General features: G+C 71.2%; 103 protein-coding genes and 1 pseudogene (2 of these 104 only partly in view). 44 read left to right on the top strand and 60 right to left on the bottom strand.

All coding sequences use genetic code 11. The features are described 5' to 3' along the window. Window positions 1-2315, bottom strand: the 5' portion of a protein-coding gene (locus tag ACIQMV_RS05165; protein ID WP_402591245.1) for a transglycosylase domain-containing protein. 31 nt of this gene lie to the left of the window's left edge; 2315 of the gene's 2346 nt are visible here — the first part of the coding sequence; the start codon lies at window positions 2313-2315; the stop codon falls past the left edge of the window. Window positions 2316-2574: 259 nt separating this feature from the next. Here ACIQMV_RS05165 and ACIQMV_RS05160 point away from each other — a divergent pair, with 259 nt between their 5' ends. The 5 genes from ACIQMV_RS05160 to ACIQMV_RS05140 all read left to right on the top strand — a co-directional run bounded on the left by ACIQMV_RS05160 (window position 2575) and on the right by ACIQMV_RS05140 (window position 7467). Continuing rightward, entirely contained in the window at window positions 2575-3552 is a 978-nt protein-coding gene (locus tag ACIQMV_RS05160) for an SPFH domain-containing protein (RefSeq protein ID WP_402591243.1), read from the top strand. Further along, entirely contained in the window at window positions 3549-3812 is a 264-nt protein-coding gene (locus tag ACIQMV_RS05155) for a hypothetical protein (protein ID WP_401773271.1), read from the top strand. Before ACIQMV_RS05160 ends, ACIQMV_RS05155 begins: the two co-directional genes overlap by 4 nt. Window positions 3813-3917: 105 nt before the next feature. After that, a complete protein-coding gene (locus ACIQMV_RS05150) occupies window positions 3918-4442 on the top strand; it encodes a PadR family transcriptional regulator (RefSeq protein ID WP_402591241.1) in 525 nt (174 codons plus the stop codon). After that, complete coding sequence (locus ACIQMV_RS05145; protein ID WP_141358866.1) at window positions 4439-5128, top strand: ABC transporter ATP-binding protein; 690 nt, start codon at window positions 4439-4441, stop codon at window positions 5126-5128. The genes ACIQMV_RS05150 and ACIQMV_RS05145 overlap by 4 nt, the downstream gene beginning before the upstream one ends. Beyond that, window positions 5125-7467: an ABC transporter permease gene (locus tag ACIQMV_RS05140; RefSeq protein ID WP_402591238.1), complete on the top strand. Its 2343-nt coding sequence runs from the start codon at window positions 5125-5127 to the stop codon at window positions 7465-7467. The genes ACIQMV_RS05145 and ACIQMV_RS05140 overlap by 4 nt, the downstream gene beginning before the upstream one ends. Before the next feature lie 31 nt (window positions 7468-7498). On the opposite strand, the gene ACIQMV_RS05135 is transcribed toward ACIQMV_RS05140, so the two are convergent. Then, window positions 7499-8479: a hydrogen peroxide-inducible genes activator gene (locus ACIQMV_RS05135; protein ID WP_402591236.1), complete on the bottom strand. Its 981-nt coding sequence runs from the start codon at window positions 8477-8479 to the stop codon at window positions 7499-7501. A gap of 133 nt (window positions 8480-8612) precedes the next feature. Here ACIQMV_RS05135 and ACIQMV_RS05130 point away from each other — a divergent pair, with 133 nt between their 5' ends. Beyond that, window positions 8613-9167: a peroxiredoxin gene (locus ACIQMV_RS05130; RefSeq protein WP_141366301.1), complete on the top strand. Its 555-nt coding sequence runs from the start codon at window positions 8613-8615 to the stop codon at window positions 9165-9167. Window positions 9168-9171: 4 nt separating this feature from the next. Beyond that, window positions 9172-9705, top strand: coding sequence for an alkyl hydroperoxide reductase (locus ACIQMV_RS05125; protein ID WP_141358872.1), 534 nt, complete (start codon window positions 9172-9174; stop codon window positions 9703-9705). A 56-nt stretch (window positions 9706-9761) separates the two neighbouring features. Here the strand turns inward: ACIQMV_RS05125 and ACIQMV_RS05120 are convergent, their stop codons facing one another. The 6 genes from ACIQMV_RS05120 to ACIQMV_RS05095 form a co-directional block, all read right to left on the bottom strand. Further along, a complete protein-coding gene (locus tag ACIQMV_RS05120) occupies window positions 9762-11072 on the bottom strand; it encodes an AI-2E family transporter (protein ID WP_402591234.1) in 1311 nt (436 codons plus the stop codon). A gap of 132 nt (window positions 11073-11204) precedes the next feature. Continuing rightward, entirely contained in the window at window positions 11205-11927 is a 723-nt protein-coding gene (locus ACIQMV_RS05115; RefSeq protein WP_141358874.1) for a transglycosylase SLT domain-containing protein, read from the bottom strand. A 434-nt stretch (window positions 11928-12361) separates the two neighbouring features. Next, window positions 12362-13687: a PhoH family protein gene (locus ACIQMV_RS05110; protein ID WP_141358876.1), complete on the bottom strand. Its 1326-nt coding sequence runs from the start codon at window positions 13685-13687 to the stop codon at window positions 12362-12364. 340 nt (window positions 13688-14027) lie between these two features. Next, window positions 14028-14801: an isoprenyl transferase gene (locus tag ACIQMV_RS05105; protein ID WP_402591231.1), complete on the bottom strand. Its 774-nt coding sequence runs from the start codon at window positions 14799-14801 to the stop codon at window positions 14028-14030. Window positions 14802-15510: 709 nt separating this feature from the next. Beyond that, window positions 15511-16305 carry a methyltransferase domain-containing protein gene (locus tag ACIQMV_RS05100; protein WP_402591229.1) on the bottom strand — a complete coding sequence of 265 codons (795 nt, stop codon included), beginning with the start codon at window positions 16303-16305 and terminating at the stop codon, window positions 15511-15513. 70 nt (window positions 16306-16375) lie between these two features. After that, window positions 16376-17158, bottom strand: a complete 783-nt coding sequence (locus tag ACIQMV_RS05095) for a prepilin peptidase (RefSeq protein WP_402591227.1) — start codon at window positions 17156-17158, stop codon at window positions 16376-16378. Window positions 17159-17242: 84 nt separating this feature from the next. Here ACIQMV_RS05095 and ACIQMV_RS05090 point away from each other — a divergent pair, with 84 nt between their 5' ends. After that, on the top strand, window positions 17243-17605 hold the full coding sequence (locus ACIQMV_RS05090; RefSeq protein WP_141358884.1) for a DUF192 domain-containing protein: 363 nt from the start codon (window positions 17243-17245) through the stop codon (window positions 17603-17605). Between the two features lie 25 nt (window positions 17606-17630). Here ACIQMV_RS05090 and ACIQMV_RS05085 read toward each other — a convergent pair whose 3' ends face one another. The 16 genes from ACIQMV_RS05085 to ACIQMV_RS05010 form a co-directional block, all read right to left on the bottom strand. Next, on the bottom strand, window positions 17631-18497 hold the full coding sequence (locus tag ACIQMV_RS05085; protein ID WP_402591224.1) for a hypothetical protein: 867 nt from the start codon (window positions 18495-18497) through the stop codon (window positions 17631-17633). Further along, a complete protein-coding gene (locus tag ACIQMV_RS05080) occupies window positions 18494-20647 on the bottom strand; it encodes a hypothetical protein (RefSeq protein ID WP_402591222.1) in 2154 nt (717 codons plus the stop codon). The genes ACIQMV_RS05085 and ACIQMV_RS05080 overlap by 4 nt, the downstream gene beginning before the upstream one ends. Window positions 20648-20786: 139 nt before the next feature. Further along, window positions 20787-21413 (bottom strand): OmpA family protein, encoded by a 627-nt coding sequence (locus ACIQMV_RS05075; protein ID WP_141358890.1) that lies wholly within the window; start codon window positions 21411-21413, stop codon window positions 20787-20789. Window positions 21414-21423: 10 nt separating this feature from the next. Further along, entirely contained in the window at window positions 21424-21999 is a 576-nt protein-coding gene (locus ACIQMV_RS05070) for a hypothetical protein (protein ID WP_402591220.1), read from the bottom strand. 34 nt (window positions 22000-22033) lie between these two features. Then, complete coding sequence (locus tag ACIQMV_RS05065) at window positions 22034-22627, bottom strand: pilus assembly protein TadG-related protein (protein ID WP_402591218.1); 594 nt, start codon at window positions 22625-22627, stop codon at window positions 22034-22036. Then, complete coding sequence (locus tag ACIQMV_RS05060; protein WP_402591216.1) at window positions 22627-22863, bottom strand: hypothetical protein; 237 nt, start codon at window positions 22861-22863, stop codon at window positions 22627-22629. The genes ACIQMV_RS05065 and ACIQMV_RS05060 overlap by 1 nt, the downstream gene beginning before the upstream one ends. A 148-nt stretch (window positions 22864-23011) precedes the next feature. Then, the gene (locus ACIQMV_RS05055; RefSeq protein WP_402591214.1) at window positions 23012-23851 is read right to left on the bottom strand and encodes a response regulator; all 840 of its coding nucleotides are present in this window, start codon (window positions 23849-23851) and stop codon (window positions 23012-23014) included. A gap of 49 nt (window positions 23852-23900) precedes the next feature. Further along, a complete protein-coding gene (locus ACIQMV_RS05050) occupies window positions 23901-25493 on the bottom strand; it encodes a histidine kinase (protein ID WP_402591212.1) in 1593 nt (530 codons plus the stop codon). A gap of 15 nt (window positions 25494-25508) precedes the next feature. Then, window positions 25509-26402 carry a DUF5936 domain-containing protein gene (locus ACIQMV_RS05045; protein ID WP_141358901.1) on the bottom strand — a complete coding sequence of 298 codons (894 nt, stop codon included), beginning with the start codon at window positions 26400-26402 and terminating at the stop codon, window positions 25509-25511. Between the two features lie 27 nt (window positions 26403-26429). Further along, window positions 26430-27371 (bottom strand): type II secretion system F family protein, encoded by a 942-nt coding sequence (locus tag ACIQMV_RS05040; protein WP_401773246.1) that lies wholly within the window; start codon window positions 27369-27371, stop codon window positions 26430-26432. Between the two features lie 11 nt (window positions 27372-27382). Continuing rightward, window positions 27383-28720 (bottom strand): CpaF family protein, encoded by a 1338-nt coding sequence (locus ACIQMV_RS05035; RefSeq protein ID WP_141358905.1) that lies wholly within the window; start codon window positions 28718-28720, stop codon window positions 27383-27385. A 191-nt stretch (window positions 28721-28911) separates the two neighbouring features. Beyond that, window positions 28912-29280: a TadE/TadG family type IV pilus assembly protein gene (locus ACIQMV_RS05030; protein WP_141358909.1), complete on the bottom strand. Its 369-nt coding sequence runs from the start codon at window positions 29278-29280 to the stop codon at window positions 28912-28914. 1 nt (window position 29281) lies between these two features. Continuing rightward, on the bottom strand, window positions 29282-29698 hold the full coding sequence (locus ACIQMV_RS05025) for a TadE/TadG family type IV pilus assembly protein (protein ID WP_141358911.1): 417 nt from the start codon (window positions 29696-29698) through the stop codon (window positions 29282-29284). Further along, window positions 29695-30948 (bottom strand): AAA family ATPase, encoded by a 1254-nt coding sequence (locus tag ACIQMV_RS05020; protein ID WP_141358913.1) that lies wholly within the window; start codon window positions 30946-30948, stop codon window positions 29695-29697. Before ACIQMV_RS05020 ends, ACIQMV_RS05025 begins: the two co-directional genes overlap by 4 nt. Window positions 30949-30961: 13 nt before the next feature. Further along, on the bottom strand, window positions 30962-31669 hold the full coding sequence (cpaB, locus tag ACIQMV_RS05015) for a Flp pilus assembly protein CpaB (protein WP_225075342.1): 708 nt from the start codon (window positions 31667-31669) through the stop codon (window positions 30962-30964). A 79-nt stretch (window positions 31670-31748) separates the two neighbouring features. Continuing rightward, window positions 31749-32558 carry a hypothetical protein gene (locus ACIQMV_RS05010; RefSeq protein WP_402591918.1) on the bottom strand — a complete coding sequence of 270 codons (810 nt, stop codon included), beginning with the start codon at window positions 32556-32558 and terminating at the stop codon, window positions 31749-31751. 360 nt (window positions 32559-32918) lie between these two features. Here ACIQMV_RS05010 and ACIQMV_RS05005 point away from each other — a divergent pair, with 360 nt between their 5' ends. The 6 genes from ACIQMV_RS05005 (at window position 32919) to ACIQMV_RS04980 (ending at window position 39410) form a co-directional block, all read left to right on the top strand. Continuing rightward, window positions 32919-34481: a hypothetical protein gene (locus ACIQMV_RS05005; protein WP_402591208.1), complete on the top strand. Its 1563-nt coding sequence runs from the start codon at window positions 32919-32921 to the stop codon at window positions 34479-34481. 28 nt (window positions 34482-34509) lie between these two features. Next, complete coding sequence (locus ACIQMV_RS05000) at window positions 34510-35073, top strand: hypothetical protein (protein ID WP_402591206.1); 564 nt, start codon at window positions 34510-34512, stop codon at window positions 35071-35073. Between the two features lie 28 nt (window positions 35074-35101). Beyond that, window positions 35102-35497 (top strand): hypothetical protein, encoded by a 396-nt coding sequence (locus ACIQMV_RS04995; RefSeq protein ID WP_402591917.1) that lies wholly within the window; start codon window positions 35102-35104, stop codon window positions 35495-35497. 170 nt (window positions 35498-35667) lie between these two features. Further along, window positions 35668-37365 carry a chitinase gene (locus ACIQMV_RS04990; protein WP_402591204.1) on the top strand — a complete coding sequence of 566 codons (1698 nt, stop codon included), beginning with the start codon at window positions 35668-35670 and terminating at the stop codon, window positions 37363-37365. Between the two features lie 180 nt (window positions 37366-37545). After that, window positions 37546-38070 carry a SigE family RNA polymerase sigma factor gene (locus ACIQMV_RS04985; protein ID WP_402591202.1) on the top strand — a complete coding sequence of 175 codons (525 nt, stop codon included), beginning with the start codon at window positions 37546-37548 and terminating at the stop codon, window positions 38068-38070. Between the two features lie 74 nt (window positions 38071-38144). Next, window positions 38145-39410 (top strand): hypothetical protein, encoded by a 1266-nt coding sequence (locus tag ACIQMV_RS04980; protein WP_402591200.1) that lies wholly within the window; start codon window positions 38145-38147, stop codon window positions 39408-39410. Window positions 39411-39478: 68 nt separating this feature from the next. On the opposite strand, the gene ACIQMV_RS04975 is transcribed toward ACIQMV_RS04980, so the two are convergent. The 4 genes from ACIQMV_RS04975 to ACIQMV_RS04960 all read right to left on the bottom strand — a co-directional run bounded on the left by ACIQMV_RS04975 (window position 39479) and on the right by ACIQMV_RS04960 (window position 41785). Then, window positions 39479-40102, bottom strand: coding sequence for a hypothetical protein (locus ACIQMV_RS04975; RefSeq protein ID WP_402591198.1), 624 nt, complete (start codon window positions 40100-40102; stop codon window positions 39479-39481). 77 nt (window positions 40103-40179) lie between these two features. Further along, window positions 40180-40599, bottom strand: coding sequence for a RidA family protein (locus tag ACIQMV_RS04970; RefSeq protein WP_402591196.1), 420 nt, complete (start codon window positions 40597-40599; stop codon window positions 40180-40182). Then, a complete protein-coding gene (locus ACIQMV_RS04965) occupies window positions 40596-41357 on the bottom strand; it encodes an IclR family transcriptional regulator (protein ID WP_402591194.1) in 762 nt (253 codons plus the stop codon). Before ACIQMV_RS04965 ends, ACIQMV_RS04970 begins: the two co-directional genes overlap by 4 nt. Beyond that, on the bottom strand, window positions 41354-41785 hold the full coding sequence (locus tag ACIQMV_RS04960; protein ID WP_402591192.1) for a hypothetical protein: 432 nt from the start codon (window positions 41783-41785) through the stop codon (window positions 41354-41356). The genes ACIQMV_RS04965 and ACIQMV_RS04960 overlap by 4 nt, the downstream gene beginning before the upstream one ends. 59 nt (window positions 41786-41844) lie before the next feature. Here ACIQMV_RS04960 and ACIQMV_RS04955 point away from each other — a divergent pair, with 59 nt between their 5' ends. After that, window positions 41845-43110, top strand: a complete 1266-nt coding sequence (locus ACIQMV_RS04955; protein WP_402591190.1) for an amino acid deaminase — start codon at window positions 41845-41847, stop codon at window positions 43108-43110. Between the two features lie 20 nt (window positions 43111-43130). After that, the gene (locus ACIQMV_RS04950; RefSeq protein WP_402591189.1) at window positions 43131-44774 is read left to right on the top strand and encodes an amidohydrolase family protein; all 1644 of its coding nucleotides are present in this window, start codon (window positions 43131-43133) and stop codon (window positions 44772-44774) included. 51 nt (window positions 44775-44825) lie between these two features. Here the strand turns inward: ACIQMV_RS04950 and ACIQMV_RS04945 are convergent, their stop codons facing one another. Continuing rightward, window positions 44826-45701, bottom strand: coding sequence for a trypsin-like serine peptidase (locus ACIQMV_RS04945; protein WP_402591187.1), 876 nt, complete (start codon window positions 45699-45701; stop codon window positions 44826-44828). Between the two features lie 217 nt (window positions 45702-45918). Here ACIQMV_RS04945 and ACIQMV_RS04940 point away from each other — a divergent pair, with 217 nt between their 5' ends. From ACIQMV_RS04940 to ACIQMV_RS04925, 4 genes are all read left to right on the top strand, one after another. After that, window positions 45919-47130, top strand: coding sequence for a pyridoxal phosphate-dependent aminotransferase (locus ACIQMV_RS04940; protein ID WP_141358937.1), 1212 nt, complete (start codon window positions 45919-45921; stop codon window positions 47128-47130). Between the two features lie 102 nt (window positions 47131-47232). Further along, window positions 47233-47664 (top strand): hypothetical protein, encoded by a 432-nt coding sequence (locus tag ACIQMV_RS04935; RefSeq protein ID WP_402591184.1) that lies wholly within the window; start codon window positions 47233-47235, stop codon window positions 47662-47664. Between the two features lie 315 nt (window positions 47665-47979). Then, window positions 47980-48603 (top strand): tetratricopeptide repeat protein, encoded by a 624-nt coding sequence (locus ACIQMV_RS04930; protein WP_402591182.1) that lies wholly within the window; start codon window positions 47980-47982, stop codon window positions 48601-48603. Beyond that, window positions 48600-49874 (top strand): glycosyltransferase, encoded by a 1275-nt coding sequence (locus ACIQMV_RS04925; RefSeq protein WP_402591181.1) that lies wholly within the window; start codon window positions 48600-48602, stop codon window positions 49872-49874. Before ACIQMV_RS04930 ends, ACIQMV_RS04925 begins: the two co-directional genes overlap by 4 nt. Window positions 49875-49956: 82 nt before the next feature. Here ACIQMV_RS04925 and rfbD read toward each other — a convergent pair whose 3' ends face one another. The 6 genes from rfbD to ACIQMV_RS04895 form a co-directional block, all read right to left on the bottom strand. Beyond that, the gene (rfbD, locus tag ACIQMV_RS04920; protein ID WP_402591179.1) at window positions 49957-50874 is read right to left on the bottom strand and encodes a dTDP-4-dehydrorhamnose reductase; all 918 of its coding nucleotides are present in this window, start codon (window positions 50872-50874) and stop codon (window positions 49957-49959) included. Then, the gene (gene rfbB / locus ACIQMV_RS04915; protein ID WP_402591177.1) at window positions 50871-51845 is read right to left on the bottom strand and encodes a dTDP-glucose 4,6-dehydratase; all 975 of its coding nucleotides are present in this window, start codon (window positions 51843-51845) and stop codon (window positions 50871-50873) included. Before rfbB ends, rfbD begins: the two co-directional genes overlap by 4 nt. Before the next feature lie 192 nt (window positions 51846-52037). Beyond that, complete coding sequence (locus ACIQMV_RS04910) at window positions 52038-52250, bottom strand: hypothetical protein (RefSeq protein WP_402591175.1); 213 nt, start codon at window positions 52248-52250, stop codon at window positions 52038-52040. Window positions 52251-53800: 1550 nt separating this feature from the next. Further along, window positions 53801-54400 carry a dTDP-4-dehydrorhamnose 3,5-epimerase gene (gene rfbC / locus ACIQMV_RS04905; RefSeq protein WP_141358953.1) on the bottom strand — a complete coding sequence of 200 codons (600 nt, stop codon included), beginning with the start codon at window positions 54398-54400 and terminating at the stop codon, window positions 53801-53803. Window positions 54401-54427: 27 nt separating this feature from the next. Continuing rightward, a complete protein-coding gene (gene rfbA, locus ACIQMV_RS04900) occupies window positions 54428-55372 on the bottom strand; it encodes a glucose-1-phosphate thymidylyltransferase RfbA (protein ID WP_402591173.1) in 945 nt (314 codons plus the stop codon). Window positions 55373-55637: 265 nt separating this feature from the next. Then, window positions 55638-57485, bottom strand: a complete 1848-nt coding sequence (locus tag ACIQMV_RS04895; protein ID WP_402591171.1) for a phosphoenolpyruvate carboxykinase (GTP) — start codon at window positions 57483-57485, stop codon at window positions 55638-55640. A gap of 289 nt (window positions 57486-57774) precedes the next feature. Here ACIQMV_RS04895 and ACIQMV_RS04890 point away from each other — a divergent pair, with 289 nt between their 5' ends. The 4 genes from ACIQMV_RS04890 (at window position 57775) to ACIQMV_RS04875 (ending at window position 61597) form a co-directional block, all read left to right on the top strand. Then, window positions 57775-58488, top strand: a complete 714-nt coding sequence (locus ACIQMV_RS04890; RefSeq protein WP_401773211.1) for a hemolysin III family protein — start codon at window positions 57775-57777, stop codon at window positions 58486-58488. Between the two features lie 136 nt (window positions 58489-58624). After that, window positions 58625-60178 (top strand): MFS transporter, encoded by a 1554-nt coding sequence (locus tag ACIQMV_RS04885; protein WP_402591169.1) that lies wholly within the window; start codon window positions 58625-58627, stop codon window positions 60176-60178. 14 nt (window positions 60179-60192) lie between these two features. Next, window positions 60193-60831: a TetR/AcrR family transcriptional regulator gene (locus ACIQMV_RS04880; RefSeq protein ID WP_402591167.1), complete on the top strand. Its 639-nt coding sequence runs from the start codon at window positions 60193-60195 to the stop codon at window positions 60829-60831. 34 nt (window positions 60832-60865) lie between these two features. Then, window positions 60866-61597, top strand: a complete 732-nt coding sequence (locus tag ACIQMV_RS04875) for a Mut7-C RNAse domain-containing protein (protein ID WP_141358965.1) — start codon at window positions 60866-60868, stop codon at window positions 61595-61597. A 61-nt stretch (window positions 61598-61658) separates the two neighbouring features. On the opposite strand, the gene ACIQMV_RS04870 is transcribed toward ACIQMV_RS04875, so the two are convergent. After that, a complete protein-coding gene (locus ACIQMV_RS04870; RefSeq protein ID WP_402591165.1) occupies window positions 61659-63692 on the bottom strand; it encodes a thioredoxin domain-containing protein in 2034 nt (677 codons plus the stop codon). A gap of 194 nt (window positions 63693-63886) precedes the next feature. On the opposite strand from ACIQMV_RS04870, the gene ACIQMV_RS04865 reads away from it, so the two are divergent. Then, on the top strand, window positions 63887-67090 hold the full coding sequence (locus tag ACIQMV_RS04865) for a tetratricopeptide repeat protein (RefSeq protein ID WP_402591163.1): 3204 nt from the start codon (window positions 63887-63889) through the stop codon (window positions 67088-67090). 23 nt (window positions 67091-67113) lie between these two features. Here ACIQMV_RS04865 and ACIQMV_RS04860 read toward each other — a convergent pair whose 3' ends face one another. Beyond that, on the bottom strand, window positions 67114-67359 hold the full coding sequence (locus tag ACIQMV_RS04860; protein ID WP_172632864.1) for a hypothetical protein: 246 nt from the start codon (window positions 67357-67359) through the stop codon (window positions 67114-67116). A gap of 6 nt (window positions 67360-67365) precedes the next feature. Beyond that, entirely contained in the window at window positions 67366-68244 is an 879-nt protein-coding gene (gene mca, locus ACIQMV_RS04855) for a mycothiol conjugate amidase Mca (RefSeq protein WP_141358973.1), read from the bottom strand. A gap of 203 nt (window positions 68245-68447) precedes the next feature. Here mca and ACIQMV_RS04850 point away from each other — a divergent pair, with 203 nt between their 5' ends. Both ACIQMV_RS04850 and greA read left to right on the top strand, forming a co-directional pair. Beyond that, entirely contained in the window at window positions 68448-68846 is a 399-nt protein-coding gene (locus ACIQMV_RS04850) for a DUF4307 domain-containing protein (RefSeq protein WP_141358975.1), read from the top strand. 205 nt (window positions 68847-69051) lie between these two features. After that, the gene (gene greA, locus ACIQMV_RS04845) at window positions 69052-69549 is read left to right on the top strand and encodes a transcription elongation factor GreA (RefSeq protein ID WP_141358977.1); all 498 of its coding nucleotides are present in this window, start codon (window positions 69052-69054) and stop codon (window positions 69547-69549) included. Between the two features lie 108 nt (window positions 69550-69657). Here the strand turns inward: greA and ACIQMV_RS04840 are convergent, their stop codons facing one another. From ACIQMV_RS04840 to ilvA, 3 genes are all read right to left on the bottom strand, one after another. Then, the gene (locus ACIQMV_RS04840; protein WP_388473819.1) at window positions 69658-70515 is read right to left on the bottom strand and encodes an ABC transporter permease; all 858 of its coding nucleotides are present in this window, start codon (window positions 70513-70515) and stop codon (window positions 69658-69660) included. Beyond that, on the bottom strand, window positions 70512-71531 hold the full coding sequence (locus ACIQMV_RS04835; protein ID WP_141358981.1) for an ATP-binding cassette domain-containing protein: 1020 nt from the start codon (window positions 71529-71531) through the stop codon (window positions 70512-70514). The genes ACIQMV_RS04840 and ACIQMV_RS04835 overlap by 4 nt, the downstream gene beginning before the upstream one ends. Before the next feature lie 228 nt (window positions 71532-71759). Beyond that, window positions 71760-72989, bottom strand: a complete 1230-nt coding sequence (gene ilvA, locus ACIQMV_RS04830) for a threonine ammonia-lyase (protein ID WP_141358983.1) — start codon at window positions 72987-72989, stop codon at window positions 71760-71762. A gap of 143 nt (window positions 72990-73132) precedes the next feature. Here ilvA and ACIQMV_RS04825 point away from each other — a divergent pair, with 143 nt between their 5' ends. The 3 genes from ACIQMV_RS04825 (at window position 73133) to ACIQMV_RS04815 (ending at window position 74677) form a co-directional block, all read left to right on the top strand. Further along, window positions 73133-73648 (top strand): MarR family winged helix-turn-helix transcriptional regulator, encoded by a 516-nt coding sequence (locus ACIQMV_RS04825; protein ID WP_402591158.1) that lies wholly within the window; start codon window positions 73133-73135, stop codon window positions 73646-73648. A gap of 155 nt (window positions 73649-73803) precedes the next feature. Further along, window positions 73804-74307 (top strand): sigma factor-like helix-turn-helix DNA-binding protein, encoded by a 504-nt coding sequence (locus ACIQMV_RS04820; protein ID WP_402591156.1) that lies wholly within the window; start codon window positions 73804-73806, stop codon window positions 74305-74307. Between the two features lie 121 nt (window positions 74308-74428). Continuing rightward, window positions 74429-74677 (top strand): hypothetical protein, encoded by a 249-nt coding sequence (locus ACIQMV_RS04815; protein ID WP_141358985.1) that lies wholly within the window; start codon window positions 74429-74431, stop codon window positions 74675-74677. Window positions 74678-74680: 3 nt separating this feature from the next. Here the strand turns inward: ACIQMV_RS04815 and ACIQMV_RS04810 are convergent, their stop codons facing one another. Beyond that, the gene (locus tag ACIQMV_RS04810; RefSeq protein ID WP_141358987.1) at window positions 74681-75835 is read right to left on the bottom strand and encodes a cystathionine gamma-synthase; all 1155 of its coding nucleotides are present in this window, start codon (window positions 75833-75835) and stop codon (window positions 74681-74683) included. 130 nt (window positions 75836-75965) lie between these two features. On the opposite strand from ACIQMV_RS04810, the gene ACIQMV_RS04805 reads away from it, so the two are divergent. Then, entirely contained in the window at window positions 75966-77084 is a 1119-nt protein-coding gene (locus ACIQMV_RS04805; protein WP_402591153.1) for a hypothetical protein, read from the top strand. Window positions 77085-77433: 349 nt separating this feature from the next. On the opposite strand, the gene msrA is transcribed toward ACIQMV_RS04805, so the two are convergent. Both msrA and ACIQMV_RS04795 read right to left on the bottom strand, forming a co-directional pair. Continuing rightward, window positions 77434-77946 (bottom strand): peptide-methionine (S)-S-oxide reductase MsrA, encoded by a 513-nt coding sequence (msrA, locus tag ACIQMV_RS04800; RefSeq protein WP_141358991.1) that lies wholly within the window; start codon window positions 77944-77946, stop codon window positions 77434-77436. A 198-nt stretch (window positions 77947-78144) separates the two neighbouring features. Then, window positions 78145-78255 (bottom strand): annotated as a pseudogene (locus ACIQMV_RS04795) (IS5/IS1182 family transposase); the annotation flags it as partial. Window positions 78256-78388: 133 nt separating this feature from the next. Here ACIQMV_RS04795 and ACIQMV_RS04790 point away from each other — a divergent pair. After that, complete coding sequence (locus ACIQMV_RS04790) at window positions 78389-78724, top strand: hypothetical protein (RefSeq protein ID WP_402591151.1); 336 nt, start codon at window positions 78389-78391, stop codon at window positions 78722-78724. A 284-nt stretch (window positions 78725-79008) separates the two neighbouring features. Here the strand turns inward: ACIQMV_RS04790 and ACIQMV_RS04785 are convergent, their stop codons facing one another. Continuing rightward, window positions 79009-80829: a multicopper oxidase family protein gene (locus tag ACIQMV_RS04785; RefSeq protein WP_402591149.1), complete on the bottom strand. Its 1821-nt coding sequence runs from the start codon at window positions 80827-80829 to the stop codon at window positions 79009-79011. A 574-nt stretch (window positions 80830-81403) separates the two neighbouring features. On the opposite strand from ACIQMV_RS04785, the gene ACIQMV_RS04780 reads away from it, so the two are divergent. Further along, window positions 81404-82357, top strand: coding sequence for an NADP-dependent oxidoreductase (locus ACIQMV_RS04780; protein WP_402591147.1), 954 nt, complete (start codon window positions 81404-81406; stop codon window positions 82355-82357). A 165-nt stretch (window positions 82358-82522) separates the two neighbouring features. Then, the gene (locus ACIQMV_RS04775) at window positions 82523-83746 is read left to right on the top strand and encodes an FG-GAP-like repeat-containing protein (RefSeq protein ID WP_402591145.1); all 1224 of its coding nucleotides are present in this window, start codon (window positions 82523-82525) and stop codon (window positions 83744-83746) included. A gap of 275 nt (window positions 83747-84021) precedes the next feature. Here the strand turns inward: ACIQMV_RS04775 and ACIQMV_RS04770 are convergent, their stop codons facing one another. From ACIQMV_RS04770 to ACIQMV_RS04740, 7 genes are all read right to left on the bottom strand, one after another. Then, entirely contained in the window at window positions 84022-86082 is a 2061-nt protein-coding gene (locus ACIQMV_RS04770) for a restriction endonuclease (protein ID WP_402591143.1), read from the bottom strand. Between the two features lie 167 nt (window positions 86083-86249). After that, a complete protein-coding gene (locus tag ACIQMV_RS04765; RefSeq protein ID WP_402591141.1) occupies window positions 86250-86762 on the bottom strand; it encodes a hypothetical protein in 513 nt (170 codons plus the stop codon). A gap of 163 nt (window positions 86763-86925) precedes the next feature. Continuing rightward, window positions 86926-90159: a S8 family peptidase gene (locus ACIQMV_RS04760; RefSeq protein ID WP_402591916.1), complete on the bottom strand. Its 3234-nt coding sequence runs from the start codon at window positions 90157-90159 to the stop codon at window positions 86926-86928. Window positions 90160-90384: 225 nt separating this feature from the next. Beyond that, window positions 90385-91068 carry an ABC transporter ATP-binding protein gene (locus ACIQMV_RS04755; protein ID WP_225078904.1) on the bottom strand — a complete coding sequence of 228 codons (684 nt, stop codon included), beginning with the start codon at window positions 91066-91068 and terminating at the stop codon, window positions 90385-90387. A 70-nt stretch (window positions 91069-91138) separates the two neighbouring features. Beyond that, a complete protein-coding gene (locus ACIQMV_RS04750; RefSeq protein ID WP_402591139.1) occupies window positions 91139-92590 on the bottom strand; it encodes an ABC transporter permease in 1452 nt (483 codons plus the stop codon). Window positions 92591-92702: 112 nt separating this feature from the next. Continuing rightward, window positions 92703-93947, bottom strand: coding sequence for an Ig-like domain-containing protein (locus ACIQMV_RS04745; protein WP_402591137.1), 1245 nt, complete (start codon window positions 93945-93947; stop codon window positions 92703-92705). Between the two features lie 221 nt (window positions 93948-94168). Further along, the gene (locus ACIQMV_RS04740; protein WP_253266073.1) at window positions 94169-94588 is read right to left on the bottom strand and encodes a hypothetical protein; all 420 of its coding nucleotides are present in this window, start codon (window positions 94586-94588) and stop codon (window positions 94169-94171) included. Between the two features lie 109 nt (window positions 94589-94697). On the opposite strand from ACIQMV_RS04740, the gene ACIQMV_RS04735 reads away from it, so the two are divergent. After that, on the top strand, window positions 94698-95033 hold the full coding sequence (locus ACIQMV_RS04735; RefSeq protein WP_401773182.1) for an LAETG motif-containing sortase-dependent surface protein: 336 nt from the start codon (window positions 94698-94700) through the stop codon (window positions 95031-95033). A gap of 42 nt (window positions 95034-95075) precedes the next feature. Here ACIQMV_RS04735 and hutH read toward each other — a convergent pair whose 3' ends face one another. The 3 genes from hutH to ACIQMV_RS04720 form a co-directional block, all read right to left on the bottom strand. After that, a complete protein-coding gene (gene hutH / locus ACIQMV_RS04730) occupies window positions 95076-96614 on the bottom strand; it encodes a histidine ammonia-lyase (protein ID WP_402591915.1) in 1539 nt (512 codons plus the stop codon). Window positions 96615-96720: 106 nt separating this feature from the next. Beyond that, a complete protein-coding gene (locus ACIQMV_RS04725) occupies window positions 96721-97872 on the bottom strand; it encodes a diguanylate cyclase domain-containing protein (protein ID WP_402591134.1) in 1152 nt (383 codons plus the stop codon). A gap of 691 nt (window positions 97873-98563) precedes the next feature. Beyond that, window positions 98564-99358 (bottom strand): enoyl-CoA hydratase/isomerase family protein, encoded by a 795-nt coding sequence (locus tag ACIQMV_RS04720; protein WP_141359011.1) that lies wholly within the window; start codon window positions 99356-99358, stop codon window positions 98564-98566. 227 nt (window positions 99359-99585) lie between these two features. Here ACIQMV_RS04720 and ACIQMV_RS04715 point away from each other — a divergent pair, with 227 nt between their 5' ends. Further along, window positions 99586-100323, top strand: a complete 738-nt coding sequence (locus ACIQMV_RS04715; protein WP_402591131.1) for a hypothetical protein — start codon at window positions 99586-99588, stop codon at window positions 100321-100323. A 19-nt stretch (window positions 100324-100342) separates the two neighbouring features. Here the strand turns inward: ACIQMV_RS04715 and ACIQMV_RS04710 are convergent, their stop codons facing one another. Together ACIQMV_RS04710 and ACIQMV_RS04705 are read right to left on the bottom strand one after the other, a co-directional pair. Continuing rightward, complete coding sequence (locus tag ACIQMV_RS04710; RefSeq protein ID WP_402591129.1) at window positions 100343-101506, bottom strand: adenylate/guanylate cyclase domain-containing protein; 1164 nt, start codon at window positions 101504-101506, stop codon at window positions 100343-100345. A gap of 115 nt (window positions 101507-101621) precedes the next feature. Further along, window positions 101622-102506 (bottom strand): biotin--[acetyl-CoA-carboxylase] ligase, encoded by an 885-nt coding sequence (locus ACIQMV_RS04705; protein WP_402591127.1) that lies wholly within the window; start codon window positions 102504-102506, stop codon window positions 101622-101624. A 111-nt stretch (window positions 102507-102617) separates the two neighbouring features. Between ACIQMV_RS04705 and ACIQMV_RS04700 the strand changes: the two genes are divergently transcribed. The 4 genes from ACIQMV_RS04700 (at window position 102618) to ACIQMV_RS04685 (ending at window position 105894) form a co-directional block, all read left to right on the top strand. Beyond that, a complete protein-coding gene (locus ACIQMV_RS04700; RefSeq protein WP_402591125.1) occupies window positions 102618-104219 on the top strand; it encodes an acyl-CoA carboxylase subunit beta in 1602 nt (533 codons plus the stop codon). Between the two features lie 9 nt (window positions 104220-104228). After that, entirely contained in the window at window positions 104229-104435 is a 207-nt protein-coding gene (locus ACIQMV_RS04695) for an acyl-CoA carboxylase epsilon subunit (RefSeq protein ID WP_141359019.1), read from the top strand. A 677-nt stretch (window positions 104436-105112) separates the two neighbouring features. Continuing rightward, the gene (gene mmpB / locus ACIQMV_RS04690) at window positions 105113-105241 is read left to right on the top strand and encodes a morphogenic membrane protein MmpB (protein ID WP_141359021.1); all 129 of its coding nucleotides are present in this window, start codon (window positions 105113-105115) and stop codon (window positions 105239-105241) included. Between the two features lie 32 nt (window positions 105242-105273). Then, window positions 105274-105894, top strand: coding sequence for a Maf family protein (locus ACIQMV_RS04685; protein ID WP_402591122.1), 621 nt, complete (start codon window positions 105274-105276; stop codon window positions 105892-105894). Here ACIQMV_RS04685 and ACIQMV_RS04680 read toward each other — a convergent pair whose 3' ends face one another. After that, entirely contained in the window at window positions 105895-106467 is a 573-nt protein-coding gene (locus ACIQMV_RS04680) for a hypothetical protein (protein WP_402591120.1), read from the bottom strand. A gap of 374 nt (window positions 106468-106841) precedes the next feature. On the opposite strand from ACIQMV_RS04680, the gene ACIQMV_RS04675 reads away from it, so the two are divergent. Further along, complete coding sequence (locus ACIQMV_RS04675; protein ID WP_402591118.1) at window positions 106842-108617, top strand: acetyl/propionyl/methylcrotonyl-CoA carboxylase subunit alpha; 1776 nt, start codon at window positions 106842-106844, stop codon at window positions 108615-108617. Window positions 108618-108818: 201 nt separating this feature from the next. Here ACIQMV_RS04675 and ACIQMV_RS04670 read toward each other — a convergent pair whose 3' ends face one another. Next, entirely contained in the window at window positions 108819-109778 is a 960-nt protein-coding gene (locus ACIQMV_RS04670) for a DeoR/GlpR family DNA-binding transcription regulator (RefSeq protein ID WP_402591116.1), read from the bottom strand. A 185-nt stretch (window positions 109779-109963) separates the two neighbouring features. Continuing rightward, window positions 109964-111436, bottom strand: coding sequence for an NAD(P)H-quinone dehydrogenase (locus ACIQMV_RS04665; protein ID WP_141359031.1), 1473 nt, complete (start codon window positions 111434-111436; stop codon window positions 109964-109966). Between the two features lie 106 nt (window positions 111437-111542). Between ACIQMV_RS04665 and ACIQMV_RS04660 the strand changes: the two genes are divergently transcribed. The 3 genes from ACIQMV_RS04660 to ACIQMV_RS04650 all read left to right on the top strand — a co-directional run. Next, window positions 111543-111980 (top strand): gamma-glutamylcyclotransferase, encoded by a 438-nt coding sequence (locus ACIQMV_RS04660; RefSeq protein ID WP_141359033.1) that lies wholly within the window; start codon window positions 111543-111545, stop codon window positions 111978-111980. A gap of 150 nt (window positions 111981-112130) precedes the next feature. Then, entirely contained in the window at window positions 112131-112955 is an 825-nt protein-coding gene (locus tag ACIQMV_RS04655) for a purine-nucleoside phosphorylase (protein WP_141359035.1), read from the top strand. A 285-nt stretch (window positions 112956-113240) separates the two neighbouring features. After that, window positions 113241-113665 carry the 5' portion of a phospho-sugar mutase gene (locus ACIQMV_RS04650; RefSeq protein ID WP_402591114.1) on the top strand. Its footprint extends 1231 nt past the window's final position, so only the first 425 of its 1656 coding nucleotides appear in the window; the start codon lies at window positions 113241-113243; its stop codon lies off the right edge, out of view.

Below are 113665 nucleotides of genomic sequence, written 5' to 3'. Positions count from 1 at the left end.
TCGCTGAGGCCGTCCGTCGGCTCTCTGCTCGTCGACGTGTCGCTCGGCGACTGCGACGGGGTCTGGCTCGGTGTCTGCGACGGCGTCTGGCTGGGCGTCTCGCTGGGCGACTCGGACACCGACGGCGCGGTGGTGGTGGGCGTCTCGGACGGAGTCTCACTCGGCGACTCGGTGACCGTCGGGGACGTGGACGGCTCCACGGCGGCACCCTGCTTGGCTTCCAGGTCGAACTTGCGGACCTCGCCCATCGCGTGGAAGGTGTAGTCGGCCCAGATCTGCGCCGGGTAGCCACCGCCGTTGATACGGCCGCTGCCCGGGATGAGGCCGGTGGCACCGCTCAGCGTGGTGTGCGCGTGGGTCTTCGGGTTCTCGCCGAACAGGCCGACGGAGGTGACCAGGCCCGGCGTGTAGCCGGTGAACCAGGCGGACTTGTTCTCGTCGGACGTGCCCGTCTTGCCCGCCACCTGCTGGCCGTTGCGCTGCGGGTTGTCCCGCACCGACCTCTTGGCCGTACCGTCGTCGACCACGCCGGTCAGCACGGAGGTGACCGTGTCGGCGGCCTCGCGGCTGATGACCTGCTCGCCGATCGGGTCGGCCATCTTGACCGAACGGCTCTTCTGCTCGGCCGACTTCACGATGGTCGGGGTGACCTTCTTGCCGTGGTTGTCGAGGGTGGCGTACATCCCGGCCATCTCCAGCGGGCTGGCGCCCATGGAGCCCAGCGTCTGGGCCGGTACCGCCTGCATGCCCTTGGTGTTCATGCCGAGCTTGCCGGCGACCTCCATCACCCTGTCCATGCCCACGTCGACGCCCATCTGCGCGAAGACGGAGTTGACGGACTGGTTCATGGCCCTCTGGACCGTGATGTCGCCGTAGTTCTGGTCGTCCTCGTTGGGCGGTCCGAAGCCGACCTTGGTGCCGTGGTCCAGGACCTGACGGCCGCTGGTGCCGTCGTAGACGGTGTTCGCCGCGATCGGCCGGCCGTCCTGGGTCCTGGAGTCCTCCTCCAGCGCCGCGGCCAGGATCACCGGCTTGAAGGTGGAGGCCGGCTGGTAGTCCCGCCGGGTCGCGTTGCTGAGGTAGTGCTTCAAGTAGTCCACGCCGCCGTACAGGGCGACGATGTGCCCGGACTCCGGGTCGACGGAGACGGCACCGGCCTGGACGTGCCCGTCCACCGTCCGCTTCTTCGCGTCCAGCTTGCCGGTGAGCTGCGACGTGACCGCCTCTTCCAGCGCGGACTGCTTCTTCTTGTCGATGTTCAGGGTGATGGTCCAGCCCTGGCCTTCGACCGCCTGCTCCGCCTGGCCCTGGGTCAGGTCCTGATCCTTCATCAGCTGCTCTTCGAGCTGCTGGTTGGCGAGGGCGATCAGGTAGCCCTTCTGGCCCTCCCGTCCGGGAGCGGGCCGGGGTTCCTTGGGGACGGGGAACTTCATGGCCTGCCGCTTGCCGGCGTCCAGCCAGCGCTGCTTGACCATGTTGTCCAGCACGTAGTTCCAGCGCTGCTGCGCGAGCCGCTTGCCGGTGTCGCTCGCGACGGCCCAGTCGTACTGGCTCGGAGCCTGCATCAGGGCCGCCAGGTACGCGCCCTGCTCGACGCTGAGGTCCTTGGCGTCGACGCGGTAGTAGGCCTGCGCGGCGGCCTGGATGCCGTAGGCGCCCCGGCCGTAGTAGCTGGTGTTGATGTAGCCGGCGAGGATGTCGTCCTTCGACATCCTCTGGTCCACCTTCAGCGAGATGACCAGTTCCTTCAGCTTGCGCGTGACGGTCTGGTCCTGGTTGAGGTAGAAGTTCTTGACGTACTGCTGGGTGATCGTCGAGCCGCCCTGCGCGCCCTTGCCGCTCACCGTGTTGAGCAGACCGCGGGCGGTGCCCTTCAGGTCGACGCCGTTGTCGGTGTAGAAGGTCTTGTTCTCGGCCGCGACGAAGCAGTGCTGGACGGCCTTGGGCACCTTGGACAGGTCCACCATCTCGCGGTTGACCTCGCCGGTACGCGCCAGGATCGTGCCGTCGCTGTACTTGTAGATGTTGCTCTGGCGCTGCGCGTCGGCGTTGCCCTCGGGTATGTCCACGACCAGGTACAGCACGATGAAGGCGCCCATGCCCAGCAGGCAGACGCCGAAGAAGGTGCCGAGCATCTTCTTCCAGGTGAACAGGCGGCCCATGCCGCTCTTCCCCTTCGGCTTCGCCGCCCGGCGGGCCGCGGCCCTGCCGCCGCCCGCGGGTCCTGTGCCGGCCGCCGGTGTCCCGGACGAGCCCTGGGGCGCCGCGCGGCGGCCCCCGTGCTGCCGCGCTCGTCTCTCTTCCGCTCGTCCCATGGGTCCGTACGCTCCGCTTCCGTCTCGCCTGTCACTCAGGTGCGTGGTCCGGGTCAGCTCAGAAAGCTAACACCGCCGTCTGTGACAAAGGCGCCCTGATACGTCCCATCACGGACGTGACAATCAGCACCCGCCCCAGTGGAACCGACGTTCCAGGGGCACCAAGGGTTGCCGTCCGATGCTAAAGTGATATCACTTAGATAGACAGAAACCGTGGTCCGAGATGCCACGGGCCCACGACGACCAGGGGGGACCCGCCATGCCCGCACAGCCACCGCGCGACGCCACGCACGACCTCGCACAGGACCCCGCACCCGCCACCGAGCCGGCCGAGGTGCCCGCGATGCCGGAGCCGCGCGTGCGGGAGTTCCCGGCGCACAGCATCGGGGGCGGACTCGCCCTGCTCCTCGGCCTCCTCGGACTGCTGGTCGCCGCGGCCCTGTTCGCGGGCGGGGTGAACGCCTCGGCCACCGGCGCGAGGGCCGCGCTGATCGTCGTCGCCCTCGTGGTCGGCACCGGCGCGCTGCTCGGGATGTACGGACTGAACACGGTCGCGCCGGGCGAGGCCCGGGTGGTCCAGCTCTTCGGCCGCTACCGGGGCACGATCCGCGAGGACGGGCTGCGCTGGGTGAACCCTTTCACCTCCCGGACGAAGATCTCCACCCGCGTCCGCAACCACGAGACCGCCGTGCTCAAGGTCAACGACGCCTACGGCAACCCCATCGAACTCGCCGCGGTCGTGGTGTGGAAGGTGCGGGACACCGCGCAGGCCACCTTCGAGGTGGACGACTTCCTGGAGTTCGTCTCCACCCAGACCGAGGCGGCCGTACGGCACATCGCGATCGAGTACCCCTACGACGCCCACGACGAGGACGGGCTGTCGCTGCGCGGCAACGCCGAGGAGATCACCGAGAAGCTCGCCGCCGAACTGCACGCGCGCGTGGAGGCGGCCGGGGTGCAGATCGTCGAGTCCCGCTTCACGCATCTGGCCTACGCCCCCGAGATCGCCTCGGCGATGCTCCAGCGGCAACAGGCCGGCGCGGTCGTCGCGGCCCGCCGGGAGATCGTGGACGGCGCGGTCGGCATGGTCGAGGCGGCGCTCGCCCGGATCTCCGAGCAGGGGATCGTGGAACTGGACGAGGAACGGAAGGCGGCGATGGTCTCGAACCTGATGGTGGTGCTGTGCGGGGACCGGGCACCGCAGCCGGTGCTGAACACCGGGACGCTCTACCAGTGACCGCCACCGAGGAAGGGTCCTCCCCCGGCCGCCGGCCGCGGCAGCGCAAGCAGGTGCTGCTGCGGCTGGACCCGTCGGTGTACGACGCGCTCGCCCGCTGGGCCTCGGACGAGCTCCGCTCGGCCAACGCACAGATCGAGTTCCTCCTGCGCCGTGCCCTCGCGGAGACGGGCCGCCTGCCGGGCGAGGCCGGCCCCCTCCCGCGCCGGGGCCGCCCTCCGCGCGCCCCGCGACCGCCCGAGGGACCTCAGGCCCCGTAGCAGAACCGTGACAATCGCCTCCCACCTGCGCAGTCACCTCTTCCGCCACCGCGTCGACACGCGGCGTATACATGCCGCGTATACACACTGTGTAGAGTCGTCGGCATGTCCATCGGTCACACCCTCCTGGGGCTCCTTGAGTCCGGCCCGCGTCACGGTTACGACCTGAAGCGGGCCTTCGACGAGAAGTTCGGTCACGACCGGCCGCTGCACTACGGCCAGGTCTACTCGACGATGTCCCGACTGCTGAAGAACGGGCTCGTCGAGGTCGACGGAATCGAGGCGGGTGACGGCCCCGAGCGCAAGCGGTACGCGATCACCCAGGCCGGCGTCACCGACGTGGGGCGGTGGCTCGCCACGCCGGAGAAGCCGGAACTGTACCTTCAGTCGACGCTCTACACCAAGGTCGTCCTGGCGTTGCTCACCCATCGCGACGCCGCCGACGTCCTCGACACCCAGCGCGCCGAGCACCTGCGCAGCATGCGGATCCTGACCGAACGCAAGCGCAAGGGGGATCTCGCCGACCAGCTCATCTGCGACCACGCCCTGTTCCACCTCGAGGCCGATCTGCGCTGGCTGGAGCTGACCGCGGCCCGCCTCGACAAGCTCCGTGAGGCGGTGGCCCGGTGACTCCTCCCCCCGGCTCCCTGCTGACCGCCGAGAACCTGCGCAAGGCCTACGGCCCGACCACCGCCCTGGACGGCGCCGGATTCTCCATCCACGCCGGCGAGGTCGTCGCCGTGATGGGGCCCTCCGGCTCCGGCAAGTCCACCCTGCTGCACTGCCTCGCCGGGATCGTCACCCCCGACTCGGGGTCGATCACCTACGACGGCCGTGAGCTGTCGACCATGACCGACGCCCAGCGCAGTGCGCTCAGGCGCTCGGAGTTCGGCTTCGTCTTCCAGTTCGGCCAGCTGGTGCCCGAGCTGACCTGCGTGGAGAACGTGGCCCTGCCGCTCCGGCTGAACGGCACCTCCCGCAAGGAGGCCGAGCGGGCGGCGCTGGAGTGGATGCGCCGGCTGGAGGTCGACGACCTGCGCAAGAAGCGCCCCGGCGAGGTCTCCGGCGGCCAGGGCCAGCGCGTCGCGGTGGCCCGGGCGCTGGTCACCGACCCGCGCGTGCTGTTCGCCGACGAGCCGACCGGCGCACTGGACTCGCTCAACGGCGAGCGCGTGATGGAACTGCTCACGGAGGCCGCCCGGTCGTCCAACGCGGCGGTCGTCCTCGTCACCCACGAGGCACGGGTCGCCGCGTACTCCGACCGCGAGATCGTCGTGCGGGACGGCAAGTCCCGGGACATGGAGCGCGTCGTATGAGCGTGCGTCAGTGGGCCCGCGACCTGAGCATGGGGGCCAGGTTCGCGTTCACGGGGGGACGCGAGGGATGGCTCCGGGTCGTGCTCACGGCGGTCGGCGTCGGGCTCGGCGTGGCACTGCTGCTGCTCACCACCGCGATACCGAGCGCGCTGTCGGTACGGCACGAGCGGAGCGAGGCCCGCGAGGACTACACCTACATCCAGAACCCCCCGCCGAAGGCCGACGACACCCTGGTGATCGCGGACATCGACACGACGTACCACGACAAGGAGGTACGCGGACGGCTGGTGGAGCCCGAGGGGCCGCGGGCGCCGCTTCCCCCGGGGGTGGCCGCGTACCCGAAGCCGGGCGAGATGGTGGTCTCGCCCGCGCTCAGGGAACTGCTCGACTCCGGCTCCGGAAGGCTGCTGCGGGAGCGGCTGCCGTACCGCGTGGTCGGCACGATCGCCGAGAGCGGACTCATCGGCTCCCGCGAACTGGCCTACTACGCGGGCGTGGAGAATCTGGCGCCGCGCATCAACGGCTGGCAGGTGGCCCGGATCACCGAGTACGGCAGCCCGCAGCGGACGGAGCGCTCGGACCCGGTGCTGCTGCTGCTCGTGATGGTCGTCTTCGTGGCACTGCTGATGCCGGTCGCCGTGTTCATCGCCGCGGCGGTGCGGTTCGGGGGCGAGCAGCGCGACCGCAGGCTCGCCGCGCTCCGGCTGGTCGGCTCCGACAGCCGGATGACCCGCCGTATCGCGGCCGGCGAGGCGATGGCGGGCGCGTTGCTCGGACTGGTCTTCGGCGCGGTCTTCTTCCTGATCGGCCGTCAGGCCGCCGGGTCCGTCGAGGTCGTCGGCATCAGCGTCTTCCCCAGCTACCTCAATCCCTCCCCCTGGCTGGCCGCGCTGGTCGCGGTCGCGGTGCCGGCCGCGGCGGTGCTGGTCACCCTGCTGGCGCTGCGCGGAGTGGTCATCGAGCCGCTGGGCGTGGTGCGCACGGCGAAGCCCGCGCGGCGCCGGCTGTGGTGGCGGCTGCTGCTTCCCGTCGTGGGCCTGGGGATGCTCTACCCGATGCTCGGCCAGGGCCGCGGCAACGGGGACTTCAACCAGTACCTGGTGATCGGCGGCGTGACCCTGCTGCTGATCGGGGTGACCGCGCTGCTGCCGTGGACCGTGGAGACGGTCGTCGCCCGGCTCGGCGGCGGCGGAGTGGCCTGGCAACTGGCCGTACGGCGGCTCCAGTTGAGCAGCGGTACGGCGGCACGGCTGGTCAGCGGCATCGCGGTCGCGGTGGCCGGGGCGATCGCGCTCCAGATGCTCTTCGCCGGAGTGCAGGGCGACTACACCAAGGACTCCGGAAAGAACCTCTACCGGGCCCAGATGGAGGTGAGCGCGCCGCGGGGCATCTCACTCACCGGGGCCGCCGAGAAGTTCTCGGCCACGAAGGGCGTGCGGAAGGCCACGGTGCTGTCCCAGGCATCGGTCGGTGACAAGTCCTGGAAGAGCGAGGAGGAGGAGGAATCTCGTGTCTCGGCCACGGTGACGATCGGCGACTGCGCCTCCCTGCGCGAAGTGGCGCGCATGTCCTCCTGCCACGACGGGGACGTCTTCGCCCTCAGCGGCAGCCAGTTCGATGCCGACACGGTGAAGCTGGTCAAGCCCGGCCGCGAGCTGCACTTCGACCTGTCCTCGGGCATGGAGCAGGACGATGTTCCGTGGACCGTCCCGGCCACCGTGAAGCCCGCCCGGTCGATCGAGGACCCCATGGGCGAAAGGCGCAGCGGCCTGCTGATGACACCGGCCGCGGCGCCCCCGGGGACGGACACGACGGTCTGGGGACAGATCTACCTGTCGATCGACCAGTCGGTCCCGAACGTGCACGAGTACGTGCGCAACACGGCGGCGGCGGTCGACCCGATGACGGGCGCGCACGTGTGGGTCGCCGCCGAGGAGTCGAAGAAGTTCGCCTCCATCCGCACCGGCCTGTTCGTCGGCGCGACCTGTGTGCTGCTGCTGATCGGGGCGAGCCTGCTGGTGTCGCAGCTGGAGCAGTTGCGGGAGCGGAAGAAGCTGCTGTCGGCGCTGGTCGCCTTCGGTACCCGGCGGCGCACGCTGAGCCTGTCGGTGCTGTGGCAGACGGCGATCCCGGTCATGCTCGGCCTGCTGCTGGCCGCGGCGGTCGGGATGACGCTGGGAGCGGTGCTGCTGAAGATGACGAACACCACGGTGGCCGTGCACTGGCCGAGTGTGCTGGCGATGACCGGCATCGGCGCGGGAGTCGTCCTCACGGTCACCCTGCTCAGCCTTCCGCCGCTGCTGCGCCTGATGCGCCCGGACGGCCTGCGCACGGAGTGACCCCCGGGACTGAGCCCCCGCACCCGGGGGCTCAGTCGCACCCGGAAACTCGGTCCCGGCCGGCGCCGTCCAGCACGCGCACCGGCAGGGGCCGCAGGTCCGTACGCAGGGCGGCGGCCAGTTCCCGGTACTCGGCGGCGCGGGCCGCGCCGGTGCGCATGGCCAGGGCGATACGGCGGGAGGGGGCGGGGTCGGCGAAGTAGCCGGTGAGGAGCTGGTTGTTGCGGGAGGTCTCGACCCTGAGGGCGGTACGGGGCAGCAGGGTGCAGCCGAGGCCGCCGGCGACGAGCTGGACGAGGGTGGACAGCCCCGCGGCGGTCGTCGTCACCGGGGCGTTCTCGCGCCCGGCCTCGCGGCAGATGTCGAGCGCCTGGTCGCGCAGGCAGTGGCCCTCGTCGAGCAGCAGCAGATTGAGTTCCTTCAGTGCCTCGCGCGGGATGCCCTCCCGGCCGCCGAGCCGGTGGTCGAGCGGGGTCACCAGGACGAAGTCCTCGTCGAACAGGGGGAGTTCCACGACGCCGGGCACGCCGAGGGGGACGGCGAGGAGCAGCAGGTCGAGCCGCCCGCCGGCGAGCCCGTCGAGCAGGTTGGCGGTCTGCTCCTCGTGGACCTGGAGGTCGAGGTCGGGGTAGCGGTCGTGGACGAGCCGCAGCACGGTGGGCAGCAGATAGGGCGCGACGGTGGGGATGACGCCGAGCCGCAGTACGCCGGTGAAGGGCGCCCGGACGGCCTCGGCCTCCTCCAGCAGGGCGCCGACCTCCCCGAGCACGGCCTTGGCCCGGACGGCGAGCCGCTCGCCGGCGGGCGAGAGCAGCACCTTGCGCGTCGTACGCTCCAGCAGCGTGACACCGAGTGTCTCCTCCAGTGAGGAGACGGCACCGGAGAGGGCCGGCTGGCTCATGCCGATCGCCGCGGCGGCGTCCCGGAAGTGCAGATGCTCCGCGACCGCGGCGAAGGCGCGCAACTGGGACAGGCTAGGCTGCCTGCGCTTTCCGAGATTACCGACGGTCACTGATAACCACCTCCGATCAACCCGACCGAGTGTAGCTATTTCTGTAATCAATGCACCGTGTGCCACCATCGGCATCGTCCAACCCATGGGAAACACCAGCGCGACCGGTGTTTCCTCGCTGCAAGGAGAGCACGTGCTCACTGTCGGTGACAAGTTCCCCGCGTTCGAACTGACCGCCTGCGTCTCGCTGGAGAAGGGCAAGGAGTTCGAGACGATCGACCACAAGACCTACGAGGGCAAGTGGAAGGTCGTCTTCGCCTGGCCCAAGGACTTCACCTTCGTGTGCCCGACCGAGATCGCCGCCTTCGGCAAGCTGAACGACGAGTTCGCCGACCGCGACGCCCAGGTCCTCGGCTTCTCCGGCGACTCCGAGTTCGTCCACCACGCCTGGCGCAAGGACCACGACGACCTGCGTGACCTGCCGTTCCCGATGATGGCGGACTCCAAGCACGAGCTGATGCGCGACCTCGGCATCGAGGGCGAGGACGGCTTCGCCAAGCGCGCGGTCTTCATCGTGGACCAGAACAACGAGATCCAGTTCTCCATGGTGACGGCGGGCTCGGTCGGCCGTAACCCCAAGGAGGTCCTGCGGGTCCTGGACGCCCTCCAGACGGACGAGCTGTGCCCCTGCAACTGGACCAAGGGCGACGAGACCCTCGACCCGGTCGCCCTGCTGGCGGGTGAGTGACCCCATGTCCCTGGACTCCCTGAAGTCCGCCGTCCCGGACTACGCCAAGGACCTCAAGCTCAACCTGGGCTCGGTCATCGGCAACAGCGACCTCCCCGCGCAGCAGCTGTGGGGCACGGTGCTGGCCACGGCGATCGCCTCGCGCTCGCCGATCGTCCTGCGTGAGCTGGAGCCGGAGGCGAAGGCGAACCTGTCGCCGGAGGCGTACACCGCGGCGAAGGCCGCGGCGGCCGTCATGGCGATGAACAACGTCTTCTACCGCACCCGCCACCTCCTGTCCGACCAGGAGTACGGCACCCTGCGGGCCGGCCTGCGGATGAACGTCATCGGCAACCCCGGCGTCGACAAGATCGACTTCGAGCTGTGGTCCTTCGCCGTCTCCGCCATCAACGGCTGCGGCATGTGCCTCGACTCCCACGAGCAGGTCCTGCGCAAGGCCGGCGTGGACCGCGAGGTCATCCAGGAAGCGTTCAAGATCGCCGCGGTGGTCCAGGCCGTCGCGACGACCCTCGACGCGGAAGCGGCCCTCGCGGAGTAACGCGTACCGCACGGCCGAACCCCGTCCACCCTCGAAGGTGGACGGGGTTCGTCGTTTCAGCTCGGTTCGGGACCCCCCGAGCCGGACGGCACGGTGGCCGGCTCCGCCGGAGGCGCCTCGGGCACGCGTGTCTGACGCCGCTCCTGCTCGCGCGCGTAGGCCCGCAGATATCCCACCACCGTGTTCGTCACCGCCACCAGCGGCACCGCCACCACCGCGCCGCCGATCCCCGCGATCAGCCCGCCCGCGGCGACCGACAGGACCACCGCCAGCGGGTGCACCCGCACGGCACGGCCGAGGATGAACGGTTGCAGCACGTGCCCCTCGAGCTGCTGCACCGCCAGCACCACCACCAGGACCATCACCGCGGTGAAGACTCCCTGGGTGACCAGGGCCACGACCACCGCCAGCGCGCCCGACACCACCGCGCCCACCAGCGGGATGAAGGCGAACAGGAAGATGAAGACGGCCAGCGGCACCGCCATCGGCACATTGAGGAAGTAGATCCCCAGCCCGATGAAGATCGCGTCGATCAGCGCCACGATCACCGTGCCGCGCACGTACGCGGTCAGCGTGCGCCAGGCCCGCGGACCGGCACCGGCCACGCCCGGACGCGCCGCAGCCGGCACCAGCTTCAGCGTCCACTCCCAGATGCGCCGGCCGTCGTAGAGCAGGAACAGCGTGGAGAAGACCGTCAGCAGAATCCCGGTCAGCGCCTCCACGATCACCGTCACGCCCTGCAGGCCGGCCGAGGTGATCTGGTCGGTGTTGGCGCCGACCGCGTCCCGCAGGTTCTTCGCTATCTGGTTGATCTGCTTGTCGGTCACATGGAAGGGGCTGTTCAGCAGCCACTTGCGCAGCTGGTCGATGCCGTCCTGGATCTGGGTGGAGAGCGTGTCGATGTTCTCCATGACCTGCCAGGTCACGAACCACCCGATCAGCCCCATGATGACGAAGCCGAGGATCGCGGTGAGCGCGGTGGCCGGCCCGCGCGGCAGCCCGTACCGCCTCAGCCACGCCACCGTCGGCTGGAGCAGCGCCGTGATGAGCAGCGCGGTGACGAACGCGAGCACCACCAGCTGGATGGCGCTGATGGCGCGCATCAGCACCCACACGGTGCCCGCGAGCACCAGCACCCGCCAGCCCGCCTCCGCCGCCACCCGTACGCCCCACGGCACGGCCTGGGCGGGATCGGGCCGGGCGGGGCCGGCGATCGGGTCCGGCAAGGGCTCGGGGTCCACGTCCGGCTCCGGCCCGGCGGGGTCGGTGTGGTCCTTCTCCACCTCGGCACGACGCTCGTCCAACCGCTCACCCATTTCGGTGAGTCCGGCGCCGAGCCGGCCGAGCCACCCTGGCACTCGCGACATGATCCGTCCTCTTCCCCCGTCTCTCCCCACCACTCCCCCCTGGAGTCGTCCGGACCGACCGTACAGGGCAACAGCCCCTCCCCCTAAGACGGGGAGGGGCTGTGCGGAGGTTGAGTTCGGCGGTGGTCCGGCTCAGTACCAGTGGTTGGCCTGCCAGAAGTTCCACGCGTCGCAGGGGCTGCCGTAGCGGCTGTCCATGTAGTTCAGGCCCCACTTGATCTGGGTGGCCGGGTTGGTCTGCCAGTCGGCGCCCACGGAGGACATCTTGGAGCCGGGCAGCGCCTGGAACAGGCCGTACGCGCCGGACGAGGGGTTGACCGCCCGGTAGTTCCAGCTGGACTCGTGGTTCACGATGTTGCTGAAGCACTGGAACTGGCCCGCGGGCACCATCGAACGCGCCATCGCCTGGATCTGCGAGATGGTGTACGAGCTCTGCACCGGGAAGCTGGAGGCGTCGCGGCTCGCGGAACGGCTGGCCGCCGCCTCGAGCTCGGCACGCTCCTTGGCTTCCTTGGCGGCCTTCTCGGCCCTCTCGGCCTCCGCCTTCTTGGCGATCGCCGTCTGGGCGGCGGCCTTGCGGGCGGCCTGCTCGGCCTCCTTCTTGGCGCTCGCGTCCGCGGCGATGGCCTGTGCGTCGGCCTGCTGCGCCAGGGAGGCGGTCTGCACCTGGGCCTGCTGGCCTACGGGGATGTCCGCGAGAAGCGTCGCGTCGGCTGCCATCGCCTCGGCGTCGTTGTTCTGCGCGGTGCTGCCCGAGGCAACACCGACGACGCTTCCGACAGCGGTGACCGCGGTGGCGGAGGCCACTGCGAATCCCCGGACCGAGATCCGGCTCACACGGTTTCCTTCCAGCATCGCCCGCTTCGGTGACCCTGGCGGACGCAATCGTGCCCCTGGCACTGGCCTCCCCACTGCGCGGTCACGGGAGGCGCGGGCCCGGTGGGCAACTCCCCCGAGGGGAGCGCCGCGTGGTGCTCGGGCGGCATACGACGACGCTATGGAGTTGAAGCGTGCTGCTCAGGTGTCGCTCTGCACCTCCCCCAGGGCTCAACGCCTGGGAGGTGCCCCTCAGGGGGTACAGAAGTGTCGTATGCGGGGCCTGACAGGAGTGAGACTCTGCCGTAATCCAACGCCGCAAGGCAATTCTGAGTTGCGTGTGAAAGCTCACACACCATTCGGCCCAAGGGTTTTCCCCAAATGCCCGCACACGCGGACGCCGCCCGGCTAGGCTCAGGCCTTTGCCGGACGGCGCCAACTCCCGTATCACTCTTGAGGGTGGGCGGATGCGATCAGATGTGCCCGTCCTCCAGCATTTCGGTCACAAGAGCCGCGATCTGGGACCTCTCGGACCGGGTCAGTGTCACGTGCGCGAAGAGCGGATGACCCTTCAGTTTCTCCACGACGGCGACGACACCGTCGTAGCGACCGACCCGCAGATTGTCCCGCTGCGCCACGTCATGGGTCAGAACCACCCGCGAGTTGGCCCCGATCCGGGACAGAACGGTCAGCAGGACGTTCCGCTCCAGAGACTGGGCCTCGTCCACGATCACGAACGCGTCGTGCAGCGACCGGCCGCGGATGTGGGTGAGCGGCAGGACCTCCAGCATCCCGCGCGCGGTGACCTCCTCGATGACCTCCCGGGACGTGACCGCCGACAGCGTGTCGAAGACCGCCTGCGCCCACGGGTTCATCTTCTCCGCCTCGGTGCCCGGCAGATAGCCGAGCTCCTGGCCGCCGACGGCGTACAGCGGGCGGAAGACCATCACCTTCTGGTGCTGACGGCGCTCCAGGACCGCCTCCAGACCCGCGCACAGCGCCAGCGCCGACTTGCCGGTGCCGGCCCGGCCGCCCATCGACACGATCCCGACGTCCGGGTCGAGCAGCAGGTCCAGCGCGATCCGCTGCTCCGCGCTGCGCCCCTTGATGCCGAACGCCTCCCGGTCGCCGCGCACCAGCCGGACGCCGCCCTCGGGTGTGACGCGGCCCAGGGCCTTGCCCCGCTCGGACTGGATCGTCAGACCGGTGTGCACGGGCAGGCCGACCGCCTCCGGGACGTGGAGGTGACCCTCCTCGAAGAGGATGTCCACCTGTTCACCCGGCAGGGTGAGTTCGGACATCCCGGTCCAGCCGGAGGAGTCGGTGATGGCGAGTTCCGCGCGGTACTCCTCGGCCAGCAGGCCAACGGAGGACGCCTTGATGCGCAGCGGCAGGTCCTTCGAGACGACGGTGACGTCGTACCCTTCCGCCTGCAGGTTGCGGGCGACCGCGAGGATGCGGGAGTCGTTGTCCCCCAGGCGGTAGCCGGTGGGCAGCACGCTGGGGTCCGAGTGGTTGAGCTCGACCCGGATCGTTCCGCCGAGGTCCCCGATCGGGATGGGGGCGTCGAGGCGACCGTGCCGGACCCGGTAGTCGTCCAGCAGGCGCAGGGCCTGCCGGGCGAAGTAGCCGAGTTCGGGATGGTGCCGCTTGGCCTCCAGCTCCGTGACCACGACGATCGGGAGCACGACCTCGTGCTCGTCGAAGCGGGTCAGGGCGTTCGGGTCCGCCAGCAGGACGCTGGTGTCGAGAACGTAGGTGCGCCGGTCTGGCTTGTGGCGCTTTGTGCTGGTCACCACGGAAGGACGTACCCCCTCGGATGAGGTCGGGGAGCGACGAGACGGAGGCCGGGCCGGGCGGGCGGGAGTAAGCCGGCCGGTCGACGGCCCCCGCACACGGCGGGCCGAAAACCGGCCATCCACGTCTTCGTCCGTGCTGTGACCGCACGGTCGGGCTCGTACAAAGGGCCTCCCGGGCGGACGGCCCCGAGCCGTCCGCTGAGATCCGACGCCCGTGGTTCGGGTGTCGACCTGTTTGCCTTATGCCCTCGAAGATGCGCCGCCATGCAAATACACGGAACGACGCACGAAGGAACTCCTCGTGAAGAGGTGGCACCCGGGTGACGGAAGGGGTATGTCCTCAGCCGCCGTAGCGGCGGCCCCGGGCCGCGTAGTCGCGCAGCGCGCGCAGGAAGTCGACCTTGCGGAAGGCCGGCCAGAAGACGTCGCAGAAGTAGTACTCGGAGTGCGCCGTCTGCCAGATCATGAAGCCGGACAGCCGCTGCTCCCCGCTGGTGCGGATCACCAGGTCCGGGTCGGGCTGGGCCTTGGTGTACAGGTGGCGGCCGATCATGTCGATGTCGACGGACTCGGCGAGGTCCTCCATGGAGGTGCCCCGGTCGTGGGCGTCGAGGAGCATGGAACGCACGGCGTCGGCGATCTCCTGCCGGCCGCCGTAGCCGATGGCGACGTTGACGACTATTCCGTCGACGTGGGCGGTGGCCTCCTCGGCCTCCTTGAGGGTGGCCTGCATGACCGGTGGCAGCAGGTCCATGGTGCCGACGTGGTGGACGCGCCAGCGGCCGTCGGCGGCCAGGGTGCGCACGACGTCCTCGATGATGCCGAGGAGCGGGACGAGTTCTTCCTGGGGCCGGTCGAAGTTGTCCGTGGAGAGCAGCCAGAGCGTGACGACCCTGACGTCCGTCTCGGTGCACCAGCCGAGGAACTCCTCGATCTTGTCCGCGCCGGCCCGGTGGCCCTGGGCGGTGGTGGAACCGGCGGCCTTCGCCCAGCGCCGGTTGCCGTCCATGATGACGCCGATGTGCTTGGGCACCTGAGCGGGGTCCAGGTGGCCCTCCACCCGGCGTGCGTACAGCCTGACCAGCAGGCCGCGCAGCTTGTCGCGCAGGTTCACGTGTTCGTCAGCCCCTCCGTATGGATCGGACAGGCGCGGCCGGGGGCGTTCCCTGTCCGTGCGGCGGCCTGGTCCGTATGGCGGTCCCCGGGGGCGAAGCCTACCCCCGGCATTCCCAGCGTCCCTCAACAGGGCGCTGTGCGCGCCCTGGTGTATCAGACGCGGGACTCGCGACTCCCAAAGAAAACGGGCCGGTCCGTGGGGGGGGGAGACGGACCGGCCCGAGGGGGGGTTTCCACCATAACCCTTCGTAAGGGCTGGTGTGTGCCCAGACGCGACAAAATTACTCTCCGGAGTTGTGCGGCGACGCATGGAGATCGCACCGGAGCGCCGGAATCCAACATTCCGCACCCGATCATGGCTGAATCACGACGGAATCAGCGGCCAAACGGACGGGATTCAACGAGAAGCGAAGGGGCTCGGCCATTTGGGGTCGCACGGCGTGTTGCCCCCGGATCCCTCCCATGGGCGACCCGGCCGCGAACGCCCGCTTGACGCCGACGGCACCCGCCCCGCACCGGCCTCCGGGCCGGGCGGATACCGCCATCAGGGGGCTGTGCGGCACCGCGCAGCCCCCTCCACCACGCGGCACCGACCGCGCGGCTTTGCTCACGCGAATTCCCTTGGTCTGAACTTTACGGGCGGCGAAACGGGTGACGCGAGGGGCAAGCGGTAACGATGTGAGAACAGGCGCCCCATTGTGGGTGTTTCACCTCGCCCTGCGGGCCTCGACGAGATGGCGGGTGCTGTACGCCACGAACGGGCCCCGCGCCTCGATCCGTTCGTGCAGCGCCCGCAGCCGGGGCTCGTACGCCTCGACGGTGAACCCGGGGACCATCCAGACCACCTTGCGCAGGAAGTGCACGACGGCGGCGATGTCGTGGAACTCCATCCGCAGGCGTTCCGCGCGCAGGTCGACGACCTCCAGACCGGCCGCCCGCGCGTCCGCGCTCTCGCGGTCGGGGTGGCGGGCGGCGCGCGACTCCTCCGGCTGGGGCCCGAGGAAGTGCTCGACGAGTTCGAAGACGCTGCCGGGCCCGACGTGCTGGGCGAAGTACGTCCCGCCGGGCTCAAGGACGCGGGCGATCTCCGCCCAGTGCGCGCGTACGGGGTGCCGGCTGACGACGAGGTCGAAGGCGCCGTCGGCGAACGGCAGCGGCGCGTCCTCCGGGGAGTCGACGACCACGACACCCCGCGGGCGGAGCAGTGCGGTGGCCCCGGCCACGTTCGGCGGCCAGCCCTCGGTGGCGGCGAGCAGCGCGGGAGCGGCCTCGGCCCGGCCGAGCGCGAAGTCAAGGACCTCCCCTCCCCCGGTCTGCACGTCGAGCACGGCGCGGGCCCCGGCCAGCCGGGCGGCCATCGAGACGGCGTACCCCCAGGAGGGCCGCTCTTCGGTGGCCCGGCCCGCGAACCACGAGAAGTCCCAGCCCGCGGTGGGAACGGCGGCCCCCTCGGCGACGAGGTCGTCGAAAGAGCGGGCGGGACGGTCCTGACGGTCTGCCATACAGGTGATCGTCCCCGAAACCGGTCCCCCGCCGCCTCCCATATACGGACGCGCACGTCCTCGGCCGTCCTCACGCCACCGCCAACGCCCCCAGCAGCAGCCCGGTCAGGGCCCCGCCGAGCATGAACGGCCCCAGTGCGACGGCCGACTTGCGGCCCGCCCGGCGCAGCACCACCAGACCCAGTCCGTAGCCGGCGCCGTAGAGCAGCCCGGCGAAGGCGCCCACGACGAGAACCGGCCAGCCGTACCAGCCGAGGGCCGCGCCGAGCGCCAGGGCGAGTTTGACGTCGCCGAAGCCCATGCCGGCCGGGTTGACGAGGAACAGCACGAAGTACGCGCCCCCGAGGACGAGTCCGCCGAGCAGGGCGGTGGGCCACGAGCCCGCGGCAGCGGACAGTGCGGCGACGGCGCCGAGCAGGGCGACGGTCGCGGCGGCCAGCGGCAGCGTCAGCACGTCCGGGAGCCGGTGCACGCGGAGGTCGACGAGCGCCAGCAGCACGCCGACCGGCGCGGCGAGCAGCCAGACCGCCACCTCGGGGCGCGGCCCGGTGGCGGCGGCGAGCGCGGCGCAGACGAGCACGGTCACGACGGCCACGGCCCGGGCGCTCGGCCCGTACGGTCCGCAACCGGCCACCGCTCCCGTGCAGCGGGCCCGGCCCACCCAGCCCCCGAACGCGCCGGTGATCGGATGCCCGCCCGGGCACCGGGCGCTCCACGCCTCCCCGGCGCCGACCGAGAACCGGTGGGCGGCCCGGGGCAGCAGCAGCCCGGTCCCCGCACCCCACAGCGCGGCCACGACGGTCACCAGTACACGCACGCCGGGGACCCTAGCGGCGGCGTGCGCGCGGGGCATGGGCCCGTGGACCCATGCGGGGCCCACCGCCCCGCCGGTACGGTCGGTCGGCAGGCACACGATTCGGCGGGAGGGCGGCTCGGCATGGGACGACGCCGGCGTGACGGGCGGGGCAGGCTGATCGTGCACGGTTCGGCGCCGGTGACGGTCCCGCTGGAGCTGGCCACCTCCTACCGGGCCCGCACCAAGGGCCTGCTGGGCCGTGACGCCGTCGACGGCGCGATCCTGCTCTCCCCCGCCAACAGCGTGCACACCTTCCGCATGCGCATCCCGATCGACGTCGCCTACCTCGACCGCGACCTGCGCGTCCTCACCGTCGTCACCATGAGGCCGAACCGCCTGGGCCTGCCCCGCCCGCGCTCCCGCCACGTACTGGAGGCGGAGGCAGGGGCGATGGCGGGGTGGGGGCTGCGAGCGGGGGTGCTGGTGACGGTGGAGGCCGGGTAGGGGCCGCCGGGACCCGGCGGCGGCGTCACCACGGGACGTTCCTTGGACGGCGGTGCCACCACCAGCGCTCCGCCTTCCGGTCCGCCGCCTCGTCCGTCGCGCGGTGAGCGACCGGTGGTTCCTGTGTTTCCTCGGTGTACTCACGGAAGATGCGGTCGAGCCGGGCCACGGCGGACCGCAATGCGTCGGCGCCGGGCTCGCCGGCCTGTCCGACGACGTCCGCGAGGTCGTCCCGGGCCTCCAGGTCACGCCGGAACAGGTCCTCCCGGTAGCGGCCCGAAGGCCGCCACCCGGATTCCAGCCTGCGGCACAGCCTCTCCCACACCCGCAGTCCGTAGTGCAGGTGTCCCTCGACGCTCGCCACCGTGCCCGTGGGCCGCCCGGCGAGGACGGCGTCGGACAGGGGCGTGCCGACGGGCTCCCGGTCCAGGATCTCCGGGAGCGTCTCCACCGTCGCGTCCGGCAGATCCGCCACCGGCTCCTCCACGGCCTCGACGCGGTACGCCGTGACGTCCTCGGTGTCCAGCGCCTCCAGACGGCACCTGACCGAACGACCGTCAGGCGTCGCCACCCAGTAGGCACTCGGCAGTTCGACCTCCGCGGGGTGGAGCACGGAACTGCCCGCCCTCACCGCGAGGCCCCGCGCGAGTCCTCCCTCCGTGAGGCGTCCGGCGGTGCCGTCCTCCACCGTGAGGTCCAGTTCGAGGGCGAGATCACCCGGCGGCAGCCGGCGGTAGGTGCACAGCACGGGAGCCTCCCAGTGCCGCCCTTCCTGATCGCCGTCCGCGTCAGCCACGTCCACCGCGTCCTCCGGGACCGCCAGCAGATCGGCCAGGGCCCCTCGAAGACGGGCCGGCGCCGGCGCCGCGACGGTGAAGAGGTTCGCGATCACTTGTACGTCCCGTCGTAGATCTCCTTGGCCTTCTGCACCTTCGCGGGATTGTTGACGAACTTGGGGTCGCGCTGCAATTGCTGCGACGTGCTCAGGTCGCCCTTGTTCCGCGCGATCTCCTTCAGCGCGGCGTACTCGATGCGGTCCAGCTCGACCAGTCCCGGACCGGACTTGGGGAAGACCGTCCCGTTGGCCTCCACCTCGTACCTGCGGCCGTTGATCTCGTAGGTGTTCCCGTCCGGCGACAGGTTCGCCCGGCCCTTGGCGATGCCCTCGATGTCCGAGCGTACGAGGTCCTCGTTGCCCCTGAGGATCACCGTGTTGCGCTCCTTGACCTGACCGCCCGACGCTCCGCTGATCGTGTGACGCTTGTTGGGGAACTTGAGCGTCTTCCCGCGGGCCGGGCCGGGAACGTCGTCCCCCGCCTGCCACTCATTGGCCGGCCTGCCGCTCTCGCGCCGCGCGTCCTCGGCGGCCTCGTCCGCCTCGTCCGCCTGTTTGCGGGCCTCGGCGGCCTCCTTCTTCGCCTCCTCGTCGCAGTGCCCCTCGGCGAGGATCACGTAACGGGGGCCGCCCGCGGCGAGGACGGTGGTTCCGGTGCCGGCGCCTCCTCCGAGGCCGCCGCCGCCCTCGTAGGGGATCCGGCGGGCGGGCGCGGCGATCGTGCAGCCGGACTCGCGTGCCTTGCGCTCGGCCTCGTCGGCCGCCTCGTCCGCCTTCTTCGCGGCCCGCTCGGCGCCCTCGACGTCACCGGCCCTGGCCGCCTTCTTGGCGTCCTCCGCCGCCTCGCCGGCCTGCTCCGCGAACTTGCCCAGCTTGCCGAGCTTCCCGAGTTTGCCGAGGTCGCCCACCTTCTCCACGACCTTGCCGACGTCGTAGCCGGGGATGAAGAGGGAGCCGATGTTCCAGACGACGTGGGAGACGGCACGGGTCTTCTCGCCGTTGTTCCAGTCCTCGGCCACGTCGTCACCGATGAACATGTCCCACAGGACCGTCCCGCCGGTGTTCAGCGAGGCCCCGCCCCAGTCCCGGATAGCCCCGAAGTAGTCCCCGTCCGACCACTTCTTCCCGGCGTCCTTGGAGTCCTCCAGCCAGTCCTGCCCGAGCTGCTTGCCGTAGTCGGCGATCCCGCTGAGGGTGTCCCCCGGGTTCGTGACCATGTCCCAGATCCCGGTGACGTCCCCCCAGACACCGTCGACGAAGATCCCCTCACCCACCTGCTTGAGCTGATCCCCGGCACACCCGAAGAAGGCACCGAAACCGGAGAAACAGCCGTCGTCCTTCTTCTCGTCGGGGCTGCTGGTGTCGTCGGTCCTGTCGGCTTCGGTGGTGGGGGTGTCTTCGGTGGCTTGGTCGCCGCCGGTGGCTTGGTCGCCGCCGGTGGTCTGGTCACCGCCGTCAGTGGTCGTGCCGCCGTCAGTGGCGGTGCCGCCATCGGTCGTGCTGCCGCCGGTCGTGGAGCCACCACCCGTGGTGGTACTGCCATCAGTCGTGCCGCCGTCGGTACCGGCACCGCCACCGGTCGTGCTGCCGCTGGTGTCGCCGGAGGCGTGGGTGTCGGTGCCGTCGCCCGCCGGGGCCGCGCAGCCCGTCCCGACGACCTTGCAGACCTGGGCCTCGATGCTCACGAATATCTGCGTGCCGAGACCGCTGAGCACCAGCGCCAGCACGATGGCGGCCACGATCGCGACCAGGCCGACGTACTCGACCGCGGTCTGGCCTTCGTCCCCCCGCCGCCACCGGATCATCCGGGCGAGCGAGAAGGGACGGCGCTCGGCCCGCGCCGGCGCCGGGAGTTCGTACCACTGCCGGGTCTCGGACTGAAGCAGGAAGTAGAGGATGAGGATGGGCAGGAAGAGCTGGATGCCCCCGCGGGCCGAACCTCCGGCGAGGTTGGCGAGCCCGCCGAGGATCAGCCAGACGTGCACGCCGATCAGCGCCCACCGGATCCGGCCCCCGCCCTCCCAGCTCCGTCGGGCGAGCCACCAGCCGAGCACCCCGGGCGCGGCCGCGTACGCGACGAGGGCGATGACACCGTCGTCGAGGGCGCCGTACGACCCGGCCGTCAGCAGCAGACCGATCCCGCCGAGCACGGTGGCGACGAACAGTGCGTGCACGAGCACCAACGCCGCCGACAGCGACCGTGGCATGTGCCCTCCCCCCGGTTGGCGCACAACTCCGGCCGAGGTTAGGGAACGGCCGCCTGCCCGGCATGGGCCCGGAGACCCAAACGGACACCCAATCAGCGCCCGGGCATCGCGGCCCGCTCACGACTGGTGGCGTACGCCGTCAGTTCTGGCTGCGGGGGAACGTGACCTCCACTCGGCGGTTCTTCTTGCGGCCGTCCTCCGTGGAGTTGTCCGCGATGGGGTACTGCTCGGCGTAACCACGCACATCGAAGGTGATGTTGGGGTCGTTCAGCTCCTGGGAGAGGACGTCCTGGACGGCGTTGGCGCGCTGCTTGGACAGGACCACGCCGTGCGCGTGCGTGCCGAGGTTGTCCGTGAAGCCGAAGACACGGACCTGGCTCGCCCTCTGCTTCTTGATCTCCTGCGCGATCGTGTTGATCCGGGACTTCGCCCGGTCGCTCAGCTTCGCGCTGTCCTTGGCGAACAGCACCTCGGCCTGGAGGGCGAACGTCACATCCGTGTTGGTGTCCTCACGGCGTTCCTCACCGCCCTGCTCCTCGACCACGGACTTGATGTCCAGCACCTTGGCTGCGGCGAGGGTGGCTCCCTCGGGCAGTTTCAGGTCGGGGTCGCTCGGGTCGACCTTCACGGGGGCGGAGGCGGAGGGCTCCGTGCCCGGCGGCACGCTGGGGCCACTGTCGGCGCGGGCCGCCACGGCACCGTAGAGGTTCGCGACGGTCATGACGCCGGCGGCTGTGAGGGCGAGGGTGAGACGGGTGTGGGTCATGGGGTCCGCCTCACCCAGAGATCTTGATGGGGGCGGCGGGGAACATGGGCAGTTGGAAGCTGACCTCAGTCGTACCAACGGGGGGAGCTGGGAACTGCATGAAAACCGGCAGGCTTTCACCAGCCCTGATTGTCGACATTCCCGTGGTGGTGAGCGGGCGACCATCCGTGTCCCGCAGCACGTAATAGCGCTTCCTGCTCTTGGAGTCGACAAGCGTCGCACCGCCCAGCGACCTGCCGTTCCTGATGATCTCGGTTTCGTTACCGCTCAGGCCGGAGGGGAGAGTGACCACCTTGGCTCCGTCATTCTTCAGAGACCCGTTCACGGTGACGAATCCACCGGAGTCCCGCTCGACGGATGTAATTTGAAGCAGCAAGCCGTCCGGACCCTTCAACTCGGCCATCGGGTCCTGCGACCGCCCCTCCTGAGTATCCGGCTTGGATCCACCACTCTTGGATGCGGAAGTTGCCGCATCCGGCTTCTTGTCGTCGCCACCGCCGCAACCGGCCGCGCCGAGGGCCAACCCGGCCGCCACGGTCAACACGACCAACCCCCTACGGGCCTTCGCAGTGAACCGAATGCTCATCACTCTGCTTCCTTCATCACTCGTCGTTCGCTTGTCAGTCGGCCAGATGGACGTCGAAGAGGTCCTCGGGTCGCGGCAGGTCCGTGAGATGGTGCGGATCGAGGTCCCAATACCTGTTCTTGCAGGTGAGTCGCGGAAGTACGTCCTTGTCTTCGGAGCCCTCAAGGGGAGGGTCGAACGTGCACAGCGGCTCGATGACGGCGCTGGCGTGCGCCTTGGAGTGCTTGTTCTCCGTGCCGGGAACAATGGAGTGCCCGACCGACTTGTCGGTCTGGACGTGCACCGTGTACTTCAACAACGACGGCTGACAGCCGTCCACGTGGGCTTCGTTCTGCTGCGCGAGTTGGTACGCCCGCCAGCAGCCATTCATCTGCGCCACGTTGCCGTTGAGGAGGCCCTGCCACTTGGTCGGATCGAGCACAGCGTCGACCCACCCGCCCGCGAGCTGCTCCCGAGTGTCCTGCGCGGCCGCCAGCGCCGCCGCGTCTGCCGCCGTCTGCGCCCCGTTCCGGTTGGCCGCCGCCTGGCCGACCGCCAGATATGCGAACGCGAGAAAGAGCAGGCCCCCCACCACCATGATGTAGATGGGGAAGGCCTGCCCAGCGTCGTCGTGTCGACGAGACCGCATCAGCCGCCGGTGACCTCGGAGATCTTCTGCGTGATGGCGTCGTAGATCGACTGGCCGATGTCCGTACCGACGATCGCCAGCACGATCGCCACCACCACCGCGATGATGCCCAGGTACTCGACCGCGGTCTGCCCCCTGTCGCCGGCGCGGCGCCGCATCGCCTCGGCCGTGGTGTTCTTCCAGCCGTTCACGCGGACCTTGGTAGCAACCGCGGTCTTCAGCATCAGGTCGCTCATGGTGTTCCCCTCCGGGTTCGGTCTCGGTGCCGCTTGCGACACCGGAAACGTATGCCGGAACACCCCGTCCGCCAGAGGGTCCCCGGACCCAATCCCGGGCCCAAAGCGAGACCCAGCCACGCTTCCCCCGTACCGTCGTCATCACGCTTCACCCCAGCCCTCGTGACGAACCCGGGGCCGTGCCCAGCCACTTGGCGGCGGCCTCGGAACGGCTGGTGCTGTGCAGCTTGGCGAAGATGCGGTTGATGTGGTTCTTGACGGTCTTCTCGCTGATGAAGCAGGTGGCGGCGATCTGCTGGTTGGTCATGCCGGACGCGATGAGGTCCATGATCTCCGCCTCCCTCGCGCTGAGTTGGAACCTCGACCTGTCGACGGCGGCCGGACGACCACCTGTCCATCCAGACGAGGACTGTCCCACATCCGGTTGCAACTGCGAAAGGCGTGGAGCAGATGTGGCCGGTTCATGCGACGTTGGGAAGGTGTGATCGTGTGCGATCGCACCCTCCACCGGCTGGTCCCGGCGCAGCCGGGCCACCAGGGCGCCCGCCGCCGTGGGAGTGAAGTGGGCCCTGCCCTCCTTGATGTCACGTACGGCGGTGACGAGTTGGTCGGCCGTGAACTCGCCGTGGACCAGGTAGCCGCCCGCACCCAGGCGCAGGGCCTCCTGGACGATCTCCGACTCGCTGCTGTAGGTCAGCATCATGACCGGGGCGATCCGGACCAGGTACGGCAGCGCGGAGAGGCCGTCCACCCCGGGCATGCGGACGTCGAGCAGGACGACGTCGGGACGGTACTGCTGGGCGGCCTCCCAGGCGGCGCGGCCGTCGGCGGCCTCGGCCACCACCGTGATGTCGGCGCGGCCGGAGAGCAGGGCCGTCAGGCCGGCGCGGACCACGGGGTTGTCGTCGGCCACGACGACGCGCAGGGGCGCGGCCGGTGCGGGCTGTGGGAAGCCCTCGAAAGGGTTGGAAGTCGTCTGGTCCGGCACGCGGCGGCCTCCTCTCTGGGTCGTGGAGCAGGGATGGATGGTCGGACGGTCATACGGTCGGTGTCGTCAGGGCTCCCAGGGGCAGTTCGAGACGGACCTCCGTTCCCTTGGGCTGGGCGCCGCGGCCGATACGAATGCGGGCGCCGACCGAGGCCGCCCGCTCGACCATGCCGACCAGGCCGAAGTGGCCCGCTCGGCGGAGTTGTTCGAGGCTGGTGCCGGGCGGCAGGCCGCGGCCGTCGTCGTACACGCTGATGCGCAGCAGGTCGCCGTGGACGCCGGCGCGTACCTCGACGTGGGTGGGCTCCGCGTGGCGGTGGGCGTTCTCCATCGCCTCCGACGCGATGGTCAGGAGCTGGCGGGCCACGGCCGGCGGCACCGGCGGCACGCCGGGCTCGCCGGTCGGGCGGTAGGTGGCGGACAGCCCGGTCCGGGATGCGAAGTCCCGGGTGCGGGCCGCGAGTTCGACGAGCACGTCGGTGCCGTGGTGCGGGTCGTTCTCACGGCGCAGGTCGGTCAGCAGTTCGCGGGCCTCGGCGGCCGCCCGGCGGGCCGAGCGGGCCACCAGTTCCGCCTGCTGCCTCACCAGAGCCGGGTCCATGCGGTCGGCGCCCGTCGAGCCCGCCAGGCCGTCGGCGGCCATGGCCACGCCGTGCAGGGTCTTCGCCACCGAGTCGTGCATCTCGCGGGCCAGGCGGGCCCGTTCGGCGCCCACCGCCTCGGTGACGGCGAGGCGGGCCTGGACCGTGGTCAGGGCCTGGGTGGCCTCACCGAAGCGCAGAAGCAGGTTGCGCAGGGTGACGCCGGCCGCTCCCGCGATGACGCACAGGCCGGGGAGGAGGGCCGCCTGGGCCAGGTCCGGGGACAGCTCCTTGGAGCTGGTGGAGATGACGAGCAGGATCAGTGACTGGAGCGAGGCGAACAGGCCCGCGCCACGCCAGCCGTAGACGAGACCGGCGAGGAGGGGCGTGCAGACGCTGACGTAGGCGAGCGTGCTGTCCGGGCCCGCCGCGATCAGGAGGAGGGCCCCGAAGAGGGTGTCCAGGGCGAGGAGAGTGGGGTGCCTCAGGAGCAGGGGGCCGAAGCGTTCCCAGTCCCTGAACAGGACGTACGAGCCCATGAAGGTGACGACGACCGCGGCGCTGACCAGGCGGGTGGCCAGGCCGGGCGCGGCGTTGAGAAGGGCGACGGGGGCGGAGAGGGCGATCATGGCGAGACGGAAGGCGAAGACGTGGCGGCACATCGCTTGCAGCGCGCTGATCTGCAGTCTTTCCGGCTCCGGGGTGGGGGCCTGGCCTGGCGGAAACTGGGCGGGGGCTTCGGCCCCGGCTCCGCCTTCGGCCCGGCCTGCGGTTCCGCCCGCAACGCCCGTGCGGGCATCGTCGCCAGGTGCGGGTGGCCCCTGTGGGCGGCCTTCACCGTCGGCGGCCGTCCGTCCGCGCGGCCGCTGCGGCACCCCCGGCAACGGGGCCTCCGCCGGCTCCCACCCGGGCGGCAACGCCGGCGTCACCGACGTCACCGGGATGTCCGGCGCGCCCGTGCGGACGTGGGCCGGGAGGACCGTGCCCGCCGGAGGGGTGGTGATCTCGGGGATCCTCGGGCGGCGGCGCAGCAGCCCCGCGCGTTCCTCCGTGGTCGCCATGTCCTCGTCGCCCCCCTACTCGCCCGTACCCGTGAGGGAGCCGAAGTCCACACCCGAGCCGAGGATCAGGCCGGCGCCGAGGAGGATCATCGTGGCCGGGACCATGAAGGTGGTGATCATCATGGTGGCCTTGGGGACCGCGCGGGCGGCCTTGCGGCGGGCGTTCTGCGCGTCGGTGCGGCGCATGTCCTTGGCCAGGGAAACGAGCGTGTCGACGATCGGGGCGCCCAGTTCCTCGCCCTGCTGCAACGCCGTCACGAACATGGCGACCTGTTCGGAGTCGTTCCTGCGCCGCAGCTCCGCGAAGGCCTGGCGGCGGCTCATGCCGAGGTCCATCTGGCGCAGGGTGATGCGCAGTTCGTCCGCCCAGGGGCCCTCGTACTTGTCGGCGACGCGGTCCAGGGCCTGGCGGAAGCCGAGGCCCGCGCTCACCACGACCGCGAGCACGTCGAGGAAGTCCGGCAGCGTCCGCTCGATGACGTCCTTGCGGATGCGGATCGCCGACCAGATGCCGACCTCGGTCCAGAAGGCGCCGAAGGCGAGCAGCAGCAGGGCGACGAAGAGCTGGCCGCGCATGAGGAACACCACTCCGCCCAGGCCGCCCAGGAAGCCGTAGACCGCCCGCCGGGCCGCGTAGCGGTCGATCGTCAGGCCGCCGGGGTTGCCCGCCAGGTCGATCTTGCGGCGGTACCTGGCCACCCTCTTGGGGCCCATCAGGCGCAGCACGGCGGGGGCGTAGCGCATGCCGAGGCGGTCGACCAGGGAGTCCACCGCGCCGGTACGGGTGGAGCCCACCTCCAGGGCCAGCGCCAGGTCGTCGGGCAGCCGGGCGTCGGCGCGGTACATGCGGATGCCGGCGAAGACGCCCCAGACGCCGAGGCCCATCACGAGTGCGAGCAGCAGTGCCATCCCTCTTCCCTCCTTCCGGGAACCCGGCTAGACGTCGATGCGGGACATGCGGCGGATGAGGACGAAGCCGACGGCGTAGAGCGCGAAGGCGATGATCACCGCACCCTGGCCGATCGGGGAGGCGGTCATGCGGTCGAGGGCGCCGGCCTTGACGCCGTTCATGAGGAACAGCGCGCCGATGCCCAGCACCGGGACCGCGTAGGAGGTCATGTTGACCTGGGACAGCTGGGTACGGACCTCGCGGCGGGTCTCCTTGCGCTCCTCCAGGGTCTCGGTGAGGTTGCGCAGGGCGCTCACCACCTGGCCGCCGGCCCGGTTGGACAGGACCAGGGTGGTGACGAGGACGACCAGCTCCCGCGAGGGCAGGCGGTCCGTGAGCTCCGCCAGTGCGTCGTCCATTGATGCGCCGAGTGCCAACTGGTGGGCCACCTTGGCCAGTTCCTCACCCGCCGGGGCCTCGAGCTCCTCCGCCGCCATGCCGACCGCGGTGCGCAGGGCGAGGCCCGCCTGGGTGGCGTTGGCCAGGATGCGGGCCAGTTCGGGGAGTTGGTTGATGAACTTCTCGATGCGTTTCTGGCGCTGCCAGTTGAGGAACTGCACCGCCGCCCAGATGCCGAGCAGGCCGGCCAGCGGGCCGAAGAAGGGGGCCAGGGAGGCCTGGCCGATCAGCCAGAGGGCGGCCACGGTGGCGAGCATGTAGACGAAGAACTCGCCCGGGGTGACGTCCAGGCCGGTCGCGGCGAGCCTCAGCTCCAGCCTGCGTCCGAGTTTCGTACGGCGCAGTCGGCGGTCGAGGTTGGGGAAGCGGCGCCGGCGGCCGACCGGGATCCGACCGGTCTGGGAGAGCCGGTCGACGAGGGCCGCCCGCTGGGCCTTGCCGGAGGTGTAGGCGTGGAGCCCGGCGACGGCCAGGACGCAGGTCAGCAGGGTGACGCCGGTGGTGAGGGTGACGAGGGTGCTCAGATCCATGGGGACGGTTCCTACCTGGCTTCTCGGGTGGCCAGCTGGTCTGCGGACTGGGCGACGCCGAAGGCCTGGGGGATGGGCTGGCTCGCCATGTAGAGGCGGTCGGCGGTGCGGCGTGGCAGCGGGTGGTACTCGAAGGCGCCGTAGATCCGGCCGTCGGCCGCCATCGGCTGCGCGGCGAAGCGGGCCACGGTGGCCAGCCGGTAGGGCTCGCTGCCATGGCTGTCGAGCAGGGCGATCTCGGTGACGCGGCGGGCGCCGTCGGCGAAGCGGGTGAGCTGGACGATCACGTCGACGGCGCTGTTGATCTGGTCGTGCAGGGCGACGAAGGGGATCTCCACGTCGGACATGGAGGCGAGGGTCTGCAGGCGCATCAGCGCGTCCTCGGCGCTGTTGGCGTGCACGGTGGCGAGCGAGCCGTCGTGGCCGGTCGACATCGCCTGGAGCATGTCGAGCGACTCGCCGCCGCGGACCTCACCGACGACGATGCGGTCGGGGCGCATGCGCAGCGAGTTGCGCACCAGGTCGCGGATGGTGACCTGGCCGCGGCCCTCCACGTTCGGCGGCCGGGACTCCAGCCGGATCACGTGCGTCTGCTGGAGCTGGAGCTCGGCGGAGTCCTCGATGGTGATGATGCGCTCGCCCTCGGGGATCAACCCGGACAGGGCGTTGAGCAGGGTCGTCTTGCCGGTACCGGTGGCCCCGGAGACGATGACGTTGAACTTCGCCTGCACCAGGCCGGCCAGCAGGTACAGCATGTGCTCGTCGAGCGAGCCGAAGCCGATCAGCTCCTGGAGGGTGAAGGAGCGCGGGAAGCGGCGGATGGTGAGCGTGGGGCCGGTGAGCGAGAGCGGCGGGATGATGACGTTGACGCGCTCGCCGGAGGGCAGGCGGGCGTCGACCATCGGGTTCGACTCGTCCACGCGGCGGTTGACCGTCGAGACGATCCGCTCGATGGTCTGCATCAGCTGGTCGTCGGAGGCGAAGCGGATGGGCAGTTGCTCGACCCGGCCGCCGCGCTCGACGAAGATCGCGTCGGGTCCGTTCACCATGATCTCGGTGATGGAGGCGTCCTCGAGGAGGGGTTCGAGGATGCCCAGGCCCAGGGCCTCGTCGACGACCCGGCGGATCAGCTGCGAGCGCTCCACGGTCGACAGGACCGGGCCCTCCCGGCTGATGATGTGCCCGAGCACCCGCTCCAGCCGCGCCCGGCGCTCGGCGGCGGCCAGCGAGCTCATCTCCGCGAGGTCGATCTCCTCCAGGAGCTTGGCCCGGTAGGAGGCGACGAGGTGGCCGTCCTCGCCCCGGCTGCCTTTCTCCTCCGGGGAGTTGATGCGTGCGCGGAGGCTCATGGGTCCGGTGCTCCTCGCTCCTGGTCGGTGGTCGAGTCGGTCCTGGTCGGTGCTGTCGAGCCGGTCCTGGCCGGTGGTCGAGCGGTCTCAGTCGTCCGGCGGTCTCAGTCGTCCGGCGGTCTCAGCGGTCCGGCGGTCTCAGCGGTCCGGCGGTCTCAGCGGTCCATTCGGTCTCAGTGGTTCATTCGGTCTCAGTGGTCGAGCGGCATGGTGGCGGTCTTGTGGGCCCGGCCGAAGTTCCAGCCGGGGACGATCGAGGGGATGTCGACGCCCGCGGTGACGGTGACCTCCTTGCCGCCGTACGAGGCCGGGCAGCTGGTGCCGTCCGCCAGCCAGCCGCTGACCGCGCTCGCGCAGGCCTGCTCGGCTCCCTGCCGGAGCGAGGCCGCGCGCGCCCCCGCGCGGGCGGCCGTACCGGCCTGCTGGGCCGTGTAGGCGATCAGCCCGATCTGGATGACGGCCATGGCGATCAGCATCAGGATCGGAATGAACCCCAGGTACTCGATGGCGACTTGGCCCCGGTCGTGGCGGCGGTCGCGGCGTACGCCCTCGTGCGGCATGTCAGTGCGTCGCCTCCTCGACGGCGCCGGCGTGACCCGTGACCGTGATGGGGAAGTCGATCGTGCCGGGGAACAGGACGGGCACCTTGAGGCCGACGCGCGCGCGTACGTAGCCGTTGCTCGTCTCACAGCCCACCTCAGCCCCCCTTCGCCACGCGGCCGACAGCTTGTCGAGCCCGGCCTGTTGGCAGGCGGCGTCCCTGGTGCCGCGATCGGCCGCCGTCCCCGCCCGTACCGCCTCGTCCGCAGCATTCCCCGCAAGCGTGTACGTGTACCCCAGCAGCACGCACTGCCACAGCAGCACCAGCGTGATGAGGATCGTGGGCGTCATGCCGAGCAGTTCGACGGCGACCTGCCCGCTGTCCGAGCGGAGCCGCCCGGCCGGCGGCCGCTTCCCTGTGCCTGCCCGCACGTTCATCCCCCTGCCTCCCTGCGGCGCCGGAAACTCACCGACCCCCGGTCGCCCCGCAGCCGCCCGCCCTTGCGGTCGCCCTCGGGTGCCTTGACGATGCCCAGCTCTCCGGCGAGCCCCCACAGCGCCTGTTTGACCGTGCTCTTGCTCTCCAGTTCGTGGATGCGTCCCGCGTCCACCGCGCCCTGGAGTTCCTTGAAGCCCGCGGGGATCGCCGTGGCGGCCACCGGTGTGCCGGTGATCTTCTGGATGAGCGGCGGCTGGATCTCGGTCGACCGGGTGTGGCGGTTGACGACGACGGTCGTCTCCTCGGCCTTGCGGATCTGCAACCGGTCCCACATCCGTACGGTCCGCTTGGCCGCGCGCACCGCGACCACGTCCGGAGTGGTCAGGAGCAGCGCGGTGTCGGCCATCTCGACGGCCGCCGCGCTCGCCCCGCTCATCTGGGCGCCGCAGTCCAGGACGACGATCTCGTAGCGGGACCGCAGCGCGCTGACGATCTGGCGGACGGCCCGGTCGGTGACCTCCTCGCCACGCTCGCCCTCGCCGGGCGCGAGCAGCAGCGCGAGCCCGCTGTCGTGGCGGAAGATCGCGTCGGCCAGGACGCGCGGGGAGATGTCGGTGATGGCGGCGAGGTCGACGACCGAGCGGCGGAACTGGACGTCCAGGAAGGAGGCGACGTCACCGGACTGGAGGTCCATGTCGACCAGGGCCGTGCCGCGCCCGGAGGCCTGGGCGGCGAGGGCGAGTTGTATCGCCGTGAGCGTGGCGCCCACCCCGCCCTTGGCTCCGCTCACGGTCACCACCCGCCCGCCGGCCCCGGTGAACACGTCGCCGCCGTGGCCCAGGTGGCGCCGTACGCCCACCGACCACTGGGCCACCGCCTGTACGCGGCTGATCAGTTCCTCGTAGCTCAGCGGGAGGGCCACCAGTCCCCGCGCGCCCGAGTCCATCGCGGCCGAGAACAGGCCGGGACTGGCGTCGGAGGTGATGAGGATGACGCCGACCGCCGGGAAGCGAAGGGCCACTTCGCGGATCAGCTCCAGGGCCGGCACCGGGCCGATCCGCTCGTGCACCACCACGATCTCGGGCAGTTCGTCGACGGACTCTGCGGCCAGGCGCGCCAGCGTGTCGATGAGCTGGGTGGAGTCGACGACCGGGGCCACCGGCTCGGCGTCGGGGAGCTGGCTGAGCAGGGTGGTGATGGACCGGGCCGCGTCGGGGTCGCCGACGGCCGGGAGGATCCTGGTGGTCATGCCTGCCGGCCTCTCACTTGTCTTTCGCGAGTTCGTAGGTCCGGTCCTTGGCCGGGACGCTGGTGTCGCTGCCGGGAGCGACCAGCGCGAGCCGGACCCGCTGGGCGAACGACTCGGCGTAGGTGATGCGCTGGGCGTCGATGGTGGACAGCGCGAAGGTGATGGGGACGGCGTCGGTGGGTTGCTGGGCCCGGTTGTCGGCGTTCGGCTGGAGCGCGGTGATCCTGCCGACGTCGAGGACCTTGGCGTTGGTCACGATGATCTTGGACTGGGCGGGATCGCCCTGCCGCTGTCCGCCGAAGGTGGCGTAGACGTTGACCGTGGAGCCCGGTGTGATCTTGCCGGCCACGCCGGTCGCCGCGTCGATCATGATGGCGACCTCCTGCTGCCCCGGTTGCAGGGCGGGCTGGTTCACGATCATGTCGCTCTGGAGCAGGGAGCCCTTGCGCAGTGTGGTGACCGCGATCTTGCCCTGGATCTGCCCGAGGTCGGTGACGGCGTTCGGCGACAGCCACCGTTTGGGCATCTTGACCTTCTCGAACTGGCCCGTGCTCAGCGTCGTGTACGGCGCCACGTCGGTGCGCAGCTGGTAGGCGGCGACCTCCGGTCCGACTTTGGACTTGACGTCGCTGATGACGGAGAGCACGCCCGCGAACGCGGCGAGGGCGCAGATGACGGACAGGATCAGGAGTATCACGCCGCGGCGCTGACGGGAGTTCATGAACCGTGCAACCTCATTGGGATATCGGTCGGCGAAGTCGAGCGGAATCGAATGACGGTGGTGCCGGTGGTTCAGGTACTCATCCGGTGGGTGTCCGGCTCTCGGGGACGGGTGGAGTGGCCGAGCAGAAGACGCAGCGGTCTCCGATGACATCGATGCCGCACCAGTGGCACACACCCTGGCGTACCGAGGTGACCAGTTGGTAGAGCACCGACAGGTCGGGCAGGTAGGTGCAGAACTCGATCAGCTTGCCGGTGCCCCACCAGGTGGCCGACTCGGCCGGCAGGCCGGCCTCGCGCAGCCCCAGCGCGTTCCACGCGGGGGCGAGGGTGGAGCCGACCCAGTCGGACTGGAGCTGGCCCTTGGCGAGCAGCATCCAGCTGCCGAAGTCCGGCCCGCTCAGGGTCGCTTCGGGGCCGATCCGGACGAGCTGCGGTTCCGGGTGGGCGATCACGCCGAACTGGCTGCCCGGAACCCAGGACTTGGCGTGCGCCTTGAGACCCACGGGGACGCGGTCGAGGCGCGCGACCGAGGCCAGGACGGCGCCGGCGTGGATGTAGTGGGTGAGCAGCCGGCCGGCCGAGGCGAGCACGCCGGGGCTGAGGTCGCAGGAGGCGAGCTGGCGCAACTGGCGGGCGAGAACGGCGAGTCCGAGCGGCGGCAGGTCGGGCCGGAACAGGGCGATGCGGTCGCTCTCCAGCAGTGAGCGGACGGTGTGCAGCCGCCGTTCCACCCCGCTGGGGACGGCGTCCGAGCACACCACGACGACGTGCCCGTGCTGGTCGATCAGGGCCTTCATGGCGTCGAGCGTCTGCTCCAGCGGCTGCCGGTCCAGGTCCTTCAGGACGACGGCGGGCACGGTCCGCTCGTCCTGCGCGGGCAGCGCCATGTCGGCGCTCGTCACAGCAATGGCAGTGGACACGCGCAGCTCCCCGTTAGACGCCTGTCGGTCCGCCGGTGGTCGTCCGGCACACCGAGTTGACTTCACTGCGTGACTACCTCAGCACTGTATCCACGCCTCTGTGACCGGAGAACAGCGATTCTGTACCTGGCCGGGAACTCTCCTTGCGCAAGTCATTTCAAACCGGGGCAGGCTGAGCATCCCGACCCGACCCGAAAGCATGGGCCGACGGCAACTCGTTGACGGTGGGCCCCGGTTTGGGCCCGCGGGCCCACGCCGCCCGGCGTCGCCCGCACCTACGCTCGCCGACCGGAATGGCGCTTGCCACTGTGCGAGGAGGGGTGCCGCATGGCTCGCGGGGGCGGCAGACGGACGTGCCGGAGGGCGTACGGCTACGACGACTCGGGCGCGACCGCCACCGAGTACCTCGGCATGGTCGTGGTCGTCGTCGCCGTCGTGCTCGGCATCGGCGCCACCGGCGTCGGCCGGACCGTCCACGACAGGATCGCCGCCGAGATCTGCAGGGTCACCGGAGGCTCGGACTGCGGCGGCGGGAGCTCGCGGGGGGACGACCGGGCCCTGACCGACGCCGACTTCGAGCCGGCGCTGTGCCAGGTCTCGACGGTCAGCGACAGGGCGGGCTCCAAGGCGAAGATCCTGTTCTGGGAGATCGGCAAGGAGTACGGCTTCCAGGAGCAGCACCTCAAGGCGCACACGGACGTCAACCACGACGGCAAGATCGACGACCAGGACGAACTGGTCTACCTCACCTTCACGGACGCGGCCTCCGTCAGCGCCAAGAAGGACTTCAAGCCCGGGCTGAAGCTGGGGAAGGCCGGCACCGACAAGGTGGAGCTGGGCGCCGGGATCAAGGTGACCAACGGCGACACCTGGGTGTTCGAGAGCCCGGAGGAGGCGCGCAGATTCCGCGACGACGTCGAGAAGCTCCAGATGTACCAGACGCGGCGCCAGTCGCCGGGCGGCGCGGACGCGAGCCTCGGCGACAGCATCCTCTACCTCTTCGGCACCGGTCCCCTCAAGGACGAGGAGGACACGGAGAACCGGGTGAAGAAGGCGCTGGGCGACAACCGGAAGATCACCTACGGCAAGGTGGGCCTGGAGGCGTCCGCGGCGGCCGGCCTGAAGATCTCGGCGGGCGACGACAAGAAGCTCAGCGCCGCGCTCGGCGGCAACTTCAAGTACTCCCCCGAGATCACCTGGACCGACAACGCCTACAAGAACACCAAGTCGTACACGTACTCCTCGTCGATCGAGTACGGCACCAGGGCGAGTTACGAGGCGGGCCCGGTCAAGGGCGACGCCTCGGCCTCCACCACCCGGACCGGCACCATCACCGTCACCTACGACAAGTCCACCGGCAAACTGGTCGGCGTCAACATGACCCGCACCGTCGAGCGGGGTGGACAGAAGGCCGGCGCCGGAATCGGCGGGGGCAACGGCAAGCCGGGCAAGGACGAGCGCGGCGGCGGGGTGAGCGGGAAGGGCACCGACGGCTCCACCGGCATCGAGGTCGTCACCACCTCCCTGAGCTTCGACCCCGGTCCCGCCGGAGACCGGGACCGGGCCGTCGCCGAGCAGTGGCTGAGCAGCACCAACGAGCAGCTGGCGACGCCCTTCCAGTACATGTTCGACGACCACGCGCCGACCCGGCGGCCCGGCGCCGACGACCCGTTCGGCCGACTGGTCTTCGACAAGGGCACGTCCAGCAGGATGACGTACACCGGCCAGGTGAACGCCGCCGAGTACGGCTTCGAGCTGAACCTCGGGCTGAGCCTCGGCCTGTCGGTCAGCACCGAGCAGAAGGCGGAGACCCTCACGGACGCCCGGTTCCTCGGCGCTCCGAACGGAGACCGCCGGTCCTACGTCCCCTACAGCTACTGTGCCGAATGATCGCGCCGACAGGAGGGCTGGTACGCCGATGAGGACACGACTGCTGACCGCGGGCCTGCTCGCCGCCGCTGCCGCCCTCACGGGCTGTGGCAGGGGCGACGCGGACTCCGCCTCCGTGCCGGACGGCTGGGGCACGCTGAGCACGAAGGGCGTCTCCGTGTCGTATCCCGCGGGCTCCGGGGGGTACGTCGAGCAGAGCGCGGCCGAGCGCGGCAAGTACAACGCGGCGGCGGCCGTACGCGAGAAGTCCGGGCGGACGGTCTCGGTCATCACCGTCCAACTGGACTTCACCCGGGCCGGCTCCGCGGAGCAGGCAGCCATCGCCGCCGAGGCCGGGATCCGGATGGGCGCGAAGGTGGAGGGTGAGAAGGACGTGAAGCTGACCGGCACGGACCAGGCCAAGCGGATCGACTTCACCTTCGACTCGACGGGCGAGGACGGCGACCCGCCCAAGGGCACGTCGATCCGGGGCGTGATCCTCACGGGCCTGGACTCGGCCGACCGGACCTTCGCGATCCGGATCGACGCGGCACGGGGCGTGCTGTCGTCCGCGGACCTGCGCGGGATCATCGACTCGGTGCGGGTGCACTAGTGGTGGCGAGGAAGGTGCGGGTCCGGTGATGCCGCTGGTCCGGGCCTGGGCGGTGGGTGTGGTGGTGCTCGTCGTCACCGAGTACGCGCAGATGACGCTGCTGTACGGGAATCTGGTCGGCCCGCGGGGCGTGGGCTCGTTCGGCGCCGCGCTGGCACTGGTCCACCTGCCGAACCTGGTGTGCGTCGTGCTGGCGACCTGGGCCGCGGCGCGGGCGCATCCGGCACCGTGGCGGGAGATCCCCGCGCGGCACGCGGTGGCGGGGTGCGCGGTGCCGGTGGCGGCGCAGCTGCTGACGGTGTCGCTGCGCTGGGAGCGTGCGGGACCGTCGTCCCTGGCGCTGTGGATGTCGACCGGGGTGCTGCTGGCCGGGTGCGCGCTGGGCCTGCTGCTGGAGCACCGGCAGGAGGAGGCGCGGCCGTAACAGGAGTGCGGGACAGGGGCGTTGGACCGGGCACGACTTTGGTCTGGACCTCTTGACAAGCCAAATGGTCTGGACCAACTTGTACGACCAAGCGGTGGCCACCGTTTGTCCTGCCCTCCCCTTCACCCCCCTCTCCCCCACCGGAGGCCCCAGTGGACCTCGTACCAGGCATGCCCAGACCCAGAACACGACGGCTGCGCCTGTGGTCGGGTGCCGTCACCGCCGCCCTCGCCCTCTCCTTCGCCGGAGCCGGCCAGGCGTCGGCGGCGGACGTCAACAACGCCAAGAACGCCGGATTCGAATCGGGCCTGAACAACTGGTCCTGCTCGGCCGGCAGCGGGACGACCGTCTCCTCCCCCGTGCACGGCGGCTCCGCCGCGCTGAAGGCCACACCGGCCGGGCTGGACAACGCCCAGTGCACCCAGGCGGTCGCGGTCAAGCCCAACTCGACGTACACGCTGAGCGCATGGGTGCAGGGCGGGTACACCTACCTGGGCGCGACCGGCACGGGCACCACGGACGTCTCCACCTGGACGCCGGACTCGGCGAGCTGGAAGCAGCTCTCGACCACCTTCACCACCGGCTCCTCCACGACCTCGGTGACGGTGTACCTGCACGGCTGGTACGGGCAGGCGGCGTACTACGCCGACGACGTCTCCGTCTTCGGCCCCGACGGGGGCGGCGGCGGTGACCCGGCCCCGACGGTGCCGTCCGCGCCGGGCGGCCTGGGAGTGACGGGCACGACGTCCTCGTCGGTCTCGCTGTCCTGGAACACGGTCTCGGGCGCCACCGGCTACAACGTCTACCGCGACGGCTCGAAGGTGACCGCGGTGAGCGGCACGTCGGCGACGGTGACCGGTCTCGCGGTCGCCACCTCGTACTCCTTCCAGGTGACGGCGACGAACGCGGCGGGCGAGTCGGCGAGGTCGGCGACCGTGAAGGGCACGACGGCGTCCTCCGGCGGGGGCGGGGGCGGCACCGGCCTCCCGAAGCACGCGGTGACCGGCTACTGGCAGAACTTCAACAACGGCGCCACGGTCCAGAGGATCTCGGACGTGCCGTCGCAGTACGACATCATCGCCGTCGCCTTCGCCGACGCGACGGCCACCCGGGGCGCGGTGAACTTCACCCTCGACTCGGCCGGCCTGAACGGCTACACGGTCGACCAGTTCAAGGCGGACATCAAGGCCAAGCAGGCCGCCGGCAAGAAGGTCGTCATCTCGGTCGGCGGTGAGACGGGCACCGTCTCGGTGAGCGACTCGGCCTCCGCGACCAGCTTCGCCAACTCCGTGTACTCGCTGATGCAGACGTACGGCTTCGACGGCGTCGACATCGACCTGGAGAACGGCCTGAACGCCACCTACATGAGCCAGGCCCTGCGCGCCCTGTCCGGCAAGGCCGGCCCGTCGCTGATCCTCACGATGGCCCCGCAGACGATCGACATGCAGTCCACGTCGGCCGGCTACTTCCAGACCGCACTGAACGTCAAGGACATCCTCACGGTCGTCAACACCCAGTACTACAACAGCGGTTCCATGCTGGGCTGCGACGGCAAGGTCTACAGCCAGGGCTCGGTCGACTTCCTCACCGCCCTCGCCTGCATCCAGCTGGAGAGCGGTCTCGCCCCGTCGCAGGTCGGCCTGGGCGTCCCCGCCTCCACGAGGGGCGCGGGCAGCGGCTACGTCTCGCCGACGGTGGTGAACAACGCCCTGGACTGCCTGGCCAAGGGCACCAGCTGCGGTTCCTTCAAGCCCTCGAAGACCTACCCGGCCCTGCGCGGCGCCATGACCTGGTCCACCAACTGGGACGCGACGGCGGGCAACGCCTGGTCGAACACCGTGGGCCCCCACGTGCACGCCCTGCCGTAACGCCACGGAAGCCCTTCACGGCTGCCGTCACGCCCTCCCGCGGGGGCGCGGCGGCAGCCGTTCGGCGTTCCCGTCCGCCCGCGCCGAAGTCCCGTGAAACATTCCGGGGGTTTCACCGCATCAATGAGGTGGGGGCGCGTTCGGGGGCCACGGAGCGCGCGGGGAACACAAGGAGGGCACATGGGGCAGGACCGGAACGACTGGACCGACGAGTACCAGGAGTTCGCGGTGACACGCGCCGGGCATCTGTACCGGTCGGCCTGTCTGCTCACCGGCGGTGACACCCATCTCGCCGAGGACCTCGTCCAGGAGACCCTCGGCCGGGTGTACCTCCGCTGGCGCCGGATCTCCCGCGCCGACAACCCGGCCGCGTACGCCCAGACCGTCCTGACCCGCGCGTTCCTCGCCCACCGGCGTCGTCACAGCAGCCGCAGGGAACGCGCCACCGACGTCCTTCCCGAGATGCCCGAGCCGCAGCCCGGCGGCGACGCGCCGCTGCGGCTGACCCTCCTGGAAGCGCTCGGACAACTGTCTGCCAAGGACCGGGCGGTGGTCGTCCTGCGCTACTGGGAGGACCGCAGCATCGAGGAGACGGCCGCCGCGTTGAACGCCAGCTCGGCCGCCGTCCGGACCCGCTGCGTCCGCGCCCTCGCCCGGCTGCGTGCGCTGCTCGGCGACTCGCTCGCCGAGTACGCGAGTCTCTGACCTGCTCCCACCCACGACCCTGCTCCCGCCCACGACCGGATCAACGACCACCCATGCGGAAACGGCGGTTCGCCATGCCTGATGCAGACCACGACCCCTTCGAGGAACGGCTCGCCGACGTCCTGCGGGACACCGGCGCCACGTTCGGAACCGACCAGCAGACGCTGGCCGCCCGCGGCGAAACGCACGGGCGGCGGCTGCGCTCGCGGCGGCGCGCCACCGCCGTCGTGGGCGGTGCCGCCGCGGTGGCGCTCGTCGGACTGGGCGGGGCCCTGCTCCTTCCCGACGGCCAGGGGGACGGCGTACGACAGCGGTCCGTGGCCGCCGGCCCGGCGGCACGGGCCAGCGTCACCGCCCCCGAGACCACCGCCGCGACCGTCATGTCCGGCGACGAGCTCGTCCGCACCCTCGAAAAGCTGCTCCCCGAGGGGCAGATCAGCAACAAGGACGGAAGCAGCACGGACAACGGGTCCTACGCCAACCTCGTGTACGACGACGGCGACGGCGAGGGAGCCATCGCCGTGTCCCTCAACCGTGTGCGGCCCGGTGGCCTGGAAGCCCGCCAGACCACCCAGTGCCCGGACAAGCTGTTCATCGTCTACGACTCCTGCACCTCCACCAAGCTCTCCGACGGCTCCGTCCTCATGCTCCTGAAGGGGTACGAGTATCCGAACAGCCGCAGTGGCACGAAGCGGTGGGCCGCCGACCTCGTCACGTCGGCGGGCGGGCACATCGGCGTCCAGGAGTGGAACAGCGCCGCCGAGAAGGGATCGCCCGTCACCCGGGACCAACCACCCCTTGATCTGGCCCAGTTGAAGGCGCTCGCCACCGCACACGAGTTGCGCGCGGCCGCCGACGCCCTGCCGCTCGACGTCAGCCCGGCACCCGAGCCGGACCCGGGGCCGCTCACCCCCGGCGGCTCGATCTCGGCGGTGCTCACCCGTCTGGTGCCGCCCGGCGTCAAGGTCGTCTCCAGGAGCGGACCGAACGACGACGGATTCGGGTACGTCGTCCTGGACGACGGCAGGGGCACGAGCCTGGTGCAGGTCAACGTCCAGCTGGACACACGGGGCGACATGGAGAGCGAGCTGTTCGGTCCGGACGCCGAGGTCCTGCCCGACGGCACCAAGGTGGTCACGCGCCGGGAGTCCGGCGAGAAGGGCATTTCCGGGATCGTCCAGTGGAGCGTGGACACCGTCCGGCCCGACCACCGGCGTGTGGTGATCAGCGCCTTCAACTCCGGCGCGCAGAACACCCCGGCCACCCGCAAGGCGCCGGCGCTCACCATGGAGCAACTGAAGGCGATCGCCACCGACCCCGGGTGGAGTCCGCAGGGCTGATCTCCGGCGCGGTACCGGGCCCCGGCAAGCGCCCGGGCCCGGTACCGCCGGGGTCGGGATCGGCGGGGTCAGGCGTCGTCGGTGGGCGGCTCGGCCGCCGCGTCCTTGTCGGCGGTGCCGTCCTCGTCCGCCGCGGCGTCCTCGTCCGCCGCGCCGTCCTCGAAGTACGCGTCCAGGACCGCGTCCAGTCGCGTCTCCCATTCATCGAAGCGTGCCCTGGCCGGGGCCTCGATCTCGATGGGGTACCAACGCCGGTCCGGAGTGTGGACGGTGACGGTGAACCGCTTGCCGAAACGGGGGGTCGCCGTCTCGACGGCGCCGATCTCGTCCCAGCGGAACTCGCACTCCTGGTCGTCCAGGCAGAGACGTACGCCCCTCTGGTCGGCGACGATGCGGGCCCGGCGGTCGGCGGCCTCGAAGACCGGACCGTCGACGACTTCCTCCTGCCGCTCCTCCGACCGCTCCTCCTCCTGCCGCTCCGCCTTCCCGGCGGTCCCGGCGTCGTCCGTGACCGCCTCCGCGGCGGACGGCGGCTCGGAGGCCGGCGGCTGCTCGGCCTGCCGCGGCCGGGCGTCCTCCGGTTCCGCCGTCGCGGGTGCGGTGAGCCCGGGGATGTGGGCCGGGTCGAACCCGGCACCCTTCACGGGCTCGGCCTTCAGGGGCTGGCTGCTCGAACCTATGCGCTGCTCCACAGCGGGCAGTATGGTCGACGAACCTGTGCCGGACACAGCCAGCCCCGACTTCGTTATACGAAGATGGCCAAGACGCGTCAGCCGAGCACGGCGAGCGCGTCGATCTCGATGAGCAGGCCCGCGGGCAGGCTGACGTAGACGGTGGTGCGGGCGGCGGGCGGCTGGGTGAGGCCCTGCTCCTCGAAGTAGGTGTTGTAGAGGTCGTTCATCTCCGCGAAGTGGTCCACGTCCGTGAGGTAGACGCGGATCATCATCACGTCGTCCCAGGTCGCGCCGCCCTCCTCCAGGATCGCCTTGACGTTGGCGAGCGTCTGGAGGGTCTGCTCGCGCAGGGCCGGGCCGGCCGGCGTGGGGGGCACGCCCTCCTCGGCAGGCAGGAAGCCGACCTGGCCGGCGACCTGGAGGATGTTGCCCTTCCGCACCCCGTGGGAGAACTTCGCGGGCGGGGTGGTGTGGGTCGCGGGGGTGAGGGCGATCTTGGCCGTCGTGTCGCTCATACGGGGTCCTTCACTGGGTTTCTGCCGGAGAACTCGTCGCTGATGGCGTCCGCGGTACGGCGCACCAGCGGGAGCAGGGCGAGGAGTTCGCCGGCGGTGACGACGACGTTCGGCGCGGAGACCGACATCGCGGCGACCACCCGGCCGTCCGCGCCGCGGATGGGCGCGGCGACGCAGTTGATGGACTCCTCGTGGCCGCCGAGGTCGGCGGCCCAGCCCTGTTCGCGCACCGTCGCCAGCTCCTTCAGGAAGGCGGCGGCGTTCGGTGTCGAACGGGCCGTGTACATGGGGTAGTCGAGCCTCCGGGCGATCACGCGCCGCTCGGCCTCGGACAGGTCGGCGAGCAGCAGCTTGGCCACGGCCGCGACGGTGATGGCGACGGGTTTGCCGATCCGGGAGTACATGCGCACCGGGTAGCGGCTGTCCACCTTGTCGATGTAGAGCACCTCGTCGTCCTCGTGGACGGCCAGGTGCACGGTGTGCCCGCACTGCTCGCCGAGGCCCAGCAGGTGGGGATGGGCGATCTCCCGCACGTCGAGGCTCTCCATCGCCTCCTGGGCGAGGGCGAAGAGCCGGGCGCCGAGCCGGTAGCGCTGGTCGGACTGGCGGTGGACGAGCCCGTGCTGGTGGAGGGTGCGCAGCAGCCGCAGCGCGGTGGACTTGTGGACGCCGAGGCGGTCGGCGACCCGCCCGAGATCGGCGGGACCCTCGGCGAGCAGCGGCAGGATGCTCAGCGCCCGGTCGACGGTCTGGCTCATGGCGTACGTACCTCCTCCTCGGCCCCTTGCGCGGAGCCCGTCCGGCCGGGGCCGAGTCGCAGTCTTCCCCACGCCGCCTCGCCCGGGACGGCCGGCCGGTCGGCGTGGTGCCGGACGGGAGGCGTGGCGAGACCGCCGGGGACGGTGAGCGCGGTACCGGGGCGCCCGGCCGCGGCGAGGGCGCGGGCCGCATCGGGCCCGGCACCGCCGGCGGCCCGCTCGAAGGTGGGCATGCCGGCCAGACGGCCCGGACAGGTGGGCGGGAACGTGACCATCGGCTCGCCGAGCGTGACGACGTCCACGACGGCGGGTGCGCCGGACGTTCCGCGGGCGGCGTCGGAGATGGTGACTCCCTTCGGGTTCCGGGGCGCCGGCATCGACCCGGCCGGCCACGGACATTGACCCGACTTCGGCGAGATGCTAGACACCGATAAGCACTGTACGCAATGAACGTTGCACATATTGCAACGATTCTGAAGGGGGCTCGATGAGCACGGAAGCGCTCGCCCGGCTGGCCGAGGAACGCGTCGACCACCGTTTCAAGGGCCTCCCGCCGGACGCGGACGGCCTGACCGTCGGCGAGCTGACCGCCCAGCGCCGCAACCTCTTCACCGACGGCTTCAGCACGCCCGTGCTCGCTCTCTCCGCCGAGCGCCTGGAGCACAACCTGAAGCTGATGGAGACCTACGCGGCCCGCCACGGCCTCGCCTTCGCCCCGCACGGCAAGACCTCCATGGCCCCGCAGCTCTTCCACCGCCAGCTGGAGCACGGCGCCTGGGGCATCACGCTCGCGGTGCCGCACCAGGTGCGCGTGGCCCGGGCGTTCGGCATCAGCCGGGTCTTCCTGGCCAACGAGCTGGTGGACCCGGCGGCCCTGCGCTGGGTCGCCGCGGAACTGGCCGCCGATCCCTCCTTCCGCTTCGTCTGCTACGTCGACTCCGTGCGCGGGGTGCGGCTGATGGACGAGGCGCTGGAGGGGGCCGCCCGCCCGGTGGACGTGGTCGTCGAGCTGGGAGCCGGGGAGGGCGCACGGACCGGAGTGCGCACGGAGGCCGAGTGCCTGGCGATCGCCGACGCGGTGGCGGCCGCGGACAGCCTGCGTCTCGTCGGGGTCGCCGGTTACGAGGGCGAGGTGCCGCAGGCCGACCCGGAGCGGGTACGGGCGTGGCTGGCCCGGCTCGTCGCCCTGGCCGTGGACCTCGACAAGGCCGGGAAGTTCGCGCACACAGAGGAGATCGTGGTGAGCGCGGGCGGCAGCGCCTGGTTCGACACGGTGGCCGAGGTGTTCGCCGGGATCCCCGAACTCTCCCGGCCGGTAATGAAGTTGCTGCGCTCGGGCGCGTACGTCTCGCACGACGACGGGCACTACCGCAGGATCACGCCCTTCAACCGCGTCCCCGCGGAGGGCGCCCTGGAGCCCGCCTTCCGCCTCTGGGCGCAGGTCGTCTCCCGCCCCAGCCCGGAACAGGCCTTCGCCAACGCGGGCAAGCGGGACGCCGCCTACGACCTCGACCTGCCCTTCGCCCAGGTGGTGCGCCGGGACGGCGTCGAACGCCCGGCGACGGGGGTGGAGGTCACCGGCCTGTCCGACCAGCACGCCTGGCTGAGCACCGCCTCCGGGGCGGAGCTGGAGGTCGGCGACTGGGTCGGCCTGGGGCTCTCCCACCCGTGCACGTCCTTCGACAAGTGGCCCCTCATCCCGGTGGCCGAGGCGGACGGTACCGTCGTCGAATACGTCCGTACGTTCTTCTAGGGACTTCGGGAGGCGCCGCCATGGACCCGGTGGAGCTCGCCGACTACGCGGATCTCGTCATCCGGGACGCGGACGTGGCCGACGGCACCGGCGCCTCCTCCTACCGCGCCGACGTGGCCGTCAAGGACGGCAGGATCGTCTCCGTCGTCAAGGAGGCCGCGGCGGCCGGCTGCCAGCGCCCGCGGGCACGCCGGGAACTGGACGCGGAGGGCCTGGTGCTGGCCCCGGGCTTCATCGACATGCACGCCCACAGCGACCTCGCCCTGCTGCGCGACCCCGACCACAGCGCGAAGGCCGCGCAGGGCGTCACGCTGGAGGTCGTCGGGCAGGACGGGCTGTCGTACGCGCCGGTCGACGACCGCACCCTCGCCGAGGTGCGCCGGGCGATCAGCGGCTGGAACGGCGACGGCGACGACGTCGACTTCACCTGGCGTTCGGTGGGCGAGTACCTGGACCGGCTCGACCACGGCTTCGACGGCGAGGGCATCGCCGTCAACGCCGCCTACCTGGTCCCGCAGGGCACCGTCCGCGCGCTCGCCGTCGGCTGGGAGGACCGCGCGGCCACGCCCGAAGAGCTGGACCGGATGCGGCGGTTGGTCGCCGAGGGCATGGAGCAGGGCGCGGTCGGCATGTCCGCCGGGCTCACCTACACCCCCGGGATGTACGCGGGGGACGCCGAACTGACCGAGCTGTGCCGGGTGGTGGCGGCGCACGGCGGCTACTACTGCCCGCACCACCGCAGTTACGGCGCCGGAGCCCTGGAGGCGTACGCGGAGACAGTGCGGCTCGCGCGCGAGGCGGGCTGCCCGCTGCACCTGGCACACGCCACCATGAACTTCGCCCCGAACCAGGGCCGCGCCGGTGATCTGCTGGCCCTCCTCGACGAGGCACTCGCCGCCGGCGCCGACATCACCCTGGACACGTACCCCTACACCCCCGGCTGCACCACCCTGGTGGCCCTGCTGCCGAGCTGGGCGGGCGAGGGCGGCCCGGAGGCGGTCCTCGGGCGGCTCGCCGGCGAGGACACTGCGGAGCGGATCCGCCGGCACCTGGAGGTGACCGGCTCGGACGGCTGCCACGGGGTTCCGGTGGAGTGGGAGACGATCGAGATCTCCGGGGTCACCGTCCCCGCGCTCTCCGAGTACGTCGGTCTGACGGTCCGGGAAGCGGCGGCCCGGCGCGGCGAGGAGCCGTGGACCACCGCCCGGCGGCTGCTGGTGGAGGACCGGCTGGGCACGACGGTCCTCCAGCACGTCGGCCACGAGGAGAACGTCCGGGCGATCATGCGCCACCGCGTCCACACCGGTGGCTCCGACGGCATCCTGCGGGGCACCAAGCCGCATCCGCGGGCCTACGGCACTTTCCCGCGGTACCTCGGCCGGTACGTACGGGAGTTGGGCGTGCTGTCGCTGGAGGAGTGTGTCGCGCACCTCTCCGGGCGCCCGGCGGCCCGGCTGCGGCTGCCGGACCGGGGTGTGGTCCGCGAGGGGTACCGGGCCGACCTGGTCCTGTTCGACCCGGCCACGGTCGCGCCGGGCTCGACCTTCGAGCGGCCGCGCGCGCTGCCGACGGGGATTCCGTACGTCCTGATCGACGGCCGGTTCGTGATCGAGGACGGCCGGCGCACCGACGTACTGGCGGGGCGGGCGGTCCGCCGGACCTAGGGTCTCTCGTCTGGATGCGCCGACCGCCCGCCCCGCCCTGTGCTTCTCCGGTCAGGGCTTGGGCAGGGTGCAGCCGCTCCTGGTCAGGTCGAGCTGGTTGCTGGCGCCGAAGCAGGCGGGGATCTGGTAGGTCTGCTCGGCGTAGTTGATGCCCTGCCGGACGGTGATGGTGCCGTTCGCGTCGACCTCGCACGGGTTGTTCACGGTGCAGCGGCCGCCGCTCTCGTTGCCGGTGTTGTTGACGGCGACGACCTTGCCGGTGGCGGTGTCGATGACGGGCGAGCCGGACGTGCCGCCGATCGTGTCGCAGGCGGAGGTGTAGCGTACCGAGTCCTTCCAGGTCCAGTTCCCCTCCTTCAGGCGGTAGACGAAGCCGTCGATGTTGCAGCTGTAGATCCGCTTCCAGTAGCCGGAGACCACCTTGATGGCGGTGCCGGCGACCGGGTGGGTGTCGCTCAGGTTCAGCGCGTTGATGCCGTAGGAGCTCTTGATCTGCGCGTAGGTGCTGGTGAGCTGGTAGATCGTGACGTCCGTGTCGGTCATGGTCGAGTAGACGACCTTGTTCGCCCGGAGCGTCGCGACCTGGGTGCCGGCCGAGTTGAGCAGGCCGAAGGTGCGGCTGGACGTCTGGCCCACGATGACCTGGCCGGGCGACGGGAAGCCGGTCTCCAGGCAGTGGCCGTTGCTGAGCACGAGCGCCGGGTCGCCGTCCGCGGAACCGGGGAGGCGGACGACCGAACCGGAGCAGTTGCTCAGCGCGACGGTGCCGGCGAAGTCGACGGCCGCGAGCGCGGGTGCGGCCGTCGCACGGTCTGCGCCGGTCACCCGGGAGGCGCTCTGCTCGGGTGCGGGCGCGGCGGCCGCGGGTACCGCGCCCGCCCCGGCGATCACCAGGGCGAACAGCGCGGCGACGAGAGGCTTTCTCATGCGGGGGTCCCCTCTTGCGACGGAGGCGACCGGAGATCTTCCGGCCGCCGTTCTTTGTCATGCGCATTGTGAATGCAGAGGGGTGCCGCAACAAGGGAGCGGTCCGGGGCCGTAGGGCTTTCCCTGCCCTGCCGCGGCGGCGCGAGCCGACACGCAGACGTCTCACGTGGTGGAAAACACGAGCCATCGGGCGATACCCGGCCGTAAGCTCCTCGACATGCAGGTGATCCAGTCGACCAAGCTCGCCAACGTCTGTTACGAGATCCGGGGCCCGGTGCTCGAGGAGGCGATGCGCCTGGAGGCGGCCGGTCACCGCATCCTGAAGCTGAACACGGGCAACCCGGCGGCGTTCGGCTTCGAGTGCCCGCCGGAGATCCTGGAGGACATCCTCCGCAACGTCTCAACGGCCCACGGTTACGGCGACGCCAAGGGCCTGCTGGCCGCCCGGCGCGCGGTCGTCATGCACAACCAGACCCTCGGGATCGAGACGGACGTCGAGCACGTCTTCATCGGCAACGGCGTCTCCGAGCTGATCGTGATGGCCATGCAGGGGCTGCTCGACGACGGCGACGAGGTCCTCGTACCGGCACCGGACTACCCCCTGTGGACGGCCGCGGTCTCCCTGTCCGGCGGCACCGCCGTCCACTACCGCTGCGACGAGCAGTCCGACTGGATGCCCGACCTCGCCGACGTGGAGCGCAAGGTCACCGACCGCACCAAGGCGATCGTCATCATCAACCCCAACAACCCCACCGGCGCGGTCTACGACCCGGCCGTGCTCAAGGGGCTGACCGACATCGCCCGCCGGCACAACCTGCTGGTCTGCTCCGACGAGATCTACGACAAGATCCTCTACGACGACGCCACGCACACCCCGACCGCGTCGGTCGCGCCGGACCTGCTGACCCTGACGTTCAACGGCATGTCCAAGGCGTACCGGGTCGCCGGCTACCGGGTGGGCTGGATGTCCGTCTCCGGCCCCCGCGCGCACGCCGACTCCTACCTCGAGGGCCTGACGATCCTGGCGAACATGCGCCTGTGCGCGAACATGCCGGGCCAGCACGGCGTGGTGGCCGCGCTCAGCGGACGGCAGAGCATCAACGAGCTGGTCCTGCCGGGCGGGCGGCTGAAGGAGCAGATGGACGTCGCCTACGAGCTGCTCACGCAGATCCCGGGCGTGACCTGCGTACGGCCGAAGGGCGCGCTGTACCTCTTCCCGCGCCTGGACCCCGCGGTCTTCAAGATCAAGGACGACCGGCGGATGGTCCTGGACCTGCTGCGCCGCGAGAAGATCATGGTCGTCCAGGGCACGGGATTCAACTGGCCGGAACCGGACCACTTCCGGGTCGTCACGCTCCCCTCGGTCGGCGACCTGCGGGACGCGGTGGGACGGATCGGCACCTTCCTGGACGGCTACAGCCAGGCCTGACGCTCACGTTCGGTGCCTCTGCGGGCCGATTCCGCGAACGGACTCAACTTTAGACGCGTTCTAAGCTAGGATGTTTTCCGTCAGCGCACAGGAGGCCATCCCATGTACGAACCGATCCGCACCGGGCCCTCCGGCAGGTCCGTCCGGAGCCCGATGGCCGGCAGCACGTCCGACTTCCCCCACCGCTCCCGCGAGGAGGAGCTGGACATCCAGCTCGCGGGCCATCTCGCGGCGCTGCTCGCCGTCACGGACGAGCTGCGCGCACTGGTCCCCTCCACCGACCTGGACACCGCGGCCGAGCGGCTCGCCGACCAGGTGGCCCGGCTGGGGGGAGGCCACGCTCCGGCCCGCGGTCCGCTGACCGCCGCCCGCGAACCGTCGGCGCTGCACCAGCGGGCGCACGCGCTCGCCGGCCGCGCGCTCGTCGTCGCCGCCTCCCGGGCGGACACCGCGGCGGCGATCCTGGCGGCCGAACGGATGGACGCGCACGCGGCCGCGCAGGGCGAACCGCGGAAGCTGAGCGCCGCCGGCTAGTGCTCACCAGCCCCGACCAGGGGCTCCTTGATCGGCCCCGGTCCGCGCGCACCCGCAGCGACGCGCGGGCCGGGCGCCATGAACGCGCGTACCGTCACGCCGCGTTTCATGCGTACATTCGAGTGGTCTGTACGCCCCACATGCCTGCCGAACGGCGACGTCGGCAAGTCGGCCTCGTAACGTCGGCGCACATGACGGTGGTTCGGACTCCAGCCCGTCGGCACCGGTAGCACCGGTAGGACCCGCCCTCCGGTTCCGGCCGCACGAGAAGTGCCACCTCTGTCCGTCCCTCACTATTCCACGAAATGTGACAAAGTGAAACGTAGGCGATTGTGGGTGACGCTCGTCGGTGCGGGCGCAGTTGCCACCGGGGTGACCTCCTGGGCGATCACGTCCCACCCGACGACCGCGACCTCCCCGGAATCCAAGACCGCGCAGGGCCACACGTCGCAAGAGGCGGCCACGCTTCTGCAAGCGGGCAACCTCCAGGTGCAGTACCGCGATTACGTCGGGGCGACCCGGACCTTCCGGCGCGTGCTGGAACTCGATCCGCGCAACAAGGTCGCCTGGTACGACCTCGGTGTCATCGCCCACCAGGAAGGCAGGGCCGACGATGCCCGTAAGGCCTACGACGAGGCGCTGAAGATCGACCCGAAGTACGCCTCGGCCCTCTACAACAAGGCGGTCCTGGTGAAACCGCGCGACCCGGGCCAGGCCGTCACGCTCCTGCAGCGCGCCATCGCCGCCACGCCCAGGGCCGCCACGGCCCACCTCCAACTCGGCCTGATCCTGGCGCAGAAGGACCGTGACGACGAGGCCGAGGAGGAGTTCGGCCGGGCCGTCGCGGCCGATCCCTCGCTGCACTCCGCGATCCCGGAGGCGTTCCGGGACAAGGTAAGCCCCACACCGACATCGAGTAAGGCAGGTGCCACCAGATGACGTCGACTGCGACACCGAGGTTCTCCGTCTTCACACCCAGCCACCAGCCCCGCTTCCTCGATGAGTGCCTCAGGACCCTTCAGGCGCAGACCTGCCCGGACTGGGAGTGGATCGTCCTGCTCAACAACGGCGCCCGGTGGCGGCCCGAGCAGCACGACGACCGGGTCCGTGTGGAGATCGCGGACGACGTCAGCGGCGTCGGAGCGGCCAAGCGCAGGGCCTGCGAGCTGGCCCGCGGGGAGATCCTGGTCGAGCTCGACCACGACGACCTGCTGGCGAAGGCGTGCCTGGCCGAGCTGGGCAAGGCGTTCGACGCGCATCCCGACGCCGTCCTCGTCTACAGCAACACCGCGCAGATCACCGAGGACGGCAAGCGGGACAACTCCCGCTTCAACGAGGCGCACGGCTGGAAGTTCGAGGAGGTGCGGGTCGACGGCCGCAAGCTGCTCCAGGCCGTCTCCATGGAACCCACGCCGCACAACGTCTCCTACATCTGGTACGCGCCGAACCACGTGCGGGCGTTCCGCAAGGAGAGCTACGAGAAGGCCGGCGGGTACGACGCCTCCCGCACCGTGCTGGACGACCAGGACCTGATGTGCCGTCTGTTCCACGTCGGCGACTTCCAGCACATCGACCGCTGCCTGTACCTCCAGCGGATGCACCCGGCGAACACCCAGCGCGACCCGGAGATCAACGCGCACATCCAGCGCGAGACGGTCGCCCTGTACGACAAGTACATCGAGGCCAACGCCCTGGCCTGGACCCAGCGTCGCGGCCTGCTCGCCCTGGACCTCGGCGCGGCCCACCGCAAGCCGCCGGGCTACCTGGGCGTGGACCAGTACGCGGGAGACGGCGTCGACATCGTCGCGACCCTGCCCGGAAAGCTGGACCTGCCCGACGACTCCGTCGGCCTGATGCGGGCGGTGGACTTCCTCGAGCACGTGCCCGCGAAAGTGCCGCTGATCAACGAGTTGTACCGGCTGCTGGCGCCCGGCGGCATGCTCCTCACCATGACGCCCAGCTCCGACGGCCGCGGCGCGTACCAGGACCCGACCCACGTCGCCTACTACAACGAGAACTCGTTCTGGTACTACACGGACAACCAGTACCGCACCTTCGTGCCCGAGATCCAGGCCAGGTTCCAGTCCTCGCGCCTGGTCACGTACTTCCCCAGCGAGTGGCACTCCCGGAACAACATCTCCTACGTCGTCGCCAACCTCATCGCGATGAAGGAGGGCGCCGAGCGGTGCGGAGGACCGCTGCTGGTCTAGCGCCCGCACGCGAAGGCGCCCCGGCGGACCGTCAGGTTCCGCCGGGGCGCCTCTCCTTGTCCCGGGCACGCGGCCCGGCTGATCAGACCGTGAGGCGTGTGCCGTTCGCGCGTGCCGTGGCGGCCAGTGCGGCGAAGGACGGCTCGGCGAGGGCCGCGGTCAGCTGGTCGTCCCATCGCTCCAGGGGCGGCAGACCGCATCGGGTCCAGTTGCCGTGCCCGAGGACGCCGAACGCCGGACGGGCCGCCGGGCGCGGGAACCTCTCCGAGCCGACCGGGCGGATCCGCTCCGGATCGAGGCCCGCGAGGCGGAAGGTCTCCCGCGCCAGGCCGTACCACGTGGTGTGGCCGGCCGCCGTGCCGTGGTACGTGCCGGCCGGTGCCCGCCCGGCCAGGGCGGCACGGCCGAGGGCCGTCAGCCGCCGGGCGAGGGCGCGGGACCAGGTGGGCTGTCCGTGCTGGTCGGCCACCACGTCCAGGGTCTCGCGCCGGGCGGCGAGTTCGAGCATGGTGGCCACGAAGTTGCGGCCGTGCGTCCCGTAGAGCCAGGCGGTGCGCACGATGTAGCCGGTGTGCGGCAGGCGTTCGAGGACGGCTCGCTCACCCGCCAGTTTGCCGCGCCCGTACGCGTTGACGGGTGCCGTGGGCGCGTCCTCGGGGTAGGGGCTGCGGCGGTCGCCCGGGAACACGTAGTCGGTGGAGACGTGCAGCAGGAGCGCGCCCGCCTCCGCGCAGGCCCGTGCCAGATGGCGTACGCCCGTGCCGTTGACGGCCGTGGCCGCCGCCTCGGACCGCTCGGCGCCGTCGACGTCCGTCCAGGCGGCGCAGTTGACGACCACGCGGTGGCCCCGGACGGCCTCGCGCACGGCGGAGGGATCGGTGATGTCCAGCCGGTCACGGCTCAGTCCGGTCACCACCGTGTCCGGCTCCGCGGTGAGTTCGGTGAGCACGTCCTGACCGAGGAGCCCGCGCGCGCCGGTCACCAGCCATCCGGTGCTCATCGCAGCCCGGCCCTCTCCACGAGCGGCTCCCACCAGGCGCGGTGTGCGCGGTACCAGGAGACCGTGGCGGCGAGGCCTTCGGCGAACTCCACCCGCGGGGCGTAGCCGAGCTGTTCGCGGATCTTGCGGTCGTCCAGCGAGTAGCGCAGGTCGTGGCCCTTGCGGTCGGCGACGTGCTCGACCCGGTCCCAGTCCGCGCCGACCGCGTCCAGCAGCAGGCCGGTGAGCTTGTGGTTGGTCAGCTCCGTGCCGCCGCCGATGTGGTAGACCTGCCCGGCCCTGCCGCCGTGCAGGACCAGGTCAATGCCCCGACAGTGGTCGGAGACGTGCAGCCAGTCGCGGACGTTGCGGCCGTCGCCGTACAGGGGAACCGTCCTCCCGTCGATCAGGCGGGTGATGAAGAGCGGGACGACCTTCTCGGGGAACTGGTGGGGCCCGTAGTTGTTGGTGCACCGGGTGACGACCACGTCCAGGCCGTGGGTGCGGTGGTAGGCGAGGGCCAGCAGGTCGGAGCCGGCCTTGGAAGCGGAGTACGGGGAGTTCGGAGCGAGCGGACACTCCTCGGTCCACGATCCTTCGCCGATCGAGCCGTACACCTCGTCGGTGGACACGTGCACGAAACGGCCCACGCGGTGGCGATGGGCCGCGTCCAGGAGCACCTGGGTGCCCGTCACATTGGTGCGGACGAAGGCGCCCGCCCCGTCGATCGACCGGTCCACGTGCGACTCGGCGGCGAAATGGACCACCGCGTCCTGGCCCGCCATGACCTGGCCGACCACGTCCGGGTCGCAGATGTCGCCCCGGACGAAGGTGTGTCCGGGATGTTCCGCCACCGACGCCAGATTGGCCTCGACGCCCGAATACGTGAGCTTGTCGAGGACGGTGATCCGCGCGGTCGGATCGGAGGCCAGCCGTCGGCGGACGTATTCCGAACCGATGAATCCGGCGCCGCCGGTCACAAGGATGCGCATGGTTCTCCGAGTGTGTTGCGGCCCGACGTCCAGAATCCACAGGCGGGGCCGATTGAGGCTCATGTTGTCGAGTGCGATGTGGCAGAACGCGAACGGTGCCCGCGAGGCCGAAACCTCGGGGGCACCGTCCGTCACTCGTTCCGAGGCGGGACGGACGGCCTGCACCGCACCGTACCGCCGCTCACCCAGGGGTCACGGGCTGCAGATCACGAAGGCCGTGACATCCGTGCCGTCGTTGCTGGTGGCCTGCCACCCCGTGGCGGGGGAGCCGCCGATCGGGGCACTCTGGCTGGCACCGGAGGTGGCAGCGGTGTCCTGGTAGCCGCCGCTGACGGCCGACTGGCCGACGGGGCAGGTGGCCGTCGACTGCGGTCCGGCAGCCCCGGTCACGACGGTGGTGGCCACCGCGCCCTGGGCGCCCTGCGGACCCGTGGCACCGGTCGCGCCCGTCGCACCCGTGGCCCCCGTGTCGCCCTGGGTTCCCTGCGGACCCGTGGCACCGGTCGCACCAGTGGCACCCGGGTCGCCTTGCGGGCCCGTGGCACCGGTCAGGCCGGTCGCACCCGTATCACCCTGCGGACCCACCGGACCGGTCGCGCCCGTGGCACCGGTCGCACCCGTGTCACCCTGGGTTCCCTGCGGACCCGTGGCACCGGTCGCACCAGTGGCACCCGTGTCACCCTGCGGACCGGTCGCGCCCGTCGCACCCGTGGCCCCGGTGTCGCCCTGGGTTCCCTGCGGCCCCATTGGACCGATCGCACCAGTGTCGCCCTGAGGACCGATCGCACCAGTGTCGCCCTGCGGACCGGTCGCACCAGTGACCCCCGTGTCACCCTGCGGACCGGTCGCACCAGTGACCCCCGTGTCACCCTGCGGACCGGTCGCACCGGTGGCACCCGTGTCACCCTGAGGACCGGTCGCACCGATGTCGCCTGTGTCGCCCTGGGTTCCCTGCGGACCCATTGGACCGATCGCACCAGTGTCGCCCTGAGGACCGGTCGCGCCCGTGGCACCCGTGTCACCCTGCGGACCGGTCGCACCAGTGACCCCCGTGTCACCCTGCGGACCCATTGGACCGATCGCACCAGTGTCGCCCTGAGGACCGGTCGCGCCCGTGACCCCCGTGTCACCCTGCGGACCGGTCGCACCAGTGACCCCCGTGTCACCCTGCGGACCGGTCGCACCAGTGACCCCCGTGTCACCCTGCGGACCGGTCGCACCAGTGACGCCCGTGCCACCCTGCGGACCCATTGGACCGGTCGCACCAGTGACGCCCGTGCCACCCTGCGGACCCATTGGACCGGTCGCACCAGTGGCACCCGTGACGCCCGTGTTGCCCTGCGGACCCTGGACACCGGGAACGCCCTGGGGGCCCTGTGGACCCCGGCCGTGGCTGTCAGGACCCTGCGGTCCGCGTGAACCACGGTCGCCCTTGTCGCCCTTGTTGCCCTTGTCGCCCTTCGGGCCCTGCGGACCTCGCTTGCCCTGCGGACCCTGCGGACCGCGGTCGTGGTGGCGGCCCCGGTCGGCCCATGGGTCGCTGGAACCGGAGGTCACCGCCGCACTGCGATCACCGGACCTCTCGATCGCGTTGGCGATGGCAGCCGTGCTCGGGGCAACGTTGAGCGCCACGGCGAGCGCGCTCGCCGATACCAGCGTGGCCGACCTCAAGCGTGAACTTCGGATCGTTCTACGGTTCAAGAGAACCTTCCTCAGGAACTGGGAGGGATCAAGCCGCAAGCGCGCCCACTCGGGTGCGCTTCGTTCGCATGCGTGTCACGTGCCCTTGGCCACGGACGAAGACATTCTTTACTCGCGGTGATGGATAATTTGCGGAGCAAACACAGAGCGTGGTCGAGGATCACCCGAGCAGCCTCAATGCAATCCGGATTCCCCTGTATGGATTCCCGGACGCAACTTTCACGCGAGCCTGAATTCCGTCGGACGCGTCCGTCTCAGACACTGCTCGGAAGATCTCCGCGATAGACCGCGCAGTCCTCGAAGGAAGGCAGCAGCCCCTGCCGCTCGGCCTCCTCCAGCGTGGGCGCCGCGGCATCCTTTTCGGACAGGAGCGGTGCGAGGTCGCCGGGCCAGGAAATGGCAAGCCGTGGGTCGAGCGGGTTGATCCCGTGTTCGCGCTGTGGCGCGTATCCCTCCGAACACAGATATACGACCGTGGAGTTGTCCTCCAGCGCCATGAAGGCGTGACCGAGGCCTTCCGAGAGGTACACGCAGTGGTGCGTGGTGTCGTCGAGCCGAACCGCCTCCCATTCGCCGAAAGTCGGGGAACCGGTACGGATGTCGACCACCACGTCGAGAATCGCGCCTCCGACACAGGTGACGTACTTGGCCTGCCCGGGCGGGACCGACGCGAAATGGATGCCGCGGAGAGTTCCACGAACGGAACGCGAACAGTTGGCCTGGGCGAGCCGGAGTCCCTGGCCGGTGGAATCCTGGAACCTCTCGTCCTTGAACCATTCGTGGAATCGGCCTCTGCCGTCCGTGAAAACCTGGGGCGTATCCACCCAGGCCCCTGCGATACGAAGCGGTCTCACGCGCACAACTCCTTTCCTACGCGGCCGTCACGCGGGCACGCCCGGCCCGGTGCGCAGCAGTTCTTCCCGGCGCGATCCGCTGCCCGGCTGGGGCATGACGACGGAACGGGGGTCCTCCAGCAGGCCCAGCAGATAATGGCCGTATCCGCTCTTGAGCAGCGGCTGTGCCAGTTCGCGGAGCCGGGCGTCGTCGATCAGGCCGGCCCGCCAGGCCGCCTCCTCGACACAGCCGATCTTGTAGCCCTGGCGTTCCTCGACGACACGGACGTACTCCGAGGCCTGGACCATGGAGGCGAAGGTCCCCGTGTCCAGCCACGCGGTGCCCCGGTCCAGCCGGACGACGTGCAGACTCCCGGACTCCAGATAGGCGCGGTTGAGGTCGGTGATCTCCAACTCGCCCCGGGCGCTGGGCCGCAGGCTCCGGGCGATGCCGACGACCTGATTGTCGTAGAAGTACAGTCCGGGTACGGCGTACCGGGACCTGGGCCGGGCCGGTTTCTCCTCGATGGACAGCGCCCGGCCCAGTTCGTCGAACTCCACGACTCCGTAGGCCGAGGGGTTGGCCACCGGGTAGGCGAAGACCCTGCCGCCCTTCACGTCCGCGTTGCGGGCCAGCCGGGTACCGAGGCCGCTGCCGTGGAAGATGTTGTCGCCCAGGATCAGGGAAACCGGCTCGCCGCGGATGAAGTCGGCCCCCAGCAGGAAGGCCTGGGCGATTCCCTCCGGGCGTTCCTGCGCCATGTACGTGAATTGCAGGCCGAGTTGACTTCCGTCGCCGAGCAACCGGTGGAACTGCCGCTGGTCTTCCCGGGTGGTGATGATCAGGATCTCCCGGGTACCGGCCATCACCAGTGTGGAAAGCGGGTAATAGACCATGGGCTTGTCGAAGACCGGCAGCAGCTGCTTCGACACCGTGCGGGTCAATGGCCACAGCCGCGAGCCGGTGCCCCCGGCCAACAGGATTCCGCGCATGGCATCACCATAGGTGAATTGCCCCTGAATGCTGCTTTTTGGGCGCGGTTCGCCGCGTCCGCGCCGGGCGTGCCCGCGCACCGCAGCGCGAACAGGCCCGATCGGCGCGGGTGCACGCGCGCACGCCGAAGAGGCCGGGTGCGCACGCCGTTGTGCGCACCCGGCCTCTCGGGGGTGTCGCCGCGGCCGGCCGGGCGACGTTGCAGGTCAGGGCAGGTCGGTCAGCCGGCCGCGGAGCTCAGGGGGCGGTGGGTCGAGGACCGCGTCAGCCCAGGCGCTCGACGAGCGAGTGGTACTGGTCCCACAGCTCCTTGGGCGTGTGGCCGCCGAAGGTGTTCAGGTGCTCGGGGACCAGTCCGGCCTCCTCCCGCCACACCTCCTTGTCGACCGTGAGCAGGAACTCCAGGTCGGACTCGGACAGTTCGAGGCCGTCCGTGTCCAGGGCCGCCTTGGTCGGCAGGACGCCGATCGGGGTCTCGACGCCCTCGGCGGTGCCGTCCAGGCGCTCCACGATCCACTTCAGGACGCGGCTGTTCTCGCCGAAGCCGGGCCAGACGAACTTGCCCTCGTCGTTCTTGCGGAACCAGTTGACGTAGTAGATCTTCGGCAGCTTGGACTGGTCGCCGTCACGCTGCTCGGCGGCCTTGCCGACCTTTATCCAGTGACCCATGTAGTCGCCCATGTTGTAGCCGCAGAACGGCAGCATGGCGAACGGGTCGCGGCGCAGCTCGCCGACCTTGCCCTCGGCGGCGGCCGTCTTCTCGGAGGCGACGTTGGCGCCGAGGAAGACGCCGTGGTTCCAGTCGAAGGACTCCGTCACCAACGGCACCGCGGAGGCGCGGCGGCCGCCGAAGAGGATCGCCGAGATCGGCACGCCCTTGGGGTCCTCCCACTCCGGCGCGATGATCGGGCACTGCGCGGCGGGCGTGGTGAAGCGGGCGTTGGGGTGGGCGGCGGGCGTCTCGGACGCGGGGGTCCAGGAGTTGCCCTTCCAGTCGGTGAGGTGCGCCGGGGTCTCCTCCGTCATGCCCTCCCACCACACGTCGCCGTCGTCGGTGAGGGCGACGTTGGTGAAGACCGAGTTGCCCCACAGCGTCTTCATGGCGTTGGCGTTGGTGTGCTCGCCGGTGCCGGGCGCGACGCCGAAGAAGCCGGCCTCGGGGTTGATCGCGTACAGCCGGCCGTCCTCGCCGAACCGCATCCACGCGATGTCGTCACCGATGGTCTCGACGGTCCAGCCGGAGATCGTCGGCTCCAGCATGGCGAGGTTGGTCTTGCCGCAGGCGCTCGGGAAGGCGGCGGCGACGTACTTGGCCTCACCGGTGGGCGGGGTGAGCTTGAGGATCAGCATGTGCTCGGCCAGCCAGCCCTCGTCGCGTGCCATGACGGAGGCGATGCGCAGGGCGTAGCACTTCTTGCCGAGCAGCGCGTTGCCGCCGTAGCCGGAGCCGTAGGACCAGATCTCGCGGGTCTCCGGGAAGTGCGAGATGTACTTGGTGGAGTTGCACGGCCACGGAACGTCCTCCTGGCCCGGCTCCAGCGGGGCGCCCAGGGTGTGGACGGCCTTGACGAAGAAGCCGTCGTCGCCGAGCTCGTCCAGCACCGGCTGTCCCATGCGGGTCATGGTGCGCATGGACACCGCGACATAGGCGGAGTCGGTGATCTCGACGCCGATCGCGGACAGCGGCGAGCCCAGCGGGCCCATGCAGAACGGGACGACGTACATCGTCCGGCCCTTCATCGAGCCGCGGAAGACCCCTCCCTCGCCTTCCGCCCCCTGGAAGATCTCCCGCATCTCGGCGGGCGCCTTCCAGTGGTTGGTCGGACCCGCGTCCTCCTCCTTCTCGGAACAGATGAACGTCCGGTCCTCCACGCGGGCCACGTCGGACGGGTCCGATGCCGCGTAGTAGGAGTTGGGGCGCTTGATCGGGTCGAGTTTCCGGAAGGTGCCCTTCTGGACGAGCTCCTCGCACAGTCGCTCGTACTCGGCCTCGGATCCGTCACACCAGACCACGCTGTCCGGCTGCGTCAGTTCGGCGATCTCATTGACCCACGAGATCAGTTCCTTGTGGTGGGTGGGGATGACGGGGGGAGCCGCGATGTCGCGCGCCACGATCGCTCCTAAATGAGGGGTTTTTTGTCTTGTCGCCCCGTGGGGGCTGCGACCCGGATGCTTCGTAGCCGCTCATCCGGTGCCGACCGCACTCATTTGATCATCCGACGAGAGCGCCCATCTGTCCAGGGGGCGTCACAGGTGAGCGACGTGAGTAATGCCACGATTCCCGCGATTCTTTGCGTCCACGTTGGATTCGACTGAAGGTCTTTTTGCGTTCGACCCGTTCGCCGGTGCTCACTGTCCGGCACTGATACGCGACTTACGGTGCCGTAGGTACGATGCGCGCATGACTGCGTCCGCCTCCGACGCGCCCCTGGACACGCCGGTCGCCGGCCATGGTCCCGTCGCGCCCTCCCTGCCGCACCAGATCAAGCCGAAGCTGCGCGGCTGGCTGCATCTCGGCATGTTCCCGGCCGTACTCGTCGCGGGGCTCGCACTCACCGCGCTGGCAGGCTCCACCCGCGGACGCATCGCCTGCGGGATCTACGTCCTCACCGCCTGCCTGCTCTTCGGCGTCAGCGCGCTGTACCACCGGGGCAACTGGGGACCGCGCATGGGCGGCGTGCTGCGCAGGCTCGACCACGCGAACATCTTCCTGATCATCGCGGGCACGTACACACCGCTCACCCTGCTGCTCCTGCCCGGCGCCAAGGGGCAGTGGCTGCTGTGGGGCATATGGGGCGCGGCCGCCGCAGGCATCATTTTCCGCGTCTTCTGGGTCGGCGCCCCGCGCTGGCTCTACACCCCCTGCTACATCGCGATGGGCTGGGCGGCCGTCTTCTTCCTGCCCGACTTCCTGCGCACCGGCGGCATCGCCGTCCTGGTCCTGGTCGTCGTCGGCGGGCTCCTCTACAGCGCGGGCGGCGTCGTCTACGGCATCAAGCGGCCGAACCCGTCACCGCGCTGGTTCGGCTTCCACGAGGTCTTCCACTCCTTCACGCTGGCCGCCTTCGTGGTGCACTACGTGGGCATCTCGCTGGTGGCCTACCAGCACGCGTAACGCGCAACCCCTCCCCACCCGGCCACGGCTCACACGAGCCGTGGCCTTTTCCGTGCGCCCGGAGGTCCGGAGGAGAACACGTTCGACAGTCGATACTGATTGACAGAGCCTAGTTTTTGAGAGTTACTGTCATTTCATGGCTACTCTCACCCACGCTGAAGACGTGCGGCGCGATCCCCGCCGCTGGTGGGCCCTCGCGGCCCTGGTCGCGAGCATGCTGGTGCTCGGCTTCGACATGACGATCCTCAACGTCGCCCTGCCGACCATGGCGAGGGAACTCGGCGCCTCGACCGGGCAGCAGCAGTGGATGGCGGACGCGTACGTCGTCGTCTTCGCCGCGCTGATGCTCCCCGCCGGACTCCTCGGCGACCGGTTCGGACGGCGGCTGATGCTGATCGCCGGGCTCGCGGTCTTCCTCGCCGGTTCCGTGGTGGGCGCCCTGACCGGCGACGTCGGCGGGGTGATCGCCGCCCGCGCGGTCATGGGCGTCGGCGCGGCACTCGTCATGCCGCTGGCGCTGTCCGTGCTGCCCTCGCTGTTCGGGCCCGAGGAGCGCGCGAAGGCCGTCGGCGTCATCTCGGCCGCCTCGGCGCTCGGCCTGCCGCTCGGCCCGATCATCGGCGGCTGGCTGCTGAACCACTTCTGGTGGGGCTCGGTCTTCCTCATCAACGTGCCCATGGCCGGCCTCGGCGTCGCGGCCTGCCTCCTGCTGCTCCCCGAGACCCGCGATCCGGCCTCCCCGAAGATCGGCGCTCTGTCCACGGCGTTCACCGCCACCGGTCTCGGCGCGCTCGTCTACGCGATCATCGAGGCGCCCGACCGCGGCTGGGGCGACCCGCTGGTGCTCGCCGCGTTCACGGCGGCCGCCGTCCTCCTGGCCGGGCTCGTGCTGCGCGAGCGCCGCGAGGCGCGGCCCATGCTCGACATGACGCTGCTCGCCCGGCGCGGCTTCCTGTTCAACGTGATCGCCGCGACCCTGGTGATGTTCGTGCTGAGCGGCCTGATGTTCGTGCTGCCGCCCTACCTCCAGGCCGTGCTCGGCCACGACGCGCTCGGCACCGGTGTGCGGCTGCTGCCCATGATGGGCGGGCTGCTGGTCGCCGCGAAGGGCGCGCAGCCGGTCGTCGCCCGGTTCGGACCGCGGGCCGTGGTCGCCGCGGGACTGGTGGTGCTCGCCTTCGCCGCGCTGCTGGGCAGCCGTACGACCGTGGAGTCCGGCTACGGCTTCACCGCGCTGTGGCTGTCGATCGCCGGTGTCGGCTTCGGTTTCTCCGTCGTCCCGGCCATGGACGGGGCGCTGGCGGCCCTGCCCGCCGACCGGGCGGGCAGCGGATCCGGTCTGCTGATGACGCTGCGCCAGGTCGGCGGCGCGGTCGGCATCGCCCTGCTCGGCAGCCTCCTGGCGAGCGCCTTCCGGGACCGGCTCGACGTCACCGGGCTGCCGGCCGAGACCGCGCACACCGCCGGGCAGTCGGTGGTCGCGGCCCACCTCGTCGCCGAGAGGACGGGCTCGGCGCACCTGGCGGCCTCCGCGAACGCGGCGTACGTGCACGGCATGGGCCTGGTGCTGCTGGTGGGCGGGATCGCCTCGGTGGTGGCGGCGCTGCTGGCGGCCGCGTTCCTGCCGGGCTCCGCTCAGGGTGCCGTACGGGCCGAGCCGGAGGAGGACCCGGCCATGGCCCGACCCTGACCCGATGCCGGACAATGACCTTCATGACGGCCGCACGTACCACGACCCCAGCCGACCGCCCCCCGATGGGACTGAGGGAACGCAAGAAGCTCAAGACCCGGCAGGCGATCCGTACGGCGACGTACGCGCTGATCGAGGAGCAGGGGTACGACGCCACGACGATCGAGCAGATCGCCGACCGCGCCGAGGTGTCGCCGTCGACCGTCTTCCGTTACTTCCCGACCAAGGAGGACATCGTCCTCACGGACGAGTACGACGAGATCATGCTGGAGGAGCTGCGGGCCCGGCCCGTCGACGAGCCGTGGATGGACTCCCTCCGGCATGTGATGCACAAGGCCCTCGCGCTGGGGATGACCGACGAGCCCGAGGTGTCCCGGCTGCGCGCCCGGCTGGGCGTCGAGGTTCCCGCGGTCCGCGCCCGGATGATGGAGAGCATGTCGGAAGCCGGCCTGCTCATCCGCCAGGCCATCGCGGCCCGCACCGGCCTGGACCAGGACAGTCTGGAGGTGCGTGTCTTCGCCATGTCCCTCATGGGCGGCCTGATGGAGGTCTCCCTGTACTGGGCCGAGAACGGGTGCACGGGCGAGCTGAGCGACCTCATGGACCAGGCCATGGACGTCCTGGAACACGGCCTCCCCACCAAAAATCCGTGAGCCCGCGGCCCCTCGTCCGTGCCATCCTGACCGGGTGAACGGTCCCGAGATCCACGTCGGGTTCGCCCCCGGCCTGCACCTGTTCGTCCCGCACGCCCGGCGCCGCGGCGCCACCGCGGTCGTCACCGACGGCGTCTCGACGCTCGGCCACGTCGTGGAGTCCCTGGGCGTGCCGCTCACCGAGGTCGGCGCGCTGGTGGTGGACGGCCGTGAGGTGCCGGTGTCGCACGTGCCGCGGGCGGACGAGACGGTCCAGGTGCGCGCCGTCGCCCGGCCCCAGCAGGTCCCCGGCGCCCCCCTGCGCTTCCTCCTGGACGTGCACCTGGGCACCCTCGCCCGTCGGCTGCGCCTGCTGGGCGTCGACACGGCCTACGAGTCCACCGACATCGGCGACCCCGCGCTCGCCGCCCGCTCGGCCGCCGAGAAGCGGGTCATGCTCAGCCGCGACCGTGGCCTGCTGCGCCGCCGTGAACTGTGGGCGGGCGCCTACGTCTACAGCACCCGCCCCGACGACCAACTCCACGACGTCCTGGACCGCTTCCGCCCCGAGCTGCGCCCCTGGACCCGCTGCACCGCCTGCAACGGCCTGCTGCGGGACGCCACGAAGGACGAGGTGGCCGACCAGATCGAGCACGGCACTCATCGCACGTACGACGTCTTCGCCCGCTGCGGCGACTGCGGCCGCGCCTACTGGAAGGGCGCCCACCACGACCAGTTGGAGGCCATCGTGGAACGCGCCCTGGCCGGGTACGCCGAGCGGAGCTGACGTCCGGCCGGCTTCCGGCTGACGTCCGGGGCCCGTCCCGGGGCCGGCGTCCGGGCCCGGCTCAGCCGCCCAGTGCGGTGCGCAGGCGGTCCGGGTCGGTCGTGGGGGCGTCGCAGGTGAAGTTGCGGCAGACGTAGGCGGTCGGCTCGCCGTGGGCGAGGGGGCGATCGGCGAGCAGCGGGAACTCCTCGCTCTCCGGGGTGCCGTACGCGACGACCGCGCCGGGGGCGGTGCCCAGAAGCGCCGTACGGTGCAGGGCCTTTGCCGCCTTGTCGTCGAGGGACGAGCCGACGACCGCGACCTCGCGCGGACCGTCCAGCAGGGCCTCGGCCACGGCGAGACCCCAGCCGATGAAGCGCGGAACGCGCGGGCCGAGCGCGCTCACCACGCCCAACGCCCGCTCGGCGGCGGTGCGGTGGACCTCTGAACCCGTGTGGGCGGCGTAGCCGAGCAGGGCGCTGGCGGCCGCCGACCAGCCGGAGGGGGTGGCGTTGTCGGTGGGGTCCTGCGGCCGGCGGATCAACTGCTCGGCGTCGGCGGCCGTGTCGTACAGGGCGCCCGACTCCGGGTCGGCGAACCGGGTCAGCACATGCCCGAGGAGCAGCCCGGCGAACTCCAGCCAGACACCCTCGCCGGTCACGGAGGCGAGGGCGAGGAAGCCCTCGGCGACGTCGGCGTAGTCCTCCAGCACCCCGGCGTTGGCTCCGGCCCGGCCGTCCTTGCTGGTGCGGCGCAGCCCCGCGTGCTCGTCCATGTGCAGCCGGACCAGGAGGTCGGCGGCGCCGACCGCGGCCTCGACCAGGTCCGGGCGGTCGAAGTAGGCGCCGGTCTCGGCGAGGGCGGCGATCGCCAGCCCGTTCCAGGCGGCGACGACCTTGTCGTCCCGGCCGGGCGCCGGACGCTCGGCCCGCTTCGCCAGCAGCCGGTGACGGACGGACTCGACCCGGTCGGCGTCGAAAACGCCTTCCTGCACGGGGAGTTGCAGAACGGAGGAGCCGTGTTCGAAGGTGCCCTCCTCGGTCACGCCGAAACAGCGGGCGGCGAGTTCGGCGTCCTCGGCGCCCAGGGCCTCACGCAGTTGGGCGGGGGTCCAGACGTAGTAGGCGCCCTCGACGTGCCGGCCCGTGCCGTCGTCGCTGTCGGCGTCCAGGGCCGAGGCGAACCCGCCTTCTGCGGTGCGCAGTTCACGCACCATGAAGTCGGCGGTCGCGAGGGCGACCCGGCGGGCGAAATCGGAGCCGGTGGACCGCCACAGATGGGCGTAGACCCGGCACAGCAGGGCGTTGTCGTACAGCATCTTCTCGAAGTGCGGCACCACCCAGTCGCGGTCGACGGAGTACCGGGCGAAGCCGCCGCCGAGCTGGTCGTGGATGCCGCCGCGGGCCATCCGCTCGCAGGTGTCCGCCGCCATCTGGAGGGCGCCCTCGGAGCCGGTGCGGGCGTGGTGGCGCAGCAGGAACTCGATCACCATCGACGGCGGGAACTTCGGCGCCCCGCCGAACCCGCCGCGACTCGCGTCGTACTCCCGGGTCAGCGCGAGCAGCGCCTGCGCCGGTTCCTCCTCGCCGGGCGGCCGCGCGGTGCCGTAGTCGATCTCCCGCTGCGCGAGGTCCCGCACGATCTTCCCGGCGACGTCGGCGACTTCCTCCCGCCGGGTCTGCCAGGCCTGCCGCACCCCTTCGAGGACCTGCCCGAAGGAGGGCATGCCGTGCCGGGACTCGGGCGGGAAGTAGGTGCCGAAGTAGAACGGCTCGGCGTCGGGCGTGAGGAACACGGTCATCGGCCAACCGCCCTGCCCGGTGGCCGCCTGCACGGCCTCCATGTACACGGCGTCGACGTCGGGGCGCTCCTCGCGGTCCACCTTGACGCTGACGAAGTGCTCGCCGAGGAAGGCGGCGGTGGCCGGGTCCTCGAAGGATTCGTGCGCCATGACGTGGCACCAGTGGCAGCTGCTGTACCCGACGCTCAGCAGCACGGGGACATCGCGCCGTCGGGCCTCCTCGAAGGCCTCCGTCGACCACGGCCACCAGTCGACCGGGTTGTCGGCGTGCTGGAGCAGGTACGGGGACGTCTCGTGGGCCAGTCGGTTCGGCATACCCTCCATCCTGCCTCACCCGGCCCCGCCGGACGCGGAAGGTGATCGTCCCGCGACTCCTCGTGTGGCCCCGCCCCCTTCTCCGGGCGCTCGGCACCCCGCCGGGGCCATCGGTGATCGCCGCCCCCTCGCGCTCCCGGCCGACCCGAAGGACACTCGTAGGAAACGGAGTTGGCGCCGGAGGGGGACGGGACATGCGGGATGGCCATCGGGCGGACGCCGAGCGGCTGCTGACTCGGGCCGTGGAGGAGGAGGTTCGCCGCTCGGGCGGGCGGGTGGACGGAGGTCTGCTGCTGTCCCGGGCGCGCGGCGCGCTGGACACCATGGCCGGGACCGCGGCGGAGGAGTACGAGGCCTACACGCGGGCGCTGGACGAGTCGGCGGCGGGGCAGCTCACGTTCGCCCAGCGCTACGCGCGTGAGGGCGGCCGAACTCCCCTGCTCGTCGCGGGAGTCGCGGGGCTCGCCGCCATCGTGGCCGACCTGGCGCTGGGCACCGACGGTGGCACCGCCGTCGGCGCGGGCGTCACCGTCGGGGTGGTGGGCGCCGCCGCCACCGTCGTGAAGGTGACCGCCACCCATCTGCCCGCCGCGCACCGCCGGGCCGGGGCGGCCGGCCAGCCCGGCGGTCCGGAACAGCTGCGGTTGCAGTGGCTGACCGCGCTGGAGGTGCGCGGCATCCGCCCGTTCCTCGACCAGCAGCGCGTGCTGAGCGCGTCCACCACACCGAAGAAGGCGGCGCCCAGGCTGCGCGGCACGGACAAGAGCGCGGCGGCCCGCAGACGCACTGTCCTGGAGCAGTCGTTCGGCCACCTTCCCGACTCGGAGGACGTGTTCGCGGGACGGCGGGAGGAGATGGCGCGGATCCGGCAGTGGGTGCAGGCGGCCCGCGCGTCCACCCAGACCCGGCCGACCGTCGTGGTCCTGCACGGAGCGCCGGGCTCCGGCCGCAGCACGCTGGCGGTGCGCGCGGCCCACGATCTGAGGGACCAGTTCCGGGGCGCGGTCGTGGTCGATCTGCGCGGCGGCAGCCGGGAGGAACCGCCGCTGCCCACCCGCGACGCCCTGCTGCACCTGCTGAACCGGCTCGGCGCGCCCCGCGAGCAACTGCTGTTCCGCGAACGCTCCTCCCCCGAGCAGCAGCTCAAACGGCTCGGCGAGCTGTACCACCAGCATCTGACGGGGCTGCCGGTCACGATCGTGCTGGACGACGCCTCGGACGCCGAGCAGGTCCGCGCCCTGGTGCCCGAGCGGTCCGACAGCCTGGTCCTGGTGACCGCCCGCGAGCCGCTCCGGTTGCCCGCCGACCTGCCGGCCTGGGTCCACCAGCTCCCCGTCCAGGCCCTGGACGCGGTGGGCGCGGAGGAACTGCTGACCGCCGCCGCACAGGACAGTTCGGGGCCCTACGACGCGGAATCCACCGACCGGATCGGGCGGTTGTGCGGCGGGCTGCCGCTGGCGCTGCGTATCGCGGGCTCCTGTCTCGGCCCGCGTTCACCGCGTCAACTGGCCACGGATCTGGGCGCGTACGGCCCGGTGGAACCGGTGGAACGGGCGCTGTGGCTGCGCTACACCGACCAGTCGGAGCAGGCCCGCCGGCTGCTGAGGCGGCTCGCCCTGGCCGGACGCGCCTCGATGGGCGGCGCGGCGGCGGCCGCGCTGCTGGCCACGGACGAGGCGGAGGCGAACCGGCACCTGGCGGCCCTCGCCCGGGCGGGCCTGATCGACCATGTGCGGGGCAACCGCTTCCGGCTGCACGACCTGGTGCGGGCCTTCGCGCACGCGCGTCTGCTGGACGAGGAGGACCCCGCCGAGCGGACGGCGGCGCAGGAGCGGCTGATCGAGAACTACGCCGAGCTGGCCGACTCTGTGCTGCGTCTGGTCGACGGGAACATGTCGACCCGCTCGGACCGCTTCAGCCCCCACGGCTTCACCTCCCTGGACGAGGCGCTGCGCTGGCTGGACGACGAGTCGAGCTTCATCACGGCGGCCCTCCGGCACGCGGAGGGCGTGAACCAGGGGGCCGTGCTGAACCTGCTCGGCGCTCTGTGCGACTACTGCCTGCTGCGCGGCGACCTGTACCGGCTGGGGGAGATCAGCGAGCTGACCCAGGCCGTCGACCAGGGACTGCTGGTCCGGTCGGTGCAGTGGCGTACCGGTATCGCGGCCCGCCAGCTCGGCGAGCTCGACAAGGCGCGTACCACGCTGGCCTCGGTCGTCGACCTCTACCGGGAGGCCCACCACGACGCGGGCGCGGCCCGCGCGCTGAACTCGCTCGGCATCACGCTGCACCACCAGGGCAACCTGGCGGAGGCGGCGGCCCGGCTGCGGGAGGCCCTCGCCCTTCAGGCGGCGCCCGAGCTGGCGACCGACCGCGCCTGGACGATGCACGCGCTGGCGGCGGTGGAGCGGGACCGGGCGCACCTGGCCGAGGCGCTGGAACTGCTGACCCGGTCGCTGGTGCTGCACCGGGAGGGCGGTTCGGTGCACGGCGAGGCGTGGGCCCACTTCCAGCTGGGCCAGCTCGCGCTGCGCAGGGGTGACGTGGAGCGCGCCGAGGCGGACCTGCGTCAGGCGCTGGAACGCTACCGCCGCACCCAGGACGCCCGCGGCGAGGCCTGGGCCCTCACTCAGCTGGCCCGGGCCCGGCTGATGGCCGGCGACACGGCCGAGGCGGTGGAGGAGCTGCGGCAGGCGGCGGCACGGCACCGGGACAACGAGGACGCGCGCGGCGAGGCGTGGACGCTGTACTACCTCGGTCAGGCGCTGGAGGAGACCGGCGGGCTCGACCAGGCGGTGCGCGAGCTGGAGCGCGCCCGCACCATGTTCTCCCGGATGCGGGACGTGTACGGGCTGGCCTGCGCCCGCCATCATTCGGCCCGGGTCACCCGGGACCAGCGGGCGGCGCAGACCGGGTCACTGCGCAACTCCGGTTTCGCCCGCCAGCTCCTCGTCGACGCCCGCGCCGACTTCCAGCGCATCGGCGTCGCGCACGGCGAGGCGTGGACGTGTCTGGAGCTGGCCGTCGTGGACGCCGGGAACGCGCGCACCCAGCAGGCGCTGTCCCTGTGCGACGAGGCGCTGGCCCTGTTCGCCTCCTACGGCGACCGCCGCGGTGAGGACTGGGCCCGGTTCCTGCGCTGCACCCTGCTGCCGTACGCGGCCCCCGGCGGTACGGAGGTCGGCACGGCGGTGGCCCAGGAGGAACTGGCCCAGCTCGTCCGCAGCGGCCATCCGCTGCGCGACGGGAAGCTGAACGACTACGTCGAGGCCTACCGGCTCCTCCTGGAGCGCGGCGTGAGCCTGGAGGCGGGCTGGCAGGCCTGGCGCCTGGGCATGGTGCCCGAGCGGCACGCGCGGGAGGTGATGGGGGTGGCGGTGCCGGACGGCGAGAGCTGAGAGCGGCACCGCCCGCCCGGGTGTCAGCCCCGCTCGGCCTTGGCCTCGCCGGAGGCGGCACCGGGCCGCGCGGCGGGGTCCGGGGCCTCCTTGAAGTCGATCCTGCCCATGTGGCGGTTCATGGACTTCATCAGGCCCCACACCGCGAGGGCCATCACCGCGAAGACGACGAAGCCGAGGACGCCGGGGGTGACCTTGTTCTTGTCGAACTCGGCGAGGGTTACCAGGTGCGTCATTGCCAGGCTCACGCTTGCACTCATGTCAGGCATTGTCCCTCACGGCTGCCGGACGCCCGCAAAGAGGTCGTCCTCCGGGAGCGAGGTGTCGACGAGCGACTTCGCGAGCTCGTACTCCTCCGTCGGCCAGACCTCCTTCTGGACCTCCATCGGCACCCGGAACCAGCCGCCGTCGGGGTCGATCTGCGTGGCGTGGGCGATCAGCGCCTTGTCGCGGATCTCGAAGAAATCGGCGCAGGGGATGTGCGTGGTGAGCGTGCGCTCCTTGTGGCCCGAGTCCTCCCAGCGCTTGAGCCACTCGCCGTAGGGGGACTCCAGGCCGCGGTCGAGCAGGGCCTGGTGCAGCGCCTCGGTGCGCGGGCGGTTGAAGCCCTGGTTGTAGTACAGCTTCAGCGGCTGGTAGGCCGGGCCGTACTCCTCCTCCGGGTACTTCTCGGCGTCCGCTGCGCCCTCGAAGGCCACCATCGAGATCTTGTGGGTCATGATGTGGTCGGGATGCGGGTAGCCGCCGTTCTCGTCGTAGGTGGTGATCACCTGGGGGCGGAAGGAGCGGATCCTGCGGACCAGCTCGCCGGCCGCCTTGTCGAGGTCCTCCAGGGCGAAGCAGCCCTCGGGCAGCGGGGGCAGCGGGTCGCCCTCGGGGAGGCCGGAGTCGACGAAACCGAGCCAGTCCTGGCTCACCCCGAGGATCTCGCGGGCCTCCTCCATCTCCTTGCGGCGCACCTCGTGGATGTTCTCCTCGATGTACTTGTCGCCCTGGAGCTTGGGGTTGAGGATGGAGCCGCGCTCTCCGCCCGTGCAGGTCACCACCAGCACGTCCACCCCCTCGGAAACGTACTTGGCCATGGTGGCCGCGCCCTTGCTCGACTCGTCGTCGGGGTGCGCGTGCACGGCCATCAGTCGCAGCTGGTCAGTCAAGGCTCAGTCCTCAGGTGGAGTCGGTGCCCGGTTCGGCGGGCAGTCAACGGGGTGCCGTCCCGCGATGAGATCGGTCCGGGGTGGTGGTCGGTCGGGCGGGCGGGGGCTTCTATAGTGACCGAATCGGGGGGCGAATAATTCCGGGGTCCGGCTCCGGAAGCCCCCTGCGGGGCGCCCGTCCCGCACCGGCCGAGAGGACGATCATGAGCACGGCGAGCACCCGGCTGCCCGAGGGCCGCTACGGCCGCTCCCCGGACGAGCGCGCCGACCACAAGCTCAAAATCGCCGGTGCCGTCCTGAGCGCGGCCCTGCTCGCCCTGATCGGCTACTTCGCCTACCACTACGTCGGCCAGAACAAGATCAGCGCGCAGGTCGTCACCTTCCAGACGTCGAAGGACTCGGTGCAGATCCATCTGGAGGTCCACAAGGACGCCGACGTCCGCGGCTACTGCACGCTGCGCTCGCAGGCGGCCGACGGCTCCGAGGTCGGGCGGGCGGACTTCCGCTTCGACGAGCGCGCCTCGCAGGTCGACAAGGTGCTCACCCTGCGGACGACGGCCCGGGGCACGACGGCCGAGCTGCTGGGCTGCAGCACCGGGTGACGCGTCGACGTCGGCCGGAAGCCGGGTGACGCGTCGGCGCCGGCCGGAATACACGGCCGCTGACCTGCGTTGATATAGGTCTCACGGCTTATGTCCTCCCCCTTTGAGCCTTGAATTGTTAGGCTCGTGGTTTCGCCCACCCATGAGGGAACATTCTTCTGGGTAGGGCGATGCTTTGTATTCCCAGCACCGACGAGGAGCACCTGTGACCCAGACCAGCGAGAACGTCACCTGGCTGACCCAGGAGGCGTACAACAAGCTCAAGGACGAGCTTGCGTACCTTACTGGTCCTGCGCGCACGGAGATCGCCGCCAAGATCGCGGCCGCGCGCGAGGAGGGCGACCTGCGCGAGAACGGCGGGTACCACGCGGCCAAGGAGGAGCAGGGCAAGCAGGAGCTCCGCGTGCGCCAGCTGACCCAGCTCCTGGAGACCGCCCAGGTCGGCGAGCCGCCGGCCGCGGACGGCGCGGTCGCGCCGGGCATGGTCGTCACGATCGCCTTCGACGGCGACGAGGACGACACCCTGTCCTTCCTGCTGGCCTCGCGGGAGTACGCGAGCGCCGAGATCGAGACCTACTCGCCGCAGTCCCCGCTGGGCTCCGGCGTGATGGGCCACAAGGTCGGCGAGGACGCGGAGTACGAGCTGCCGAACGGCAAGATCGCCTCGGTGAAGATCCTCAAGGCCGAGCCGTACAGCGGCTGAGTCCCCGCACCGCACCGCCTTCCGCCGAAGCCCCCGGCGCTCCGCGTGAGCACCGGGGGCTTCGTCATGTCCGGACCACCGGCGGGCGGGCTCCGCCGTCGCCCGCGCTCAGGCCGTGGCCGAGCGGTACTTGCGCACCGCCAGAGTGCGGAAGACGAGGATGATCAGCGCCGAGTAGATCAGCGAGGCCCAGACCGGGTGCTGCATCGGCCAGGCGCTCGACGTGGACTGGCCGGGGTTGGCGAAGAGTACACGGCAGGCTTGGACGGTGGCGCTGAACGGGTTCCACTCCGCGACATGGCGCAGCCACGGCGTCATCTTGCCGGAGTCCACGAACGCGTTGGAGACGAACGTCACCGGGAAGAGCCAGATGAGGCCGCCGGAGGTGGCCGCCTCGGGCGTGCGGACCGACAGGCCGATCAGGGCGCCGATCCAGGTGAACGCGTAACCGAGCAGGAGCAGCAGGCCGAAGGCGGCCAGCACCCGGCCGGCGTTGGTGTCGCCGTACGACCCGACCCGCCAGCCGACGAGCAGGGCGACGGCGGCGAGGACGAACAGGGTCAGCGCCGTCTGCACCAGGTCGGCGAAGGTGCGCCCGGTGAGCACCGCGCCGCGTGCCATGGGCAGCGAGCGGAACCGGTCGATGAGGCCCTTGTGCATGTCGTCGGCGATGCCGGCGCCGGAGCTGGCGGTGGCGAAGGTGACGGTCTGCGCGAAGATGCCCGCCATCAGGAAGTTCTTGTAGACGCTGGGATCGGTGGTGCCCTGCACCTGCATGGAGCCGCCGAACACGTAGGTGAACAGCACCACGAACATGATCGGCTGGATGAGCCCGAAGATGACCATCTCGGGGATCCGGGTCATGCGGATCAGATTGCGCTTGGCGACGACCATCGAGTCACGGACGGACTGGGTCAGGACGTTGCCGGGCGGGGCGATCCGCGCGCTGTCGGTGGCAGCACTCACTTGACGGTCTCCTTCTTGTGCCGGCGGTCCTTGGCGTCGGCGCCCCGGGCGCCGCTCGTGCCGTTCTCGTCCCCGGCCTCGGCCACATGGCCGGTCAGGGACAGGAACACGTCGTCGAGGGTCGGGCGGCGCAGACCGATGTCGTCTATCTCGATGCCGCGGGTGTCCAGCTCGCGGATGATCTCGGCAAGGAGCTTCGCGCCGCCGGTGACGGGCGTGGTGATCTTGCGGGTGTGCTCCTCGACGGTGGTGTCGCCCTTGCCGAAGCCGCGCAGCACCTCCATGGCGGTGGGGATGTGCTCGCGCTGGTGGACCACGACCTCGACGCGCTCGCCGCCGGTGCGGGCCTTGAGCTGGTCGGAAGTGCCGCGCGCGATGACCCGGCCGTGGTCGACGACCGCTATCTCGTGCGCCAGATGGTCGGCCTCCTCCAGGTACTGCGTGGTGAGCAGCAGGGTGGTACCGCCGGAGACCAGCTGCTTGATGACCTCCCACAGCTGCTGGCGGTTGCGCGGGTCGAGGCCGGTCGTCGGCTCGTCCATGAACATCACCGGCGGGGAGACGACGAGCGCCGCCGCCAGGTCGAGCCGGCGGCGCATGCCTCCGGAGTAGGTCTTCGCCGGCCGGTCCGCGGCGTCGGCGAGGTTGAACTGCTCCAGCAGCTCCCCCGCCCTGGTCTTCGCCGCCGCGGCCCTCATCTGGTACAGCCTGCCGACCATCTCGAGGTTCTCGCGGCCGGTCAGATACTCGTCGACGGCGGCGAACTGGCCGGACAGGCCGATCGAACGCCGCACCTCGTTGGGCTGCTTGAGAACGTCGAGACCCGCGACGACGGCCTTGCCGCTGTCGGGTCGCAGCAGCGTGGTCAGACAGCGGACGGTGGTGGTCTTGCCCGCGCCGTTGGGCCCGAGCAGTCCCAGCACCGTGCCCTCGGGGACATCGAGGTCGACGCCGTCCAGAGCCCTTACGTCGCCGAAGGTCTTCACCAGACCTTCGGCATAGATGGCGCCTGGCATATGAGTCTCCACGTCGTCGGGGATGGTCGGAAAAGCCTAGAGAGGCAGGTGTTGTTCCGCAGGGAATTTTTGCCCGCGCCATGTCCGGGCAGGGGCAGGCCGCCTCGCGAACACGGCACACCATAACGCGATGTATCGCGTCTGCTCAACGGATTTGCCCGAACGAGTGATGAGGAGCTGATGACCTCCGCGTTCCGTCCGCCCGCCGCCGCCCGGCGGAGGGCGGGATCAGTCGATGACGGTGTAGCCGGCCTCGCGCAGGGCCTGGCCGACCTCGGCGCAGTGCGCCGGGCCCTTCGTCTCCAGATGCAGCTCCACCTCCGCCTCCGCGAGCCCGAGCCGAGGGTCGGTCCGGACGTGGCTGACGTCGAGGACGTTGGCGTCGACCGCCGACAGCACCCCCAGCAGCGTGGCGAGCGCGCCCGGCCGGTCGGTCAGCCGCAGGCTGACCGCCAGGTAGCGGCCCTGTGCGGCCATGCCGTACCGCAGCACCCGCTGGAGCAGCACCGGATCGACGTTCCCTCCGGACAGCACCGCCACCACCGGACCGGCCACGGGGCTCGAACAGCCCAGCAGCGCGGCGATCGGGCTCGCCCCGGCCGGCTCGACCACCAGCTTGGCCCGCTCCAGGCACAGCAGCAGCGCGGCGGACAACTCGTCCTCGGTGACCGTGCGCACCTCGTCCAGCAGTTCGCGCAGGATCCCGAACGGCACATCGCCCGGCCGGCCGACTCTGATGCCGTCGGCCATCGTCGCCGGAGTGCCGACCGTCACCGGGCGGCCCGCCGCCAGCGAGGGCGGGTACGCCGCCGAGCCCTCCGCCTGCACCCCGACGACCCGCACGTCCGGCCGCAGCGACTTCACCGCCACCGCGATACCGGCCGCGAGCCCGCCGCCGCCGATGCCGACGACGATCGTGCGCACCTGCGGGCACTGCTCCAGGATCTCCAGGCCCACCGTGCCCTGGCCCGCGATGATGTCGGGGTGGTCGAACGGGTGGATGAACACCGCGCCCGTGCGGGCCGCGTACTCCTCGGCTGCGGCCAGCGTCTCGTCGACCACCTGGCCGTGCAGGCGCACCTCGGCGCCGTAGTCCTGTGTGGCGCTGATCTTCGGCAGCGGGGCGCCCTTGGGCATGAACACCGTGGAGTGCACCCCGAGCAGCGACGACGCCAGCGCGACGCCCTGCGCGTGGTTGCCGGCGCTCGCGGCCACCACCCCGGCGGCACGCTCCTCGGGCAGCAGCCCCGCGATCCGGACGTAGGCGCCGCGCAGCTTGAACGAACCCGTCCGCTGGAGGTTCTCGCACTTCAGGTGTACCGGCGCGCCCACCAGGTCGGACAGGTACCTGCTGCCCTCCATCGCGGTCACCCGCGCCACCCCGGAGAGCATCTTCTGCGCGCCGCGCACATCGTCCAGGGTGACGGGCCAGGGGGAGCCGGCCGTGCTGTAGCTCATGCCTCAAGTCTCGCAGTTCACGGGCCGCGGACACCGTTGTGACCATCCTCCGAGACCGGATGGCGCAGCGCCGGTACGACTTGCCCCCCGGCCGCGTAACCTGTCCCCCAACCCAGCAGCTCTCCAGAAGTGAGCCCCCGGCCATGCCCACAACACCCGACATGTCGACGGACATGAAGACCGGCGGTGACACCGGTCTCCTCGACACCCTCCAGCACGAGGTGGCGGTCTTCGCCCGCCGGGCCGAGCAGACTCGCCTCGGCGGCGTCGGACAGGTGCGCAACTCCATGGACCGCGCCGCGTACCTGCTGCTCAACCGCCTCGACAAAGAGGGCCCGATGGGCGTCAAGGCGCTCGCCGCGAGCATGGGCATCGACTCCTCCACCGTCACCCGTCAGGTGGCGCCGCTCGTCGACACCGGCCTCGTCAAGCGCACCTCGCACCCCGAGGACGGGCGGGCCGTGGTGCTCCAGCTCTCCCCGCGCGGGCTGTCACGGCTGGAGGAGGTCCGCTCGTCCAGGCGGCAGCTGATGGCCGAGCTGACCCAGGACTGGGAGCCGGCGGAGCGCGAGGCCTTCTGCTCACTGCTGACCCGCTTCAACCACGCCCTCTCCGCCCGCCAGGGCATACCGCAGACGGACTCGCCCTCGGCGTCGTAGAGCCGCGACCGGGCGCGGGCCGACGGGTGTGAACGCGGCCCTTGACCGACGGTCGGTCCCTCCCCTCATATGAGACCGGGCCCTCGTCGTGCCCGGTTCAGGAGGCCGTGCGAGAAAGGGTCCCGCGGTCACGGTCGCCCTTGGGGGGAGGCGCGGTGCGAGAACGGCAGGCGGCCCAAGGGACTCGCCGGGCCCGGGAGTTCGAGGCGTTCGTCGCGGGCGCGGCCGGGCGGCTGCTGCATGCCGCCACGCTGCTCACCGCCGAGGCCCCCGGCGACAACCCGCGCGCGCGACGTCTGCTGACCCTCGCCCTGGCGCACACGTACGCGTGCTGGGACCGGCTGCGCGGCGAGGACCCGTACAACCACGCCCGCCGGCATCTGGCCGCCCGCTTCGCCCGCGAGGCATGGCATCAGCGCGGCGCTCCGGGCCGCGCCCGCCGGAGGCCACCCGGCGCCCTGGCCGCGCTCACTTCCCAGGAGCGCCTGATCATCGTTCTCAGGCTGTACGAGGGGGTGGCCGAGGAACAGGCTGCGGCCCTGCTGGGCCTGCCCACGGACCGCGTCCGCGTCATCTGCGACCGCGCGATCACCACACTCACCCGCACTCCGGCGAGCCCGGCACCGCCGGTCGGCGACGCCGAGGCGGCAACGTCATGAGTGGAACGAGCGGCGTGTGCGGCTTGAGCGGCTCATGTGGTCTGAGAGCCGCATGCGGCGCGAGTGACCTGTGCGGCGGCGTGTGCGGCCCGAGCGAACGACCGGACGAGTGGAGGCGGCCGTGAACAGGGCCGAGCGGGAGGCGACCGTACGGCGGATCCTGGAACAGCGTCCGCCGCAGGTGCCCACCGAGCTGTACGAGGAGGCCGTGCGCCGCGGAGGACGGATGCTGCGCCGCCGTACGGCCGCCCGCCGGTTGATGTGGCTGGTGCTGGCCGCGGCGGCCGTCGCCTTCACGGTGTGGGCGCTCACGGCGCGCCCCTGGGTGGAGCCGCCGTCGCAGACGACTCCACCCGTGACCGGCTGGTAACCCCTAGCCGAGTGCCTGCCTCAGGTCCTCGAGCAGGTCGTCGACGTTCTCGATGCCCACGGACAGGCGCACCAGGTCCCCGGGGACCTCCAGCGCGGAGCCCACCACGGACGCGTGCGTCATGCGCCCGGGGTGCTCGATCAGGGACTCGACGCCGCCCAGGGACTCGCCGAGCGTGAACACCTTGGCGCGGTTGCAGACCTCGACGGCCGCCTCCTCGCCGCCCTCGACCCGGAAGGAGATCATGCCGCCGAACGCCTTCATCTGCTTGGCGGCCACCTCGTGACCGGGGTGCTCCGGCAGGCCCGGGTAGAGGACCTGCGTCACGCGCGCGTGCCGGGACAGCATGTCGGCGACCTTCGTCGCGTTCTCGCTGTGCCGGTCCATGCGCACCGCGAGCGTCTTGGTGCCGCGCAGCACCAGCCAGGAGTCGAAGGGGCCGGCGACGGCGCCCATCGCGTTCTGGTGGAACGCCAGTTCCTCGCCCAGCCCTTCGTCGCCGACGATCAGCGCGCCGCCGACGACGTCCGAGTGGCCGCCCATGTACTTGGTCAGCGAGTGCACGACGACGTCCGCGCCGAGCGCGAGCGGCTGCTGGAGGTACGGCGTGGCGAAGGTGTTGTCGACGACGAGCCTCGCGCCCGCGTCCCGTGCGACCTGAGCGATGGCGGCGATGTCGGTGATGCCGAGCAGCGGGTTGGAGGGGGTCTCCACCCACACGGCCTTGGTCTTCGGGGTGATGGCGGCCCGTACCGCGGCCGGGTCGGAGGTGTCCGCGACCGACCACTCCACGCCCCACCGGGAGACGACCTTGGCGAACAGGCGGAAGGTACCGCCGTAGGCGTCGTTGGGGATGACGACGTGGTCGCCGGGGCTGAGCAGCGTACGCAACAGGCAGTCCTCGGCCGCCAGTCCGGACGCGAACGCGAGTCCGCGGCGACCGCCCTCCAGGGCGGCGAGGTTCTCTTCCAGGGCGGTCCTGGTCGGGTTGGCGCTGCGGCTGTACTCGTAGCCGTCGCGCAGACCGCCCACGCCGTCCTGCTTGTAGGTCGAGACCTGGTAGATCGGCGGGACGACCGCCCCGGTCCGGGGGTCGGCGGTGTTGCCCGCGTGAATCGCGAGCGTCTCGAAGTGCTCACTGATGTGCCTGTCGCTCATGAGCCCGAGGGTAATGCGCTTGTGGGGGTGGTGGCGGACGGCGGGGCCCGGGTGCCCGGGAGGCCCGGGTTGTCCACAGGCTCGCGGCACAGGTTGGCCAAGTGTCGGCGCCGTCTGGTTCGCTTGTCGCATGGAGATTTTCTGGGTCCTGATGGCGCTGGCCATGCTGGGCTTCGTGCTGGTCCCGTTCCTCAGGCGCAGGCATGCCGGCATCGAGCAGGTGGCGCCCGGGCACCCGGATGCCGCGGATCCGGCGAACTACGGATTCGTCCGGCAGGAGGAGCTCGACGTCCGCATGCCCGGACCGGACCAGGACCTGGTGGACGTCCTGGAGCTGGTGCAGCGCACGCAGGACTACCGCGCGGCCTCCCAGCTCCTGGCGGGCACGGAGAAGGAGGGCGAGCTGCGCTGGCAGCGGATCCAGGCCTTCGCCGGGGCGGCCTCGCTGGAGCTCCAGCAGCGGCCGGGCGGGGTCAGCGAGGCGCCCGGCGGGCAGTGGCTGCGGGTGTGGCGGGCCGAGGCGCCCAAGGACCCGGGCGGCGCGCCGGTGCACGCCGAGTTCCTGGTGCAGCAGGCATGGCGTACGGCGACGCCGGGCACGGACGAGTTCCGGATCATCATGGAGGAGGCCCGGGAGGCGTGCGGGCAGGCGGCGCTGCTGGCCCCGGGCGACCCGGTCCCGTACATCGTCGAGCTGTCCGTGGCGCGGGGCCTGGCGTACTCGCAGCCGGAGTTCGAGAAGCTGTGGCTGAAGATCCTCGACCGGGCGCCGGCCCACACGGGGGCACATCTGGCGGCCCTGCACTACTGGTGCGAGAAGTGGCACGGCTCGCGCGAGCTGGCGTACTCCTTCGCGGAGGCCGCCGCGGCCCGTGCGCCCCGGGGCTCGCTGCTGGCGGCCATGCCGCTGTTCGCGGTCTTCGAGCACCTTCCCGAGGTCAACCTGGTGAGGGGCTTCTACCAGAGCGAGGTCGTGACCAAGGCGGTCCACGGCGCGTTCTTCGCGGTGCACGCGGCCCGTCCCGACGACCCGATGCTCGCCCATGTCCGCCATCTGCTGGTCTTCTTCCTGGTCCGCTCCGAGCGCTGGGCGGAGGCGATGAGTCAGCTGATACACGTCGACGGCCATGTGGGTGCGGTGCCGTGGACCCTGTCCGAGGACCCGGCGGCGGAGTTCGCCGTCCACCGGGCCCTGGCCGTGGCGGGCTACGAGGCCAACGGCGGCAGCCCGGCGACACTGCGCCACTGAGCGGTCCCGGCAGCGCGGCCGGACAGGCCCGCCCACCGGATCGGCCACCTGACCCCGCGGCGGCGGAAGCCGGTGCGCCCGCGGGAATGACGGCGGCGGCAGGATCGTTCTCCTGAATGCCGTCGCCCGCGCACGCGGGAGCGGCGAAACCGACGGGCCCGTTGTGACGGACGGGCCCGCCCCACACCGACGGGGAGACCCCGTGCTCTCCGGCCGTGCTTCCGGGGGGCCGAGCGCCAGTTCCGGCAGCTCCCGACGGGCGTGTGAACGACCCTGATGGGCAACCAGGGCGGCGCGACCCGGCTGCGGGGCCTCGGCCGGTCGGCCTCCGCCTTCCGCCGCCTCGCGGTCAGCCCTCCGCGCGGGCGGGCAGCCGCCATCCCGGCCGCGGGAAGTGGCAGGTGTAGCCGTCCGGGTAACGCTGCAGGTAGTCCTGATGCTCGGGCTCGGCCTCCCAGAAGGGGCCGACCGGCTCCACCTCGGTGACGACCTTGCCGGGCCACAGTCCGGAGGCGTCCACATCCGCGATCGTGTCCTCGGCGATCCGCTTCTGCTCGTCGTCCACGTAGTAGATCGCCGAGCGGTAGCTGAGGCCGATGTCGTTCCCCTGGCGGTTCCTGGTGCTCGGGTCGTGGATCTGGAAGAAGAACTCCAGGATCGCTCGGAAGTCGGTCTTCGCGGGGTCGAAAAGGATCTCAATGGCCTCCGCGTGCGTGCCGTGGTTACGGTACGTCGCGTTCGGCACGTCACCCCCCGTGTATCCGACCCGGGTCGCCGTGACGCCCGGGAGCCGGCGGATCAGCTCCTCCATACCCCAGAAGCATCCACCGGCCAGCACTGCCCTCTGCGTCTGCGCAGCCATTCCGGCCCCTCCAATATCTGTCAGCTCGGTCGTTCGGGCTGCTCGGCTCGCACACCACCGGCATCCCATGCCCACTGCCCTCAACGCGCGAGGCTTCCAAGCGATTCCGTGCCCGTCCAACCCGCTGGTGGCCGCCTGAACAGGCCGACTCCACGCTGTACGCCCTGGAAGAACGTTTCCCCCAGCCTGGAAGCGGGGCAGGATGACGTGGGTCATGCCCGCGGGTCGGCAGCGGTCCAGGACCTCGTGGAGGTCTGGGGCCTGATCGGCGAGGACGTCGACGCCTTCGTACAGGCAGCGGTAGCCGGCGGTCGCCGTCACCGAGTGCTCGGCTCGGTCCACGGACCGGGACAGTCGTCCTCACCATGCGGGTCCATCACGTCTGGCGGATAGTGAAGGAGGGACGACGTCCCCCGCAGCTCCCCGTACATCAGGAGGCTCGATGCCTTCTTCACGGTCGCTGGTCGCGTTCATCGGCATAGCCTCGGTCGGCATTGCGCTCACCGCGTGCCAGGACGAGGCGTCCGGTCAGATCGTGGCGCGGAACGGTGTCAGGCTCGTGGAGACCGTCTCCAACCCACCGATCCACGGATGTCACCGTTTCCCCGAGGGCGTGACACACGTCGAGAATCAGACACAGAGCAACCTGGTTCTCTACACCACACCAGACTGCACCGTGCCGCCGGGCGGGCAGAGCAACTATCTGGACATCGGACAGTCCGACCAAGTTGCCAGGGTCGCCGGTCTGTGGCGCAGCTTCTCCTTCGCCTCCGAGTGACATCGCGGGGTCACCGGTCCCCGGGCCGTCGTTGTTACGGAGCTTTCTCCAGGGTGCGGCCGCCGCCCGATGCTGCCCCAGGAACGCCCCTGTCCCGTTGGTGACGAGTTCCTCGCCCGCCCGCGGGGATGACGGACCGCTTCACCCGACAGCCGGCTCGGACCCTTGGGTCACATGACGGCCCAGGCTCGCCGGGACGGGGTCAGGCCAAGTACCCCCAAGTACCCCGTTCGAGAATGGCACGCGCACCGGAGCCTCCCGAGGAGTAGCCACGCGCTTGGGTGTCAGGCCGGATCGACGCGCAGGGGACGCATCATTTCGTTGTCCTCGTGTTCCAGGAGGTGGCAGTGCCACATGTACCGGCCGGTCTGACCGAAGCGCACCTTGACCCGGGTTGTCTCCTGCGGATACGCGAGCACCGTGTCCTTGAAACCGCGCTCCCACGCCTCCGGGGGACGACGGCCGCCGGCCGGGAGCTTTTGCCGGTCGACGACCTGGAACTGCACTTCGTGGATGTGAATGGGGTGGGCGTCCTTCGTCAGGTTGTGGATCTCCCAGATCTCCGTCGATCCCACGGTGGGGTTCTCCGTGATGGGATCGGCCCATCCCAGTAGTCTCGGTTTGCCGTTCGGGCCGATGACGCCGAGCAGAGCTTCGCGGGGGCTCACTCCCGGCACGCGGGCCGAGGCCACCTCGCCGAGACTGACCCGTCGGGTGCGGTCCGCTGCGCCGAGGGGCTCGAAGGGTGGCAGCGTGAGCTGTGCGGGAGGCGTCGACGTGTCCGCCGTGACGAGCTGTTTGATCACGAATTTCATGACCTGCCCGGTGGTCTTCGGGTTCGCCCCGGGGAAGCCGGTCCCGACCGCGCCTCCCGTGAACACGGCGTCCGGTCCCTCGTTGATCAGGTGCAGCTCCGAGCCGACCGGGATCGAGGAGAAATCGACGACGACGTCGGCGCGTTCGGCCGGGGCGAGCAGCAACTGGTCGCGCCGAAGGGGTGCGGGCAGGAAGCCTCCGTCGCTTCCGACCTGCCACAGGGAGAGCTTTGCCGGTACCGGCCTGCGGGCCAATGGGTCAGTGACGATCTTCAGGATCAGGGTGCGTGCGTTGCAGCCGTTGAGGAACCGGAACCGGTAGCGGCGCGGCTCCACGGGCAGCACCGGCCAGGTCCTGCCGTTGGTGACCATCGCGTTGCCGAAGTACTCCGGGTTCCAGATCGGCGGAATGTCGCTGCCGGGCACATAAGGGCCCTTGAACCCGTCGAAGAGTGCCCGGCTCGCTGGATAGAACAGGGTCCCGTCGGTACGGAAGGAGCGATCCTGGATGACGACCGGGATCTCGTAGTAGCGCGTGCCGGGCGGGTCACCGAGCCTCGGCGCCGGCCCGGGCAGGACACCTTCCCCCAGGTCCGACGGTCCGCCGCGCAGCAGGTAGAAGCCCGACATCCCGGCGTACACGTTCAGCCGGGTGATGCCCAGGGTGTGGTCGTGGAACCACAGGGTGGCGGCCCGGCTGCGGTTGGCGTAGTGGAAGACGGCCTCGCCCGGGCCCCAGGGCACACCGGACTTCGCCTCGGACTTCTTCGCGAACTCCTCGTAGAAGGAGCCGACTCGGGCGTAACCGGGGGGAATGTCCTGCGCGTCGGGCAGGTACCAGGCCTCGGCGTATCCGTCACTCTCCTCCGTGTTCGCCCCGCCGTGCAGGTGGGTGACGACGGGAACCGGCCCGCCGTACGGCCCGGGTGTCGAGGTGAACGTGGGGCGGGAGTCCCGCCGCTCGGCCCCGCCCGGAGGGTTCGCCCAGTGGAGCGCGGGATCGACCGGCAGCAGATGCGGCAGATGTCCGCCGTTCTTGTCGACCAGTTGATTGACCCATCTGACCTGGACCGCTCGTCCGTACCGGGCTTCGATGGTGAACGCGGGAGAGTGGAACGTTTCGGGATGGCCGGTCGAGCCGTATCCGAACGCCGTGGTGGCCGGCAGGCCCGGGGGAAGCACCTGCTGCCGGAACTGCCGGATGCCGATCGTGTAGCTGTCCGGGCCGGCCCGGCTGTCCAGCGGCATGACGGGCGGTATCACCAGTTCGGCCACGTACTTGCGTATCACCGCCGGATCAAGGACGTCTGCTTCCGTCGGTGAAGCCCGCGGCAACACCGTGCCGGGAACCGAAAAGAGGGACGTTCCGCCTGCCAGAGTGGCCTGAAGCACGAGCCTCCTGCTGATCACTGGGCTTCTCACCTCGACTCAGGTCATCGGAGCACGGCACCAGTGGCCTGCGGGCCGGGCGCTCGGCGGGCGCGGGCCCGTTCGCGGTCAGCTGCCGGCTACCGCCGATCGTCGCATCGCCCCGGTGCATGCGCATGACGGCCACCGGCCGCCACGGAACGCAGTGACGCCCCGCGGTCACGGCGTAGTCGGCCGACTGGCCGAGCGCGCCTGCGGGCGAGGGAAGCCTGCCGGGGTGGCGAGGGGACGCCCTGCTCTGGTCCATGCGGGTGACGCCGCAATGGACCAGGGGCGCTTCCGACGACCGCGCCGCCTGTGTGGTGCTCGATCGGCACGGCGCGGCGGCGGAGATCCCTTGAATGGGCGATGCCTGATTGCGGTCGTACCTGTGAGGCTGGTCGTGACGGCGTGGCCTTCGGCACGGCACCGCCCATCATCAGGAGGTGATGGCCTCATGGACACGATGCGCGCAGTACGCGCTCACCGGCGCGGGGGCCCCGAACAACTGGTCTACGAAACCGCGCCGCGTCCCCGGCCCGGGCCCGGCGACGTCGTCGTCGCGGTACGGGCCGCCTCCATCACCGCAGGAGAGCTTGCCTGGGACGCCACCTGGACCGACAGCTTCGACGGATCCGGGCGGGAGCGGACACCCGTCGTTCCCGCGCACGAGGTGTCCGGTGTCGTGGTCGAGCACGGGGCCGGTGTCACAGCTCCGGCCCTGGGGGCCGACGTGTACGGACTCATCCCCTTCCTGCGTGACGGAGCCGCCGCCGAGTACGTCGCCGTACCGGCCGGGATCCTCGCCGCCAAGCCGGCCGGACTGGACCACCGCGACGCGGCGGCCGTCCCGCTGCCGGCACTCACGGCATGGCAGGGACTGGTCGGCCAAGCCCGCCTGGAGTCCGGCCAGCATGTCCTCGTCCACGGCGGCGCCGGAGGCGTCGGCTCGTTCGCCGTACAGATCGCCGCCGCGCTGGGCGCACGGGTCACCGCGACCGCCTCGGCCCGCGACACCGGATTCGTCGCGGGCCTCGGTGCCCGGAACGTCATCGACTACGCGGACGGCCGGTTCGACGACCACGTGGCCGATGTGGACGTCGTATTCGACACGGTGGGCGGCGACACCCAGACCCGGTCCTGGAACGTTCTGCGTCCGGGCGGGGTCCTGGTCACCATCGTCGCGCCGCCCGATCCCGGGGCCGCCCAGGACCACGCTGCGCGCGGAGTGTTCTTCATCGTCGAGCCCGACCGTGAAGGGCTCGACTCCATCAGCGAGTTGATCACGAGCGGACGGCTGAGCCCGCAGATCGACCGGGTCGTTCCCCTCGCACAGACCCGCGCCGCGTACGAGGCTCTCGACAGGGAGCACCGGCGTGGCAAGGTCGTCATCCATGTCTCGGACGGATAGTCACCGCCAGGCGTGCGGGAACGACGGTCCAGGGGCGCTCGACGTACTTTACGATCACCTGGCTTGCGTCGGACAGCCGCCAGGGGCCCGCAGCAACCACCGGAAACCCGGGTGTGTTGACGGGAAAAGGTACCGGCGCGCGTCAAAGGGAGGGGAACACAGCACATGCAGAACCGTTTCAACCGAGGCATCGCGACACTCGTGGGCCTGGCGCTCGCCGGCACCGGCCTGGCCGCCACGAACGCCGCTCCGGCGGCCGCGAGTTCGTACGACTGCCCGTCGGGCTACTTCTGCGGGTGGACCGGCAAAAGCGCCAACGGCTCGATGTGGAAGACGAACAAGAGCGTCGCGGACCTGGGCAGCTGGGACAACAAGATCCGCTCGTACGTCAACCGCACGAAGTCGATCGCCTGCCTCTACGAGGACAAGAACTACGCGGCCATCGGCGGCTACTGGGCCCAGAAGCCGAACACGCCCGGCGAGTGGAGCGGGTCCTCGGTCGCGACCACCAGCTCGGTCAAGTTCGTCCGTACCGAGCGCGAGTGCAGCCAGCCCGCCTACCCGCGCTGGTTCTCCCAGCCCTCCCCGAAGGCCCTGGGCTTCGGGGACATGAACGGCGACCGCAGAGCCGACATGATCATCCGCGACAAGGCCGGACGGCTCTGGTTCACTCCGGGCAACGGCACCGGCCGGCTCATCGGCTCCAGCGGCTGGAACAACATGAACGTCCTCACCCGGCACGGCGACTTCACCGGTGACGGCCGTGAGGACCTCATCGCCCGCGAGGCGTCCACCGGCAAGCTGTGGCTCTACCCCGGCACCGGTACCGGCTCCCTCGGCACCCGCAAGCTCATCGGCTCCAGCAGCTGGAAGTCCATGAACCACATCACCGCCATCGGTGACCTGACCGGTGACCGCCGCTCCGACCTGATCGCGGTCCAGAAGGCCACGGGCAAGCTGTGGCTCTACCCGGGGACCTCCACCGGCAAGCTCGGCACGCGCAAGCTCATCGGCTCCAGCGGCTGGAACAAGATGAACGCGCTCGTCGCCATGGGCGACGTGAACGGCGACGGCCGTCCCGACCTCTACGCACGCGAGGCGTCCACCGGCAAGCTGTGGCTCTACCCGGGCACCTCCGCCGGCAAGTTCGGCACGCGCAAGCTCATCGGCTCCAGCGGCTGGAACGCCAGGGCGAACCTGATCGCGGTCGGCGACTTCTCCGGCGACGGGCGTCCCGACCTCGCCACCGTGACCAACACGAAGTACGTGATCGACGGCTACCCCGGCCACCTGGGCTGGCTGGTCACCTACCGGGGACGGGACACCGGCTCCCTGATGGCCGGAGAGCGGACCGACGGCGAGTGGTGGGGCCTCAACGGCTTCTGCTAGTGCTGTGACCGGAAAGATTCACCGGCTCGCGACGCCCGGCACGGCACTCCCCCAGCCTTCGGCCGGGGGTACCCCCACGCCGCGTTGTCGCATCACCCGAGTACATCCCGTACGCGGGCAATGCTCCGCCTTGCGAGGCTCCCCCACTGCCCGAAGGGCGTGGGAGGTGCCCCCAGCACCGGACACCGCGAGCTTCCCGGCAAACCTTCCCGGCCACAGCACCAGGACGGCCGGCGTCGGTCGGCACGGCACAGGAGGTGCGGGCCTCCGTGGTTCTACTCCACCTCGATGCCGAAATCCTGGACGAGTTCTTCCAGGCCGCCCGTGTAGCCCTTGCCGCCCAGGACGAAGTCCCAGTCCCCGTTGGGCCTGCGGCGGAAGGAGCCGAGTACCAAGGCGGTCTCGCGGGGGCGGCCGTCGGAGACCTCCAGGCGTCCCAGCTCGGCCAGCCTCGGGTCGAGCAGGCGGATGGACGCGTCCGTGAAGCCCGAGAGGTCGGCGTCCGGGTTGACCTCCGGATCGATGGCGGCCACGAGTACGAATCGGTCGGCCTCAGTCGGCAGCGCGTCGAAGGAGACGCGGATCGCGGCCTTGTCGGGCGCTTGGGCGGGGAGGGTGCGCACCGAACCGTCCGGTGTCCGCGGGTTGTTGAAGAAGACGAAGTGATCGCCGCTGAGGACGCGGTTGCCACGGCAGACGAGAGCGCACACGTCCAGGGCGACACTTCCGGTCCACGACATGCCCAGGACGTTGTGGTCGTCGGGCAGCCGAGTGTCCGCGGCCGTCGGCGTCGGCTGCGCCGCGGAGGGACGGGCGCCATCGCCCAGGCGTCCACGCAGCCCATGGCGGTGCAGCAGGTCGACGAGTTCGGTTCCCGGGATCAGCTCCAGCGGCTTGCCGTTGGCGAAGGTGTGTGAGCCGGGGCCGAACCTCGACGTCGTCACGAGCACGCCCTTGTTGGCGCCGGTGTCCTGCACGGTCCCGTACAAGTCGCGCACAGCGGTGGGCGGCACCGTGTTGCGGTAGCGCTTGACCTGGACGACGATCTTGCCGCCGCGGATCGGTGTCGGATCCAGTGCGTCGACGTCCACCCCGCCGTCGTTCGAGCGCTGGGTGGTGACCGCCTGCATCCCCATGGAGCGGAAGAGATCGGCGACGAGATCCTCGAAGGCGATCGGATCCATCTCGTACAGGTCGGGGTCCTCATCGCCGCCATGCGTGACGACACGGTTCCCCACCTCCTGCGGCCGTCGGCTCGGCCGCACCGCGGTGAGTTGGTCGGGGCGGGCCGAGAGTTGCCCGCGCAGCGCGTCGGCCAGGCAGCTGCAGGCGTCCACCTGCGCCAGGTGCAGATCGCGGAACGTCGGGCGCGGGGCCATGACGGTCGCCAGGTAGATGTGGCCCGGCCGTCCCGTCGTGGGGTCGTGTCCGTCCACGAAGCCGTTCAAGGTCACCGATTCCAGCGCGCCCAGCTCATCCGCGGCGAAGAGTTCGTGCAGGACGAGCAGCGCGCACTGCGCCAGAACCTCCCGGTACAGGGCCCTGCGCTGAGTCACCGGCCGGGCGGTCTCCTTGTCCTGGTCCGTCGCGGACACGTACCGAACGGACTTGACCTCGGGGACGACGCCGTAGGCGGGCAGCTCCCAGTCCAGCACCAACTGTCCGGCTGCCGCGTCGTACGCCGCCGCCACCTGGCGTGGGAAACCCTCCGGCCACGCGGTCGACGCGTAGAGAGCCGCGGAGAAGTACTCGACCACGGCGTCGGGATCGCGGCGCCTCACTCCCTCGGTCAGCTCGGCGATGCCGGCGTTGTGCCGTCGCACATCGGCCAGTTGGGCGTCGGCCCACTGCTGGTACTCCCGCCGGTACGACGCCAGCTGCTGCTGCCGCTGTGCCTCCGCCGCCTGCGCCGCGTGCCAGTCCCGCTCGAAGCGCGCCCGGGCCTCGGCCTGTGCCTGTGCCCGGCGACCGGCAGTCCACCCGCCCTGCGCCTGGTAATGATCGAAATTCGGCATGGTCACGGGCTGTGCCAGTGGACCTGGAGCGAAGGGCGCGATCTCCTCACGGCGCGTGAGGGAGGAGGCCCTGAATGCCGGAGCCCGACAACCCGAGGCGAGAAGGCCTTGCAGGGACGCCACCTGTGCGTCCAGTTCCTCGGTACGGCGTCGGGCCTCTGCCTGCCTGTACTCGCGGTGGCTCTGTGCGGCTCGGCGCTGATGGGCACGTGCCTGCTGCGCCTCTTGTCGCCGCCGTCGGGCTTCGGCCTCCATCTGGCGCTGCTGCTGCCTCTGCATCTCAGCCCAGACACCGACCAAGCCATTAGAGCGACGACTCATGTGTTGCGGGCCCTCCCCAAGGCACTCTGGTTGTCCCCACAACCAGGTGTAACGGGACGACTCTATCCAGCGATGGCCGTCGCGCACATCCGCCCGGCAGGAGCAACCCGCTCAGTCGTCGCCCCTGGCCAGAGGTCCCGCACAGGGACCGCCCAGTGCCTCTCGCCTCAGTCCCGCACGCCCAGGTCCTCCCGCATCATCCGGCGCATCGCCGACAGGCGCGGTTCGGCCTCCTTCAGATCGAGCAGGGCCTGCTCCGCGCTCTCGTCCTCCCCGGCCAGGCCCCGGTCGAGACGCTTGGCCGCGGCGTCGACGCCCGCCAGGACCTCGTTCACCGCCCGCGAGGCGCTCAGGATCCGCTCGGGCACCACCATCTGGGCCTCGGCATAGCGGTCGCGGTGGTCGCGCCGCACCTCCTCCAGTTGCTCGCGGTCCTGCTCCGTGTACACGCCGTCGCGGATGCGGTGCAGTGCGTCCTTGAGGAGTGTGTGGAACTGGCGCGAGGCCCGGTTCATCGCCGTGTACGCGTCGCGGCGTTCCTCGAACCGCCGTCCGCGTTCCGCCGCCTCGGCCTCCTCCGCGCGCCCGCGTGCGCTCAGCCGCTGGCTGAGCACGGGCGCGAAGAGCGTACCGAGGACGCCGACGACGGCGGTGATCATCGCGCTCACTTCGGCTGTCATGGCCACGACCCTAAGTCAACCCCGACCCGGCGAGGGCGTGATGAACCCGGTCCCGAGCACGGGAACGGCCCGCCGGAAGCCATGCTTCCGGCGGGCCGCTCGTTCGCCATGGGCCGTCAGGCCGTCAGGCCCGTCAGGCCGTCAAGCGCCGTCGACCACCGGCTCACTTGCCGTAGTACGCACCGTAGATCGAGACCGTGGACACGTTGCCCTTCTTGTCCGTGATCTTGGCCTTGTAGGAGATGGCCTTCCCCTTCGCCGGGTTCTTGACGGTGATCTTGCCCTTCTTGACGGTGACCTTCTTCCAGGTCTTGCCGCTGTTGTACGACACCCAGACGGTCAGCGACTTGAGGTTCTTGCCCGCGGCGGCGCCCTCCACGGTGACCGGGAAGGTGGCCTTCCTGCCCGCCGGGACACGGTTGTCCAGGCCGGTGCCGGCCTTGAAGCGGAGCGTGGAGGCCGGCAGCTGGACCTCCGTCCGACCGGACGGCTTCTTGGAACGGAACGTCCAGCTCGCGTCGACGCGGGTGGAGGCGTTCGCGACCTTGGCGCTGCGCTTGACCGAGGTGGTCAGCCGGTACTGGGCGTCACCGGCGGTCACGGTGAAGGACTGGTCCCCGAACAGCGGGTCCTTGTGGGAGGCGACCTTCTTGCCGTTGCGGTACAGGGTCGTGTTCGCCGAGGTGAACGTCGAGAGGCCCCAGTGCGCCTGGGAGTCGGAGAACAGCGGCAGGGCGCCGTAGAGCTCGTTCCCGTAGCGGAAGACGCCGTAGTTCCGGCTCAGGTGGGGACCGAACACCGCCCTGTTGAAGGTGTTGGTGTAGGTCTTGCCGCCCTTGTAGGTCTTCATGCCGTCGGGCACGTACAGCGCCTCGGTGAGAGGCATGCCCTTCTCGTCGTGGCCGCCGAACTGCTCCATGAACAGGGACCACATGATGCCGTTGCCGGTCGACAGGTACAGCGTCCGCGTACCCGGCAGCTTCTGCTCGATGCTGTCCGTGATGGCGACGCTGTCGGAGAGCACGCCCTGTGGCGTGACGGCGCCGGTCTTGCCGGAGGCGCCCGCGCCCACGTTGTTCTTCACCGTGGCGAGCTCACGCGCGGCGTAGTGGCGGACCTTTCCGCCCTGGAACCGCTTGACCGTCGCGGCGGTCGCCACGTCGTATTCGGCCTTCGCGCCCTTGGTCCACTGGCCGCTCCAGGACTGGCTGAGCCCGGTGACGTCGCCGCCGATGGAACCGGTCCGCAGCTCGGACCAGGAGCCGACGGTCATCGAGAGACCGATCATCGCCGGGTCGTAGACGTAGCCGATCGTCCCGATGTGCTGCCGTGCGGTCTTGTCCGGCACGGTGATGTCGGCCTTCTTGGCGTTCCGGGCGTCGGCCGTCACCGTGACGTTCCCGGTGACGGTCAGCTTCGGCTGGACCAGCCAGTCCAGGCCGCCCTTGAAGGTGGTGAAGTCCTTCGCGATCCAGGCGTCCAGCAGGTAGGTGCCCTTGGGCACACGCACGGTCGACGTGCCGGATCCCGCGGGCACCTGGTAGGCGCGGTCCGCGCCGAGGCCGGTGTAGCCGAACAGGACCGTGTCGTAGCCGGCGGCGGGCTTCCCGTCCCGGCCGATGTGCTTGACGGTGACGTCGTACGACTCGACCTCGCGCTGCACGGCCGCGGCCGTACGGACGGTCTGCCCGCCGCCGGTCGCCGTCACGTACGCCGAGTACGCGCCGTCCAGAGTGCCGCCCAGCCGGGTGTTCACGGTCACGTCGACGGAGGCCTTGTCGCCGGCCGGGACCGTCACCTCGGTCGCGCCGAGCGTGAAGAATCCGTCCGGGGCGGGCTGGCCCTTGGGGCCGGTGGCCGTCATGGCGAGGCTGAGCGTGACGTCCTCGGTACCGAGGTTGCGGTAGGTCAGCTGTTTGGTGACCGGCTCGTCGTCGGTGTGCGGCCAGGCCTGGACGCCGAAGCTCACCGACACCGGGTCGGCGATCACGGTCTGCTGGATCGCCCTGTCGACGGCGATACGGCCGGCGCCCTGCTGGAAGGGGGTGTACGGGCCGCCCTTGGCGGAGCCGGCCAGCGCGCCCTTCAGTTCGGCGTAACCCCAGTCGGGGTGCTGCTGCTTGAGGAGCGCGGCGGCACCGGCGACGTGCGGGGTCGCCATCGAGGTGCCGTCGATGGTCAGGTAGCCGGCCGGGTTCTCGCCGACCTCCTGGCCGATCAGGCTGTTCTTGGCCGCGGCGGCGGTGATGGCCACGCCCGGCGCGGTGACGTCGGGCTTGATGGCGCCGTCGCCCAGGCGCGGGCCGGTGGAGGAGAAGTCGGCGAACCGGTCCTTCTTGTCGACGGCGCCGACAGTGAGGGCGGAGTCGGCGCTGCCGGGCGAACCGAGCGACTCGGGGCCCTCGTTGCCGGCGGCGATCGCGAAGAGGATGCCCTTCTCGGCGGAGAGCTTGTCGACCTCCGCCTCCAGCGGGTCGACTCCGGGGGTGTCCGGGCCGCCGAGGCTGAGGTTGACGATGTCGGCGCCCTGCTGGGCCGCCCACTCCATACCGGCGAGGATGCCGGAGTCGTCGCCGTAGCCGTCGTCGTCGAGGACCTTGCCGTTGAGGATCTTGGCGCCGGGCGCCACACCCTTGTACTTGCCGCCCGACTGGGCGCCGGTGCCCGCCGCGATGGAGGCGACATGGGTGCCGTGGCCGAAGCGGTCGGTCGTGCTGCGGGCGGTGGAGAAGTTCTTGGCCGCCACCACCTGGGACTTCAGATCGGCGTGGGTGGCGTCGACGCCAGTGTCCAGGACAGCGATCTTCACGCCCTTGCCGGTGTAGCCGGTCTGCCAGGCCTTCGGCGCGCCGATCTGCGGCACGGACTTGTCGAGGCTGACCTTGCGGACGCCGTCGAGCCAGATGTGCGCGATGCCGGCGCTGGTCCGGTCCCCCTTGGTGAGCGCCTTCCACAGCCCGGGCGTGTCCTTGAGGGGCGTCTGCACCGCGTCGGCGTTCAGCGCCTTCAGGGCGCGGCGCAGGGTGCCGGCCTCGCGGACGTCGGCCCGGGCGGTGGTGGCGGCGCCCTGGTAGCCGACAATGACCTTCAGGCCGTTCTTGAGCGACCTGCGGGTGGCGGCCTTGTTCAACTCGGTGATGTCGAACAGTCGTTGGTCCAGCTTGCCGGAGGCGATGAGACGGGACGCGTCGGCCGGTACGACGAGGGTGTGTCCGCCCGTGCGGCGGACCTGCACGGGTATCTGCTCGCGGCCCTCGGCCCGGTGCAGGCCGACCACGCGCCCCTTGGCGTCCACGGTGACCCGGTCGCCGGTGATGAGAGTGACGGTGCGTTGGGCCGTGGGCCCGGCGGCATGGGCCGGGCGCTGCTCGGACCCCGCCGAGGCGGGGCTGGTCATACCCGCGGCGAGGGCGACGGCCGCCGCCGCGGCGACCGTGGCCACGCACGCTCTTTTCACTTGTCTGCGCAAGACTCCCCCTGGAAACAGAGTGCCGAGCGGATTCCCTGTCCACTCGGCCGGGGGAAGGCTCGCACAAGTGCGCTATACCCCCACCCCCCGGAAAACGAAGTATGCCGGGGGGTGATCAACCGCTCAATACCAGGGTGCGGTTAGGGCTCCCGCTCAGGCGCCCGCGTTCTCCTTGACGGTGATGCGGCCCTTGCGGATGGTCGCCAGGCGCGGGGCCTTCCTCGCGATGGCGGAGTCGTGGGTGACCATGACGAACGTCAGCCCGTGCTCCTTCCACATGCGTTCGAGCACGTCCATGATCTCGTCGCGCATGGACTCGTCGAGGTTGCCGGTGGGTTCGTCGGCGAGCAGCACCTTCGGCTGCTTGACCAGGGCGCGGGCGATGGCGACGCGCTGCTGCTGGCCGCCGGACATCTCGGACGGCAGGTGTCCGAGCCGCTCGCCGAGCCCGACCGACTGCAGTGCCTCGGCGGCCCGTTCGCGCCGTTCGGCGGTCTTGATGCCGAGCGGGACGAGGGCGGTCTCGACGTTCTCCTGCGCGGTCAGGGTCGGGATCAGGTTGAAGGACTGGAAGACGAAGCCGATGCTCTCGCTGCGCACCCGGGTGAGCCGGGCCTCGGGCAGCTTCGCCAGGTCGGTGCCGTCGAGGACGACCTGGCCGGAAGTGGGCCGGTCCAGGCCGCCCAGCATCTGCAGCAGCGTCGACTTGCCGCCGCCGGTGGGGCCCTGGATGACCAGGCGGTCGCCGTCGCCGATGGTCAGGTCGACCTGGTCGAGGGCACGGACGACCTCCTTGCCCCGGGTGTAGTGCTTGGTGACGCCGGTGAGTTCGTACATGGGGGAAACAGCTCCTGGGATGCGGGGAGAAGTGGGGCCGACGGCCCACTGGGTCGCGGCGGGCTGCGCGCTACTCGACGCGCCGCAGGGCGTCGGCCGGGCGCAGCCGGGAGGCCCGCCAGCCGCCGAACGCGCCCGCGATCAGGCCGCCGGCCACGGCGAGGCCGACCGCGAGGACGATGGTGGTGAGGCTGACCGGCGCGGTGAGCGCGACCTCCAGGGACTTCGCGGCCTGCCGGCCGGGTCCGCCGAGACCCCCGCCGCCGAAGCCGCCGCCGAAGCCGCCTCCGCCGCCGCCCGAACTGCCGAGCTCCGCCTGCAGCGTCGGGCTGATCGCGGTCACCGCGTACGCGCCCGCCAGGCCGAGCGCGATGCCGAAGATGCCACCGACCAGGCCGTTGACGACGGCCTCGCCGACCACCTGCCGGGTCACCCGGCCCGACTTCCAGCCCAGCGCCTTGAGGGTGCCGAACTCGCGCACCCGCCGGGAGACGGCGGAGGAGGTGAGCAGGCCCGCGACCAGGAACGCGGCCACGAGCACCGCGATGGACAGCCACTTGCCGACGTTGGTGGCCAGGCTGGAGGCGGTGGACAGCGAACCGGAGACGGTCTTGGCCAGGTCGGCGGAGGTGGTGACCGTGGTTCCCGAGACGTTCTTCTGGACGGCGCTCTTGACGGCGTCGATCTGCTGGGAGTCGGTCGCCTTGACGTAGATCGTGGTGACCTTGTCCTTGTTGTCGCTGAGGGTCTGCGCCTGCTTCAGCGGGATGTAGAGGTTGGCCGCCGCGTCCCCGCTGCTGGCCGTGGCGATGCCGATCACCTCGTACTTGACGCCCTTGATGGTGACGGTGCCGCCGACCTTGAGCTTCTTCTCCTTGGCGTACGCGGAGTCGGCGACGACGACCTTCGCGTCCGTCTCGGTGGTCTTGAAGGTACGGCCGCTGGTGATCTCCGAGGAGGTCAGCGGGCCGAGCTCCGGCTTGGTGACGTCGGTGCCGTAGACCGTGTACTGGTTGACGTCGAAGTCGGCGCCGCCGCCCTGGACCCGGCCCTGCGGCTGGGAGCCGGGGCCGCCGCCCGTCCGGCCGCTTTCGCCCTGCTGGAACTGGCCGCGGGTGAACTGGCCGTTGACCTTCACCACGTTGAGGCTGAGCCCGCCGACCGCGGAGGAGACGCCCTTCTGGTCCGCCACCTTGGTGACCGTGGAGGCGGACAGGGTGGTGAAGCCCTGCACCATGACCCGGTCACTGCTCTGGGTGTCCCCGGAACCGTTGTCCTTGGCGTCGAACCGGAAGCGCGGGCGCTCGGAGTCGCCGGAGGGCGGCGTGGCCGCCTTGGTGACGGTCATGTCGGTGCCCAGCCCGTACAGCGACTGCAGGACCTTCTCCTGCGCCGCGCCCATGCCGTTGGACACGGAGTTGACCACGATGACCAGCGCGATGCCCAGCGCGAGGCCGGAGGCGACGACGAGAGCCGCCTTTCGACGGCGGCGCAGCTCGCGCCTCAGGTAGGTGAAGAACATGCGCCGACGGTAGGGGCGCCGCCTGATGAGGTCTTGAGGCCGTCATGAGAGGAGAATGAGAAGACCGGTGCGGCCCCGAGGGGCGGCACCGGTCTTCACGGGTGAGCGGTCGTCAGACGGCCGAATCGGCCTTCCACTGCGCCCAGCTCATGTTCCAGCCGTTGAGGCCGTTGTCCGGGGCGACGGTCTTGTCGCCGGTGTTCTGGACGATGACGACGTCACCGACCATCGAGTTGTCGAAGAACCACGAGCCCGGAGTGTTCGGGTCGTTCGCGCCCTTCTTGTCCTGCAGGCCGACACAGCCGTGGCTGGTGTTGACGTTGCCGAAGACGCCCGGCCCGCCCCAGTAGTTGCCGTGTATGAAGGTGCCGGAGTTGGTCAGGCGCATGGCGTGCGGCACGTCCTTGATGTCGTACTCGCCCTTGCCGTCGTCGTCGGTGAAACCGACCGTCGCGCCGTTCATCCGGGTCTCCTTGAACTTCTCGGAGATCACCATCTGGCCTTCGTACGTCTTGTTGTCGGGCGACCCCGCGGAGATCGGGATGGTCTTGACGACCTTGCCGTTCTGCGTGACCTTCATCTGCTTGGTCTTCGCGTCGACGTAGGAGACCTGGTTGCGGCCGATGTTGAAGGTGACCGTCTTCTGCTGGACGCCGTAGACGCCCTGGGCGCCCTCGACGCCGTCGAGGTCGAGCTTCAGCGTGACGGTGGAGTTCTCCTGCCAGTACTGCTCGGGACGGCAGTCCATGCGCTGCACGCCGAACCAGTGGCAGGCGACCTCCTGGCCGCTGGAGGAGGTGACGGTGATGCCCTTCTGGACGGCCGCCTTGTTGGTGATCGCCTTGTCGAAGTTGATCGAGACGGGCATGCCGACGCCGACGGTGGTGCCGTTGTCCGGATTGAAGGAGCCGATGAAGCTGTGCGCCGGGGCGACCGTGGTGAAGGACGCGTTCTCGTGAGCGGCCCGGCCCTTGGCGTCGGTGGCGCTCGCGGCGACCTTGTAGGTGGTGGCGCGCTGGAGCTGGGCGTCGGGCTTCCAGCTCTTCTTGTCGGCCGATATCTGCCCCTCGACGGCCGTACCGTCGGCCGTCGTCATGGCGACCTTCGTCAGCGTGCCCTTGGCCACGACCACGGCAGCGGAGTTGTTGATCGAGGCGTTGTCGGAGCCGTCCGCTGGTGTGATCTTGATCTGGGCCTCCGACGCCTCCTGGGCCGCGGCCTCGTCGGCCTTGGCCTGCGAGGTGTCGCCACCGCCGCCGGCCGCGTCGTTGTTGCCGGAACAGGCCGTGAGCACCAGTACACCGCCGAGCAGTGCGGACGCGGCCGTCAGGCGCTTGCGCCGCTTACTGTTCGTCATCACACGCTTCTCCATCGTTGGCGAGTCCCAAAACCCCTCGAGGCCCCCGTCGCGAGTCCTCAACGCTACGACCGTTTCGTCCCATTTCCCACGTCGTGGAGATGTGGGACTTGCCACGTCCGCCGTAGCGGACGGTACGCGGCCCGGCCTGCGCGTTGCGTGAGACGACGAAACCCCGGACGTCGGTTGCGGCCGGGGTCGCCGATGTGATCCGGACGACGTCAGCCGGAATGTCCGGCGCCGCCCGCCTTCTCGTCGTCCCCGCCCTCTTCGTCCTCGTCGTCTTCCCCGTTTTCCTCGACTTCCTCGGCTTCCTCATCGACATCATCCTCGCCGAACTCCCAGTCGGGCGAATCCGGGTCGTACGCGATGGGTTCGCTCGACCAGGAGGCCTGCTGGAGTTCCACCCCCGGCACCTCGCCGACCAGGTCGAACGGATCAACCAGGTACGCCAGGGCCTCGGCGGTGTCTTCCGTCACAGCGCCCTCGGCGTGCGCCCGCTCCGCGGGGTCCAACTCGCCGTCCTCGATGTGCTCGGCGATCCGGCTGCGGGCCGCCCCGATGACGGCGCCCTCGTCCTCGATCTCGAGGACGAGCTCGACACTGAGGCGGACAAAACGTGAAGTCTCTGGAGTACTCATGGTCGGAGGGTACGGCTCAAACCTCCCGTGACTTTCCTGTGACCCGCGACGTTCACTAACATCGCCCCACACGGCCAATTCACCAGCGCCACAAGGGGATCGATATTCCGTGTCATCCGCTCGCCGTACGTTGCTGACCGCCACCGCCGCGGGCACCCTGCTGGGCGCCCTGTGGTTCGTCCCCTCCGCGGACGCGTCGGTGGGCACTCCGGCGAGAGGGGCGGACCCGGCGGCGCCGACCGCCCACGTCACGGAACAGGGGCGGCCCGCCTCGGCGGTGGAGACGTCCGGCGCCCAGGAGGACGCCTCCACCGGGAGCGGGACCGAACTCGCCGACACCGGAAGCATCGACACCACTCCGTACGTCGTCGGCGGCACCGCGCTCCTCATACTGGGCGCCGGTTTCGTGGTCTACTCCGTGCGCCGGGAGCGCCTCGGCTTCTGAACCCGCCCGGCGCTCCCCCGACTTGGACCCCGGCCCGCCGTCCTACTGGAGCGGGCCGGTGACGGTCTCGGCCGCCGCGACGAGCCGGCCGTCCCCCACGAAGGCGTCCGCGGCGGCGAGGTCGGGCGCGAGGAAGCGGTCCGGGCCCGGTCCCTCCACCCCCGCCTCGCGGGCCGCGTCGATGACCGCCCGGCTCGCCGGAGCCGGGGTCAGGCCCTCGCGCAGCTGAACGGCGCGCGCGGCGGCGTACAGCTCGATCGCGATGATCCGGTTCAGGTTGCCGACGGCCGTGCGCAGCTTGCGCGCCGCCGACCAGCCCATGGAGACGTGGTCCTCCTGCATGGCGGAGGACGGGATGGAGTCGGCGGACGCCGGTACGGCGAGCCGCTTCATCTCGCTGACCAGCGCGGCCTGCGTGTACTGGGCGATCATCAGGCCCGAGTCGACGCCGGCGTCGTCGGCGAGGAACGGCGGCAGGCCGTGGCTGCGGTTCTTGTCGAGCAGCCGGTCGGTACGGCGCTCGGCGATCGAGCCGAGGTCGGCGGCGGCGATGGCGAGGAAGTCCAGCACGTAGGCGACCGGGGCGCCGTGGAAGTTGCCGTTGGACTCGACCCGGCCGTCGGGCAGGACGACGGGGTTGTCCACGGCGGAGGCGAGTTCCCGCTCGGCGACCAGCCGGGCGTACGCGAGGGTGTCCCGGCCGGCGCCGGCGACCTGCGGGGCGCACCGCACGGAGTAGGCGTCCTGGACGCGGGGCGCGTCGCCCTGGTGGTGCCCGGTGAGGCCGGAGCCCTTGAGCACGGCCAGCATGTTGGCGGCGGAGGCGCCCTGTCCCGGGTGCGGGCGGATGGCGTGCAGCTCGGGGGCGAGGACCTTGTCCGTGCCGAGCAGCGCCTCCAGGCTGAGGGCGGCGGTGATGTCGGCGGACTTGTACAGGGTGTCGAGGTCGGCGAGGGCCATGATCAGCATGCCGAGCATGCCGTCGGTGCCGTTGAGGAGGGCCAGGCCCTCCTTCTCCCGCAGTTCGACGGGCCGGATGCCGTGCTCGGCGAGCAGCTCGGCGGCGGGGCGTACGGCGCCGTCGGGGCCCTCCGCGTCGCCCTCGCCCATGAGCGTGAGGGCGCAGTGGGACAGCGGGGCGAGGTCGCCGGAGCAGCCGAGGGAGCCGTACTCGTGCACGACCGGGGTGATGCCGGCGTTGAGCACGTCGGCCATGGTCTGCGCGACCTCGGGGCGTACGCCGGTGCGCCCGGAACACACGGTCTTCAGCCGCAGGAACATCAGCGCCCGCACGACCTCGCGCTCGACCCGCGGGCCCATGCCGGCGGCGTGCGAGCGGACGATGTTGCGCTGGAGCTGGGTGCGCAGCTCCTGGCTGATGTGCCGGGTCGCCAGGGCGCCGAAGCCGGTGCTGACGCCGTAGACGGGCTCGGGCTTGGCCGCCAGCGCGTCCACGATCTCCCGGGCCGCCGTGAGGGCCGCCACCGCCTCGTCGGAGAGCTCGATACGGGCGCCGCCGCGCGCCACGGCGAGAACGTCGGACGCGGTGACCCCCGACGTCCCCACCACCACAGTATGCATATCCATATTCAGGAGCGTACGCAGTGAATGCGAAGATGTCACTAGTGGATGCCGGGAGTGACTCTTACAACTCGCGGCCCGAACACGCCTGAACACCCGGCGCCACTCAGGGCCTGCGGCCGCGGAAGCGGCGCCGCTCCACGGGGGCCTCCGGCACGGGCGGGGGCGCGTCGACGAGACGGACGACCGGGTCCTGCGCGCCCTCACGGCCGGCGACCACGGGCCGGTCGGCGCGCAGCGCCTTCGCCCGGTACTGGGCGGCATCGGCGAGCCGGAACAGCCGCCGGGCCGACGGTACCGGCCGGATCGCGTGCTCGGTCGAGGCCACCCCGCAGGCGACACCCTGGCCCAGCTCCAGCTCGGCCGCGCGCCGGCACAGCTCGTCGGCCGCCTTGATCACGTCGTCGGCCGAGGGGCCCACCGCGACCAGGCAGAACTCGTCGCCGCCGAGCCGTGCCACGAGGGCGCCGGGCACCATCGCGCCGCACAGCGACAGCACGGAGCCGAACCGTTCGAGGAGCCGGTCGCCGACGGCGTGGCCGAGGGTGTCGTTGACCTGTTTGAGCCCGTTGAGGTCGCAGACGACGAGACTGACGACGACGCCGTCCGCGCGGTGGCGCTCGATCGCCTCGTCGAGCATCACGTCGACGGCACGGCGGTTGGCGAGCCCGGTCAGCGCGTCCGTGAACGCCAGCCTGCGGGCCTCCTCCAGCCGCTCGCTCTGAGCGAGCCCGGCGGCGACCACGGCGGCCAGCACGGTGGCGAAGTCGGCGTCGGAGCGGCCGAAGAGGGGGGTGCCGACCGGACGGGCGACGTAGAGCTCTCCCCAGGCACGTCCGTGCTGCACGATCGGCGCGACCACGCAGCAGCCGCGCCCGCGCCTGCGCAGCGCGGCGACACGCTGATGGCTGTAGCCGGGGTGGCCCGCGGCCGCGCCGTCGGCGGTCTCCACCCAGGCGTCGGGTTCACCGCCCGAGGCCCACCGCTCGTGCAGGAACTCGGTGATCTCCGGGAACTGGTGCACCGGGTAGGCCTCGTTCTCCGGGAACTCCTCCTCTTCCGGTGCCCGGTCCCCCACGTTCACCAGGACCCGCAGCCGGCCGTGCTCGCGCTCCCACGTCGAGAGCGCGGCGAAGCTCCCCTCCAGCGCCCGGCACGCACCGAGCGCCGCCGCCCGCCACGACTCACGCGAGGTCTGTGCCGCGGCCATCCCCTGCGCCAACGCCACGACGTCCGCCAGACGCCTGTTCTCGCCCATCACCCCAGGCTAGGGATGTTTCAGATGAATCGAGACATTGGCCCACCCGCCAGTGCGCCGCAAACAGCTCCCGCAGGTCACCGCAACCCCACACGGGCCCGCGCCCCTGAGCCAGAGGGACCCGACACGGGCCCACACCCCCGGGTCAAAGGGGACCCGACACGGGCCCGCGCCCCCGGGCCAAAGGGACCCGACACGGGCCCGCGCCCCCAGGTAAGAGGCCCCCCCCGGCCCGCAGGACCCGACACGGGCTCACGCGCCCCCGGACGCGCGAGACACGGCGCCCCTCCTCGGTCAGGTGTGGCTCGCCGAGCGGCTCGCCGAGCGCGGTGGCCACGTGGCCCGGCGGTCACAGCGGACGGCAGGCGCGGAGCCGCGCCGTGGACCGGCGGTCGCGGCGGACGGCAGGCGCGGGGCCGCGGGCCATCCGGGCCCAGTGGCGGCGCGCGCCTCCTCCAGCCGGCGCGCGGCACGGTTGCCGACAGTCGCGGGGACTGCTGCCCCCCGGCTCGGCCCGCACCACCACCACCCGCCGACCACAGCGCCGGGCAGCCGCAACCCCGCCGGCACGGCAGTCGCACGGACCGGCAGCCACGGCGAACGACGGACGTGGGGCCGCGGGCCGTCCGCGCTCGGCGGTGGCTCCCGCCTTCTCCGGACGGCGTGGGGTGCGGGCCTCGCGAGGGGGTGGCTACTCTCCCGGCCAGTGCGGGGGACGCTTTTCGTTGAAGGCTGCCACTCCCTCCGCGCGGTCCGCGGAGAAGGCGACCGAGCGCCAGGCCGCGTCTTCGACCTCCAGGCCGGCCCGCAGGTCGAGGCCGTGTCCGAGTCGCAGGGCACGCTTGGCGGCGCGCAGTCCGACCGGCGAGTTCGCCGCCATCCGGGAGGCCAGCTCCAGGGCCTCCTCGCGGTCCCGGCCCTCGTCCACCAGGCGGTCCACGAGACCCAGCCCGGCCGCCTCCGGCGCCTCCAGCCGACGCGCCGTGAAGATCAGCTCGGCCGCCCGCGCGGCGCCCACCCGCCGGGGCAGCAGCTGCGTACCGCCGCCACCGGGGATCACCCCCACCGAGACCTCGGGCAGCCCCACCACGGCCGTACGGTCGGCCACGATCACGTCGCAGGACAGGGCCAGCTCGAAGCCCCCGCCGAGCGCGAACCCGTGCACCGCGGCGATCGTCGGCATCGGCAGCTCCAGTACGCCGGTGTACGCCGCGCGCGCGACCGGGCGCTGGCGCACCAGGTCGGCGTCGCTGAAGGAGTTGCGCTCCTTCAGGTCGGCCCCGACGCAGAACGCCCGCTCGTGCGAGGACGTCAGGACGACCACACGCGCGTCCGGGTCGGCGGCGAGCGCCGCACACGCCCCGGCGATCGACCGGGCCATGTCCGTGGACACGGCGTTCATCGCCTTGGGCCGGTCCAGGACGAGCTCCGCGACGTAGTCGTGCCGCCGCACCAGCACGAACTCGCCGAACCGCTCCTCACTCATGACACCCTCCTGGTTAACGCGGGTTAACAAGAAACCAGCCCCGATCATCGCAGCAGGGCCCGCACCGGGGAAAGGGCGGACGGTGCACAGGCGCGGCCCCGTTGTCGAGACCCGGCACCCCGTTCGAGTGACATCCCCGGCGAACCCCCACCGAATCCCTATGAGAGCGCATAACGTGCGTCCGCCATGGCGCATCGGGGGGCGCGAGCGCATCGGGGAGGACGGCGATGACGACGCACACAGCCACAGTCCGGCAGGACGGCGACAAGAACGACGGCAAGAAGAACGACAACGGCGATCATGCCGACAGCACCGGCATAGGCGCCGACGCCACGGCGGAGGAGACCACCGGCACATGGACGCGGCCCTGGGGCCCCCGTGCCCGCGGACGGCACCGCAGGCGCCGGCCCCGCAAGGCGCTGCTGGCCGCCGGAGGGCTCGCGGTGGCCGCCGGTGTGCTGAGCCTCGTACGGCTGACGCCCGAGTCCGGGCCGGGCGGCCTGCGCGCCGCGGAGGCCGAACCCCACGCGGCCCCGGACCACGGCTCGGACCGCTCCGCCGGAACCCCCGCCGGCGCCTCCGCCACGACCGGGTCCGGTCCGGCGACCGCGCCCCCGGCGACCGTCGCCCTGGACGGGGTGAGCACCGCACCGGTCCCGGACGGAAGCGCCGTACCGATGGCGTCCCCGTCCGCGGCGGCGGCCACCGCGGAACCCTCGGCGCTCCCGCAGACCACGACCGTTCCCACGGCGGCGCTCCCCGAGGACACTGACCCGCCGGAGCATCCGGAGCATCCGGAGCCCACCGAGGCACCACGGCCGCCCGCCGGCACGGCACCGGCCCCGCGCCCCACACCGGTCCCGAGCCGGAGCACGCAGCCCCCGGCGCCGCCCTCCGGCGGGGGCGGCCTGTGCCTGCCGATCATCGGGCTGTGCGTCGGCGTCGAGGCCGGTTCCGGCCGCTGATCCGGGCCGCGACCGCCGGTTACGGGGTCCCGCCGTTCCGCCGGGTGAGCAGCCACGGCTCGACCACGCCCAGGCCGCGCACCGGGCGCTGCCACATCGGCTGAAGGGCGAACCGGTACACCGGCGGCTCCTCGCCCTCCTTCTCCGCGGCCGCCGCGGCCTCGGCCGCCTCCGCCTCGGACGCCGGGGCGTCCCCCGTGCGGATCAGTTCCTCGGCGAAGGCGCTGTCCACCAGGACGGCGTCACGCGGAGCTATCGAGGTGAGCCGGGAGGCGAGGTTGACGGTGGTGCCGAACACATCGCCCATACGAGTGGTCACCGTGCCGAACGCCATGCCCACCCGCAGCTCCGGCATCGTCTCGTCGTGGGCCATCGTCTCGACCAGCCGCAGCGCGATGTCCGCCGCCGTACCGGCGTCGTCGGCGGCGTACAGCACCTCGTCGCCGAGCGTCTTGATGAGCCGGCCGCCGCGCGCGGCCACGAGGTCGGCCGAGGTCGTCTCGAACGCCTCGACCAGCTCGCCGAGCTCCTCCTCCTCCATGCGGCGGGTCAGCCGGGTGAAGCCGACGAGGTCCGCGAAGCCCACGGCCAGCCGCCGGTCGACCATCTCCTCGTCGTCGGCGGCCTGCACGACCCGGCCGGCCGAGGCGGCGAGCTGGCGGCGCCAGACGTAGACCAGGAACTCCTCCAGCTCGGGCAGCAGCAGCTCGACGATCGGGTACGTGACCTCGGTGCGGGTCATGCCGGGCTCGGGCGGCTCGGTCAGGCCCTCCAGGAAGGAGTCCATCTGCCATTCGGCCAGACGGGCGGTGGTCTGCCCGGTGGACCGGGCCACCTGCACCGCCATGGCCTCGCTGAGCAGCCCCGCCTCGACCAGACCGGCGAGCCGCCGCAGGGCCAGTACGTCGGCCTCCGTGAGCGCCTTGGCCTGCCCTATGTCGGCGAAGCCCATGGCCCGCCAGAAGCGGGAGGCCAGCTCCATGGAGACACCGGCGCTGCGGGCCGCCTGGAACGGGGTGTAGCGCCGCTCCGCGCCCAGGATGAGCTGTTCGAGACGCAGCGCGAGAGGGTGTCCGCCGGATTCGGCGGCGTCGGAGTCCCCCTGCTCGAGCGAGGACGGGAATGGCGGAGGCTCCTCCCGGCCGTCCGCGTCCGCGCCGGAGCCCGTGTCGTCGACGGTCACGCCTGCTGCCCTTCCGATCTGCCACGGTCAGGTATCGACCGGCCTCAACTCTACGGCAGGTGTGCGCCAGCTCACTCCGTCAGGTCGCGCCGAGGGGGAGCTGACCGGCACCGATTCACACGGGGCGCAGATGCACGATGTCGCCCGCGCCGACCGGCTCCTGCACCCCTGCCTCCGTGGCGATGACCAGCCGGCCGTCGCCGTCCACCGCGACCGCCTCACCCACCACCGACCGGTCGCCCGGCAGTTCCGCCCGGACCACCCGCCCGAGCGTCGCACAGCCCGCCGCGTACGTCTCCTGGAGACCGCTCGCGGCCGGATCGCCTCCCGCCGCCCGCCATCGGCCGTACCAGTCCTCCAGGGAGCGCAGGACCGCCCGCAGCAGCGGGTCGCGGTCGGTGCTCACCGCTCCGGCGAGGGCGAGGGAACCGGCCCGCGGGACGGGAAGCTCCTCCTGCCGGAGCGTGACGTTGACCCCGACGCCGATGACCACGGCGTCCTCGCCGGCCCGCTCGGCCAGGATGCCGCCGGCCTTGCGTTCCTCATCGCCGACGGTCACCAGCAGGTCGTTCGGCCACTTCAGCGCCATATCGACCCCGGCGGCCCGGGACAGGCCCGTGGCCACCGCGACCCCGGTGAGCAGCGGCAGCCAGCCCCAGCGGGCCACCGGCACCTCGCTGGGCCGCAGCAGCACCGAGAAGAACAGCCCGGAGCGGGGCGGGGCCGTCCACCGGCGGTCCAGACGGCCCCGGGCGGAGGTCTGCTCCTCGGCGACCAGGACGGCACCCTCGCCCGCCTTCCCGGCGGCGGCGCGGGCCACCAGGTCCGTGTTCGTGGAGCCCGTGCTCTGCACCACGTCCACCTCGGACCACAGCCCGTCCGCCCGTACCAGCCCGCGCCGCAGGGCCCCGGCATTCAGGGGCGGGCGGTCCAGGTCGGACCAGCGGCTGCCGTGCGGCACGTTGTCGGGGTTGTCGTCTGCTGCATCTCGGGGCGTCATGCAAGCCACCCTAGGTGTGGGAAACGCCGCACTGCCGAACGGCGGACCCCCTACTACGCTACGGATGAGTAACCGTCCCCCCTTGTGAGCAGGCAGGGAGCCGCGATCCCGATGTCCGAGCCGGAAGAGCGCCAAGAGATCGACATTCACACGACCGCGGGCAAGATCGCGGATCTTCAGCGCCGCGTCCTGGCGGCGACGCACGCCGGCTCCGAGCGCGCCGTGGAGAAGCAGCACGCCAAGGGGAAGCTGACGGCTCGCGAGCGGATCGAACTGCTGCTCGACGAGGGCTCGTTCGTCGAGCTGGACGAGTTCGCCCGGCACCGCTCCACCAACTTCGGCCTGGAGCAGAACCGGCCGTACGGGGACGGCGTCGTCACCGGCTACGGCATGGTCGACGGCCGCCCGGTCGCGGTGTTCTCGCAGGACTTCACCGTCTTCGGAGGAGCCCTGGGCGAGGTCTACGGGCAGAAGATCGTCAAGGTGATGGACTTCGCCCTGAAGACCGGCTGCCCGGTCATCGGGATCAACGACTCGGGTGGCGCCCGGATCCAGGAGGGGGTCGCCTCCCTCGGCGCGTACGGGGAGATCTTCCGCCGCAACACCCACGCCTCCGGGGTGATCCCGCAGATCAGCCTGGTCGTCGGCCCGTGTGCGGGCGGCGCGGTCTACTCGCCGGCGATCACCGACTTCACGATCATGGTCGACCAGACCTCGCACATGTTCATCACCGGCCCCGACGTCATCAAGACGGTCACCGGCGAGGACGTCGGCTTCGAGGAGCTGGGCGGCGCCCGCACCCACAACACCGCCTCCGGCGTGGCCCACCACATGGCCGGGGACGAGAAGGACGCGATCGAGTACGTCAAGCAGCTGCTGTCGTACCTGCCGTCGAACAACCTCTCCGAGGCGCCCGTCTTCCCCGAGGAGGCCGACCTGGCGGTCAGCGGCGAGGACCTGGAGCTGGACTCGGTCGTCCCGGACAGCGCGAACCAGCCGTACGACATGCACACGGTGATCGAGCACGTGCTGGACGACGCCGAGTTCTTCGAGACCCAGCCGCTGTTCGCGCCGAACATCCTCACCGGGTTCGGGCGGGTGGAGGGCCACCCGGTCGGCATCGTCGCCAACCAGCCGATGCAGTTCGCCGGCTGCCTGGACATCGACGCCTCCGAGAAGGCCGCCCGCTTCGTACGGACCTGCGACGCCTTCAACGTGCCCGTGCTCACCTTCGTCGACGTGCCCGGCTTCCTCCCCGGCGTCGACCAGGAGCACACCGGCATCATCCGCCGCGGAGCCAAGCTGATCTTCGCCTACGCCGAGGCGACCGTCCCCCTGATCACCGTGATCACCCGCAAGGCCTTCGGCGGTGCCTACGACGTCATGGGCTCCAAGCACCTGGGCGCCGACCTCAACCTGGCCTGGCCGACCGCCCAGATCGCCGTCATGGGCGCCCAGGGCGCGGTCAACATCCTGCACCGCCGCACGATCGCCGAGGCCGAGGCCGAGGGCGACGCCGAGGCGACCCGCGCCCGCCTGATCCAGGAGTACGAGGACGCCCTCCTCAACCCCTACGTCGCGGCCGAACGCGGCTACGTCGACGCGGTGATCAAGCCCTCCGACACCCGCTCCCACCTCGTGCGCGGCCTGCGTCAGCTGCGCACCAAGCGGGAATCCCTGCCTCCGAAGAAGCACGGCAACATCCCCCTGTAAGGAGCCGCTGTGATCAAGGTCGTACGAGGCAATCCGACCCCGGAGGAGCTCGCCGCCGCCCTGGCGGTGGTCCGGGCCCGCGCCGCGGCGGCAGCCACCACGCCGTCCGGCGCGCCGGCCCCCCGAGACTCCTGGTCCGACCCGTCCCGCATCGCCGCCCGGCACGTCCCTCTTCCGAGCCCGACGGCCTGGTCGCGCACCTACTGGCCCGGCTGATCGGCCGCCGCCCGCCGCCCAGGGCGCTCTGCCCACCCACCCGCCCGCCCGACTCGGCGGGGTTCAGGCGACCGTCCCCCGGAGCCCCGCCCCAGACCCCGGCGGGGCTCCGCCCCGGGCGCTCGGCCCACCATCCCGCCCGACTCAGCAGGGCTCAGGCGACCGTCCCCTGGGACTCCGCCCCACACCCCCGGCGGGGCTCCGCCCCGGCGCTCGGCCCACCCCGCCTGCCCAACTCGGTAGGGCTCAAGTGACCGCCTCCTGGGGCCCCCGCCCCAGCCCCCTGGGCTCCGCCCCTGCGTCACGGCGTCCCGGCTGGGATCCGCCCCCGTGTCTCGGCTGGGCTGCGCCCCCCTGCCCCGGCGGGGGCCCTCCGTGCCTCCCTGTGCGCCCGGGCACGGCTCCGCTCCTGGGACCGGGCCGTGTCCCCGGCCTGTCCGCCCGCCCTCCGGCCGCTGTGCCACCCAGGAGGGCCCTCAGCCGGCGTGCCACGGCCGTGGGGCCGATGCCGGTATGGCCGGCGTCGGGGCGGTGGCCCAGGGGCGGGCCTGCAGCCGTCAGGGGCGGTTCAGTCCTTGCGGCGGCGCCCCCGGCCCGCCCGCGCGAGCGCCCGGTGGGGGACAAGTTGAGTACGCGTACTCAGGCGCGCGGTGTGGTCGCGGTCGCACGATCGGAGGATGCTGTGGTCCGATCCCGAGAACGAGCCGCCGAAGGAACTGCGTGACACGCAGGACATGTTGCGGCGTCTGGGCGTTCTCATGGCACTGGCCATGGTGCTGGCGATGTTCGTGATCGGCGTGAGGTGAGCCGGAGGAGCCGCCGCCGATACGCTGACCGTATGACAGACCAGCCGCGCCGCCGACTCGTGCTCGCCTCCCAGTCCCCCGCCCGGCTCGGGCTGCTCCGGCAGGCCGGACTCGACCCGGAGGTCATCGTCAGCGGCGTCGACGAGGACGCGGTCACCGCGCCCACCCCCGCAGAACTGGCACTCGCGCTCGCCGAGGCGAAGGCCTCCGTGGTGGCGGCCCGGCCGGAGGTCCGGGGCGCACTGGTGATCGGCTGCGACTCTGTGCTCGACCTGGACGGCCACGCCCTGGGCAAGCCCGCCGACGCCGAGGAGGCCACCGCCCGCTGGAAGGCGATGCGCGGCCGGGCCGGCACCCTCCAGACCGGGCACTGCGTCTGGGACACGGTGAGCGGCCGGCATGCCTCGGCCACCGCCTCCACCGTGGTCCGCTTCGGCGAGCCGTCGGACGAGGAGATCGCCGCGTACGTCGCCTCGGGCGAGCCGCTGTACGTGGCCGGCGCCTTCACCCTGGACGGCCGCTCGGCGCCGTTCATCGACGGCATCGACGGCGACCACGGCAACGTCATCGGCATCAGCCTGCCCCTGGTCCGCCGTCTGCTGGCCGAACTCGGCGTGGGTATCACCGAGTTGTGGGCGCCGGCCGAGGACTGATCAGGGAGTGCGGGCCTCGGCCGGAGGGGTGAGAGGTCCGGGCGCCTCGCTCCCGTGACCCGTCTCGCCCCCGTGATCCGTCTCGCCCCCGTGACCCGTCTCGCCCGCAGGCCCGGGAGTGTTCTCGGCCCCGGGACCGCCCGCGTCCCGGGGGCCGCCCGGCACCTCACCGGCCGGTCCCTCCTCGCGGTCGTACGTCATCAGCAGCAGCACGATGAGCCCGAGCACCAGCACCATGAACAGGAACCCCCGCCGGCCCACCAGCCCCCAGGCGAACGCGCCCAGCAGCCCGTGCACCACGGCCGCGCTGATCAGCAGGACGCGTCCGAGGCCGGCCGGGCGGCGGCCCCGTACCGCCACGAGCAGGGCGACCAGCCCGCACAGAGCGAAGTAGAGACCGAAGACCAGACCGCCGGCCTTCGACGAGTTCGCCATCACGTTCGGATCCAGGCCGGCCAGGGACATCCTCTGCCGGTGCACGACCTCGCCGAGGAACCAGTTCAGCGCCACCACGCCCAAGGCCTCGGCGAAGAGCACGACCGCCACCACCCACGCCACCGGTCTGCGCACCACCGGTCCCACCCACTTCCGACTGCCGCTCCGTCCGGAGCCCTGTTACCGCGAGTACCGCCGAGACATCGTGAACGTTACTAACGGGTAAACCCGGGGACAAGGGTTCTGTCACCGGCAAAGAATCGTTGGGCCATTCGTAGGGACTCCACAAAGAAACGAAGTGCGTCGCAGCACGCCCTCACAGAGACCTTGGCCACATGGGAGGGCTAGGGTTTTCCGGAGGAGTCCTGCGTACAGCGATGCGACAAGGGATTTCGCAGGTCGAGCGCGCCTCGAATCACGCTCCGTGTGGGCAAGCTCACCATCGGGGACGGGTCGAAGTGCCGTGTCGGCAGTCCCTAAACTCGGCTTGTTTCAAGGAGGGAGCCTCAATCGTGCGCAAGGTGCTCATCGCCAACCGTGGCGAAATCGCTGTCCGCGTTGCCCGGGCCTGCCGGGACGCCGGTATCGCGAGCGTGGCCGTCTACGCCGACCCGGACCGGGACGCTCTGCATGTCCGCGCCGCGGATGAGGCGTTCGCCCTGGGCGGTGACACCCCGGCCACCAGCTACCTGGACATCGACAAGGTACTGAAGGCCGCGAAGGAGTCCGGCGCGGACGCGATCCATCCCGGGTACGGCTTCCTCTCGGAGAACGCCGACTTCGCCCAGGCCGTACTGGACGCGGACCTGGTCTGGATCGGCCCGCCGCCGCAGGCCATCCGCGACCTGGGCGACAAGGTCGCGGCCCGGCACATCGCCCAGCGCGCCGGCGCGCCGCTGGTGGCCGGCACCCCCGACCCCGTCTCCGGTGCCGAGGAGGTCGTGGCCTTCGCCGAGGAGCACGGCCTGCCGATCGCCATCAAGGCCGCCTTCGGCGGCGGCGGGCGCGGCCTGAAGGTCGCCCGCACCCTGGACGAGGTCCCCGAGCTGTACGAGTCCGCGGTGCGCGAGGCCGTGGCCGCCTTCGGCCGCGGCGAGTGCTTCGTCGAGCGCTACCTGGACCGGCCGCGGCACGTGGAGACCCAGTGCCTGGCCGACCAGCACGGCAACGTGGTCGTCGTCTCCACCCGTGACTGCTCCCTCCAGCGCCGCCACCAGAAGCTGGTCGAGGAGGCCCCGGCGCCGTTCCTGTCCGACGAGCAGGTCACCGAGCTGTACCGCGCCTCCAAGGCGATCCTGTCGGAGGCCGGCTACGTCGGCGCCGGCACCTGTGAGTTCCTGGTCGGCCAGGACGGCACGATCTCCTTCCTGGAGGTCAACACCCGCCTCCAGGTCGAGCACCCGGTCACCGAAGAGGTCGCCGGCATCGACCTGGTCCGCGAGATGTTCCGCATCGCCGACGGCGAGGAACTCGGCTACGACGACCCGCCGCTGCGCGGCCACTCCTTCGAGTTCCGCATCAACGGCGAGGACCCGGGCCGGGGCTTCCTGCCCGCCCCCGGCACCGTGACGAACTTCGCCCCGCCGTCCGGCCCCGGCGTCCGCCTGGACGCGGGCGTCGAGTCCGGCAGCGTCATCGGCCCGGCCTGGGACTCCCTGCTGGCCAAGCTGATCGTGACCGGCCGCACCCGCAAGGAGGCCCTCCAGCGGGCCGCCCGTGCCCTGGAGGAGTTCCAGGTCGAGGGCATGGCCACCGCGATCCCCTTCCACCGCGCGGTGGTCACCGACCCGGCGTTCGCCCCCGAACTGACCGGCTCCACCGACCCGTTCACGGTCCACACCCGCTGGATCGAGACCGAGTTCGTCAACGAGATCAAGCCCTTCACCGCCACCGCCGACAGCGCGGAGGGGGACGAGGAGACGGGTCGCGAGACCGTCGTCGTCGAGGTCGGCGGCAAGCGCCTGGAGGTCTCCCTGCCCACCTCGCTGGGCATGTCCCTGGCCCGCACCGGCCTCGCCGCGGGCGCCAAGCCCAAGCGCCGCGCCGCGAAGAAGTCCGGCCCCGTCGCCTCCGGCGACACCCTCGCCTCCCCGATGCAGGGCACCATCGTCAAGGTCGCCGTCAAGGAGGGCCAGGAGGTCAAGGAGGGCGACCTGGTCGTCGTCCTGGAGGCCATGAAGATGGAGCAGCCTCTCAACGCCCACCGCAGCGGCACCATCAAGGGCCTGTCGGCCGACGTCGGCGCCTCCATCACCTCCGGCGCCGTCATCTGCGAGATCAAGGACTGAGCCCCCGGAGCACCCGCACCCACAGGCGCCCGGCGAGCCGCGAGAGCGGCCCGCCGGGCGCCGTGCTTTCCGCAGGGCGGTCGGAGGCCTTCCCGAGGACTGTCGGAGGCCTTCCCGAGGACGGCCGGAAGCCCTTCCCGAGGACTGTCGGAAGTCCTCCCCAAGGACGGCCCGAAAGTCCCGAGGCCGGTCCGGAGGCCTTCATCGCCTCCGGAGGTCCGCCACCCGTGCGGCCGGGCGTTCCGTGCCGTTCGGCTGTTCCCCGCCCAGGGACGCCGGGCGGAGGTTCGCGCTCGGCGGCGGGGTGCGGCGGGGACCCGGGAGCGGGACCTCACGGCGACGGTCGCGGGGCGGGGGCTGGTCCGCCACCGGGTTTCCCGTCGCGCCGGCCACGGCGATCTGGACGCCCTGGTCGGCGAGGGCCTGGAGCTCGGTGGCCGCGCGGTCGTCGTGGGCCGGGGGCTCGTCCGTCACCAGGCGGGTGATGAGATCGGTCGGGACGGTCTGGAACATCGTGTCCGTACCGAGCTTGGTGTGGTCGGCGAGGACCACCACCTCCGCGGCGGCCTGCACCAGGGCCCGGTCGACGGACGCCGACAGCATGTTGGAGGTGGACAGGCCCCGTTCGGCCGTCAGCCCGCTCCCCGACAGGAAGGCCTTGGACACCCGCAGCCCGTGCAGCGACTGCTCCGCCCCCGACCCGACGAGCGCGTAGTTGGAGCCGCGCAGCGTGCCGCCGGTCATCACGACCTCCACGCGGTTGGCATGGGCCAACGCCTGGGCGACCAGCAGGGAGTTGGTGACGACGGTCAGGCCGGGAACCCGGGCGAGCCGGCGGGCGAGCTCCTGAGTGGTGGTACCCGCGCCCACGACGATCGCCTCGCCCTCTTCGACGAGGCTCGCGGCGAGGTCGGCGATGGCCGTCTTCTCCGCGGTCGCGAGGTGCGACTTCTGCGGGAAGCCGGACTCCCGGGTGAACCCACCCGGGAGTACCGCACCGCCGTGCCGGCGGTCGAGGAGTCCTTCGGCCTCCAGCGCCCGCACGTCCCGCCGTACGGTCACTTCGGAGGTCTGGACGACGCGGGCGAGTTCACGGAGCGACACGGCACCGTTCGCTCGCACCATTTCGAGGATCAATTGGCGACGTTCAGCAGCGAACACGAAACTGACAGTAACCCCAGCGACCGTCTGCTTTCAGCAGTTTGCGCCGAATAGCAGAAGTTGTTCGCAGGGCAGGGTGCGAAGTGGTATAGGGCCTGGTCCCCCTGCCCGTGCCACCGGCATGGTCCGCAACTCCCCGTGACCGGCGGGGAGTCGACCCGGACGCCGGACCCGCCTGAGAGACCCTAGGCCTCGGCCGTCGCCTTGCGCGTGTGCAACTGCCGTGCCACCTCCGCGATCGACCCCGACAGCGAGGGGTACACGGTGAAGGCGTTCGCGATCTGTTCGACCGTCAGGTTGTTGTCGACGGCGATCGAGATGGGGTGGATCAGTTCCGAGGCGCGCGGGGCGACGACCACGCCGCCGACCACGATCCCCGTGCCCGGACGGCAGAAGATCTTGACGAAGCCGTCCCGGATGCCCTGCATCTTGGCGCGCGGGTTGCGCAGCAGCGGCAGCTTCACGCAGCGGGCGTCGATCTTGCCGGCGTCCACGTCGGCCTGGGTGTAGCCGACGGTGGCGATCTCGGGGTCGGTGAAGACGTTGGAGGAGACCGTCTTCAGGTTCAGCGGGGCCACCGCGTCGCCCAGGAAGTGGTACATCGCGATGCGTCCCTGCATCGCCGCCACCGACGCCAGCGCGAAGACTCCGGTCACGTCGCCGGCCGCGTACACGCCCGGAGCCGTCGTCCTCGACACCTTGTCGGTCCAGATGTGACCGGACTCGCGCAGTTTGACGCCGGCCTCCTCCAGGCCGAGCCCGGCGCTGTTGGGGATGGCGCCGACGGCCATCAGGCAGTGGCTGCCCGTGATGACCCGGCCGTCCGCCAGCGTCACCTCCACACGGTCCCCGACCCGCTTGGCCGCGGCGGCCCGCGAGCGCGCCATGACGTTCATGCCGCGGCGGCGGAAGACGTCCTCCAGGACCGCGGCCGCGTCCGGGTCCTCACCCGGCAGCACGCGGTCGCGGGAGGACACCAGCGTGACCTTCGAGCCGAGTGCCTGGTAGGCGCCCGCGAACTCGGCACCGGTGACGCCCGAGCCGACCACGATGAGTTCCTCGGGCAGCTCGGTGAGGTCGTAGACCTGGGTCCAGTTGAGGATCCGCTCGCCGTCCGGCTGGGCGTCGGGCAGCTCGCGCGGGTGGCCGCCGGTCGCGATCAGCACGGCGTCCGCGGTGAGCCTCTCCTCGCTCCCGTCGGCGGCCCTGACGACGACCGTGCGCGACCCGTCGAGCGCCTGCATGCCCTCCAGCCGGCCGTGCCCGCGCACGACCCGGGCGCCGGCCCGCGTCACGGAGGCGGTGATGTCGTGGGACTGGGCGAGCGCCAGCCGCTTCACCCGGCGGTTGACCTTCCCCAGGTCGACGCCCACCACCCGGCCGGCCTGGTCCGCCGGGAGGTCCTGGGCGGGGCCGCCGTCTGAGGAGGTGTCGGCGACGATGATCCCCAGTTCCTCGTACGAGGAGTCGAAGGTGGTCATCACCTCGGCCGTAGCGATAAGGGTCTTCGACGGCACGCAGTCGGTCAGCACCGACGCTCCGCCCAGACCGTCGCAGTCGACGACGGTCACCTCCGCGCCGAGCTGCGCCGCCACCAGCGCTGCTTCGTAGCCGCCGGGTCCACCACCGATGATCACGATCCGAGTCACGTACTCCATTGTCCCGCACCGTTCAAGGTGCTACGGCCCCGGGGCGTCGACGCGGTGCTCTCCCGTTGCGCCTGGGACCCGTGAGGCGGGTGCGCGGCTGCCGTACGCTCGACGCATGTCGCTCTATGCCGCATACGCCGGCAATCTCGACGCGGGGCTGATGTCCAGCCGCGCCCCGCACTCGCCGTTGCGTGCCACGGGCTGGCTGAACGGCTGGCGGCTGACCTTCGGCGGCGAGCAGGTGGGCTGGGAGGGCGCGCTGGCGACCCTGGTCGAGGATCCGATCTCCCAGGTCTTCGTGGCCCTCTACGACATCGCCCCGATGGACGAGGACGTCCTGGACCGCTGGGTGGGGGTGGGCATGGACGTCTACCGGCGCGCACGTGTGCGCATCCACACCCTGGACGGCGAGGAACCGGCCTGGGTCTACGTCCTCAACGCCTACGAGGGTGGTCTCCCCTCCGCCCGCTACCTCGGCGAGATCGCGGACGCGGCGGAGTCGGCGGGGGCACCCCACGACTATGTGATGGAGCTGCGGAAGCGGCCGTGCTGAGCGGCGCGGGGCTCCCGAAGGCCTGAGCTGAGCGAAAGCCCGAGCGGGCCCCTCCGGCGCCCCCCTCGCCGGAAACGACAAGACAACGATCGCATTGCCGTGACCACTGACATCTACGCGCGTAGGCGAATACCGGCTACGCTCATCCGCGTGAACGCATCTCTTCTTCCGGACGACATCCAGGGCGATCCGTACGCCGCCGCCGACGCCGCCGCCGCGCGCCTGCGCGAACTCACCGGTGCCGAGTCCCACGACGTCGCCCTCGTGATGGGGTCCGGCTGGGCACCGGCCGTCGACGCCCTGGGGGCCCCCGACGCCGAGTTCCAGGTCACCGAGCTGCCCGGATTCCCGCCGCCCGCGGTGGAGGGCCACGGCGGCAAGATCCGCTCGTACGCCATCGGGGACAGACGCGCGCTGGTGTTCCTGGGCCGCACCCACTACTACGAGGGCCGGGGCGTGGCCGCCGTGGCCCACGGTGTGCGCACCGCCGTCTCGGCCGGCTGCAAGACGATCGTGCTCACCAACGGCTGCGGCGGTCTGCGCGAGGGCATGCGCCCCGGCCAGCCGGTGCTGATCAGCGACCACCTCAACCTGACGGCGACCTCGCCGATCGTCGGCGCCAACTTCGTCGACCTCACCGACCTGTACTCGCCGCGCCTGCGCGCCCTGTGCAAGGAGGTCGACCCCACCCTCGAGGAGGGCGTCTACGCCCAGTTCCCCGGCCCGCACTACGAGACGCCGGCGGAGATCCGCATGGCCCGCACCATCGGCGCGGACCTGGTCGGCATGTCCACCGTCCTGGAGGCGATCGCCGCCCGTGAGGCGGGCGCGGAGGTCCTCGGCATCTCCCTGGTGACCAACCTCGCCGCGGGCATGACCGGCGAGCCCCTCAACCACGAGGAGGTCCTCCAGGCGGGCCGCGACAGCGCCACCCGCATGGGATCCCTGCTCACCCAGGTGCTGGGCCGCCTGTAGACCCCGGCACACCGCGGCACGCCGAACGCCCGGCGGCACCCGTGAAGGGGGAGCCGCCGGACCGCGGAAGGGGCCGTGGGGCGCGCCGGCGGCCCCTGCCGCGCACTTCGGCTCCGCCCGGCGCTCTCCGCCCGGCACGGCCCCGGAACTCCGGGCAGTACGCTCGCGCGCGGCGGCCGGAGGCGCCCCACGGCTCCGCCCCCCAACGCATCCCAGGTGCCCCGGCACCCACCCGCCGGAGGCAGACGGCCCAGGCCGACAAACTCACGAGAGGCTGACCCCAACGTGCACGACGACCTCATCGCACGGGCCAAGGCGTGGCTGGCCGAGGACCCCGACGCCGACACCCGGGACGAACTCGCCCGGCTCCTCGAAGCCCCGACCGCCGAGAACACCGAGGAGCTGACGGCCCGCTTCGCCGGCACGCTCCAGTTCGGCACCGCCGGCCTGCGCGGCGAACTCGGCGCCGGGCCCATGCGCATGAACCGCTCCGTCGTCATCCGCGCCGCCGCAGGCCTCGCCGCGTACCTGAAGAAGAACGGGACCGCCCACGGGGACGAGAACGCCGGCCTCGTCGTCATCGGCTACGACGCCCGGCACAAGTCCGCCGACTTCGCCCGCGACACCGCCGCCGTCATGACGGGCGCCGGACTGCGCGCCGCCGTGCTCCCCCGCCCCCTCCCCACCCCGGTCCTCGCCTTCGCCATCAG

Origin of the sequence: Streptomyces sp. NPDC091412 (assembly GCF_044756885.1) — a bacterium.
Taxonomy (GTDB): Bacteria; Actinomycetota; Actinomycetes; order Streptomycetales; family Streptomycetaceae; genus Streptomyces.
Note: the sequence above shows the minus strand (reverse complement) of the source record. Positions and strands in the feature narration are given on the sequence as shown.

Bases quoted from the DNA above. Each gene is read 5' to 3' on its own strand.
- ACIQMV_RS05160 (WP_402591243.1), top strand. From the start codon at position 2,575: ATGCCCGCACAGCCACCGCGCGACGCCACGCACGACCTCGCACAGGAC.
- ACIQMV_RS05150 (WP_402591241.1), top strand. From the start codon at position 3,918: ATGTCCATCGGTCACACCCTCCTGGGGCTCCTTGAGTCCGGCCCGCGT.
- ACIQMV_RS05140 (WP_402591238.1), top strand. From the start codon at position 5,125: ATGAGCGTGCGTCAGTGGGCCCGCGACCTGAGCATGGGGGCCAGGTTC.
- ACIQMV_RS05125 (WP_141358872.1), top strand. From the start codon at position 9,172: ATGTCCCTGGACTCCCTGAAGTCCGCCGTCCCGGACTACGCCAAGGAC.
- ACIQMV_RS05120 (WP_402591234.1), bottom strand. From the start codon at position 11,072: ATGTCGCGAGTGCCAGGGTGGCTCGGCCGGCTCGGCGCCGGACTCACC.
- ACIQMV_RS05115 (WP_141358874.1), bottom strand. From the start codon at position 11,927: ATGCTGGAAGGAAACCGTGTGAGCCGGATCTCGGTCCGGGGATTCGCA.
- ACIQMV_RS05100 (WP_402591229.1), bottom strand. From the start codon at position 16,305: ATGGCAGACCGTCAGGACCGTCCCGCCCGCTCTTTCGACGACCTCGTC.
- ACIQMV_RS05095 (WP_402591227.1), bottom strand. From the start codon at position 17,158: ATGCCCCGCGCGCACGCCGCCGCTAGGGTCCCCGGCGTGCGTGTACTG.
- ACIQMV_RS05090 (WP_141358884.1), top strand. From the start codon at position 17,243: ATGGGACGACGCCGGCGTGACGGGCGGGGCAGGCTGATCGTGCACGGT.
- ACIQMV_RS05080 (WP_402591222.1), bottom strand. From the start codon at position 20,647: ATGCCACGGTCGCTGTCGGCGGCGTTGGTGCTCGTGCACGCACTGTTC.
- ACIQMV_RS05075 (WP_141358890.1), bottom strand. From the start codon at position 21,413: ATGACCCACACCCGTCTCACCCTCGCCCTCACAGCCGCCGGCGTCATG.
- ACIQMV_RS05070 (WP_402591220.1), bottom strand. From the start codon at position 21,999: ATGAGCATTCGGTTCACTGCGAAGGCCCGTAGGGGGTTGGTCGTGTTG.
- ACIQMV_RS05065 (WP_402591218.1), bottom strand. From the start codon at position 22,627: ATGCGGTCTCGTCGACACGACGACGCTGGGCAGGCCTTCCCCATCTAC.
- ACIQMV_RS05060 (WP_402591216.1), bottom strand. From the start codon at position 22,863: ATGAGCGACCTGATGCTGAAGACCGCGGTTGCTACCAAGGTCCGCGTG.
- ACIQMV_RS05050 (WP_402591212.1), bottom strand. From the start codon at position 25,493: ATGGCGACCACGGAGGAACGCGCGGGGCTGCTGCGCCGCCGCCCGAGG.
- ACIQMV_RS05045 (WP_141358901.1), bottom strand. From the start codon at position 26,402: ATGGCACTGCTGCTCGCACTCGTGATGGGCCTCGGCGTCTGGGGCGTC.
- ACIQMV_RS05040 (WP_401773246.1), bottom strand. From the start codon at position 27,371: ATGGATCTGAGCACCCTCGTCACCCTCACCACCGGCGTCACCCTGCTG.
- ACIQMV_RS05035 (WP_141358905.1), bottom strand. From the start codon at position 28,720: ATGAGCCTCCGCGCACGCATCAACTCCCCGGAGGAGAAAGGCAGCCGG.
- ACIQMV_RS05030 (WP_141358909.1), bottom strand. From the start codon at position 29,280: ATGCCGCACGAGGGCGTACGCCGCGACCGCCGCCACGACCGGGGCCAA.
- ACIQMV_RS05025 (WP_141358911.1), bottom strand. From the start codon at position 29,698: ATGAACGTGCGGGCAGGCACAGGGAAGCGGCCGCCGGCCGGGCGGCTC.
- ACIQMV_RS05020 (WP_141358913.1), bottom strand. From the start codon at position 30,948: ATGACCACCAGGATCCTCCCGGCCGTCGGCGACCCCGACGCGGCCCGG.
- cpaB (WP_225075342.1), bottom strand. From the start codon at position 31,669: ATGAACTCCCGTCAGCGCCGCGGCGTGATACTCCTGATCCTGTCCGTC.
- ACIQMV_RS05010 (WP_402591918.1), bottom strand. From the start codon at position 32,558: ATGGCGCTGCCCGCGCAGGACGAGCGGACCGTGCCCGCCGTCGTCCTG.
- ACIQMV_RS05005 (WP_402591208.1), top strand. From the start codon at position 32,919: ATGGCTCGCGGGGGCGGCAGACGGACGTGCCGGAGGGCGTACGGCTAC.
- ACIQMV_RS05000 (WP_402591206.1), top strand. From the start codon at position 34,510: ATGAGGACACGACTGCTGACCGCGGGCCTGCTCGCCGCCGCTGCCGCC.
- ACIQMV_RS04995 (WP_402591917.1), top strand. From the start codon at position 35,102: ATGCCGCTGGTCCGGGCCTGGGCGGTGGGTGTGGTGGTGCTCGTCGTC.
- ACIQMV_RS04990 (WP_402591204.1), top strand. From the start codon at position 35,668: ATGCCCAGACCCAGAACACGACGGCTGCGCCTGTGGTCGGGTGCCGTC.
- ACIQMV_RS04985 (WP_402591202.1), top strand. From the start codon at position 37,546: ATGGGGCAGGACCGGAACGACTGGACCGACGAGTACCAGGAGTTCGCG.
- ACIQMV_RS04980 (WP_402591200.1), top strand. From the start codon at position 38,145: ATGCCTGATGCAGACCACGACCCCTTCGAGGAACGGCTCGCCGACGTC.
- ACIQMV_RS04970 (WP_402591196.1), bottom strand. From the start codon at position 40,599: ATGAGCGACACGACGGCCAAGATCGCCCTCACCCCCGCGACCCACACC.
- ACIQMV_RS04965 (WP_402591194.1), bottom strand. From the start codon at position 41,357: ATGAGCCAGACCGTCGACCGGGCGCTGAGCATCCTGCCGCTGCTCGCC.
- ACIQMV_RS04955 (WP_402591190.1), top strand. From the start codon at position 41,845: ATGAGCACGGAAGCGCTCGCCCGGCTGGCCGAGGAACGCGTCGACCAC.
- ACIQMV_RS04950 (WP_402591189.1), top strand. From the start codon at position 43,131: ATGGACCCGGTGGAGCTCGCCGACTACGCGGATCTCGTCATCCGGGAC.
- ACIQMV_RS04945 (WP_402591187.1), bottom strand. From the start codon at position 45,701: ATGAGAAAGCCTCTCGTCGCCGCGCTGTTCGCCCTGGTGATCGCCGGG.
- ACIQMV_RS04940 (WP_141358937.1), top strand. From the start codon at position 45,919: ATGCAGGTGATCCAGTCGACCAAGCTCGCCAACGTCTGTTACGAGATC.
- ACIQMV_RS04935 (WP_402591184.1), top strand. From the start codon at position 47,233: ATGTACGAACCGATCCGCACCGGGCCCTCCGGCAGGTCCGTCCGGAGC.
- ACIQMV_RS04925 (WP_402591181.1), top strand. From the start codon at position 48,600: ATGACGTCGACTGCGACACCGAGGTTCTCCGTCTTCACACCCAGCCAC.
- rfbD (WP_402591179.1), bottom strand. From the start codon at position 50,874: ATGAGCACCGGATGGCTGGTGACCGGCGCGCGCGGGCTCCTCGGTCAG.
- rfbB (WP_402591177.1), bottom strand. From the start codon at position 51,845: ATGCGCATCCTTGTGACCGGCGGCGCCGGATTCATCGGTTCGGAATAC.
- rfbA (WP_402591173.1), bottom strand. From the start codon at position 55,372: ATGCGCGGAATCCTGTTGGCCGGGGGCACCGGCTCGCGGCTGTGGCCA.
- ACIQMV_RS04890 (WP_401773211.1), top strand. From the start codon at position 57,775: ATGACTGCGTCCGCCTCCGACGCGCCCCTGGACACGCCGGTCGCCGGC.
- ACIQMV_RS04885 (WP_402591169.1), top strand. From the start codon at position 58,625: ATGGCTACTCTCACCCACGCTGAAGACGTGCGGCGCGATCCCCGCCGC.
- ACIQMV_RS04880 (WP_402591167.1), top strand. From the start codon at position 60,193: ATGACCTTCATGACGGCCGCACGTACCACGACCCCAGCCGACCGCCCC.
- ACIQMV_RS04870 (WP_402591165.1), bottom strand. From the start codon at position 63,692: ATGCCGAACCGACTGGCCCACGAGACGTCCCCGTACCTGCTCCAGCAC.
- ACIQMV_RS04865 (WP_402591163.1), top strand. From the start codon at position 63,887: ATGCGGGATGGCCATCGGGCGGACGCCGAGCGGCTGCTGACTCGGGCC.
- ACIQMV_RS04860 (WP_172632864.1), bottom strand. From the start codon at position 67,359: ATGCCTGACATGAGTGCAAGCGTGAGCCTGGCAATGACGCACCTGGTA.
- ACIQMV_RS04850 (WP_141358975.1), top strand. From the start codon at position 68,448: ATGAGCACGGCGAGCACCCGGCTGCCCGAGGGCCGCTACGGCCGCTCC.
- ACIQMV_RS04835 (WP_141358981.1), bottom strand. From the start codon at position 71,531: ATGCCAGGCGCCATCTATGCCGAAGGTCTGGTGAAGACCTTCGGCGAC.
- ilvA (WP_141358983.1), bottom strand. From the start codon at position 72,989: ATGAGCTACAGCACGGCCGGCTCCCCCTGGCCCGTCACCCTGGACGAT.
- ACIQMV_RS04825 (WP_402591158.1), top strand. From the start codon at position 73,133: ATGCCCACAACACCCGACATGTCGACGGACATGAAGACCGGCGGTGAC.
- ACIQMV_RS04810 (WP_141358987.1), bottom strand. From the start codon at position 75,835: ATGAGCGACAGGCACATCAGTGAGCACTTCGAGACGCTCGCGATTCAC.
- ACIQMV_RS04805 (WP_402591153.1), top strand. From the start codon at position 75,966: ATGGAGATTTTCTGGGTCCTGATGGCGCTGGCCATGCTGGGCTTCGTG.
- msrA (WP_141358991.1), bottom strand. From the start codon at position 77,946: ATGGCTGCGCAGACGCAGAGGGCAGTGCTGGCCGGTGGATGCTTCTGG.
- ACIQMV_RS04790 (WP_402591151.1), top strand. From the start codon at position 78,389: ATGCCTTCTTCACGGTCGCTGGTCGCGTTCATCGGCATAGCCTCGGTC.
- ACIQMV_RS04780 (WP_402591147.1), top strand. From the start codon at position 81,404: ATGGACACGATGCGCGCAGTACGCGCTCACCGGCGCGGGGGCCCCGAA.
- ACIQMV_RS04775 (WP_402591145.1), top strand. From the start codon at position 82,523: ATGCAGAACCGTTTCAACCGAGGCATCGCGACACTCGTGGGCCTGGCG.
- ACIQMV_RS04770 (WP_402591143.1), bottom strand. From the start codon at position 86,082: ATGAGTCGTCGCTCTAATGGCTTGGTCGGTGTCTGGGCTGAGATGCAG.
- ACIQMV_RS04765 (WP_402591141.1), bottom strand. From the start codon at position 86,762: ATGACAGCCGAAGTGAGCGCGATGATCACCGCCGTCGTCGGCGTCCTC.
- ACIQMV_RS04760 (WP_402591916.1), bottom strand. From the start codon at position 90,159: ATGACCAGCCCCGCCTCGGCGGGGTCCGAGCAGCGCCCGGCCCATGCC.
- ACIQMV_RS04755 (WP_225078904.1), bottom strand. From the start codon at position 91,068: ATGTACGAACTCACCGGCGTCACCAAGCACTACACCCGGGGCAAGGAG.
- ACIQMV_RS04750 (WP_402591139.1), bottom strand. From the start codon at position 92,590: ATGTTCTTCACCTACCTGAGGCGCGAGCTGCGCCGCCGTCGAAAGGCG.
- ACIQMV_RS04745 (WP_402591137.1), bottom strand. From the start codon at position 93,947: ATGACGAACAGTAAGCGGCGCAAGCGCCTGACGGCCGCGTCCGCACTG.
- ACIQMV_RS04740 (WP_253266073.1), bottom strand. From the start codon at position 94,588: ATGAGTACTCCAGAGACTTCACGTTTTGTCCGCCTCAGTGTCGAGCTC.
- hutH (WP_402591915.1), bottom strand. From the start codon at position 96,614: ATGCATACTGTGGTGGTGGGGACGTCGGGGGTCACCGCGTCCGACGTT.
- ACIQMV_RS04725 (WP_402591134.1), bottom strand. From the start codon at position 97,872: ATGGGCGAGAACAGGCGTCTGGCGGACGTCGTGGCGTTGGCGCAGGGG.
- ACIQMV_RS04720 (WP_141359011.1), bottom strand. From the start codon at position 99,358: ATGAGTGAGGAGCGGTTCGGCGAGTTCGTGCTGGTGCGGCGGCACGAC.
- ACIQMV_RS04715 (WP_402591131.1), top strand. From the start codon at position 99,586: ATGACGACGCACACAGCCACAGTCCGGCAGGACGGCGACAAGAACGAC.
- ACIQMV_RS04705 (WP_402591127.1), bottom strand. From the start codon at position 102,506: ATGACGCCCCGAGATGCAGCAGACGACAACCCCGACAACGTGCCGCAC.
- ACIQMV_RS04700 (WP_402591125.1), top strand. From the start codon at position 102,618: ATGTCCGAGCCGGAAGAGCGCCAAGAGATCGACATTCACACGACCGCG.
- mmpB (WP_141359021.1), top strand. From the start codon at position 105,113: ATGCTGTGGTCCGATCCCGAGAACGAGCCGCCGAAGGAACTGCGTGAC.
- ACIQMV_RS04685 (WP_402591122.1), top strand. From the start codon at position 105,274: ATGACAGACCAGCCGCGCCGCCGACTCGTGCTCGCCTCCCAGTCCCCC.
- ACIQMV_RS04665 (WP_141359031.1), bottom strand. From the start codon at position 111,436: ATGGAGTACGTGACTCGGATCGTGATCATCGGTGGTGGACCCGGCGGC.
- ACIQMV_RS04660 (WP_141359033.1), top strand. From the start codon at position 111,543: ATGTCGCTCTATGCCGCATACGCCGGCAATCTCGACGCGGGGCTGATG.